Raw genomic sequence first — 114724 nt, 5'->3', positions numbered from 1 at the left:
TAGCTGCCGTCCCCGACGAGGGCGACGACCTCGCTGTCGGGCCGCGCCAGCTTGACCCCCATGGCCGCCGGGATCTCGTAGCCCATGCAGGAGTAGCCGTACTCGAGGTGGTACTGGACGGGGGTGCGGGCCCGCCACAGGGCCTGGAGGTCACCGGGCATGGAGCCGGCGGCGTTGACGAGGACGTCCTCGTCCCCCATGAGCGCGTTGAGCGCGCCGAAGACCTCGGTCTGGGCGGGCAGTGGGCCGTGGCCGCGGTGGTAGCACTCCTCGGTGACGCGGGCCCAGTCGGCGACGAGCTCGGTGACCTCCCGGGAGTAGGCCTCCTCGACGCGGTGCCCCGCGAGTGCCTCGCGCAGCGCGTCCAGCCCGGCGCGCGCGTCGGTGACGACCATCTCGGCGGCATGCTTCGCGGCGTCGAAGGCCTTGACGTTGAGGTTGACGAAGCGCACGCCGGGGTGGCGGAAGGCGGTGCGCGACGCCGTCGTGAAGTCGGTGTAGCGGGTGCCGACGCCGATGACGACGTCGGCCTCCGCGGCGAGCGCGTTGGCGGCGGCGCTGCCGGTGGACCCCACCCCGCCCGCCGCGCAGGGGTGCTCCCAGCTGATCGCGCCCTTGCCGGCCTGGGTGTCGACGACGGGGATCCCGGTGGCGTCGGCCAGCGCGGCGAGCGCCGTGCTCGCCTCGGAGTAGACGACCCCGCCGCCGGCGACGAGGAGCGGCCGCCTGGCGCCGCGGACCACGGCGGCGGCGCGCTCGAGCGCCGCCTGCTCGGGGACCGGGCGGGGCACGTGCCACACGCGGCGGGCGAAGAGCTCGGCGGGCCAGTCGTGGGCCTCGGCCTGGACGTCCTGCGGGAGGCAGACGGTGACGGCGCCGGTCTCGGCGGGGTCGGTGAGCACCCGCATCGCGGCCAGCAGGCTGCCGGGCAGCTGCTCGGGGCGGTGGACGCGGTCGAAGAAGCGGGAGACCGGCCGGAAGGCGTCGTTGACCGAGACGTCGAGGTGCTGCTCGTTCTCCAGCTGCTGGAGGACCGGGTCGGGGCGGCGGGTGGCGAAGGTGTCGGAGGGTAGGAGGAGGACGGGGATGCGGTCGATCGTCGCGAGCGCCGCACCGGTGACCATGTTCGTCGAGCCGGGCCCGATGGAGGCGGCGCAGGCGAAGGTCTGCAGCCGGTTGGCCGTGCGGGCGTAGCCGACCGCCGTGTGAACCATGTTCTGCTCGTTGCGCGCCTGGTAGAGGCGCAGGTGCTCCTCGCCCGGGCCGCGGTCGAGCTCGTTCTCCAGGAGGGCCTGGCCCACCCCGGCGACGTTGCCGTGGCCGAAGATCCCCATCACCCCGGCGAACAGCCGGCGCTCCACGCCGTCGCGCTCGGTGTACTGCACCGACAGGAAGCGCACGAGTGCCTGGGCGACGGTGAGGCGCACGGTGGGCGGCGTCGTCGTCTCGGTCATGTCGGGCCCCCCTGCTCGACGGGACGGGTCATGGGCAGGCGCGGGTCGACGTCCTGGTCCTCCCAGGTGCCGCGGACCCAGGTGTGCGCCGGGTCGTCGGTCATCAGCCAGGTGCGGTCCTCCGCGGGGCCGGCCATGACGTTGAGGTAGTAGAGGTCGTAGCCCGGCGCGGCCATCGAGGGGCCGTGGTAGCCGTGCGGGACGAGGACGGCGTCCCCGGACCGCACCTCGGCGAGGATGTCGAGCGGCCGGCCGGTGGTGCCGTAGGTGCGGTGGTAGGCGACGCCCGGGCCGGCGGGCCCGGGGCGGACCGCGAAGTAGTAGATCTCCTCGAGCTCCCGCTCGACCCCGCTGTGCTCGTCGTGCTTGTGCGGCGGGTAGGAGGACCAGTTCCCGCCCGGGGTGAGGACCTCGCACACGAGGAGCCGGTCTGTCCCCAGCCCGCCGGCCATCGCGTAGTCGTTGACCTGGCGGGAGGCCTGCCCGGCCCCGCGCAGCTCGGTCCGCACGCCGTCGGCGCCCTGGTAGGCGACGGGCCGACGGCGGGTGGCGCGCGCCGTCGGGAGGGCGAGGGTCGCGCCGCCCGGGGAGGTGACGGTGAGGGTGGTGCCGACGGGCACGTAGAGGGAGTCGGTGACGGCGGTGAAGACGTCGGGGCGGCCGGCGAGCGGGTAGCTGACGCCCTCGACCTCGACGGCGCAGGAGCCGGACAGCGGCAGGACGACCATCTCGTCCGGCCCGGTGTGCAGCGTCTCGCCGGCGCCGGGGGCGAGCTCGAGGACCTTGAGGCCGCTGAAGCGCCACCCGGCGCGCTCGGGGGTGACGTCGAGGGCGTAGGCGCCGCGGGCGGTGTCGCCGGCGCGCAGGACGAGGTCGCTCACAGGAGTGCCACCGCCCGGTCGACGGCGCCCTCGACGTCGCCGTCGTGGGGGTAGAGGAGGGCGCGGCCGATGACGAGCCCCTCGATGCCGGGCAGCCGCAGCGCCTGCGCCCAGCCGGCGGCGGTGGCCTCGGCGTCCTCGCTCACCTCACCGCCGAGGATGAGCGCCGGGAGGGTCGAGGCGGCGGCGACGGCCGCCATGTCCGGGACGAGCGGGAGCTTGAGCCAGGTGCGCGCGGAGGTCCCGCCGAGGCCCGCGGCGATCGCGGCGGAGGTGACGACGGCCTCGGTGGTGAGGACGTTGACGGCCCGGCCGTCCTCGCGGCGGGAGAGGAAGGGCTCGACGATCGCGGTGAGGCCGGCGGCGGCGAGCTCGTCGACGGCGTGGGCGGTGCTCTCCACGGTGCGCAGCGAGCCGGGGTCCTCGAGGTCCACGCGCATGAGCACCTTCCCGCCGTCGAGGCCCGACGCCGCGACGGCGCGGGCGGTGTACCCGGTGAAGCGGTCGTCCATCTCGAAGCGCGAGCCGCGCAGGCCGCCGCGGTTCATCGAGCCGTAGACGAGCTTGCCGTCCAGGGCGCCCATGAGCGTGAGGTCCTCGACGACGTCGGCGGTGCCGAGGAAGCCGTGGACGCCCGGGCGGGCCAGGGCCGCGGCGCAGCGGCGGAGCAGCTCGCGCCGGTCCCCCATCGCCATGGCGGAGCTGCCCGCGGCGAGCGAGCCGCGGGCGGGGTGGTCCGCGGCGATGACCATGAGCTTGGTGCCCGGCTCGGGCAGGCGGCCGCGGGGACGCTCCGCCAGTACCCGGGCGATCCGCCCGGGCTCGTGCAGGCGCACGTGGCGGATCTCCTCAACGCTGAGCACGTGCCCGCCTCTCGACGTCCTGCGGGCGGGCGCCGTGGTCGAGGACCTCGAGCAGCTCCTCCTCGGTGGGCATCGCGGTGGAGCACTCGAGCCGCGCGGCGACGATGGCCCCGGCGGCGCTCGCGGAGGCGATGGTGCGGCCCAGGGACCAGCCGGCGAGCAGGCCGTGGCACAGGGAGCCGCCGAAGGCGTCCCCGGCGCCGAGGCCGTTGACCACCTCCGTGGGGGTGGGCGGGACCTCGACGCGCTCCTCGCGGGTCTTGGCCAGCGTCCCGAGCGGGCCCTGCTTGACGACGGCGAGCTCGACTCCCGCCTCGAGCAGCGCGTCCGCGGCGCGGTCCGGGTCACTCTCCCCGACCGCCACCTCGCACTCCTCGCGGTTCCCGACGGCGACGGTGACCCCCGGCAGGAACGCGCGGACCGCCGTCGTCGTCTCCTCGCGGGAGGACCAGAACATCGGCCGGTAGTCGAGGTCGAGGACGGTGAGCGGACGGCGGCCGCGGGCCTCCAGGGCGGTGTGGTGGGCGGCGCGGGAGGGCTCCTCGCACAGGCCGGTGACGGTGAACCACATGACCCCGGCGCCGCGGACGGCCTCGACGGGCACGTCCTGGGGGCGCACCTGGAGGTCCGGGGCGCTGGGCTCGCGGTAGAAGTAGAGCGGGAAGTGGTCCGGCGGGAAGATCTCGCACAGCGTGATCGGGGTGTGGAGGGTCGGGTCGGTGACGACGAACGCGTCGCTCACCCCGAGGCGGACCATCTCGCGGCGCACGTAGCGTCCGAAGGGGTCGTCGCCCACGCCCGTGATGGTGGCGGCGCTGCGCCCGAGGCGGGCGGCCGCGACGGCGACGTTGGTGGGGCTGCCCCCGAGGAACTTGCCGAAGGTCTCGACGTCCTCCAGGCCCACGCCCGTCGTCAGGGGGTAGATGTCGACGCCGCTGCGACCGAAGGTGAGGACCTCCGGTGGCGCCGAGCTCGTCATCGCACTCTCCTCATCTCGCGCCGCGCTCCTGTGCGCGGCCCGTGGACGCCTCGATTCTTCCCCAGCCCTCCCGTTCGGTCAACCATTTGTCGTGACAAACTGATGTCCCGTCCGAGAACCCTCCCGAGTGGCAAGATGGGTTGTCCCGACAACTCCCCGTCCCCTGCTCGCCGACAGCGGAGTTGTTCCCGAACAGCCCACCTCACGACCACCTCGTCGCCGATCCAAGGACGGACACATGACGCCGCCGGAGATGTACCGCCCGCAGGTGCACCTGGACCGCGCGAGCCCCGTGCCGCTCTACCACCAGATCTCCTCGGTGGTGCAGGAGGCGATCGTCTCGGGGGAGCTGCCGCCGCACACGCGGATCGAGAACGAGCTGGCGCTGGCCGACCGGCTCCAGGTCTCGCGGCCGACCGCGAGGCGGGCCCTCCAGGAGCTCGTCGACAAGGGGATGCTCGTGCGCAAGCGCGGGGTGGGCACGGAGGTCGCGCCCGAGCTCATCCGCCGCTCCGTGGAGCTCACCAGCCTCCACGACGACCTCGCGGTCGCCGGCCGTGAGCCGCGCACCGAGGTCCTCGAGCACGAGCTGTGCCCCGCCGACGAGGAGATCGCCGGGAGGTTGCAGCTCGAGGTGGGGACCGACGTCGTCGTCGTCCGTCGCCTGCGCTACGCCGACGGCGAGCCGCTCGCCCTCATGACCAACTACGTGCGGGCCGAGCTCGCGCCCTCCCGCGCGGACCTCGAGCGGGCCGGCATGTACGCGGCCCTGCGTGAGCGGGGGGTGCGGCTGCGGCTGGCCCACCAGACGATCGGCGCCCGGCAGGCCACGGCCGCGGAGGCCCGGACCCTCATGGAGCCGGCCCGTGCGGCGGTGCTCACGATGGAGCGGCTGGCGATCGCGGACAGCGACACGGTCGTCGAGTTCGGGCGTCACATCTACCGCGCCTCCCGCTACACCTTCCAGACCACCCTCCTCGCGAGGTAGCCCCACCCCTCCTCCCTACCGCCGACAGCTGACTTGTTACTCCCGCCGCCCGCCGAGAGCCGCGATCGTCAGGAACAACTCAGCTGTCAGCGACAACAAGGGGGGTCGCGAGGTAGCCCAGCCACCCCTTTACCGCCGACAGCTGACTTGTTACTGCCGCCGCCCGCTGGGAGCAGCGACCGTCAGGAACAACTCAGCTGTCGGCGACAAGAAGGAGCGTCGCGAGGCACCCCAGCCCCCTCCCTACCGCCGACAGCTGACTTGTTACTGCCGCCGCCCGCCGAGTGCAGCGACGGTCAGGAACAACTCAGCTGTCGGCGACACGGAAAGGGGCGGGCGCCGGGTGACGTCCCTACCGCCGACAGCCAGGAACAACTCAGCTGTCGGCGATGGGGGGGTCAGCGGGTGCGGCGGTGGCGGGCGACCAGGGCCACGGCGCCGCCGGCGACGGCGAGCAGTGCGGCGACCAGCACGACCGTCCCGACGTCGGCACCGGTGGACGGCAGCGGACCGCCGGCGGCCGGGGGCGTCGTCGGGTCACCCGGCGTCGTCGGCCCGTCGGTCGGGGCCGGCGACGTCGGCTCCTGCGTGGGCTCGTCGGTCGTCGGCTCCTCGGTGGGCTCCTCCGTGGGCTCCTCGGTGGGCACCTCCCCCTCGATCACGGGGAAGTACCACGCGTTGACCCCGCCGTCGGCGGACTGGAAGGACACGAGCACCGAGCCGTCGGCGCGCAGCGCGTCGAGCGCGTCGTCGCCGATCTCCACGGTGAGCGTGTCGGTGCCCGGCGCCACGTCCGTGGCCCCGGCCCCGAGGAGACGGCCGCCCATGTCGGGCGCCCACGGCGCCGCGGCACCGTCCTCCTCCGAGCAGGCGGAGAAGCCGAGCTCGTCACCCTCGCAGCTGGACACCCAGACGGGCACCATGCCGAGGTCGCCCTGCCACACGAAGGCCCGGACCGTCCCGGCCTCGGTCGCGTCGAGCGACAGCGTGACCGACGGGTCGCCGATCTCGACGTCGGAGACCGTGAGCCCGTGGCTCGCGGGCAGACCGGAGATCGTCACCCCGCGCACCGCGGACTGGTAGATCGTCTGCGGCGACTCCACGCCCATGAGCGCGGTGTCGGGGATGATCGGGTCGGCCGGCTCGATGGGCCGGTCCGCCGGCGGCTCGTAGCCGTCGAGGTAGGCGTGGCCCCACCGGTAGGGCTCGGACTGCTGGCTCCCGAAGGGCGACCACGCGGTGCGCGTCTCCCCGATGAAGTCCTGGTTGTCCGAGTCGTAGGGCGTGACGTTGAGACCGAGGAACTGCGGGTCGACGTCGTTCGTCGCCGCGTCACCGGTCGGCACCGCGCTCGTCGGGCCGACGGCGGCGGGCAGGTTCTCGAGCGGGATCTTCGTCTCCACGGTGTAGGAGCCACCCTCGTAGCTGCCGTCCGCGCCGCGGGTCACGGTCACCGCGACCTCCTGGCCCGGGGAGTTCGGCGCCTCCTCGACCGTGTCCGCGAGCGGACCGGAGGAGAAGCCCTGGTGGGCGTCGGCGTCACGGCTCCAGCACGGCCCGTCCGGGCCGTTCCCGGCCTCACCGGAGGGGTCGTCGGTGAAGGGCATGATGCCGCTCTTGAAGGTCGTCGAGGTGTCCCGCGACGTCGCCTGCGGGTCGAGGAGCACCTCGACGGAGTCGACGAGCCAGTGCCCGAAGCAGCGCTCGGGGGTGGCCGCCGCGCTCGCGACGTCGTCGACGACGTGGGCGAGGACGTAGAGGTCGTCACCGGACCACGCGAGGCGCGCGTAGCTGCCGGCGCCGCAGTCGGTCCCGTCGGGCGCGCACTCTGCGCCCTCCCAGCGGCGGCCGATGTCGATGGGCGCGCCGTACGCGTCGTCCTCCTCGCCGTCGACGGCGGGTGCGTCGTCGGCCTCGGGGATGACGGTGGTCGGCACGACGTACATCTGCAGGGTCTCGCTGCTCGTCGAGCCGGCCGGGTCGGCCGTCGTCGTGATGGTGAGGTCGGCCGTCACTCCCCCGGCAGCCGCCGGGTCGGTGTGGGTGACGGTGAGCTCGACCGTCGTCTGCTCCCCGGGGGCGAGGTCGGTGTAGGCCACCGAGGCGGGCTCGACGACGAAGGGGGCGGGCGCCGTGAGCGTCACCTCACCGTCCTGCGCCGTCGTCGTGCGGTTCGTGACGACGACGGGCACGGTCACCGACTCCCCGGCGCCGATGCGGCTCACCGCGGAGGACCGGCCCGCGACGTGGGTGAAGCTCTCGGCCCAGTCCTCGTACTCGGCGAAGTTGCCCCACCGCTCGAAGCGGCCCTCGACGCCCGGGACGATGTCGACGCGGGTGTCGTTGTAGGCGGTGACGCTGCCGTTGGCGAAGCGTGCGGCGAGACGGTAGCGCCCGGTGGCGGCGTCCTCGGACGGCGTCACCTCGAAGGTCACGCTCGACTCGGCCGCGCTGCCGATCGGTCCGAGCCGCTGCGGCTCGCTGACCTCCCAGCCGGTGGGGACCTCGAGCGTGACGTCGCCGGCGGCGATGGTGCCGGCCCCCGCCTGGCTCTCGACCGTGACGTCGAAGGGGACGCCCGGTGCCTGGAAGTTGTCGGCGACGTCGAAGGAGAAGGTCGAGCCGAGGGGCATGCCGCCCGGGTCGGCGATGACGGAGCCGAAGAGGATGGCGTCGTCGCGGGCGTTCTCGGGCGAGCCGTTCGGCTGGAAGGGCACCTGCGACTCGGCGATGCCGTAGCGCAGGCACTGCGGGTCCCAGATCCCGGTGTGCTTGACGCGCGCCTGGGTCGGGTGGGCGCGGTTGCCCTCGCGGCCGACCTGGGCCCAGGTCTGCGCGGTCCCCGGCTCCTGGCCCTGGACGTTGCCGGGCAGCCAGGTGTACGGGGAGAGGTAGCCGCTCCACGTCCCGACGACGGTGAAGGGGTTGGTCGGCGCGGGCACGAAGCCGGCGTTGCAGCTCGGCCCGTTCGTGCCGCCCTCGCCCTGGGTGCCGGCGCCGGAGGTGATCATCTTGACCTGCCAGACGTCGACGGCGTCCGGTCCGGTGAGCTGCTCGGGGAAGGCGGTGGGGTCGGCGGCCATCTGCGCGGCCTCCCACACCACCCGGCCGGCGTACTGGTGGTTGCCGTGCCCGACGGCGAGGGAGGGCGAGAAGCCGGTGAGGATCTCGGGCTGGGTCTGGCGGATGACGTGGACGACCTGCCGCTGGACCCGCTCGGAGCCCCACACCTCCTCGGTGAGCGCGGCACTGGTGTTGTAGAAGAAGTCGACGGCGTCGATGTTGTAGATGTCGACGGTGCCGGAGCGGTAGTGGGAGGCGCGGTCCTCGTTCTCGCGCCGCAGGCCGAGCGCGGGGCCGGCCTCGTCGCCGACGGAGTTGGACCCGCCCTCGCCGCGGGTGAGCATGATGATCCCGCACTGGACGTCGTACTTGTCGTTCCAGACGCCGCAGGGCGTGGTGAAGCCGGCGTCGTCGTCGGGGTGGGCCCAGATGCCCATGACGTCGATCTTGTTGGGCTCGACCTCGGTGGTGATCGAGGGCTCGTCCACGGTGAGCGGTGGCAGGTCGTCGCCCGCCGCCGTGGGGACGAAGGCCCCCAGTGTCAACGCCGCGAGTGCTGCTGCGGCTATGCCTCTCTTCACGTCTACCTCCCGGTCGGGCAGACAACGTCGTCTGCGCGTGACGCCCATCACTGGACTTTGTGCGGACAACCTAACGAGCCCGTGCTCACTTGTGCAAGCACCTGCTCAGTCCTTGACCGCTCCCTCGAGCATGCCGCGGATGAAGTGGCGCTGGAGGAAGAGGTAGAGGATCACCATGGGCAGCGCCACGAGGACGGCGCCGGCCGCGAGGAGCACGGTGCCCTGCGTGTACTGGCCCTGGAAGAGCGCCAGGCCGAGGGGCGAGGTGCGCAGCTGGGCGTTGGGCGACATGACGAGCGGGATGAGGAACTCGTTCCACGTCCACATGAAGGTGAGCAGGACGAGGGTGACGACGGCGGGCCGCGCCACCGGCAGCAGGACCTGCCACAGGACGCGGTGGTGCCCCGCGCCGTCGAGCCGGGCCGCCTCGATGATCGAGCGGTTGGCCCCGCGGAAGTAGGCCCGCATCCAGAAGGTGCCGAAGGCGACGGACTGGGCGATCTGCGGCAGGGCGATGCCCCAGAGGGTGTTCGTCAGCCCCAGGGCCTGGAAGTCGAAGAAGAGCGGGACGATGATCGCCTCGGCCGGGACCATGATGCCGAGGAGGAAGACGTAGAAGAGCACCTGGGAGCCGGGGAAGACGAAGGCGCCCAGCGCGTAGCCGGCCATGATCGACAGCAGCGCCGCGCTCGTGACGACGATCGCCGCGACGAGGACCGAGTTCGTCATGTACTCGCCGAACTTGCCCTGCTCCCACGCCCTGGCGAAGTTCTCCCAGTGGACCGGGCCGCCGGTGGCGGCGTCCTGCGGCGTCTCCGGCCCGAGGGCCGTGGTGAGGATGGTGGCGATCGGCGCCAGCGCGAAGAGCGCGAAGCCGATGAGGATGACGTAGTTGCCGAGGCGCTCCCCGGTGGAGACCCTCATCGCTCCCGCTCCCCGATGCGGTTGACGATGAGGTTGATGCCGAAGATGAGGATCGTGAGGACGACGGCGACGGCGGCTGCCGAGCCCACCCGGCCCTCCATGAAGGCGCGCCGGTAGACCTCGTAGCTCGGCACCGTCGTCGACGTCCCGGGGCCGCCGCGGGTGGTGACGTAGACGAGGTCGAAGGTCTTGAGCGCCGCGATGATCGTCAGGGTGAGCGCGACGACGATCTCCGCCCGCACCGACGGCACGGAGATGGCGAAGAAGGTGCGGACCGCTCCCGCGCCGTCGAGGGTCGCGGCCTCGTAGAGGTCCTGCGGGACGCGGGCCATGCCGGCCATGAGGAGCACGGTGACCAGGCCGGTGGAGACCCAGGTGCCGACGAAGCCGACGGCGGGCAGCGTCCACGTGAAGTCCCCGAGCCAGGCCCGGGTGAGGGAGCCGAGCCCGACGGCGTCGAGCAGGCCGTTGAGCGGGCCGTCGGGTGCGTAGATCTGCCGCCACGCGACGGCGACGACGACCATGGCGATGACCTGCGGCAGGAAGACGACGGTGCGGAAGAACGGCAGGCCCCGCACCTGGGCGCGCACGAGGAGCGCCGCGAGGACGAGGCCGATGCACAGCGGCAGGACCGAGAAGAAGAAGATGAGGACGAGGGCGTGCCAGAACGACTCGCGCAGCCGCTCGTCGGCGAGGACGTCGACGTAGTTGTCCAGGCCCACGAACGTGGCCAGGCTCAGCCCGTCCCAGTCGTAGAGGGAGATCTGCACGGCCCGGCCGAGGGGGTAGAGGAGGAAGGCCGCGTAGACGAGAAAGGCCGGGGCGAGGAAGAGGTAGGGGGTCAGACCGAAACGGCCCAGCCCCCGCGGGCGACCCTTGCGGGCCGCCCGCGGGACGGGCGCGACGATGCCCCTGGGCTGGGCCGTCATGTCACTCCACCGAGGAGACGAACTCGCTGTAGTCGGCCTCGAGCGCGGCGAGCAGCCCGTCGACGTCGAGCTGTCCGCCCATGAAGGACTGGAGGGACTGGCCCAGGGTGTCGCTCATCGTGGGCGTGCCCCAGTCGAGGTAGGGGACGAGCGCCCCGTCCTCGGTGACCTCGCCGTAGGCGGCGTAGATGTCGGCCTGCAGGCCGGCCTCGGGCATGTGCTCGGCGGTCTCGACGACGGGCATGTTGCCGGTCTCGGCGAGCACGGCCATGGCGTCCTCGCTCGTGATGAAGTCGATGTACGCGGCGCCGACGTCGGCGTTCTCGGAGTTCGCGGTCACCGCGAAGGGGATGCCGGTGCCACCGGTCGTCACCTTGCCGGCGCCGGCCTCGGCGGGCGGCGGGGCGATGAAGCCGGCGTCCCCACCCATGGCGGCCTCGACGTCCGGGCCGATCCACGAGCCGGCCATGAGGTAGACCCCGGCGCCCTCGGTGAAGGACTGCCACACGGCGTCGTAGTCGGCGCCGTTGAAGCCCTCGTTGAAGTAGCCGGCCTCGATCCACGACTGCAGCTCCTCGGCGGCGGCGCGGTTCTCGTCGGTCTCCCAGCTCGCGCCCTCGTTGCCGAAGCCGAGCGCCCGGATCTCCTCGGGGTCCACGTGCGCGCCCTGGATGGGGCCGAAGACGTGGGCGGCAGGCCACTGGTCGAGGTTGCCGAGCAGCATGGGCGTCTCGCCGGCCTCGGCGATGGTGCCGAGCTGCTCGCCGAAGTCGGCCCACGTCTCGGGCAGCTCGAGCCCGAGCTCCTCGAGCTTGGACTTGGAGTAGTAGATGCCGACGACCTCGCCCACCTGCGGCAGGCCCCAGACGGAGCCCTCGCCGAAGGTGACGCCGTCCTCGGAGTACCGGGTGTTCTGCAGCACCGAGTCCGGGAAGCGGTCCTCCCAGCCGTAGGCCTCGGCGTAGGGGTCCAGGTTGAGCAGCTGGCCCGCGGCGACGTACTGGCTCATCTGCGAGCGCGAGTTGTTCACCTGGGTGACGTCGGGGGCGTCCTCGCCCGTGAGCGCCAGGCGCAGGGTGGTGGTGAGGTCGTCGTTCGACTGGGTGACCCGGTCGATGGTGACGTTGTCGTACTCCTCCATGAAGGCCGCGTTGAGCTGCTCGATCTGCTCGTTCTGGCCGCCGCGGACCTCCTGGTCCCACACGACGAGCGTCACGTCGCCGAGGCTGGAGATGTCGGTGACGACCTCCTCGCTGGTCGTGGCGCCGTCGGTGCCGGGCTCGGTCTCGTCGGTGTCGCCACCGCTCCCGGGGGTGCAGGCCGCGAGCGCGAGAGTCGCCACGACAGCCGTGACGGCGCCGGTGGAGCGGCGGGTTCGTTGAGGGCTCATGGTGCTGATTCTCCTTCGTCGTGGACGGTGGTGGGTACCGCCCGGTGATCCCCGTTGATACTCGCTCAGAGGTCGGACTCGAGCGCGAAGGTCGCTTCCGCCCGGCGGGTCACGCGTCCGGGCCGGGCCGGCAGCACATCCGGGAGGAAACGGTAGTGGTCGTGCAGGGCGGCGGCGTCCGGGTCGCCCGCGGTGCGGGCGCGGTCCAGGCGTTGCCACCAGTCGTGGAGGTCACCGATGCCGGGGGCCGCGAGCGACCCGCCGAACTCCTGGACGGCGAGCCCCGAGCACAGGGACGCGAAACGCAGCCGCTGCTCGAGCGGCCAGTCCGCGAGCGAGCCGCGGGCGAAGGCGGCGACGAAGACGTCGCCCGCCCCGGTGGGGTCGATGGCCGCGACGTCCAGGGCCGGCACGTGGCACTCCTCCCCCGTCTCGGAGTCGATGGCGACGGCGCCGTCCGCGCCCATCGTCACGACGACGAGCGGCACGAGGTCCGCCAGGGCGCGCGCGGCCGCGTGGGGGCTGTCCGTGCGCGTGTAGGCCATCGCCTCGGCGGCGTTGGGGAGGAAGGCGTAGCAGTCCTCGAGGGCGGCGAGCCGGCTCGCGTCCCACTGCTCCGAGGGGTCCCAGCCGAGGTCGGCGAAGACGCGTGCCCCCGCGGCACGGGCCCGGCGCCACCAGCGTTCCTGGGCTCGCTCGTCGTCGAGGTCGATGATGACGGCGCGGGTCGAGGGCGGGTCGCCGATGAGGTCGTCGTAGCTCATGGGGAGCTCGTGGCCGTGGGTGATCATCGACCGGTCGCCGTCGTAGGCGAGGGACACGGTCACCGAGGTGTGCTGGGAGGCGATCCGGGTGGAGCGGGAGAGGTCGATCGCCTCGTCGGCGAGGATGTCCCAGCACCACCGCCCGTAGACGTCGCCACCGAAGCCCGTGGCCAGGCCGGTGGACAGGCCGAGGCGGCTGGCGGCGACGGCGAGGTTGGCGATGCCGCCGGGCAGGGAGCCCATGCCGCTGGCCCACACCTCGGTGCCGGGGCGCGGTGGGGTGGGCAGTCCGGAGAAGACGACGTCGAGGAAGAGCGGTCCGGACAGGAACACGTCCAGGACGCTGCCTTCCGGCGCCTCCGCGGTCTCGTCGGTCACGCCTGCTCCTCCCGGCTGCGGACCCCCTCGTCCGTCGGCCTCTCGTCCGATTCCATGTTCGGACATTCTATGCACACTCCTGCCCGGTTCTGCATGATCCTGCTAATGTCATTTCCGTGCTGACCACGACCCGCCGGGACGCGATCCTGGCCGAGCTGCACGACCACGGCGAGGTCGCCGTCGGGCACCTCGCCGCACGCTTCGGGGTGAGCACGTCGACGATCCGTCGGGACCTCAACCTACTGAGCAAGCAGGGCCGCCTCCAACGTGTCCGCGGTGGCGGCGCCGTCGAGCCCGACGTCCGACCCTTCGAGGCGGTCGCCGGGGACCGTGCCGCCAGTCGGCAGCGCATCGGGGCCCGGGCGGCCGCTCTCGTGCGGGAGGACGACGTCGTCGTCCTCGACATCGGCACGACCGTCGCCCAGGTCGCCCGGCACCTGCGCGGGCGCCGCGTCACCGTCGTCACCGCCTCCCTCGCCGTCGTCGACGAGCTGCGGGAGGACCCGGTCGTCGAGCTGGTCGTCCTCGGCGGGGTGCTGCGCCGCTCCTACCACTCCCTCGTCGGCTCCCTCCCCGAGCAGGCGCTGGGCCAGATCACCGCAGACATCGGCTTCCTCGGCACGAGCGGCGTGCGCGACGACGGCAGCGTGCTCGACTCCACGAGCATCGAGGTGCCGGTCAAGCGCGCCATCCTCGCGGCGTCCGAGCGGCGCGTCCTCGTCGCCGACGACGACAAGTTCCCCGGCTCCGGCGTGCTCGCCGTCTGCGGGCCCGAGGGCATCGACACCCTCGTCACCAGTCCCACGTCGAGCTCGCCCGGGCTCGACGTCCTCAGCTCCAGCGGCACGGAGGTCATCACAGCGTGAAGCTCACGGTCATCGGCGGCGGCGGTTTCCGCGTCCCACAGATCTTCCAGGCCCTCTCGGCGGGGGACGCGCGGCTGCGCGTGGACGAGCTGTGGCTCTACGACGTCTCCGCCGAGCGCCTCGACGTCGTCGGCAGCGTCCTCGCCCAGCTCGCCCCGTCCCTCGCACGCCCCCCGCGGGTGCACACGACGACGACGCTCGCCGACGCGCTGGCCGGAGCCGACTTCGTCTTCTCCGCGATCCGCATCGGCGGGACGGCGGGGCGGATCACCGACGAGCACACCGCGCTGCGGCTCGGCGTCCTCGGGCAGGAGACCGTGGGCCCCGGTGGGCTCGCCTACGCGCTGCGCACCGTGCCGCACGCGCTGCAGCTCGCCGAGGAGATCGCCACCCACGCCCCGGGCGCGTGGACGATCAACTTCACCAACCCGGCCGGGATCCTCACCGAGGCGATGCGCCGGGTGCTGGACGATCGCGTCGTGAGCATCTGCGACACCCCGATCGGCCTCATGCGGCGTGCCGCGCGCGTGTTCGGGCAGGACCCGCGGCGCGTGGACTTCGACTACGTGGGCCTCAACCACCTCGGCTGGCTGCGCACGCTCATGGTCGACGGGCGTGACGTCCTGCCCGAGCTGCTCGCCTCCGACGAGCAGCTCGACCACATGGAGGAGGCGCGCCTCTTCGGCTTCGACTGGGTGCGCGCGATCGGCGCGATCCCCAACGAGTACCTCTTCTACTACTACCGCCACCGCGAGGCGATGGAGCGGATCACCGGTGGGGAGCCGACCCGCGGGGAGTACCTCGACGCCCAGCAGAGCGCCTTCTACCGTGAGGCGGCCGCCGCGCCGGACCGTGCCCTGGAGATCTGGGACGCGACCCGGCACGACCGCGAGTCGAGCTACATGAACGAGTCGCGCCCCGAGGAGGAGCGTCACGGCCGCCGCGCCGAGGACGTCGAGGGCGGCGGCTACCAGGAGGTCGCACTCGACCTCATGACCGGCCTGGCCACCGGGGAGGCCGCGACGATGATCCTCGGGGTCGGCAACGACTCCCTCGGCGGGGGGCAGCTGCTCGTGCCCCAGCTCAACGCCGCCGCGGTCATCGAGGTGCCGTGCACGGTCGAGCGCGGCGCCGTCCGCCCCCACGCCGTCGCGCCGCTCGACGGCGAGATGGCCGGGCTCATCACCACCGTCAAGGCGAGCGAGCAGCTCGTCCTGCGGGCGCTGGACGAGGGCTCGCGCGAGCTGGCCTGGCGTGCCTTCGCCAACCACCCCCTCGTCGACTCCACCGAGGTGGCCCGGCAGCTGGTCGAGGACTACTGCGCCGCCATGCCCGACGTCGCCGCCCGCCTGCGCTGAGCCGTTCCGCGGCCCGGCCGGGTGAGCCACAACGCGTGGCCGACCATCGCCGCACGGTCGTACTCGGCGGGGTCACGCGTGGCGAGGACGACGTTGCTCACGACGACGTTGACCCCTCCGTAGACGAGGAGCCCGGCACCGCCGGCCCAGCTCAACGCGCGCCAGAACCGCCGGCCGGACAGCCGACCCTGGTACACCGCGACGGGTACGAGCGCTGCAAAGCTCTTGACGAGTGCGATGCCGGCCAGCCCCCAGGCGGCGGCGACGGGCGACGACCGGCGCAGGTCCACCGCCCACTGCCCCACGGTCTCGAGCAGCCACTCCCCTCCGAACGCCCAGTAGGCGCTGAACGCGGCGTGGACCAGCCCGGCGACGCACGCCACCCACAGCCACGAGCGCGCGGCCCGGCCAGCGGCGGGAGGAACGGTCACCCTTCGAGCGTGCCGTCCCCGGTGCCTGGTGGCAATGGCCTCCCGTCGCGGCGCGCGGCGACACCCGGTCCGCCGGCACCGCTCACGGCGCCCGGGGCAGGACGTCCTGTCACCGCTCTGCGCGCTGAGCCACCTGTCCGGCAGATCCGACCCTTTGGGCGTCAGATGTCGTGGAAGTCCTCGGGCTCCGGTGCGATGCGGTTGGCCATGAGACAGAACATGTTGCCCTCCGGGTCCGCGAGAACGTGCCAGCTGCCCGATGGGACCACATCGGTCGGCGTCGCCCCCAGCAAGAGGAGCCGTTCCAGCTCTTCCTCCTGGCCGCGATCTGTCGGACACAGATCGAAGTGCAGCGTTCCCGCACCGGGCACGTCGTCGTCCGTACGCAGGAACAGCATGGTCGGGACGTTCGGGGCCCCGGAGATCGCGACCCCGGTGTCGTCCGACGCCGTGATCCTGTAACCGAGTGCCGCGCACCAGAAGCGACTCAAGCTCTCCGGGTCTCGGGCTTTGACCACGATGTCACCGATTCGACTCGTCACGGACTCCACCCGCCTCCTGCTCGCCGACCCCAGCCGCGGACAACGTCCCGGCGGCCTCACGGGCCAGGATCTCGCAGCGACGACCGGCCTGGCCACCGGGGAGGCCGCGACGGTGATCCTCGGGGTCGGTAACGACTCCGTGGGCGGCGGGCGTTCGACCGCATGCTGGTCGCGGAGGCCCGGCAGAGCAGCTCACCTTGCTCACCCGCGATCCCGACATGCAGCGGTAGGAGGTGGACCTGCTCGTCGTCTGACGACGGCGATGGGCGCCCGCCGCCGAGTGACGAGCCCCCCGCGGCGCTGAGGGCTCCCATGACCTTGGCGAGGGAGCCCCCACGACCGTGGTTATCGGTCGACCGCGAGGCGCGCTCCGTCGATGAGGAACTCCGCGCCCTGGTAGAACTCGGCGTCGTCGTCGAGCAGGAACGAGACGGTGGCCGCCACACCGTTCGGGTTACCGAAGTGGCCCACCGGGTGCCGCGCCAGCTCTGCCTCCTTGAACCCCTCGGGAAGGTGGGGCAGCGCATCGAGGAGGATCGGCGTCTCGTGCGTGCCGGGGTGGATGGTGTTGATCCGGATGTTCATCCGGTGCGCGCTGACGTACGCCACGGCGGACTTCGTCAGGCCGATCACCCCGGCCTTCGCGGCGCTGTAGGCAGGCGTCGTGGCCTGGCCCACGTAGGCCATCGCCGACGACATGTTGATGATCGCGCCGCGGACGTCCTGCTCGGCCATCACGGCCACTGCCTTCTGGGTACCGAGGAACACGCCGTCGAGGTCCACGGCCATGACCTTGCGCCACTCCGCCAGGGGGATCATGAGGTCCTGCGCGGGGGCGATGCCGGCGTTGTTCACCAGGCCGTGGATGACGCCGCGCTCCTGACGGACCTGGGTGATGACCTTGTTCCAGTCCTCTTCGGAGGTCACGTCGTGCCGGATGGGCGTCGCCCGCTCGCCGAGCTCGCTGGCCAACCGCTCGGCGGCGGCGAGGTCGATGTCCGTGATGACGACATGCGCGCCCTCCTCGGCCAAGCGGCGGCTCATCGCCTCCCCGAGTCCGCTCGCGCCGCCGGTGATGATGACAGTCTTTCCGGAATGCCTGCTCATCCTTGGACCTCTCTGTTGAAGTGGTTCGGGGCCCCTGCCGATTGACACGGCTCGCTACTTGCTCGCCTGGCGCCCTCGCCGCACACGATTAGTACGACCAGTCTCCGCCCCTCCTTGCCGATCGGCAAGGAGGGGCGGGCCCAGAATGGGACACGGAGGTGTACACGATGCCCAGAGGTGACTCGTCAGCGGACCGGATCCGCTCCTGTGCGCTGGACCTGTTCGCCCGACACGGGGTGGCCGGCACGTCGCTGCGGATGATCGCAGAGGAGCTCGGCGTCTCCAAGGCGGCCGTGTACTACCACTTCAAGAGCAAGGACGACATCGTGCAGGTCGTCCTCCGCCCCGCCTTCGCGACCTTCGAGGAGCTGCTCGCGCGGGTTGAGGACCTGGATGTCGAACGGCGAGCCGCTGCTCTCGTCGCCGGGCTCGCCCGGCAGGCGGTGACCCACCGTCAGTTGTACGCCGTCGTCCTTCAGGACGTCTCCACCGCCGAGATCCAAGGCGGGACACCGGGCATGGCCGCCACCTTCCAGGAGCTGCGAGAGACGCTTGCCGGGCCCGACGCTGACCGCGAGGCACGGGTGCGGGTGAGCATCTTTCTCGCCGGGCTCGCTGGTCCCGCCGTCGACCCGACTCTCACCGACGTGGACGACGCCACGCTCGAGCGTGCCATCACCGACGCCGGGCGCCGGCTGCTCGGCACCGGCTTCATGGACTGAGAGCGCCATACCAAAGGCAGACCACGGCGCAAGACTTACGCTGCCCGGTCACCGCGTGCCCCCGTAGCGGATAGGCATCCGGCGACGGGCAGGAACAGGATGACGAGCCAAACGGCGACGGTGATCGCGCGTACCAGGAGCACGGGTGCGTGGACGGCGATCATGGCGTACCGACGGAGCTGTGGTGATTTGCAGGCACTGTGGGCAGAGGTGGGTGCGGTTCATCGCTGGTTCGACGACGCGCCGGTGCTGCCGGCGGGGGAGCGTCCTGCCATCGACATCACGGTGGGCGGTGGGACGTTCGGCCCGCATGTGAGCTGCATGTTGGGAGGAGGGTGGCTTTAACGGATCTCGGAGAAGGCGCCGACCGGCCGGGGCGAAGGAGCCCGGCGCTGTCGAGGCGACGGTGGCGCGAGTGCATAGGAACACCCGCTGCACGGGTGTCGCCGATCCGGGGGGCGACGGCGCCGGGCTACCTCTGGCGGTTCCCGCAACATCGTCCGAAGAGGCGTTGAACATGATCAGCATCGAAGTCACCGAACCGGTCCGGCGGGTCGCGACGAGCGCGGCACGGGTCCAGGACGCTCGTAGGACCTATGTCATGGGCGAAACCACCGTGATTGCCCTCGACGGTGTCAGCGTCGCCTTCGCTGCCGGTGCCTTCACAGCGATCATGGGTCCGTCAGGGTCGGGGAAGTCCACCCTGATGCACTGCATGGCCGGGCTCGACACGCTGACCTCGGGGCAGGCCTTCATCGGCGACACGGACCTGGCGTCGTTGACCGATACCCAACGCACGGTCCTTCGCCGGGATCGGTTGGGCTTCGTGTTCCAGGCGTTCAACCTCATCGCGACGCTGACAGCGCGGGAGAACATCACCCTGCCCGCCGACCTGGCGGGACGGCAGGTCGATCAGGAGTGGCTGGCGACCATCGTCGCCACGCTCGACGTGGCTGACCGAGTGGGTCACCGCCCCGCGCAGCTTTCCGGTGGCCAGCAGCAGCGGGTGGCAATCGCCCGCGCCTTGGCCGGCCGGCCGGAGGTCGTCTTTGCCGACGAGCCCACGGGGGCGCTGGACTCCAAGGCGAGTGCCGAGCTGCTGGCATTCCTCCGTTCTGCTGTGGATGACTTGGGTCAGACGGTCGTCATGGTGACCCACGACCCGGTCGCGGCCGCCTACGCCGACCGGGTGATCTTCCTGGTCGACGGAGGAATCGTCGAGGACGTCGATGGTCCGACCCACGACGGTGTGCTCGAGACGATGAAGCGGTTGGGGCGTTGACCATGCTGCGGGTCTCGCTGCGCAACTTGCTCAGCCACAAGCTGCGCCTGCTTCTTACCGTCGCCGCTGTGACCATCGGGGTCGCCTTCGTCTCTGGCACCTTCGTGCTGTCCGACACCATGAACAAGGCTTTCGACGAGTTGTACAGCGGCATCACCGGCAACACCGATGTGGTGGTCCGCTCCGAGGCCGCGTACACCGCGCCCGAGTTCCAGGGCGAGGCTCGTCCACTTGCCGAGAGCCTCGTGGACACGGTCGCAGCCGTGCGCGGTGTTGCCGTGGCCGAGGGGTCGGTGACCGGCTTCGCGCTCATCCTCGACAAGGACGGCGCACCGATCCAGCCCGCTGGCGCCCCCACACTGGGAACGAGTGTGGGCGGCAGCCCGGAGCTCACCGGCAGCTTCACTTACCGGGAGGGCCGCGCACCGGCCGCCCCGGACGAGGTCACGATCGATGTGCGCTCGGCGGAGGGCGCCGGGTACGTGCTCGGCGACCAGGTCACTATCGTCCTGGCGGACGGTCCCCACGCCTTCACCATCGTCGCCGTGACCGGCTTCGGAGACTCCGACAGCCTGGCCGGTGCCACGTTGGCCGGGTTCGATCTGGCCACCGCCCAGCAGGTGCTGGGCAAGACCGGCCAGGTGGACCAGATCATGGTTCTCGCCGAGCCGGACGTCGATGCCGAGGAGCTGCGGCCTGCCATCGCCGACGTCCTACCTGTCGGCGCTGAGGCGCTGAGCGGGGAGACGGTCGCTGGGGAGGGTGCCGCCGCCATGGCGGACGGGCTGGCGATCTTCAGCCAGATCCTGCTGGTCTTCGCGGCAGTGTCCTTGCTCGTCGGCTCGTTCGTCATCTGGAACACCTTCAACGTGCTGCTCGCTCAGCGGCGCCGCGAGGTCGGGCTGCTGCGTGCCGTGGGAGCGACACGTCGTCAGGTTCTCTCCGGGATTCTGCTTGAATCCGGTGCCATCGGCGTGCTCGCCTCGGGTCTCGGGCTCCTCCTGGGCGTCGGCCTGGCCGGCGCCATCCGGCAGATGGTCATCCTGGTGGGCATCGAAATCCCCACCACCGCCCTCGCGTTCGAACCACGCACCGTCGCCGCTGCCCTGGTCGTCGGGCTGGGGATCACCATGGTCGCCGCCGCGATCCCGGCGTGGGCCGCGACCCGCGTCGACCCGATCGAGGCGCTCCGCGCCTCGACGCCGAACGTCGACGGCATCAGCCTGCGCCGGCGGATCGCCGGCTGGGTCGTGCTGGGCACCGGAGTCCTCGGGCTGATCGTCTGCGCCGTCGTCGGGGACCAGATGGTGCCGACCGCGCTGGCAACCCTGACGGCATTCGTCGGGCTCATCATCGCCGGACCCTCCCTGGCCCACGCGACGGCGAAGCTCGCCGACCACGGGCGCCGCGGTGGAGGTTGGCGACTCGCCGCCCGCAACCTCGGCCGGGCGCCCCGGCGAGCGGCGGCCACCGCCCTGGCGCTGACGATCGGCGTTGCCGTTGTCGCCGCGGTCGCGGTCACCGCGACGTCCATGCGGGAGTCGGTGGCCCAGACCGTGGCCGGCAGCAACCGGGCCGATTTCTTCCTTCGCCCGACCGGGGCCGGCGCCGGGATCAGTCCGGCCGCCCCGGCCCTGCTGCGCGACCTGGAGGAGCTGGACGCCGTCGTGGAGCTGAAGATCTCCGGGGCGCAGATCGAGGGGACCCGGTCCGCCGTCGTCGCGCTGGACCCCACAGACCTGGCGCTCGTGATGGACCTGGGCGACCCGGTCGGCTCCGTCGACCTGGCCCCGGGCACCATGGTGATGGGCGCCGCGGAAGCCGCGGCCCTGGGCGTGGACGTCGGCGACATGGTCACGGTCACCTTCCCCGAGACCGGGGAGCAGCCGCTGGAGCTCACCGCCACCGTGGACGAGGGCCCCATCACCCTGATGGGCTCGCCCTACTGGATCTCGGTCGAGGACTTCACCGCCAGTGTGACGTCGACCCTCGACGGCATCGTCCTGGTTTCCGCCGTGCCCGGCGCGGACCTGGCCGCCACCGAACAGCTGATCACCGAGGCACTCGCCGGTCACCCGAACGTCATGATCAGCGACCCAGCCGAGCTCACCGCAAACGCTCAGGCCTCGATGGACCAGATGCTCGGCCTGGTGACCGCGCTCCTGCTGCTGGCGGTGGTCGTCGCGATCCTCGGCATCATCAACACCCTGGTCCTCTCGGTGCTGGAACGCACCCGTGAGCTGGGGCTGATGCGCGCCGTCGGTGCCACCCGCAGCCAGATCCGCACGATCGTGCGCCGAGAGTCGGTCCTCATGGCGATGCTCGGCGCCGTCACCGGAATCGCCCTGGGCACGCTCGCCGGGGTGGCCCTGAGCCGGGCGCTCGGTCAGCAGGGGATCACCCTGGTTTCGGTCCCGGCGACTCAGCTCGCGGTGTACCTGGTGGGGGCCGCGGCGGTGGGCGTCGTCGCCGCGATCGGACCGGCCCGCCGCGCCAGCAACGTGGACGTGCTGCGGGCGGTGGTCCTGGAGTAGCCGGCCTGCCAGCGCCACGCCAGTCCCCCGCTCGACCGACTCCCGGAGAATGGAGAACCGCCGTGTACGCCCGCATGATCGCCCGGGACTTCACCCGCAACCGCAGTGTCACCGTGATCCTGGTCGTACTGATGATGCTCTCGGTGGTGCTGGCCACCGCCAGCGTCGGGACGCTGACCCGCCTGATCGGCGCGTCGGGCAGCCTGATGACCCGCGCCGACGCGCCGCACGTAGTCCAGCTCCACACCGGCGCATTCGATCAGCAGGAGGTGGACCGCTGGGTCGCGCAACGTCCCGACGTCGCCCACCAGCAGACGATGCTCATGCTCGGCATCGACGGGGCGAACCTGTTCTTCGACGGCCAGGCCCAGACCACGAACATCCAGCAGAACTCCCTCGTGGTGCCAAGCGGTGAACGAGACCTGCTGCTGGACCTGGACAACGAGCCGATCATCGACGTCACGCCCGGCACCATCGTGCTTCCGGTGTACTACCAGGTAGAGGCGGGGCTCGACGTCGGTGACCCGGTCCGGATCGCCGCGGCCGACGGCTTTGCCAAGGAGTTCACGATCGCCAGCTTCGCCCGCGACTCGATCATGAACCCGGCCCTGACCAGCTCCAAGCGGCTCGCCGTGGCCCCATCGGACCTCGAAGAGGTGGGTGGGCACACCGGTGAGGTGGAGTACCTGATCGAGTTCTGGCTGCACGACCCCGGCGCCCAGACGGCCACATTTGACAAGGACTACCTCGACTCCGAGATGCCCAAGGCCGGTCAGCTGGTCGACTCGGCGGCCTTTGCGATGTTCACCATGATCGGTGACGGGATGGTCGCCGCGGTGGTCATCCTGGTCTCCCTGCTGCTGCTGGTGGTGGGGCTGCTGTGCCTGCGGTTCTCCTTCCTCACCGCAGCCGAGCAGGACTACCGCGAGATCGGCGTGCTCAAGGCCATTGGCGCCCCGCCACGGGGCGTGAAGCGGATCTACCTGACGAAGTACGCCCTGCTCGCCGCGATCGCGTCTGTGCTGGGGCTTGCCGGCGGGATGGCGCTGACCCCGCTGCTGACCAGGAACATCTCCCGGTACATGGGTTCGGCGCCGAGCGCCTGGAACTGGGTCGTCCCGGTGCTCGCCGCCGTGTCAGTGTTCGCGGTGCTGATGCTGTCCGTCCTGGTGCTGCTGCGCCGGTTCGACAAGGTCAGCGCGGTCACCGCGCTCAGCGCCGGCGCCACCGGCCCGCGCGGCAAGACGGCGCGCCTGCGGTTGCACCGGTCGGTGCTGCCCGTCCACATCCGGCTCGGGTTCATGGACGTGGCTGGCCGCTGGCCGACCTACCTGCTGCTGTTCTTCGTCTTCGCGGTCAGTGCGTTCATCATGATCGTGCCGATCAACTCCGCCACCACCGCCAACGCCCCCGGCTTCATCAACTACATGGGCACCGGCACGGTCGACCTGCGCATCGACCTGCGCCACACCGACGCCACCTCCACCGCGCAGTTCGCGGCGACCGCCGACCAGCTCGCCGCGGACCCCGACGCGACCGCGATCGCGCCGATGGTGACCACCCGCAACGACACCGTCGACAAGGACGACAATGCCGTGAGCCTCTACATCGAGAACGGTGACCACACCCTGCTGCCGCTGACGTATGCCGACGGCCGTGCCCCGACCGACCCGTCGGAGATTGCGTTGTCGTTGCTGGCGCTGAACCAGGCCGGCCGCCAGGTGGGCGACACCCTTCCCGTCGTCGTCGGCGGAAACGAGCGGGAGCTGACCATCGTCGGCAGCTACCAGGACATCACCAACGGTGGAAAGACCGCCAAGTCATCCCTGCCCACCGAGGGCGAGGAGGTGATGTGGTACACGATCGGCGTCAAGCTCGCACCGGGGACCGACGCGACCGAGAAGGCCGCGGCGTATGCCGACCAGCTCGCCCCCGCCAAGGTCGCCGACATCGAGCAGTGGCGGATCCAAACACTGGGGCCGATCGCGCAGCAGATCATGATCGCCGCCGTCGTCTCGGCAGCCGTGGCGGTCGCCCTCGCGGCGCTCATGACAGCACTGTTCAACCGGATGCTCATCGCGCGCGACCAAGGTCAGATCGCCATCCAGCGAGCCATCGGCGCCGACAACACCGGGCTGCGCAGCCAGTACCTCACCCGGATGCTGCTCGTGCTACTCCTCGGTGCGGTCGCCGGCACCCTGGCCGCGACCACCATCGGGGAACGGTTGTTCAACCTCATGTTCGAGGGAATGTTCGGCGGTTTCGAGACCCTCGGCCAAGGCACCAGCCGGATCGACTTCGCCACCAACCCGCTTCTCGCCTACGGGCTCCTGCCCGCGGTTCTCCTGGGCGCCGTCGCGCTGGCGACCGTGGCCAGCTCCCGCTCCATCTCTACCGCCACCATCTCCACCCTCACCACCGAGTGAAAGAGGCCGTGATGACCACCGTCAGCAGCGTTCGTGAGGCACCTCGAACAAGCACCACCATCCTCGATGCCCAAGGACTGACCAAGGCCTTCGGCAGCCACACCGTGCTGCACCAGGTGAACGTCCAGATCCACGACGGCGAATTCGTCTCGGTGATGGGACCCTCCGGGTCGGGCAAGTCCACCCTGCTCTACAACATCAGCGGCATGGACACCATGACCTCCGGCAATGTTCGCTACGCCGGACAGGACCTGGCCGCGCTGAGCCAGAAGCAGCTGGCCCGGCTGCGGCTGACCACCATGGGATTCGTCTTCCAGCACGTCCACCTCCTGAAGAACCTGTGCCTGCTCGACAACGTGGTCCTGCCCGCCTACCTCGCCGGTCTGGCCCCGCGCGAGGAACTCAACGACCGGGCGATGACGCTGATGGAACGCACCGGGGTAGCCGAGCTGGCGCACCGGGACATCTCCGAAGCCTCCGGCGGCCAGCTCCAACGAGTGGGCATCTGCCGGGCCCTGATCAACGGGCCGACCATCTTGCTCGGCGACGAACCAACCGGCGCCCTGGACTCCACTGCGGCCGCCGAGATCATGGACATCCTCAGCGAGCTCAACGCCGAGGGGACCACGATCATGATCGTCACCCATGACGCCAAGGTCGCCGCCCGCACGAACCGGGTGCTGTACATGGTCGACGGCCGCATCGTCGCCGACCGCGACCAGGGCACCTACACCGGCACCGACCTCGGCCAGCGCACCGCCAACCTGACGCAGTGGCTGCTCGACCACGGACTATGAACAGCCGACGCCACCTGGGACGAGGGCACTCATGGGCGTGATAGCCAACGTCATCTACGTCGACGGCCTACCGGCCGCGACGCCGGACAGCCTGGAGCAGACCCTCGAGCTGCTTCATCAACATGGTGGCATGGCCTGGATGGGCCTCTACCGGCCCACCGCCGAGGAGGTCAGCGTCATCGCGGGCGAACTCGGCCTGCATGGGTTGGTCGCGGAGGACACCGACAAGGCGCATCAGCGGCCGAAGCTGGAACGATACGGCCACACCCTGTTCACGGTGCTGCACCCTGCTCGATACCTCGAGGATGTCGAACAGGTCGAGTTCAGTGAGCTGCACGTGTTTACCGGTCCTGGTCTTGCCGTCACCACCGTCAGACAACAGGCGGCACCCGACCTCGGCCGGGTCAGGCACCGGCTCGAGAACGCCCCCGACATTCTGCGTCTCGGTCCCGAGGCGGTGCTCTACGCGATCCTGGACGAGGTCGTGGACCAGTACGGCCCGGTGATTGTGGGTGAGAAGGGCCGGATCGTGATCCCAAAGGGAGCCCGCGACATCTTCGGCATCAACCCGGGCGACACGCTCCTGCTTCTGGCGGACGTCGACCGCGGCATCGCCATCGTCCGGCAGGACCTCTTTCAAGGCTTCATTGCTCAAGCACTGGACGCCACTGTGCCGCCGCGCACATCTGGAGAAGGGCAGGGGCGGTGAGCGCCGTCTCCTGCCGCGACGTCACCCGACGTTTCGGCGATCTCACCGCCGTCGACGGGGTGAGCCTCAACGTCGAGCAGAACGAGGTCTTCGGCATCATCGGCCCCAACGGCGCGGGGAAGACGACCCTCCTCAACTGCATGGAAGGCCTGGACACACCCACTGCCGGCTCAATCGACGTGCTTGGGCTGCACCCGATCAAGGACGCCCAGCAGCTCGTGCAACGCACTGGCGTCCAGCTGCAGCAAGCGGCCCTCCTGCCCAGGCTCAAGGTGGGCGAGGCGCTGGAGCTCTTCTCCTCGTTCTACGCGCAGCCGGTGGCCTGGCGTCCCCTCCTGGAGACACTTGGGATCGCGGCGAAGGAGAAGTCCTACGTGACCAAGCTGTCCGGCGGCGAGCGGCAGCGCGTATTCATCGCACTTGCCCTCATCCACGACCCGGAGCTGCTCTTCCTCGACGAACTGACCACCTCTCTCGACCCACAAGCTCGCCTGGCGATGTGGGAGGTGGTCCGCGACATTCGCGAGCGCGGTAAGACGGTCGTCCTCACCACGCACTACATGGAAGAGGCCGAGGCGCTCTGCGACCGGGTCGCCATCATCGATCACGGCAGAATCGTCGTTCTCGACACCGTCGCGGGACTTATTTCCGCACACGCCGGGGGTTCGACGTTGCGACTCACGCTCGACCGGCCCGCGCCGGCCACGTTGGCTTCCATCGAGGGAGTCTCCTCGGTGAACGCGGACGCTGGAGCGACGGTCGTCCGCGGACGCGGGGCGTTCGCACAGAACGTGCTCGCCCACCTGACCCAGACAGGGGTCGCTGTGAGCGACATGACCACAACGTCACCCGGACTGGAAGACGTCTTCCTCAACCTCACCGGGCGCACCATGCGAGAAGCACACTGATGCGCACGTACAAGACACTCGTCCGCACCCTCGCCCGCTCGACACTGCGCGAGCCAGTGGGACTGTTCTTCACGTTAATCTTCGCACCCATGCTCGTGGTGATCCTCGGGCTGATCTTCGGCAACGACCCCAAACCCGAGTTCGGCGGTCGAGGCTATGTAGACGCCACCCTTCCTGCCTACGCGTCGCTGGTGATGGCGATCATGGGCGTCCTGTTGCTGCCGGTGAACCAGCTACAACTCCGGGAGAGCGGTGCCCTGATGCGGCTGCGGGCGACGCCGCTTCGTCCGCGGACCTACGTTGCCGCCGACCTCACAGTCAACTTCCTGATCGGTCTGACGGGGATCGTCCTGGCCCTGTTCGTGGGGATCGTGGCCTTTGGGGTACGACCGCAGGGCAATCTGCTGTTAGTCCTCGCGGCCGCGGCGCTCGGACTGCTCGCCTTCCTAGCGCTCGGCTACACGCTGGCGGCGATCTACCCGTCTGCAGCCGCGGCAACGGGCATCGGGAACGGCCTGATGATTCTGCTCATGCTGACGTCCGGGGCATTCGTCCCGCTAGCCGTGCTTCCGGCGGGAGTCCAGCGCGTCATGAACTTCTCACCCATCCATCACCTGGTCGAGCTGATGCAGGGACTGTGGAGCGGTCACGCCTGGTCCGGCTATGGCCTCGCCACCACAGTGCTCGTGGGCATGATCGTCGTCTTCGGCGCCCTGGGCGCCCGGCTGTTCAAGTGGAAGACTGCCTGAAACGCGCTCGTCCGCCGCGCCACCGGTCCTGCCGACACGAGGTAAGCCAACCCGCGGTCAAAGCCATCGAGCCCGACGGCGTACCGATCATGGCACCACCTCGCCACGCTCGGGGACGGTGGCGACGTCTCGCGACGGCCCACGCAGTGGGCGATAGGCAAGTGTTCCCCGCGTTGCCAACGCCACGACGAGGCCGACGACGCCGAACGACGCGAAGACGGCCATCGACGCGGCGCGGCCTGCCGGGACAAAACCAGAGCCCGCGTTGAGGGACGCATGCGCCAACACGGCGAAGAACACGCTGCCGCCGGTGTGGTTGAACAACCACGTCAACAACAGCGACTGCCCGACCGCACCGACCGCCGTGAAAACAAGCACGGTCGCGGCCACGCTGGCCACACCCGTCCCGGCGGAGTGGTAGCCCGGGACGAAGACGAACACCGGAAGGTGCCACAACCCCCACAACACCCCCAGCACAAGCGACGCGCGCAGGGCACCCATGCGCTCTTGCATCCGAGGCAGCGCGAACCCCCGCCAGCCGGGTTCTTCCTGACCCCCGCCCAGAACCATGAGGAACGACAAGCTCGCCAGATACGTCACGAGCAGGGCTGCGCCGGACCCGGCGAACCTCTCGGTCCCGTCCCGGAAGGGCAGCCCGACAGCGACCCCCAGCGCCGGAAGACCGACGATGGCCACCACGTACCACCGGGGCGCGACCCGCCACTGGACCAAGCGCCGCAAGAACGTGCGGACGCCGGCGCGCCCGTCGACCAGCCCGGTGACGAACAGAGCGGCCACCGGCGGCCCGAACGCACCAGGAACGAACCAGGCGAGCGTGCTATGTCCCATGCTCCCGAGAACGACCAGCCAGTACGCCCAGCTCAGCAGGTAGGCCGTCACGAAGAAGGTCGACACCGGGAAGGCCCGTGCCAGACCGCCGATCGTCGTACCCCGCCATCGAGCTCCCCGGTGCAGGGCCGCGGTTGTTGGCACGGGTCTACCGCTCACGCTGGACAGCTGGCGCCGTCACGGGCGAAGTTTCCGCCGGGAGGAACACGGACGTCTCTTCTCCGTCGTCACGGATGAGTGCCGCCGGCGGGAGCCGGAGGAAGGCCCGCGCCTGCAGCACGTCCCCCGCAGATCCGGCGACATTGAGGACCAGGACGACGTAGACCGTGAGGAAGAACTCCGGCGGCAGGGACCGGAGCAGGTCGAGCAAGACGAGCGTGTAGAGCACAAGGGGCGTCAGGGCGACGACGACGGCCCCGCCCCGGGTGAGGAACGCCTGGCTCCCGGTGATGAGGTAGGGAAACCGCACGCCGACTGTCGGGCGTTCCCGTGTCAGCCACCAGAGCAGGGCGGCGTGGGTGAGTTCGTGCACGACCATGTAGGCAAGGCAGGCGACCACGGTGATCGAGACGCTCGCGCCGGTACTCAAGGTGCTCTGGAACGGGAGGTCGAGAACAAGGGCCAGGGTGATCATGGCAGCGACAGTCAAGGCGAACGCGACCTTAATAGTGGTCGCTGCCCGCTTGTCATCCTTGAGATCGAGCGTCGAGTGGAGCCGATAGCTGTCGGGAAGGTCGATCCGTCGCGGTCTCACGCTGCGGTGAGCCATGGTGTCCGCCTCATTCGGTTGCCTTCATCCTCCCACTTCAGGGTTACACCAGGCGGGGCGAAGGTCCCTCGGTCCTGGCGCGGCGTCCGATGCCCGGCCATCGCAACCCTCGGGGACTTGGACTCCCTATAACGGAACCGCCACCGGTGCGGAGTCCGGCACCGCCCGGCATCTGAATCACGGCCCCCACCCCCGTGCCCGCAAGACCTGTCCGGCGCTATACCCCCTGGGGGCCCGCCACCCGGCACACGGAAAAGGCCCGGCACGCCGTAGCGTGCCGGGCCCTGGGCGCGGGCGGTCATGCGCGTGGCAGTGATGCGTTGCGCACGACCGCGCGCGGCCCGATACCCGCCCAGCGTCCCCGGCGGGCCCGCAGGACGCGGGTGGCCGGACGGCGCTGGAGGTGGACGTAGTCCGCGAGCGGCATTCCCATGGCGCTGGCGGACATGTCGCCGAGCATGAGGGAGGACATGACAAACCCCTGACTCTTCTTGTGGGTGGAGTCCCCGGACGAGGGGACGACGGCATGGCCCGGTGCCCGGGCAGGGATCGCGCGACCTCGTCGTCGGGATCCCTTCGGCGACGAGGCCTGCTACGCGAGCAGATGCTTGGCCATGACGAGAACCCTGCCAGGGGCGGTGTCAGGGGCGCCACTCATTTATCGGCGGCGGTCTCCCGGCCCGGTGCGCGGCGTCCTCGCGGCGCGGCGCCGGCGGCGCAGCCGGCGCGGGAGCAGCGGGACCGGCCGCTGCTGGAGGTAGACGATGTCTGCCAGTGGGATGTTCATGCTGCGAGCGAAGTCGTCGCCCAGCATCCTCTGCATGGTGGTACCACGTCCCTTCATCAGGCCCACCGGGTAGGCGGGCGCACCTGAGCACGGCCTCGTGGGCCGGGCTGCCCGTGTGGGGCGAGACGTCCTGCTGAGGACGCCCTCGCCACCAGCTTCACCGCTATTGTCTCACATCGTGGTCACTCGGGCGGGGGCGTCGTCGCCTCGGTGAGGCGCCTGCCGAAGTGGGCCAGCGCGCTCACCGCCTCCTCTCCCCCGCTTACCGTCCACGTCACCTCGGGCGGGATCCACGCGGGCCCGTAGACGAGGTCGGCGAGCGATCCGCCGGCCACCGGCCAGTCGGTGCCGCCTGACTCGTTGGGCGTCGCGCCGGTCGACCACACGCCGAAGTGCTTGCGCATCTCCTCCAGGTCCATGTCGAGGTGGACCACCGCCTCCAGCGGGTAGCTGCGGCTGTCCGTGTCGGTCGTGAGGATCAGCTCGGAGGGGTCGTCCACCGGCAGCTCGCGCGGGGCCGTCCGCACCCCGGTGCGCAACAGCCCCGACAGGCGGTCGAGACGGAAGGTGCGCCAGTCCTCCCGGTCCAGGTCCCAGCACACGAGGTACCAGCGCGGCCCGTTGGACACGAGCGTGTGCGGCTCGACGTGACGGGAAGCCTCGACGTCGAGGGCGGTGACGTAGCGGAAGCGGACGCGCTCGTGGTCGCGGCACGCGAGCGCCAGCTCGGCGACGACGTCGGGGTCCACGGCCCGGCCGCGCCCGCCCGCCGGCACGGCGTACTCCTGGAGAGCCGACACCCGCCGGCGCAGGTGCGGCGCGAGCATCTGCTCGAGCTTGACGAGGGCACTCAGCGCGGTGTGCTCCCCCAGTCCCTGGACGGCCGCCACGCGCAGCCCGACGGCGATCGCCACGGCCTCGTCGTCGTCGAGGAGGAGCGGCGGGAGGCGAGCGCCCGCCTCGAGCCGGTACCCGCCGTCGAGGCCGGGACGGGCGCTGACCTCGTAGCCGAGCTCGCGCAGCCGATCGACGTCGCGGCGCAGGGTGCGGGCGCTGACGCCGAGGCGGTCGCGCAGCTCCCGGCCGGACCACGAGCGGTGGGTCTGGAGCAGGGAGAGCAGGCGCAGGGCACGGGCGGTGGGATCGGCCATGCCGGAAATCTACCGATCGATGCGGCCAGGATCTGGCCGCATCGGCTCGTAGCGTCCTCGTTATGACTCCGATCATCAGCACCAAGGGGCTCACCAAGACCTTCCACCGCAAGGGCGGTGAGGAGGTCGTCGCGGTCAGCGACCTCACGATGGACATCGAGCCCGGCACCCTCACGGCCTTCCTCGGGCCCAACGGGGCCGGCAAGTCCACCTCCCTGCGCATGCTCACCACGCTCCTGCCGCCCACGAGCGGCCACGCCACGGTCTGCGGCTTCGACATCGCCCGCCAGCAGGCCGACGTGCGCCGGTCGATCGGCTACATCGGCCAGAAGAACGGCGCGGCCCAGTACTACCGGGTGCGCGACGAGCTGGTCTCCCAGGGCGCCTTCTACGGCCTGGGCCGCGTCGAGCGACGTCGTCGCGCGGACGAGCTCATGGAGATCCTCGGCCTCACCGAGCTCGCCACCCGCACGACGATGACCCTCTCCGGCGGCCAGCGCCGGCGCGTGGACATCGCCCTCGGCCTCGTCCCCGCCCCGCAGCTCCTCTTCCTCGACGAGCCGTCCACCGGCCTGGACCCGCAGTCCCGCTCCCACCTGTGGGACCACATCCTCACCCTGCGCGAGCGCTACGGGATGACCCTGCTCCTCACCACCCACTACCTCGACGAGGCGGACCGCTTCGCCGAGCGGGTGATGATCGTCGACCAGGGCCGGCTCATCGCCGACGACACCTCCGCCCGGCTCAAGGCGAACCTCGCCGGGGACCGCATCCTCCTCACCCTGCAGGGAACCGGCCCCGACGACGGCGCCCTCGCCACGCTGCGGCGCGTCGCCGCCCGCGGTGACGACGTCGAGCAGACCGCCGTCACGGTGCCGGAGGGGCCGGCGGTGCGGTACGCCGTCGTCGTCGACCACGGCGACCGCGTGCTCCCCGGGCTGCTCGCCGACCTCGCGGCCGGCGGCCACCGGGTCATCGCCGCGGAGCTCCACCAGCCCACCCTCGACGACGTCTTCCTCCGCCTCACCGGCCGCAGCCTGCGCGAGGAGCAGGCCCCCGCCGGCGCCGACACCCCCGCCCAGCCTGCCCTCACCCCCGGAGGCCCCCAGTGAGCTCCGTCGTCACCGACGCCCGCAACGTCCTCGTCCGCGAGCTGTGGCCGGTCCTGCGCGACCCGTTCAGCATCATCTTCTCCCTGCTCCAGCCCCTCGTCTTCCTCGCCTTCTTCGGCCCCCTGCTCAGCGGCATGACCGGCCTGCCGCTGGCCGAGTCCTTCCAGTGGTTCGTCCCGGGCATCATCGTCATGAGCACCCTCTTCGGCACCGCGATGGCCGGCTCCAACCTCCTCTTCGAGCTCCAGTCCGGCTCCCACGAGCGGATGCTCGTCACGCCCGTGGCGCGCTCGGCCCTCATGGTGGGGCGCGCGCTGAAGGAGATGGTGCCGCTCGCCGTCCAGGCGGTCGTCATCACGCTCGTGGCCGCGATCTTCGGCTTCCGGCCGCACCTGCCCGGCATGGCGCTGGGGCTCGTCGTCCTCGCGGCCTTCGGGATCGGGCTCGGCGCGCTCAGCTACTCCCTGGGGATCGCCGCGCGTGAACGGGACTGGATGTTCTGGGCGGTGCAGCAGGCGCTCATCTTCCCGCTCATGATCCTGTCCGGGATGCTGCTGCCGCTCGAGGCGGCGCCGCGCTGGATGCAGGTGCTGTCCCAGCTCAACCCGCTCACCTACCTCGTCGAGGCGGAGCGGGCGCTGTTCAACGGGCAGCTCACCGAGCCCGCGGTGTGGCAGGGCGCCCTGGCCGCCATCGTGCTCGCGGCGGTCGGGCTCACGGTGGGGATCAGGATGATGCGGCGCAGCATCTGAGTGTCACAGGCCGCGGTTACCGTAGGCGGGTGGACCTGACCGAGAGCGACGTGCGGGCGCTGCAGAACCTCACGCTCCCGGACGACGCCACCCTCGCGCGATGGTTCGACCGCGGCACGGTGGAGCGCGGCACCGACTACGCGCGGCGCGGGATGGTCCAGCGGCTCCACGTCGACCCCGACGAGCGGGCCCTGTTCGCCACCGTCCGCGGCAGCGGGGCCGCCTCCTACCAGTGCTTCGTCGTCCTCTACCCCGGCGCGCAGGTCTCGGTCCACTGCACCTGCCCGGTGAAGCTGGGCTGCAAGCACGGCGTGGCAGTGGTCGTCGCGGCCCGGGAGGCGAGCATCACCGGCGTCCGTCCCGCCTGGGAGCGCGCCCTGGACGACGCCGTCACCGACGCCGCCTCCGGCAGCGGGGACCCGCTCGGGCTCCAGCTCGAGCGGGTCGTCGCGCGAGGGGCGGCCGCGGCGTCGGCCGGGCGCAGCGCCGCCCGGATCCGCATGGCGCCGGTGACGCCCGGCGCCAAGGGCCAGTGGGTGCGCACCGGCGTGAGCTGGCAGACCGTGCGGTGGACGTGGAGCCGCTACGTCCCCGCCCACGCCGAGGCGCTGCGCGCGCTCATCGCCTCCCACCCGCACGCCTACGGCACCCACGTCTTCCTCGACGAGCTCGGCCCGGCCGTGTGGCCGCTCCTGCAGCAGGTGGTGGACGCCGGCGTCGCGCTCGTGCCCCACCGCAGCGTCAAGGGCGAGGTCACGCTCAGCAGCACACCCGCCGACGTCACCCTCGACGTCACCACCCACCCCATCCACGACGGCGTGCGCGTCGCCCCGTCGGTGCGCGTCGCCGGCCGCACGGCGGGGGCCCACGCCGTCGCCTTCGTCGGCCACCCGGTCCACGGCGTGGCCGTGAGCGACGACGGCCTCGTCCTCGCGCCGCTGGCCCGCCCGCTGCCGCTCGGCGCCTCCGAGCTCGTCCCCGGCGAGCCCCTCCACATCCCGCCCGACGGCGTCGTCCGCTTCCGCCGCGACTTCTACCCCCGCCTGCGCCTGCTCCTGCCCGTGCGGTCCTCCGACGACGCCGTCGACCTCCCCGAGGTCCTCGCCCCCGTCCTCGTCCTCGCGGTCGAGCACCTGCCCGAGTTCGTCGTCCGCCTCGCCTGGTCCTTCCGCTACCAGTCCGGCGAGACGGTCGCCGACCTGCCCGTGGGCAGCGACGACGACGTCGCACCGGCAGCCGACTGGGTGCGCGACCACGCGGCCGAGCGGCGCCTGCTCGACGCCCTCGACCTGCCGGCCGAGCTCCCCCGCCACGCCTCCGGGCGCGGGCCCGCGCCCGTCGCCGAGCTGCGCCGGCTCGACGCCGCCCGCTTCACCGAGGACGGCCTGGACCGGCTGCGCCGGGCCAACCCCGCCGTCGTCGTCGAGGTGAGCGGCGAGGTGCCTGACTACAAGCACGTCGACGTCGCCCCCACCATCTCGCTCACCGCCACCGACACCCCGCAGGGCGACTGGTTCGACCTCGAGGTGGCCGTCGAGCTCGAGGGCGAGCCGGTGCCCTTCGGCCACCTCTTCCGTGCGCTGGCCACGGGCGAGCCGCACCTGTTCCTCCCCTCCGGCACCTACGTCACCCTCGACCGTCCCGAGCTCGACCAGCTGCGCCAGCTCATCGCCGAGGCCGGCGGGCTCCATGACGAGGAGTCCGGCACGCTGCGGGTCACCGCCTACCAGGCCGACCTGTGGCAGGAGCTCGTCGCCCTCGGCGTCGTCGCCGAGCAGAGCGAGCGGTGGCGGCGCACCGTCGACGCGCTCGTCTCCGGCCCGCCGCCCGGGCAGGTCGACGTGCCCGCCGGCCTGCGCGCCGAGCTGCGCTCCTACCAGCGCGAGGGCTTCGAGTGGATCTCCACGCTGTGGGAGGCCGGGCTCGGCGGGATCCTCGCCGACGACATGGGCCTGGGCAAGACCCTCCAGACCCTCGCCGCCGTCCTGCGCGCCAAGGAGACCGGCCGGCTCACCGCGCCGGTGCTCGTCGTCGCGCCCACCTCCGTCGTGGGCGGCTGGGCGAGCGAGGCGGCCCGCTTCACCCCCGACCTCACGGTGCAGACGGTCGAGCAGACCGCCGCCAAGGCGCGGCTGCCGCTCGCGGACCACGTGGCGGGGGCCGACGTCGTCGTCACGTCCTACGCGCTGCTGCGCCTGGACTTCGCGTCCTACGACGCGCTGGACTGGTCGGTGCTCGTCCTCGACGAGGCGCAGATGGTGAAGAACCACCAGGCCAAGACGCACGTGTGCGCGCGGAAGATCGCCGCCCCGGTCAAGCTCGCGATCTCCGGCACGCCGCTGGAGAACAGCCTCATGGACCTGTGGGCGCTGCTGTCCATCACCGCACCCGGCCTCTTCCCCGACCCCCGCGACTTCACCGTCGCCTACCGCAACCCGATCGAGCGGGAGCACGACTCCGCGGCGCTGGACCGGCTGCGCCGCCGCACCCGGCCCTTCATCCGCCGCCGCACCAAGGAGGAGGTCGCCCAGGAGCTGCCGCCCAAGCAGGAGCAGGTGCTCACCGTCCCGCTCACGGCGCGCCACCGGAAGATCTACGACACCCACCTGGCGCGGGAGCGTCGCAAGATCCTCGGTCTCGTCGACGACATGGACAAGAACCGCTTCACGATCTTCCGCTCCCTCACCCTCCTGCGGCAGCTGGCCCTGGCGCCCGCGCTCGTCGACCCGGAGTACGAGGGCGTGGGCTCGAGCAAGGCCGAGGCCTTCCTCGAGCAGCTCGCCGAGCTCGTCTCCGAGGGCCACCGGGCGCTGGTGTTCAGCCAGTTCACCGGCTACCTCGGGCTGGTGCGGGAGCGGCTCGAGCAGCAGGGCATCGACTACTGCTACCTCGACGGCAGCACGCGGGGCCGCGCGGCCCGCATCCGGGAGTTCAAGGAGGGGCAGGCGCCCGTCTTCCTCATCAGCCTCAAGGCCGGCGGCGTGGGGCTCAACCTCACCGAGGCGGACTACTGCTTCATGCTCGACCCCTGGTGGAACCCCGCCGTGGAGGAGCAGGCGATCGACCGCACGCACCGCATCGGGCAGGACCGCACCGTCATGGTCTACCGGATGGTCGCCGAGGGGACGATCGAGGAGAAGGTCATGGCGCTGGCCGACCGCAAGCGTGAGCTCGCCGGCCGCGTGCTCGCCGGTGGGACCACGGCCGCCTCGGCCCCGCTGTCCGCGGACGACATCCGCGAGCTGCTGGGCTGAGCCGGCTCAGAGCCGGGCGGAGCTCAACGCGCGGGGCACGTGGGCGCCGTGGCCGGCCTCGCGCAGCGCCTCACGCAGGCGCTCCGCGGCGGCGTCGAGCTCCGCGGGCGGGACGTCGTCGCGGGCACGGTCCAAGCGCAGGGCGGCCTCGTCCCAGGCCGGCAGGACGTGGACGTGCAGGTGCGGGACCTCGAAGCCGGCCACCATGACGGCGGCGCGTGGCGCGTCCCACGCCGCACGCTGCGCGCGCCCGATCGTGGCCGCGACGACCGCCAGGTGGGCGACGAGACCGTCGGGCGCGTCGGTCAGCTGGTCGACCTCGATCCGCGGAACGACAAGGACATGGCCGTCCGTGACGGGGGCGATGGTCGCGAAGGCGACGCACTCGTCGTCGGCCCAGACGAAGCGTCCCGGGATCTCCCCGGCGATGATCCTGCTGAAGACGGTGCTCATGGCGCCAGGGTATCGACGACTACGATCGGTGGGACGAAAGGGACGAGGTGCCAGGACAGGACGAGCGTGCAGTGTCCACCCGGACGGCCGCCGAAGCGTGGGAGGAGCTCTTCCGGGCACAGGTGACCCTTATGCGGCGCTTCGAGGCCGGTGACGACTTCGCCCCGCTCACCTCGCGCGAGTACGACGTCCTGTTCCAGCTGAGCCTCGGGGAGGGCCGGGCGATGCGCATGCGCGACCTCACCGCGCTCATCCTCCTGTCCCAGCCAAGCCTCAGCCGCATGGTCGACCGTCTCAGTGCCCGCGGGCTCCTCGAGCGGCGCGCCGCCCCGGGCGACGCGCGCGGCGTCGTCGTCGCGCTCACCGACGAGGGGCTGCGCCTGCAGCGCGAGATCGGCCGCCACCACGTGCGCTCGATCCGCCGCTACGTCGGCGGGGCGCTCGACGAGGACGAGCTGCGCACCCTGCAGCACCTGGCGCACAAGCTGCGCACCGCCCAGCGCCACCTCTGAGGCGTCAGGCGGTGACCCACACCGCCGCGACGGCGGGGTCCCCGAGCTCGACGGGCTCCCCCGCCGACTCCCCGGGCGGGGTGACGGTGAAGAGGGTGGTGCCGACGTAGGGCCGGGCCTCGACGACGGCGACGTGCGCGTCCAGCCGCACCCCGACGTCGGCGAGGTGGCGCAGCACCTGCGGCTCGGCGTCGGAGATCCGCACGACCCTGCCCCCCTCCCCCGCGGGGGTCTGCGCCAGCGGACGGGTGGGCGGCACGGTGACCTCCCCGCCGACCGTGGGGATGGGGTCCCCGTGCGGGTCGCGGACGGGGTGGCCGAGGAGCCGGTCGATGCGCTCGACGAGCAGGTCGGAGACGGCGTGCTCGAGGACCTCGGCCTCGTCGTGGACCTCGTCCCACTCGTAGCCCAGGTGCTCGACGAGGAGGGTCTCGATGAGCCGGTGGCGGCGCACCATCGCCAGCGCCGCCTGCCGGCCGCGGCCGGTGAGGGAGATACCCCCGTAGCGCTCGTGGTGGACCAGGCCCTCGTCCGCCAGGCGCCGGACGGTCTCCGAGGCGGTCGACGCCGAGACCCCCATCCGCGCCGCGAGGGCGCTGACGCTCGTCGCCGGCCCGCCCCACTCCACCGCGGCGTAGATCGCCTTGAGGTAGTCCTGGGTGACGTTCGAGGTGGGCAGCTGGGTCACAGGATCAGCATCCACTGGTCCCAGAAGACGACACCGATGAGGACGAGGACGACGGCGTACCAGACCGTGATGACCAGGGCGCGGTCCTGGACGAGGAAGCGCCGCAAACCCTCGGGGGCCGGCAGGTGGCGGGCCTGGAAGCCGCGGGCGAGGACGTTGACGACGATCGGGATCGTCACCGCCCACACGACGAGGCAGTAGGGGCACAGGCCGCGGAGGTTGGCGAAGGCCTGGTACTGGAACCACGTGATCCACACGGCCGCGAGGACGGATCCCGCCATGAGCAGCACCCAGTACACGCGCGGGAGCCGCCCGCCGCCGAGGAGCGCGACGCCGGTGGCGGTGACGATGGCGAAGCCGATCGTGCCGAGGACGGCGTTGGGCGGGCCGAGCACCGAGGCCTGCCACGAGAGGACGAACTTGCCGCAGCCGATGAGCGGGTTGATGTCGCAGCCGAGGGCGGCGTTCGGGTCACGGAGCAGCTTCAGAGTGGAGAGGACGAGCATGACCGAGGCCCAGGTGCCGAGCGCGCCACCGATGGTGAGGAGCCAGCCCAGGCCGCGGGTGGCGCCGCCGGCGAGCTGGTGCTCGGTGGGGCGGGCGGGGTCGAGGGCCGCGAGGGCCTCCTCCTCGGCGAGCAGCTCCTCGTCGGTGAGGGCGTCCTCGTCCGCGGTGACGTCCTCGGCCCGCTGCTGCTGGCTCATCTGCGCTCCGTTTCCGCGGACGACTCCGCGTCGCTCGGGTCCCCGCTGGGCCCGTCGGTCCCAGTATCACCGCTCGTCGACGCCGAGTCAGCAGGGTCCGGGAACCGGTACCAGCGCCCCAGATCGACGGTCGTGTCGGTGCCCACGGTCACCACCCGGTAGTCGAGCGGGCGGCCGCTGGCGGCGTCGACACGCAGCACCGTCATCTCCGCGGGCCCGTTGAGCGGGCCGACCGTCGCACCGCCCGACGCGCCGGCGGTGCTCGCGCTGACGTACCGGGTGCCGGCGCCGTGGACCTCCGGCCCCTCGCGACGGTGCCAGTGCCCCGACAGCGCGAGCGGCACGCACCCCTGCTCGAGTGCCGGGAGCGCGGCGCGGGGGTTGTGGATGAGCATGATGTCGGCCCGGTCGGCGGAGCACGCCGCCTCGGCGAGCCGCTCCCCCATCTCCGGCACGGTCTCCTCGCGCTCGGGCCGGGTGCCCTCGCCGACGGCGGTCAGCGTGGGGTCGGTGTCGCCGAGGATCCGCACGCCGTCGACCTCGACGACGTCCCCGCCCAGGACGACGTACCCGGCGTCGCGCATCTGCTCGGCGGTGGTGACGGAGTCGTGGTTGCCGGTGGACACGATCATCGGGAGGTCGTCGGGGATCTCCCCGGCGAAGGCGTTGACGCAGTAGGACTCCACGGCCGTCCCGCTCATCACGGTGTCGCCCGCGTCGAGGACGGCGCTCGCCCCGCTCAGGCGCGCGGCGCCGGCGATGACGGACGCCATCCCGACGTTGCAGTGGAGGTCGCTGACGAGGAGGAACGTCACCGGCTCCACCCGCGCGGGCGCCTCGGTGGCCGCCTCCGACGCGGGTGCGACGCCGTCGTCCGGTGAGGCGGCTGCCTCGGGCGAGGCGGCGTCGTCGTCGGCCGGGGCGGTGGCGTCATCGGCCGGCGCCGTGACGTCGTCGGCGGGGGTCGTGACGTCGTCGGCCGGCGCCGTGACGTCGTCGGCCGGCGGGACGGGGCGCGGTCCTGGGCGTAGGCGGCCTCGAGGTTCTCGTTGACCGAGGCGTAGAAGGCCTCGTTCTCCTCGTAGGCCTCCACGAGGTAGCCCCCGTAGGTGTCGATGAGCTGGGCCATCCGGCCGGTCATCCGCAGGTCCTCCATCGGCGTGCCGGCCAGCGCGCTGATGGTCCGGCCGGGCGTGGGCCGGTCGCGCACGGTGAGGGCCGTGGGCACCGCCACGACCGTGACGACGACGACGGCAACAAGCGGCACGACGCCGGGGCGCCGTGCCGCGTGGGCCACCTCGCGGCGCAGCAGCCCGCGGGAGGCGAGCCGCGCGCCGGCGACGACGAGGAGGACGGACCCGGCGACGATCGCTGCGCGGCCCAGGGCGTCGCGGACCAGCGCGCTCACGGCGTCGGCGACGACGGCGTCGGGGTGGGACACGACCTGCGCGTACGCGGCGAGGTCACCGGCCAGGCCGGTGGCCGGGCTGGCCTGCACGGCCGTCAGCTCGGCCGGAATCTCCTGGACGACGACCTCCACGCCCAGTGGCCAGGGCATCGGGGAGTCGAGCAGGACCGTGCCCAGGGGACCGAGGTCGACGACGATCTCGTGCTGCGCCGTCACCTCGTAGTGGGCGACGTGCGGGCCCAGGGAGGAGTCGGTCGACGCGGTGAGCACCCCGACGACGCCGGAGACCAGCACCGTGACGAGGAGCAGGAGGCCCGTGCGGAGGAGACGTCGCGTCGCCGTCGTCTGCCGGTGCCACCACGGCCAGCGCCGTCGCGGCGCGTCGCTCTGCTCGTCGTCGTCCACCATCGTCACCATTGTCGCCCAGCCGGGCGCACGTGCCGAGCGGCGCGTCATGTGGTTCGCTCACCAGCGAGTCGAGAGAAGGAGCAGGGCGTGGGTGAGGAGATCTCCGGGACGACGTTCACGCGCGCGGACCACGCGAAGTACCGCGCGAAGATCCGCCGGTGCCTGGACACGCTCGAGGCGATGCTCGACGCGGGCGTGTTCGTCGAGGACGAGTGGCGCACCGGGCTGGAGATCGAGCTCGGTCTCGCCGGCCCGGACATGCGTCCGTTCCACCGCAACGCCGAGGTGCTCGAGCGCATCGCCGACCCGCTCTACCAGACCGAGCTGGGCAAGTTCACCATCGAGCTCAACGTCGAGCCGCGGCGCATCGACGGCCAGTCCCTCGAGCAGCTCGAGGCGGCGCTGCGCCGCAACCTCAACCGGGCGCGGGACCGCGCCGGGGACGCCGGCGCCGAGCTCGTCATGGTGGGGATCCTGCCGACCCTGCCGGCGCCGCCCGCCGGGCGCAGCTGGTTCACCGAGAGCGACCGCTACGTCGCGCTGGACGAGGCCATCATGAACTCGCGGCGCGAGGACATCACGCTGCGCATCGGCGGTCCCGAGCCGCTGTCGCTGACGATGGACTCGATCATCGCCGAGGCCGCGTGCACCTCCACCCAGCTCCACCTCCAGGTCACGCCCCGGCGGTACGCCGACTACTGGAACGCCTCGCAGCTGCTCGCCGGGCCCCAGCTCGTCATGGGCGCCAACTCCCCCTACCTCTTCGGCCACCACCTCCAGGCCGAGACGCGCGTGGAGACCTTCCTCCAGGCGACCGACACCCGGTCGGTCGAGCTGCGCAACCAGGGCGTGCGGCCGCGGGTGTTCTTCGGGGACCGGTGGATCACCTCGATCTTCGACCTCTTCGAGGAGAACGTCCGCTACTTCCCCGCACTGCTGCCGGTGAGCAGCGACGAGGACCCGGCCGCGGTGCTCGCGGCCGGTGGCACGCCGTCGCTGGCCGAGCTGCGGCTCCACAACGGCACCGTCTACCGGTGGAACCGCCCCATCTACGACGTCCAGGACGGTCGCCCCCACCTGCGGGTGGAGAACCGGGTGCTGCCCGCCGGGCCGAGCGTCATCGACACGCTCGCCAACGCGGCCTTCTTCTACGGGATGGTCGTCGAGCTCGTCACCGACGAGCGGCCGCTGTGGTCCCGGATGTCCTTCGACGCGGCGCGGGAGAACTTCCACGCCGCCGCGCGGTACGGGATCGACGCGCGGCTGTACTGGCCCGGCCTCGGTGAGGTGTCGGGCACCGGGCTCGTCCTCGACACGCTGCTGCCGATGGCGGCGCGCGGCCTGGAGCGCCTGGGTGTGGATGCCCCGGTCGCGGGGAAGTACCTCGACATCATCGAGGCCCGTGCCCGGCTGCGCCGCAACGGCGCCACGTGGCAGGTGGCCGCCGTCGAGGCCTACGAGGAGCGCGGCAAGGACCGCCGCGACGCCCTCCACCTCATGCTCGCGGACTACGTGAGGAACATGAACGGCGGGGAGCCGGTCCACACCTGGGACGTCCCACCTGACCACCACCGCATATGCGGGGAATCTGCGGCTCTCCGTGCGGATCGGCTGCAGGTTTCCCGCATATGCGGGGTGGGGGAAGTTACAGGCGGGGCTGGGTCTCTAGGGTTTCCAGGTAGGACTGGAGCTCGTCGTAGGCGCCCAGGAGGTGGGCGGCCCGGGCTCGCAGGCCGGAGTACGTGAGGCGGTCGGCCTCGGAGACGCCGATCGGGTCGGCGACGTCACCGGCGGGGCTGAGCAGCTCGAGGCCGGCGGCCAGCGAGTCGACCTGCCGGGGGGCGTACAGCGCGAGGATCGCCGAGCCGAGCGCGGAGCCCTCGGCGTCGTCGGTCGGGACGAGCGGGCGGCCGATCGTCGCCGCCATGACCTGGCGCCACAGGTCCGCGCGGAAGACCCCGCCGGTGCAGCGCACCTCGGTGACGGGCGTGACCGTGTCGAGGACGTCGACGAGGCTGGACATCTGCAGCGCCACCCCCTCGATCGCCGCGCGGATGAAGTGTCCGCGGCCGTGGGCGTGGCGCACCCCGAGGTAGGACCCGGTGAGCTCGGGGTCCCACAGCGGGGCCCGCTCACCGAGCAGGTAGGGCAGCATGATGAGGCCGTCGCTGCCCGCGGGCACGGCGCCGGCCATCGCCATGACCTGGACGTCGCGCAGCGGCCCGGCGGGCACGTCGGGCGCGTAGACCTCACCGGCCCAGCGGGCGACGACTCCCCCGTTGCTGATCGCCGCGCCCACCACCCAGGCGTCGTCGGTGAGGGCGTAGCAGAACAGGCGCCCGTCGGCGTCGAGCTTGGGCGCGTCGACGACCGTCCGGACCGCGCCGCTCGTGCCCATCGACAGCCCCGCGATCCCGGGCTCGATCGCCCCGGTGCCGAGGTTGCCGAGCGGCCCGTCAGTGGCGCCCGTGTTGACGGGGATGCCCCCCGGCAGCCCGACGCGCAGGCCCGCCTCGCGGGAGAGGTCGAGGAGCGCCGTCGTCGGGAGCACCTCGGGCAGCTGCTCACGCCGCACCCCGGCCAGCGTCAGGGAGGAGTCGGCCCACGTGCGGGTGGACAGGTCGAGCAGCCCCGAGGCCGAGGCCGTGGACAGCTCGGTGACGAGCCGCCCGGTGAGGTGGAGCAGGACGAGGTCCTTGAGCCCGATCCAGCGGTGCGCACGGGCCGCCGTCGCGGTGTCGTGGCGGGCGAACCACATGAGCTTGACGAGCGGGCTCATCGGGTGGACCGGCGTGCCGGACAGGTGGAGCAGCTCACGTGCCCGCCCGGCGGCCCGCAGCTCGGCGGCCTCGGCGTGGGCACGCGTGTCCGCCCACGTGATGATGTCGGTGATCGGGTGCAGGTCCTCGTCGAGGCCGACGAGCCCGTGCATCGCGGAGCCGACGCCGATGACGTCGATCGCGCGGCCGGCGCAGGCCGCGACGACCTCCGCCAGGGCGCCGTCGACGGCGTCGAGCACCATCCGCGGGCTCTGCACCTGCCAGCGGGGCTGCGGCTCCGCGAGCCGGTACTCGCGGAAGGCCGCCATTCGCCAGCCGGACGCCGCGTCGACGGCGATGACCTTCGTGGTCGTCGTGCCGACGTCGATACCGAGGACGACGCCCATGCTCAGCGCCCCGTGCCCGACTCGAAGGACCGGAGCTGGTCGACGACGGCGGAGCTCAGCTCGGCGTCGTCGGCGAGGTCGGGGGCGAGCTCGCCGAGCACGGTGCGCACGGCATGCTCGTCGTCCCCGGCCGCCAGCTGCTGCCAGCGCTCGGCCGCGACGTCCTTGACCGGCACGCCCGCCCCGCGCAGGTGGGCGACCCAGGCGGCGACGGCGACGACGGCGCCCTGGGGCAGCCGTCCGGCACCGCGCTCGGTGCGCAGCACCGGGACGTGGCGCACGGGCAGCTTCTGCGAGCCGTCGGCGGCGATGCGGCCGAGAATGTCGCGCATGCGGGGGTTGGCGAAGCGCTCACGCAGCGCCGCGCGGTAGGCGGCGATGTCCTCCACGGGGACGTCGAGGCTGGCCTCGGCGTCGTCCCACAGGCGCTCGACCCACGCGCGCAGCCGCGGGTCGGCGAAGGCCTCGTCCACGGTCTCGTGGCCGAGGATCGGGCCGGCGTAGGCCATGAGGGAGTGCGCACCGTTGAGGAGGAGGAGCTTGCGGCGCTCGTAGGGCTCGACGTCCTCGACGAGCGTGACGCCGGCGGCCTCCCACTGCGGGCGGCCGGCCGGGAAGCGCCCGGCGATGACCCACTCGGTGAAGGGCTCGGTCGCGACGGGCGCGGCGTCGACGACGCCGAGCTCACGCTCGACGAGCTCGGCGGTCTCCGGGCCGACGGCCGGGGTGATGCGGTCGACCATCGAGCTGGCGAAGTCGACGTTCTCGTCGATCCACGGCAGCAGGTCCGGGTCGATGAGTGCACCGAGGTCGCGCACGACGCGGCCCACGACCTCGCCGTTGCCGGGCAGGTTGTCGCACGGCAGGACCGTGATGGCACCGCCGTCGGCCGCCTGGCGGGCGATGAGCCCGGCGACGAGCTTGCCGGGCACGGTGGTGACGGGCGCGACGGGGTCACGGCGCAGGGTCTCGACGTCGGCGAGGACGTCGGGGCTCTCCCGGTCCAGCCCGCCGTCGGGGCCGCGCAGGTAGCCGGCCTCGGTCACGGTGGTCGTGACGACGGCGACGGCGGGGTCGCGCAGGTACTCGAGCCACGCCGCGTGGTCGGCGGCCGCGTGGACGGCGCTCACCGAGGTGACGACCTCGAGCTCGTCGCCCTCCGCGCCGCGCACGACGAGCGTGTAGAGCCCGTCCTGCGGGGCGAGGGCGCGAGCGGCGTCCGGGCGGCGGCCGGTGAAGGCCGCGATCCCCCACTCGGCGCCGTCGGCGGCGTGCATCGTGTACCAGGCCTGGTGGGCGCGGAAGAAGTTGCCAAGGCCGAGGTGGGCGACGCGGACGGGCGGCGCCACCTGGTCGGGGCGGCGGCTGAGTCGCTCGCTCACAGCTTGAACACCTTCTTCGGGATGGTCGTGACGAGGTCGAGGGCGGTGGCCAGGGCCTCGTCCTCGGTGAGACGGTGCTGCGCGACCAACTCTGCCAGGTACGCGGCGTCGAGACGGCGCGACATGTCGTGGCGCGTCGGGATGGACAGGAACGCGCGCGTGTCGTCGATGAAGCCCGAGGTCCGGTAGAAGCCGGCGGTCTCCGTCACGGCGCCGCGGAAGCGGCGGATCGCCTCGGGGGCGTCGATGAACCACCACGGCACGCCCACGTGCATCGAGCGGTAGAAGCCCGCCATAGGTGCCAGCTCACGGGAGTAGACGGTCTCATCGATGGTGAAGACGACGAGGGTGAGGTTCGAGTGGTTGCCGTAGCGGGCGAGCAGCGGCTGCAGCGCCTTCGTGAACTCGACCTTGATCGGGATGTCCGAGCCGGCGTCGGCGCCGTAGCGCTCGAAGTTGTCCGTGTCGTGGTTGCGGTAGACGGCCGGGTGCAGCGTCATGACCAGACCGTCCTCGGTCGCCATGCGCGCGGTCTCGCTCATCATGTGACGGTGGAAGGCGCGTCCCTCCTCGGCGGTGGCCTCCCCGCGGAGCGCGGCGGCGTAGATCCGCTCGGCCTCCGCGAGCTCGAGCGGCTCGGTGCCGGCGTCGGCGTGCGAGTGATCGGAGGAGACGGCGCCGTGCTCCTTGAAGTAGCGGCGGCGGTTCTCGAGGGCCGCGATGTAGCCGGCGTAGTCACCGGTGTCGACGCCGGACACCTCGCCGAGCTGACGGGCGAGGTCGGCCCAGCCCGGGCGGGCGAGCTCGAGGAAGCGGTCCGGGCGGAAGGTCGGGATGACGCGGCCGGTAAAGGTGGGGTCCTCGGCGAGCGCGCGGTGCGGGGCGAGGTCGTCCAGGGGGTCGTCGGTGGTGGCGAGCACCGAGATGCCGAAGCGCTCGAAGAGCGCGCGCGGGAGGAACTCGGGCCGGGTGAGCGCCTCGGCGATCTGGTCGTAGATCGCATCCGCGGTCTCCGCGCTGGGCACCTCGGTGATGCCGAAGACCTCGACGAAGGTCGTGTCGAACCAGTACTTCACGGGCGTGCCGCGGAAGAGGTAGTAGTTCTCGCACAGGATCCGCCACGCCTTGCGGGCGCCGGCCTCGTCCAGCTCGACCGGGCCGTTCGGGCCGCGCCCGAGGTCGCTGAGCTCGGCGCCGTTGGCGTGGAGCATGCGCAGCACGTAGTGGTCGGGCGACAGGAGCAGCGACACCGGGTCCGCGAAGGGCTTGTTGTCCACGAGCCACTGCGGGGGCACGTGGCTGTGCGGGGAGATGATCGGGAGGTCCTTGGTCGCGGCGTAGAGCCGGCGAGCCACGTCCCGCACCTCCGGCTCCGTCGGGAGGAGGCGGTCGGGATGGACGTCGAGGGACGCCTTCGTGTCAGCGCTCATGGCGCCATCGTCCCGACACCCTCCGCCGTCGGCAATGAAGTTGCCAGTCCTTGCCACCCGGTTGCCAGCGGTTGCCACCACACCGCCGGTTTCTGCGGCCCCCCACCTGACGGCGCGCCGCGGCAGGGCTACGGTCGAGCCATGACGTGGTTCAAGGAGGAGGCCCGGTTCATCTCGCGGCCCCAGATCGAGGCGATGTGCGACCGGCTGCTCGACGAGGCGAAGGAGCGGCTCGGCATCGCCGAGTACCGGCGCGTGCTCCTCCTGCCCCCGGACCTCACCCGGGCGCACTCGGGCACCGGCTGGATGACCGAGTACCTCTACCACCGGCTCGACGCCGCCGGCACCGAGGTGCACGTCATCCCCACGCTCGGGCAGCACGTCCCGCACACCCGCGAGGACAACGAGTGGATGTTCGGCTCGATCCCCGAGGATCGCATCCACGCCCACGACTGGAAGAACGGCGTGACGAACGTCGGCACCGTCCCCGCGGAGTTCGTCCGCGAGCAGACCGGCGGCGCCGTCGACTGGGAGATGCCGGTCGACCTCAACACGATGCTCGTCACCGAGCAGTGGGACCTCATTATCAACGTCGGGCACGTCGTGCCCCACGAGGTGCTCGGCTTCGCCAACCACAACAAGAACTACTTCATCGGGCTCGGCGGCAAGCGCCTGCTCGGCGCCTCGCACATGGCCTCGGCCGTGTACGGCATCGAGAACAACCTCGGCAACCTCCTCACGCCCGTGCGGGCCTGCTTCAACTACGCCGAGGAGCACTTCCTCGGCCACCTCCCCGACGTCTACCTCCAGGTCGTCATGGACTACGACGACGACGGCAAGCTGGCCCACACCGGCGTGTACGTCGGTGACGACCTCGAGACGTACTACGACGCCGCCCGCGCCTCCCGCGAGCAGAACTTCACCCTCTTCGACGAGCCAGCCGACAAGATCGTCGCCGTCATGCAGGCCGACGAGTTCCGCGCGACGTGGGTGGCCAACAAGGCCGTCTACCGCACCCGCATGGCGCTCGCCGACGGCGGTGAGCTGCTCGTCATCGCCCCGGGCGTCGAGCGCTTCGGGGAGCAGCCGGAGGTCGACGAGCTCATCCGCACGTACGGCTACCTGTCCCAGGCCGAGGTCATCGACCTCTACAAGACCCAGGCCGACATGCAGGACATCCCGCACGGCACCGCGCACCTCGTCCACGGCTCCAGCGAGGGCCGCTTCACGATCACCTACGCGCCCGGGCACCTGGGCAAGGAGGAGATCGAGTCCGTGGGCTACCAGTACATGGACGTCGAGGAGGCCCTGCGCCGCTACGACGCGGCCGTCATGAAGGACGGCTGGAACACCATGCCCGACGGCGAGCGGGTCTTCTACATCTCCACGCCGTCCGCGGGCCTGTGGTCCACGCGCGAGAAGCTCGAGAACCGCGACACCGAGCTCCACGACGCCTGACCGGTAACAACTCAGCGCTCGGCGAGAGGGGTCGGGGGACGTCCGACGCCCCCTCTCGCCGAGCGCTGAGTTGTTACTGCAAATCACCCGCGCGCGGCTGAGACGAGCCTTGACACGAATCGGCTGGTCTGTGACGCTGAGCCCGTTCCGTAAGGGTCTTGACGCGTTCGGCAACGCTGCCTGCAAAAGTGTCACCGTCCCTTCCTCAGCAACGAAGCCGTGGAGCAACCATGAGAACACCCAGCCTGTGGGCGATCGTCGTCCTCGTCGTCGTCGTCCTCCTCCTCTTCGGGGCCCGGCGGCTGCCCGACGTCGCCGCGAGCGTGGGCAAGTCGCTCAAGATCTTCAAGAAAGAGGTCAAGGAGCTCACCGAGGACGAGCCCGCTCCGCGCCCGGTCCCCGTCGACCCGTCGGTCGCCTACGTGCCGCCCGCCCAGCCCGCTGCCGCGCGGGACGAGCACCTGCGGACCTAGCGACCGGAAGAGGCCGAGGGAGCAGCCATGGTGGCGACACCCGTCAGTCCGCGCGCCCAGAAACGACGGCGCCCGGCGGAGGAACGCATGCCGCTCGCCGAGCACCTGCGCGAGCTGCGCCGCCGGTTCCTCCTCGCGGCGCTCGGCATCGTCGTCGGCGCGGTCGCGGGCTGGTTCCTCTACCCCTGGTTCTTCGCGGCGATCAACGCCCCGATGGAGGCGATCGCGGACCGCGGCCAGGGCGCAGCGATCAACTTCGGCACGGTCGGTGGCGCCTTCGACATGCGCATCCGGCTCTCCCTGTTCATCGGCCTGTTCATCTCGAGCCCCTGGTGGATCTGGCAGATCTTCGCCTTCGTCTCCCCCGGGCTGACCCGCCGCGAGCGGCGCTCGACGGTGGGCTTCGGGGTGGCGGGCGCCGTCCTCTTCCTGGCCGGCGGCGCGCTCGGCTGGCTCGTGCTGCCCAACGCCGTCACCGTGCTCACTGCCTTCACCCCTGACGACGCCGTCAACCTCATCGACGCCCGCACCTACCTCAGCTTCTTCACCCGAATCATGCTCGTCTTCGGGATCGCCTTCCTCGTCCCGGTCGTCATGGTCGCGCTCAACTCCGCTGGCGTGGTCTCGGGCCGGGCGATGCTCAAGGCGTGGCGCTGGATGGTGCTGGGCGCCTTCGCGTTCGCCGCTGTCGCCAACCCGCTGCCCGACGCGTGGACGATGATCGCCCTGGCGCTGCCGATCTGCGCGCTGTTCTTCGGCGCGATCGGCATCGCCATGCTCACCGACCGTCGTCGCGCCCGACGACGCGCCTCCTGAGGTCCTCCATGCCTGTCAACGGTGCCGAGCTGCTCGTCCTCGTCGTCCTCGCCGTCGTCCTCGTCGGCCCCGAGCGTCTGCCGGAGTACGCCCGGAAGCTGGCGACGCTCGTCGTCACGCTGCGGCGCCTCGCCTCCCAGGGCGGTGAGCGGCTGCGCGAGGAGCTGGGGCCGGAGTTCGACGACCTCGACCTCACGGCGCTCGACCCCCGCCAGTACGACCCCGGCGCATCGTGCGCGAGGCCCTGGCAGACACGCCGCCCGAGCGGCCGCGCGCCGCGGCCGAGGTGCGGCCGGCCGAGCGGGCGGCGTTCGACGCCGAGGCCACCTGACCCCCGAGCAGTCCCCGCTCCCCTCACGCGCCGAGCGCCGGATTCCTCCGTCCGCAAGCCCCCTTCATGCACCGAGAGCCGGATTCCTCCAGCGAGGAATCCGGCTCTCGGCGTGTGCTCGAGCGGGTCAGGCTCGGCGCGTGGCTGGGGTCAGCCCCGGGCGCCACCGAAGCGGCGCTGGAGGACCAGGGCCGTGCCGAGCAGCAGGACGGTCACCGCGACGAGCGCGAGGGCAGTGACCGGCGCACCGGTCCGGGCGAGGTCGCCGTCGGCCGTGTCGTCCGCACCGGCGGCGGGCGGGGTGACGTCGTCACCGTCGTCGCCGGCGGGCGCGGTCGTGCCGTCGCCGTCGTCGTCCGGCGTCGTCGGCTCGGGGGCCGTCGTCGTCGGCTCGGGCTCGGGCTCGGGCGTCGTCGGCTCCTCGACGTCCTCGGCGTAGGTGAGGCCGTAGCCGAACGGGTAGAGCGCGCCGTCCTCGGTCTCGTCGTAGCCGGGGGTGTCGCTCTGCTGCTCGATGACCGCCTCGCGGGTACCGGCGAGGGCGAAGGGCATCTTGCCCTGCGGCGCGTAGTCACCCGTGAGGACGTCCATGAGGGCGGTGTCGCTCATGCCGAAGCCGGCCAGGATGGCGCCGGCGTCGCGCAGGCCGCTCTCCTCGTCCAGCACGTAGGGCTGACGGAAGTAGACGTGGAGGATGACCTTGCTCGGGTCGTCGACCTCGTCCATGACCTGCTGGATGGTGTCGAGCGAGGGCACGACCTCCCACGACTCGGCCTCCTCCATGCCGGAGAAGTCGAGGATGCTCGACTCCCACGGGTAGGAGCCGCCGAAGCGCAGGCTGCTGTCCGTGCAGCTCTCGGTCCCCTGCGTGACGCAGGCGTCCGCCGCGCCCCACAGGCTGTTGCCGTCGAGGCCGGGGATGCCCTCGATGACGCTCGGGTTGACGCCGTTCTCGGGGTCGAGCCCGAACTTGGGGCTGTTGCTCACGTAGTCGCCGGCGTTGGTGCGCGCCGTCATCGAGATGAGGACGTAGTCGCTGTCCTCGGCGCTCGGGCGCTCCTCGCCCTCCTCGACGTTGCCGTCGGTGACGTCGAAGCCGTACCCGGCCACGGTCTCCTCGGTGAAGTCACCGAGGATGTAGACGTCAGAGTCCTCCTGGAGCGGCAGCACCGGACCGTCCTCGGTCTCCTCGTTCTCGAGGAGGACGAGGGACTTGCGCTGCAGGTCCAGGCCCACCTCGCGGTTGGCCTCCGCCCCGATCGTCGCGTCGGCGACGGCCGGGTCGACGTAGGGGTTCTCGAAGAGGCCCATCATGAACATCGGCTCGAGCAGGCGCTCGGCGGCGAGGTCCACGCGCTCCTCGCTCAGCAGGCCGTCGTCGACGAGGTCGGTGATCGTCTTGACGTCGTTGAAGCCGGACAGCGTGTCGGTCCCACCGTTGATCGCGGCCGCGACGCGCTGCGGCACGGTGCTGTCCTCCAGGCCCCAGGCACGGTCGTTGATGATGCCGGTGTCGGAGTTGACGTAACCGGTGAAGCCGAGCTGCTCGCGCAGCAGGCCGTTGACGATCGAGTCGGAGAAGGCGAAGCCGGTGAGCGGGTAGTCGCCCTCGCCACCGATCTCCGGGACGTCCACGGGCACGCCGTAGTACGGCATGATCGAGGAGACGCCGGCGTCGATCGCGGCCTCGAAGGGCAGCATGTGCTCCTCGAAGAAGCCGCCGGGGTAGACCTGCGCCTTCCCGAAGGAGTAGTGCGGGTCCAGCCCCAGCTCCTGCGGGCCACCGCCCGGGAAGTGCTTGAGGGTGAGGGCCACCCGGGTCTCCGGCGTGAGGGCGAGCCCGTGGGTGCTGCCGTCCTCCGGCACCGGCCCCTGGAGGGTCTGGACGAGCGTCTCCATGATGGCCGCGGCGTGCTCGGCGTCCTCGGTGAAGGTCTCGTGCGTTCGGTACCAGCGCGGCTCGGTCGACAGGTCGGCCATGTAGCCGTACATGCCGCGCAGGCCGATGGAGGCCCACTCCTCGCCCATGACGCCGGCGAAGTCCTCGACGACGGACATGTCACCCGTCGTCGGCACCTCGCCCGTCGCGAGCGACTCCTCGCCCAGTGCCGCGGCCGCGATCCCGGCCTCCTTGGGGAAGGCGCTGAAGGCGCCGGCCGACTCGTTGATACCGGCGCGGGCGTCGGGGTCGATGTGGTTGCGGGCGTTCGACTTGAACAGCGCCGGGATGCCGAGACGCGTGGCCTCGCTCATCTCCTGCACCGCGTTGGTGAAGGTCGCCGCCTCGCCCGGTGTCACGGAGGTCGAGGCGCGGAAGCCACCACCGGCCTCACCGCACTCCGCGTCGTCCGGGCCGGTCACCGTGTTGCGGAAGACGAAGCGGTGCATGTGCTGGGAGGTGATGAAGTTGTCCGCGGACTCCGGCACGGCGCCGCGCACGCCGTCGACGCACGCCGCGTTGAGCGTGTCGATGAGCATGAGCCCGGCCTTCTCCTCGAGCTCCATCCGGCCAATCAGGTCCGCGACCCGGTCGTCGACGGGCAGGCGCCAGTCCTCGTAGGCGTCGAGCTCACCGTTGTCGTTGAGGTCGCGGAACTCGTAGCCCTCGACCTCGATGAGCTCCTTCGTGGAGCGCATCTCCAGCACCGGCTGCTCGAGCTCGGGCGCCGGGACGGTCGCCGCACCGGCGCCGACCGTGAGCGTCAGAGCCAGTGGTGCCGCCGCGGCGACGGCCACAGCGGTCCGCAGCCCCACACGTGGGCTTCGAGACATTCTTCCTCCTCATGTTCACGTCGTCGTTGACGATGTCGTCATCGACAGGACGTCGCGCACGCTGCGCGACCCGGCCGACGGCGGCGCGTCCCCGCGCCCCCTCGGCCATCGCCCGATCGTCGCTGTGGCTCACGCCACCCGCCGAGGAGTTGCCGGATGTTGCCGCCTGTCCAGACCAGCGGGGCGCCGGGACGCCGACGGCCCCGCCGAGCCGGGGCTCGACGGGGCCGTGAGGAGGGCCTGGGAGGGCGCGGGGCTAGGCCTGCGCGGTCTCGCTGCGGTCCCCGGACCACTCCGTGTGGAACGTCCCGGGACGGTCGACGCGGTTGTAGGTGTGCGCGCCGAAGAAGTCGCGCAGCCCCTGGACGAGGGACGCCGGCAGGCGCTCGGCCCGCACGGTGTCGTAGTACGCAAGCGCGGCGGAGAAGCCGGGCACCGGCACGCCGTCGGCGATGGCGTGGCTGACGGCAGCGCGCCACCCGGCCTGGCTCGACTCGAGCCCGGCGGCCACCGACGGCGCCTCGAGCAGCGTGGTGAGGTTCCCCGCGGCGTACTCGGAGCGGATGCGCTCGAGGAGGCGGGCGCGGATGATGCAGCCGCCGCGCCAGATCTTGGCGACCTCGGCGATGTCGATGTCCCAGCCGAACTCCTCGGAGGCGGTCCGGATCTGGTCCAGGCCCTGGGCGTAGGCGACGACCTTCGAGGCCCACAGGGCCTGGCGGACGTTCTCCACGAGCTCGGCGCGGGCGCCGGTGTCGACGGCGGCGCGGGCGGGGCCCTGGAGGGCGGCGCGGGAGGCCTCGCGCAGCGCGGTGTGGCCGGAGGTGGACCGGGCGAAGACGGACTCGGCGATCGTGTTGACCGGCACCCCGAGCTGGAGCGCGATCTGGACGGTCCACTGCCCCGTGCCCTTCTGGGCGGCGGCGTCGGCGACGACGTCCACGAACGGGCGGCCGGTCTCGGCGTCGACGTGACGGAGCACCTCGGCGGTGATCTCGATGAGGTAGGAGTCGAGGTCACCGGTGTTCCACTCGTTGAAGACCTCGGCGAGCTCCCCGGCCTCGAGGCCGGCGGAGCGCAGGACGTCGTAGGCCTCGGCGATGAACTGCATGTCGGCGTACTCGATGCCGTTGTGCACCATCTTGACGAAGTGGCCGGCGCCGTCGGGGCCGATGTGGACGCAGCAGGGCTCGCCGTCGACCTTCGCGGAGATGTCCTCGAGGATCGGGCCGAGGGTCACGTAGGACTCCGCGGGGCCGCCGGGCATGATGCTCGGGCCGTTGAGCGCGCCCTCCTCGCCACCGGAGATGCCGGCGCCGACGAAGTGCAGGCCCTGGTCGCGGAGGTAGGACTCGCGGCGGCGGGTGTCCTCGTAGTGGGCGTTGCCGCCGTCCACGATGATGTCCCCCTCCTCGAGGAGCGGGATGAGGGACTCGATGACGGCGTCGGTCGGGCCGCCGGCCTTGACCATGATGATCATCTTGCGGGGGCGCTCGAGGCTGGCCACGAAGTCCGCCAGCTCCTCCGACGCGACGAAGGTGCCCTCGTCGCCGTAGGCCGAGACGAGCTCCTCGGTCTTGGCGAAGGTGCGGTTGTACAGCGCCACGGTGTAGCCGTGACGTGCCAGGTTGCGGGCGAGGTTGCTGCCCATGACGGCGAGTCCGATGACTCCGATCTGCGCGGAGGCAGTCGCCTTGTTGTCAGTCACGTGCTGGGTCCTTTCATCGGCGGCTTTGTGACGCTACGGCCCCCAGTATGGCGGCAGGCCCGCGCGCGGCCGCAGTGGTGTCCATCAGTTGCCACGGCCCTCAGGACCGCATGAGCCGGCCCCTGCCGGCGCGGGCGGTGGAGTCCCGCGCGACGAGCTTGACCGGCAGCACGACGGGCTGCTCGCTCGAGCGCGCTCCGCCGATGATCGCGATGAGGTTGCGCACGGCCGTGGCGCCCTGGAGCGACAGCGGCGAGGCGACCGAGGTGAGGGCGGGGACGGTGAGCGCGCCGGTGCGGCTGTTGTCGAAGCCGACGACGCTCACGTCGCCGGGCACCGACACGCCCAGGGCGCGCAGGCCGCGGACGAAGCCGACGGCCATGACGTCGTTGAAGGCGACGACGGCGGTGCTCGGGTTCTGCGCCCACCGGCGGGCGGCCTTGGCGCCGCCCTCGACCGTCGGGGAGTTGGGGCCGATCCGGCGCACCCGCAGCTCCAGCTCCAGGCCCGCCTCCTCCAGGCCGCGCCACCGCACGCCGTCGGCCCACGAGGCCTCGGGCCCGGCGACGTAGGTGATCTCCCGGTGCCCGAGCTGCCCGAGGTGCTCGGCCGCGCGCCGCACCCCGCGCGCGCCGTCGGTGAGCACGCTGGGCAGGCCGCTGACGACGCGGTTGAGGACGATGACCGGCCGCTGCTTGGCGATGGCCCGGATGCCGGAGTCCGAGAGCCGCGGGCTGGTGAGGACGAGCCCGTCGACGGCGCCGAGGAACGTCGAGGCGGCCTCCCGCTCGCGCAGGTAGGACTCCTGGGCGTCGAAGAGCAGCATCGTGTAGCCGGCCGCCTCCGCGGCGGCGGACGCGCCCCGGATGACGTCGACGAAGAGCGGGTTGCCGATGTCCGCGACGACCATGGCGAGCATCCGCGTGTTGACCGCGCTGAGCACGGGAGCCACCGAGGAGCGCCGGTAGCCCAGCGTGGCGGCCGCGGCGCGGACCTTCTCCGCCGTCGCCGCGCTCACGCGCCCGGGACGGGCCAGGGCCCGCGACACCGTGGACGGCGCGACCCCCGCGGCCTTCGCGACGTCGTAGATCGTCGGCGCCCTGCCGGGGTCGGTCCCTCCCTCGCTGTCCATACCGGCCAACGGTAAGGTCACAGGGCAACCGGTGGCAACGAGTTGCCACGCCGCCTCCCGGCTCGCACACACTGGAAGCTCACGTGCACGAAGGAGCAGATCCATGACGACGACGACGGCGGTACCCGGCCTGAGCGGACCGGCGGCACAGGCCGCGACGGCGGTCGGGGAGATGCTCGCCGGCCACGCGCCCCTGGGCGTGGCCTACTCCGGCGGCGTGGACTCCGCGACGCTCCTCGCCCTGGCGGTGCGGACCCTCGGGCCGGCGAACGTCGTCGCCGTGCTCGGCGTCTCCCCCAGCCTCGCCACCGACGAGCGCGCCCGGGCCCACGAGACCGCCGCGGTCATCGGCGCGCGCGTCGTCGAGATCAAGACCCACGAGGGCGAGTCGGAGGCCTACCGCGCCAACGGGCCCGACCGCTGCTTCCACTGCAAGGACGAGCTCTTCGCCCGCATCGACGACGAGCTCGTCGCCGAGCTCGGTCTCGCCGCCGTCGCCTACGGCGAGAACGCCGACGACGCCAAGCGGCCCGACCGGCCCGGTGCCCAGGCCGCGACGAACCACAGCGTGCTGCGCCCGATGGCCGAGGCGGGGATGACCAAGGCGATGGTGCGGGAGGTCGCGCGGGCCCTCGCGGTGCCGGTCGCCGACAAGCCCGCCGCACCGTGCCTCGCCTCGCGGATCCCGCACTTCGAGGAGGTCACCCCGGAGAAGCTGCGGCAGGTGGACCGCGCCGAGGGCGCGCTGCGCCGTCTCGGCTTCACCGACTGCCGCGTGCGCCACCACGGTGACGTCGCCCGGATCGAGCTGCTTCCCGAGGAGCTTCTCACCGCCGTCCAGCGCCGCGAGGAGGTGGACCGGGCCGTGCGCGACGCCGGCTTCCGCTTCGCCGCCCTCGACCTGCGCGGCATCCAGTCGGGGGCCTTCACCCTGCCCCTGGTGTCCGTCCGTGGCTGAGGCCTGGGAGCCGGGCCCCGAGCTCGCGCGCGTCGCCCACCTCGACCACGACCGCGCCGCCCGGCGCGGGTACCCCGAGGCCGTGCTCTGCGAGCCGAAGACCGTCGAGCAGGTCGCGCTCATCGCGGCCGAGGTCGCGACGGCCGGCACACCCACCCTCTTCACCCGCGCGACGCCCGAGCAGGCCGCTGCCGTCCTCGCGGCGCTGCCCGACGCGCACCACGACCCGGTCGCCCGGGTGGTGGCCTGGCCCGCCGCGGCGCCCGAACCCACCGGGGGCCTCGTCGTCGTCGTCAGTGCCGGCACCTCCGACCTGCCCGTCGCCCGCGAGGCCGAGCTCACCGCCCGCTACCTGGGCCGGCGGACCGAGCTCGTCGTCGACGTCGGCGTCGCGGGCCTGCACCGCGTGCTCGGGCACCTCGACCTCCTCCGCTCGGCGCGCGTCGTCGTCGTCGCCGCGGGGATGGACGGCGCTCTGCCGAGCGTCGTCGCCGGACTGGTGAGCGCGCCGGTCGTGGCCGTGCCGACGTCCGTCGGCTATGGCGCCGCCTTCGGAGGCGTCGCACCGCTGCTGTCGATGCTCAACGCCTGCGCCCCCGGGGTCGCCGTCGTCAACATCGACAACGGCTACGGCGGTGGCCACCTGGCCGCCCAGATCGCCTCCTCCTGAAGAGGCCCGCGGACCACGCCGATAGGCGAGAATCAACCATGAGACGGGCCGTGTGCCCGGGGGGAGGCACCCATGTCCCGACGACTCACCACCGCCGCTGCTGCAGGCCTGACGCTGGGCGCGCTGGCCGCGTGCAGCGCCTCGCTCGAGCCGGGCAGCAACGGGGGCGACGTGCTCCACCTCGCCCTCAACCAGACCGAGTCCCACCCCTCCTACATCGCGCTCAACGCCTGGGGCGAGTACATGGAGGAGCACACCGACGGCCGCTGGACCATCGACGTCTACCCCAACGAGACCCTCGGTGCCCAGGCCGAGGCGATGCAGCTCGTCTCCGACGGCTCGGTCGAGATGGCGATCGTCTCCGGCCCGCAGCTGGAGAACCTCAACCGCGACTTCATCGCCCTCAACCTGCCGACGACCTTCGACGACATCGACCACCAGATGCGCGTCGTCCACGACCCCGCCATCGTCGGGGACCTGTACGCCTCCCTGGAGGAGACCAACAACTTCACCGTGCTCGGCGGCTTCACCCAGGGCTCGCGCAGCGTCTACACGACCTTCGGGCCCGTCGAGACACCCGAGGACCTCGCCGGCCAGAAGCTGCGCGTGCAGGAGTCCGAGCTCAACGTCGCGATGGCGCAGGCGCTGGGCGCCTCGGCCACGCCAATGGCCTACGGCGAGCTGTACACGGGGCTGCAGTCCGGCGTCGTCGACGCCGCGGAGAACAACGAGGTCTCCTACGCCTCGCAGCGGCACTTCGAGGTGGCGCCGTACTGGAGCTACACCAACCACCTCGTGGGCCTGGACTACATGATCATCAACACCGACATGCTCGCCTCGATGACCGCGGAGGACCGTACAGTCTTCGACGAGGGCTGGGAGCTCGCCCGCGCCGAGCACGTCGAGCTGTGGCTCCAGGCCACGGAGGACGCCGTCGCCACCGCGGAGGCCGGCGGTGCCACCTTCCACGAGGTCGACGACCAGGTCTTCTTCGACGCGCTCGAGCCCCTGGCCGACCGCTTCCTCACCACCGATGACCAGTGGGCGATCTACGACGCGGCACGGGCCGCCTCGACGGGGTCCGCGGGCTGAGAGGGGCGGTCCCTTCACGGCGAGGTCACGGACGGCAACTGGTGGCAACCGTTGCGGCCCTGGCGACCGGACCTGAGTGAATGAGGCCACCCGAACGGGACCCCCGTCGGACGGCACGCCTCATGACGAGGCACGGCACCGCCGCCCAGCCAAGGCTGGACCGCTCCTCCACACTGCACGGCGCAGCGCCGCACGACCGGACGACGAGGTCACTCACGACCGAAGGACGGAACACACCATGAGGCACCGGAAGAACACCGTGGTCATCGCCGGAGCGACCGCTGCGACCCTGCTCCTCGCCGCCTGCGGCGGCGGCGACGAGGGCGGCGAGTCCGCCGGTGGCGGCGAGGGCAAGACCATGCGCCTGGCCCTGAACCAGACCGAGGAGCACCCCTCCCACATCGCGCTGGACAACCTCGGCACCTACCTCGAGGAGAACACGAGCGGCTGGGACGTCGACGTCTTCCCGAACGAGACCCTCGGCGCCCAGGCCGAGGCCCTCCAGCTCGTCTCCGACGGCTCGGTCGACATGGCCATCGTCTCCGGCACCCAGCTCGAGAACCTCAACGAGGACTTCGTCGTCTTCAACCTGCCCCGCGTCTTCGACGACGTCGAGCACCAGATGGACGTCATCCACGACCCCGAGATCACCGGCGACCTCTACGCCTCCCTCGAGGAGTCGAACAACATCACCGTCCTCGGCGGCTTCACGCAGGGTGCGCGCTCGGTCTACAGCAGCGCCCCGATCGAGACGCCTGCCGACCTCGCCGGTCAGAAGATCCGCGTCCAGGAGTCCGAGCTGCACATCGCGATGGCCGAGGCCCTCGGCGGCGCCGGCACCCCGATGGCGTACGGCGAGCTCTACACGGGCCTGCAGTCCGGCGTCGTCGACGCGGCCGAGAACAACGAGGTCTCCTACTTCACCCAGCGCCACTACGAGGTCGCTCCGTACTGGAGCTACACCAACCACCTCGTGGGCCTGGACTACATGATCATCAACACCGACCTCCTCGAGAGCATGTCCGAGGAGGACCGCGCGGCCTTCGACGCCGGCTGGACCGCCGCCCACGAGGAGCACACGCAGCTCTGGGCGGAGGCCACCCAGGAGGCCATCGACGGCGCCACGGCCGGTGGCGCCACGTTCTCCGAGGTCGACGACGCCGCCTTCGCCGAGCCCCTCGAGGCCCTGGCCGCGGAGTTCATCACCACGGAGTCCCAGCAGGCACTCTTCGACGCGGCGCGCGCCGCAGCCCGCTGATGATCCGGCCGAGCCACACACAACTGGAGGTGAATCGTGGATAGCGCCAAGAAGGTCCTGGACAGGATCCTGTACTGGATCACCGTCGTCCTCTTCGCGCTGCTCGTCGTCATCGTGGTCTGGCAGGTCTTCAGCCGCCAGGTCCTGGGTGACCCGAGCACGTGGACCGAGGAGGGGGCCCGCCTCACCTTCGTGTGGCTCGGCCTGTTCGCCGCTGCGTTCGTCTTCGGCGAGCGCGGCCACATCGCGGTCGAGTTCGTCGCCCGCAAGCTGCCCGTCAAGGGCGAGCAGGTCCTCGCGGTCCTCGTCCAGCTCGTCGTCCTCGCCTTCGCCGTCATCGTCCTCGTGTGGGGCGGCTGGCGCGCGGCGGACAACGCGTGGCTGCAGAACCTGTCCGCCCTGCCGTTCACGCTCGGCCAGATGTACCTGGCCCTGCCGATCTCGGGCGTCCTCATCGCGTTCTACTCCCTGTACTACATCCAGGGCCTGGTCCGCGGCACACACAGCCCGTACCTCGAGCTCGAGGGCGAGGAGGCGCTGGCCGCCAACCCGCAGATCCAGACCGACCGGCTCGACGCCGAGCCCCTGCTCGTCAGGTCGGCCGACACCCCCGACAGCCCCGGGAGCTCCCCGGCCGGCCCGAAGACGGAGGCATGATGGACCCCGCAACCCTCGCCGGACTCATCCTGCTCTTCGGCGTCCTCATCGGCATCGTCTTCTCCGTGCCGATCGCGATCGTCATCGGCAGCGCGACCTTCCTCGCGGCGATCCCGCTCCTCGGCATGGAGCAGGCCGTGCTCGTCACGGCCCAGCGGATGTTCACCGGGATCAACTCCTTCCCGCTGCTCGCCATCCCGCTCTTCGTGCTCGCCGGCGTCATCATGAACAACGGCGGCATCGCGGCCCGGCTCGTCGACGCCGCCAAGGTGCTGACCGGGCGCATGCCCGCCTCCCTCGCGCAGACGAACATTGTCGCGAACTCGCTGTTCGGTGCCGTGTCCGGCGCCGCGGTGGCCGCCGCCGCCGCCGTCGGCAACGTGATGAACTCCCGGATGGTCAACGAGGGCTACGACCGTCGCTTCGCGGCCGCGGTCAACGTCGCCTCCGCCCCGTCCGGGATGCTCATCCCACCGTCCAACACCTTCATCGTCTACTCGCTCGTGTCGAGCACGTCGATCGCGGCGCTGTTCATGGCCGGTGCGGTGCCCGGCATCCTGTGGGCGCTCGCCTGCATGGTCGTCGTCTACCTCTACGCCCGCAAGCAGCCGGGCAAGCTGAAGTCGGAGGACCGCGTCTCCTTCAAGCAGGGCCTGCTCGTCATCTGGCGCGCGGTGCCCTCGCTCCTCATGATCGTCATCGTCGTCGGCGGCATCCTCGTCGGGTACTTCACCGCCACCGAGTCCGCCGCCATCGCCGTCGTCTACTGCCTCGTGCTCTCGGCGGCCTATCGGACGATCAAGGTGCGACAGCTGCCCGACATCCTCGTCGACGCCGGCCGCACGACGGCCATCGTCATGCTCCTCGTCGCGGTGTCGACGTCGCTGTCCTTCGTCATGAGCTTCGCGCGGATCCCGGACATCATCTCCGACGCTGTCCTGGGCTTCACCGACTCGAGCGTCGTCGTCCTCATCCTCATGATGGTCATCCTCATCATCGTGGGGACGTTCATGGACCCGACGCCGGCGATCCTCATCTTCGTCCCGATCTTCCTGCCGATCGTCACGGAGTTCGGGATCGACCCGGTCCACTTCGGCGCGATGGTCGTGATGAACCTGTCCCTCGGAGTCATCACCCCACCGGTGGGCAACGTCCTGTTCGTCGGGGCACGCCTTGCGAACCTCCGCATCGAGCCGGTCATCGCCAAGCTGTGGCCCTTCCTCATCGCGATCCTCGCGGCGCTGTTCCTCGTCGTGTTCATCCCGCAGCTGTCGCTGTGGCTGCCCACGGCGATGGGCCTCATGTAGCACCGACCGGTTCGACCGGACACCCCGCTGTGGCCGGGAGGGCGCCCGCCCTCCCGGCCACAGCGCCGTCCGGGCACCGGCCGTAGACTTCCCGCCAGCGCCGCGTCCAGCCCGAGAGAGGCTCCTGCCCATGCCCAGCCCGTCCACCACCCGCCTCGGTCCCCTCGGCACGTACCGCGAGAAGCTGGGCAACGAGACGTTCGCGGGGATGGTGCTGCTCGTCGGCGCTCTCCTCGCGCTCGTGTGGGCCAACTCCCCGTGGCGTGAGGCCTACGCCTCGCTGTCGGAGATCACCGTGGGCCCGGCGGCGCTGCACCTCGACCTCACCCTCGCCGCCTGGGCCTCCGACGGCCTGCTCGCCATCTTCTTCTTCGCCGTCGGTCTCGAGCTCAAGCAGGAGTTCGTCACCGGCTCGCTGCGCGACGCGCGCACGGCGGCCGTGCCCGTCATCGCCGCCTTCTTCGGGGTGCTGGGGCCCGTCGCCGTCTACCTCCTGGTCCAGGCGGTCACCGGCTCGGGGGTCTGGGACGGCTGGCCGGTGCCCGTCGCGACGGACATCGCCTTCGCCGTCGCCCTCCTGGGCATCTTCGGCCGGGGGTTCCCTCCTGCGCTGCGGCTCTTCCTCCTCACCCTCGCCGTCGTCGACGACCTCATCGGCATCGTCATCATCGCCGTCGTCTTCGCCGACGGTCTCAACTACCTCCTCCTCGCCGCCGCGTTCCTCGCCGTCGCCGTCTTCGCGGTGCTCGTCCGCCGCCGCATCACCGCCTGGTGGGTGCTCATCCCCGTGGGCGTCGTCGCCTGGGCGCTCATGCACGCCTCCGGGGTCCACGCGACGATCGCCGGCGTGCTCCTCGGCATGGTGGTCCCCGCCGTCGCACGTCCCGGTGAGGACGAGGACCTGTCCCACCAGTTCGAGCACAGGGTCAGCTGGATCTCCTCCGGCTTCGTCCTGCCGGTCTTCGCCTTCTTCGCGGCCGGCGTCAACGTCGTCGACTCCGGTGGCCTGCTCGGCGTCATCACCGACCCGGTCTCCGTCGGGATCTCCCTCGGCCTGCCGCTCGGCAAGCTCATCGGCATCTGGGGCGGTACCGCCCTCCTCGTCACGCTCACCCCGCTCGCCCTCGGCAAGGGCCTCAACCTCAAGGACATGGTGGGGATGAGCCTGCTCGCGGGCGTGGGCTTCACCGTGTCCCTGCTCATCGCGCAGCTCGCCTTCGAGCCGGGCTCCGTCGAGAGCAGCCACGCCCGTGTCGGTGTCCTCCTCGGCTCGCTGCTCTCGGCGGTGCTGGGCGGGATCGCGCTGCGGGTCCGCGCACGCACCCGCGACGACATCGACACCTGAGCCGGCCGGCTCAGTACATGAGCCGCCCGATCCAGCCGGCGATCGCGACGATGAACGCGTAGACCCCGACGGCGAGGGCGGCGACGGCCGGCCAGCGCGGCAGGACGCGCTGGGCGAGTGCGACGATCCCGAGCACGAGGGAACCCACCGCGAGCACGAGCACGAGCATGAGCCCGATGGACTCGTAGGTGTCCCTGTTCGCGACGCTCTCCACGGTGATCGCGTAGACGATCTGCCAGGCCGTGAGCAGCCCCGCGACCGTGATGGCGATCCACCCCAGCCTGCTGCGGTCCCCTCGCTGTGGCTTGCGCGCCTCCCGGCCCGTCGACGAGCTCCCCTGCGGGCCACCCGGTGTGGTGCCCTGTGGCGTCGTGCTTCCCGGCTCACGTGCGGCCATGTCGCGTCTCCTCCCGAGACGGCACCACGCCGTCTCGCTGCCAAGCCTGCCATTCCCGGCGGGTGATACCACTGGAACATGACGACCACTCCTCAGCCCCGCCACACCCGCACCGCCTCCGTCGCCGTCACCGGCGGCTACGTCGTCCCCGTGGACGGTGAGCCGATCGAGAACGGCACCGTCCTCGTTCTCGACGGCGTCATCGCGGCCATCGGTGCCGACGTCGAGGTCCCCGAGGGCGTGCGCGTCGTCGACGCGACCGGCTCGTGGGTGCTGCCCGGCTTCGTCGAGTCGCACGCCCACATGGGCGTGAGCGAGGAGGGCGAGGGCTGGGCCGGGGCGGACGTCAACGAGATGACCGACCCCGTGGGCGCCGGGCTGCGCGCCCTGGACGCGATCAACATCGAGGAGGAGGGGTTCCGGGACTCGCTCGTCGGCGGCGTGACCTCCGCCGTCGTCAAGCCCGGCTCGGGCAACCCCATCGGCGGCCAGACCGTGGCGATCAAGACCTGGGGCGGACGCACCGTCGACGAGCAGGTCATCCGCGAGCGGGTGTCGGTGAAGTCCGCGCTCGGGGAGAACCCCAAGCGGGTCTACGGGGACAAGAAGGCGCTGCCCTCCACGCGGCTGGGCGTGGCCAAGGTGATCCGCGACGCCTTCGTCAAGGCGCAGAACTACGCCGCCAAGCGCGACCACGCACTGGCCGAGGGCAAGCCGGTGGAGCGCGACCTCACCCTCGAGACGCTGGCCGCGGTGCTCGACGGCGAGCTCATCTGGGACCAGCACACCCACCGCCACGACGACATCGCCACCGCGATCCGGCTCGCCGAGGAGTTCGGCTACCGGCTCGTCGTCAACCACGGCACCGACGGCGCACGCGTGGCCGACGTGCTCGCCGAGAAGGGCGTGCCGGTGATCTTCGGGCCGCTGTTCACCAGCCGCTCCAAGGTCGAGCTGCGCGACCGCGACATCGCCAACCTCGCCCGCCTCGCCGAGGCCGGGGTCAAGGTCGCCATCACCACCGACCACCCGGTGGTCCCCATCAACTTCCTCGTCCACCAGGCGTCCCTCGCCGTCAAGGAGGGGCTGGACCGGGAGGTCGCGCTGCGGGCGCTGACGATCAACCCGGCCGAGATCCTCGGGCTCGACGACCGCGTCGGAGCGCTGCGGCCGGGACTCGACGGCGACGTCGTCGTCTGGTCCGGCGACCCGCTCGACGTCTTCTCCCGCGTCCAGCGCGTCCTCATCACCGGCGCCGAGGTGTACTCGAGCGAGCACGGCGTCCACGAGCGCAGCGAGCGCTTCTGAGGCCGGCCGGCGTCGCGGACCTGCGGCGCCGGCCGGACTACGCTGCCGGGCATGACAGGCGGGGAGGACCAGTCGCGGACTCTCGGGGGGTTCGACGCCGCCGGACGGCGCTGGGTCCTCGGGGTCTTCGGTGCCGGCGGCGCCCTGGCCGGCGTCGCCCTGCCCTACCTCGCGCGCCTCGCCGCCGACCTACCCTGGTTCCCCTTCGAGGGCCCCCTCCGGCTGCTCGGCTCCTTCGACCAGGCCTGGCTGGTGTGGCTGCGGCCCACGGTGGGCCTCGTCCTGGGGCTGGCCTTCGCGATCTGGGTCATCCACGAGAGCCCGGTCCTCCACCTCACGTCGCGCGAGATCCGGGTGGAGCGCCGCGGCGGTGTGCAGCGGGTCATCGCCCGGGAGAAGGTGGATGCCGTGTTCCGGCGCAGGTCCAACGTGGTCATCCAGACGGCGTCCGGCCGCGAGCTCTTCGACGACGACGTCGAGGGCGACCGGGACGCCGTCCGGGACGCCTTCGTCTCCCTCGGCTACCCGTGGGAGGGTCCGCCCGGCTGAGCCGGTCCGCCCGTGGAACCCCATGCGTCGTACCTTCCACTCATCCCCGGGTGACGGAATGGGCGCCGCACGATCGAGAAGGGCGACGCATCGTGGAGGGGGTTACGGTCGTGGGCATGGACGACGCGCACTCGACGGCCGGCAGCTACGTGACCTCCGGGCAGGAGTTCACCCGGGACACGAACTACATCACCACCCGCATCACCCGCGACGGCGCGGACGGCTACCCGGTGGAGCCCGGTCGCTACCGGCTCGTCGCGGCGCGCGCCTGCCCGTGGGCGAACCGGACGATCATCGTGCGCCGCCTGCTCGGCCTGGAGGACGCGATCTCCCTCGGCCTGCCCGGGCCGACGCACGACGCCCGCTCGTGGACCTTCGACCTCGACCCCGGCGGTCGTGACCCGGTGCTCGGCATCGAGCGGATCCAGGAGGCCTACTTCGCGCGCTTCCCGGACTACCCCCGCGGGATCACCGTTCCGGCGATCGTCGACGTCCCCACCGGGCAGGTGGTGACCAACGACTACGCCCAGATCACCCTCGACCTCTCCTCGGAGTGGCGCGAGCACCACCGCGAGGGGGCGCCGGACCTCTACCCCGAGCACCTGCGCGAGGAGATCGACGCCGTCAACCGCCGCGTCTTCACCGAGGTGAACAACGGCGTGTACCGCTGCGGCTTCGCCGGCTCGCAGGAGGCCTACGACAGGGCGTACGACCGGCTCTGGACGGCGCTGGACTGGCTAGAGGAGCGGCTCACGCACCAGCGCTACCTCGTGGGCGACACGATCACCGAGGCGGACGTCCGCCTGTTCACCACGCTCGTGCGCTTCGACCCCGTCTACCACGGGCACTTCAAGTGCAACCGCAACAAGCTGAGCGAGATGCCGGCGCTGTGGGGCTACGTCCGCGACCTCTTCCAGACACCGGGGTTCGGCGACACGATCGACTTCGAGCAGATCAAGCAGCACTACTACGTCGTCCACACCGACCTCAACCCCACGCAGATCGTGCCCGTCGGCCCGGACCTGTCCGGCTGGACCACCCCGCACGGCCGCGAGGCGCTCGGCGGGCGGCCCTTCGGTGACGGCACCCCGCCCGGCCCGGTGCGCGAGGGCGAGAGGGTCGACCCCGCACACACGCCCCTGCGCTGAGGTAGCACCCGCCAGCCGCGTCCCCTCCCGAAGGCCTCCCCCGACCGCCTCCCCCGCCGTCTGACCCCGGCTCGCCTTCCTTCCTACCCGCGGCACACCACACCTCCCGCCGGGCTACCGACGCGCGAGCGCGTATTCAGACTGTCTACCTAGACAACCTGACTAGTTAGTGGCACCATCTAGTCATGAGCGCCACACTCCAACGCAGCGAGTGGCTCCGTGGAGCCCTCGAGCTCTGCGTGCTCCGCACGCTCGCCACCGGACCTACCTACGGGTACGCCATCGCCGCCGACCTCGCCGAGGCCGGCTTCGGTGACATCAAGGGCGGCACCCTCTACCCCCTGCTCGGGCGGTTGGAGAAGAACGCGCTCGTCACCGTCGAGTGGCGCGCGGGTGAGGGCGGCCCCGGGCGCAAGTACTTCGCCCTCACCGATGCTGGGCGCACCGCGCTCGAGCAGGGCACCGCCCAGTGGCACGCCTTCGCGGCAACCGTGGCCGCGCACCTGTCGGGCGCCACCGTCCCGACCCCCTGACCCACGACTACACAGGAGACGACATGAGCAGCACGCCGAGCAGCGCCGCCGCCCCGCACGAGGTGTGGCAGCGGCCCTTCGTCCGCGCCCACCAGCGCTGGTGCGACGACTTCGTCCTCGAGCTTCGGATGCGGGACGTCCCCGGCCCGGTCATCGGCGACCGGCTCGCCGAGGTCGAGGCGCACTGCACCGACAGCGGGGACAGCCCCGAGGAGGCCTTCGGCGACCCCACCGAGTACGCCCGCCGGCTCGACCAGGACCGCTCACCGGAACTCGTGGCCGGCGTGTGGCGGGTGGCGCTCATCGCCGCGGCGCAGGTCGTCGCCCTCCTCGTCGGCACCTCCGCCGCGTTCGCGTGGGCGCGGGGCGAGGCACTGTCCTACAACGCCGTCCAGCTCGGCGCCGTGGTCCTCCTCGGGGCCGTCCTGCTCGCGCTGCCCGTCCTCCTGCGCCCGCTCGTCGCGCGGCCGTGGGCGGTGGGGGTGCCGCTGGCCCTCCTCACGACGACGGCGGGCGTCGGCGCGGCCGTCGCCGGGCGGCTGGACCTGCCGGCGCTCGTCACGCTGCCTCCCGCGGCGGTCGCCGTCGCGCTCTTCGTCGTCGTCGTGGTCCTCGCCGTCCTCGAGCACCGCGAGCTCACGAGCGACGACGACAGCGTCACCTCACCGCTCCCGCCGGCGGACGCGCCGGCCGCGCCGCCTCGTGGCCGCTTCGCGGCGCTCCTGCCCCCCGTGCTCGTCCCGCTCGCCTACGTGGTCCTCGCGGCCCTCCCCTTCGTGCTGCCCTGACCTACTGGTAGGTGATGAAGTGCGGGACGGGGTCGACCTGGGAGATGGTCTGCTCCGGGGTGAGCATCGGGGAGTCCTCGTCGTAGAAGTTCTTCCAGCCCCACCACTCGATGTCCGGCCCGTGCTCGTGGAGCGTGCGCCACGTGTCCTGCTTGGCGCCCTGGCCACCCTGACCGTCGGCGTGGACGAGGACCGCGAGCTCGCTGCGTGAGAGGTCCACCTCGGGCACGGTCTCGATCATCCGCACCTGGAACTGGTGGAGGACGAGCATCTTCTGCGGCAGGTCCCGCTCGCGGGTGAAGTCGGCGAGCCAGTCGACCACCTCGTTGACCTCCTCGGCGGTCACGGAGCCGATGCGGACCATGTGCTGCTCGTCGGGCCCGAGGTTCCACTCCGGGTCCAGCGCCAGGCCGACGTGGGGCAGCTCGAGGAGCTCGGCGTAGAGCTGGGCCTGCTCGAGGAAGGAGGAGCGGCCCGGCTGGAGGTCGAGGACGACGTACTGGCCGGCCTCCCCCGCCGCCTCGACGAGCGGGCGCAGGTCCTCCGCGGGCCACTCGTTGGAGTAGTTGCCGTCGTCGCCCGCACCGGAGGAGGCGACGGTCGCGATGATCTCGAGGGCCGGGACGACGGTGTCGTCCACGAGCTCCTCGTAGGGCTGCGCGTGCTCCTGCGCACGGGCGATCGTCTCCTCGGTGCCCTGCTCGCCCAGCACCCCGAGGGCGGGGGTCACCGGGCTGCCGTACAGCGCGACGTAGCGCTTGCCGGGGAAGACGAGCTGCCCGCCGCCGGGCAGCTCGACGCCGGTCTCCGCGGTCGCGGCGCGCCAGGCGAGGGTCTCGTCGTCACCGAAGGCGTCCCCCAGCCCGACGACGTGCTCGGGCGCCGCCTCGCTCAGCGCGGTCACCGACTCGCTCGTGGCCCGCGGGTCCCCGCCGGGCACGACGGCGACGTCCGCACCGGCGGCGCGTGCGGTTGCCGTGGCCAGCAGCTCCTCGGGCGCGCCGGTCGTGAGCGCGAGGGTGCCGGTCACGGGCTCGGGCAGCTCGGTCGCGGGCATCTCCTCGCCGTCGGCGGCCGGCTCGGACGTCGCCTCGGGGGCGGTGGTCTGCTCGGCGGTCTCGTCCGTTGTCTCCTCGTCGTCCGCCGCACCCGCCGCGGGGGCGAGCGGGGTGAGCGTCCCGCGCTCGAGCCCGACGACGGCGGCCACCTCCTCGCCGTCGGCCACCTCGACCGGCTCCCCCGCGGGGAGGTCGAGGTGCTCGGCGAGCGTGGCGTCGTCGGCGGGGACGGCGACGACGTCGCCCAGCTCCTCGGGCAGGGCGGCGTCACCGACGGTGAGCACCCAGCCCGCCTCGAGGCGGTCGAGCTCCTCGGTGAGGGCGGCGGCGTCGTCGTCGAGGAGGACGGGGGCGCCGAGGGCGAGGCTCGCGCTGCTCGCCCGCAGCCGGGAGGCCGGGTCGGCGTCGTCGGCGAGGACGACGACGGGCGCCTGCGCGAAGAAGGTGTGGCTCGCGGCAAGGGCGAGCTCGCCGTCGGTGCCGGGGAGGACGGCGGTGGCGGCCGGCTGCTGGACGGACCCGCGCTCGGGGGCCGGCTCGGCGGTCGGGGTCTCGGCGTCGTCGGGCCCGTCCTCGCTCGAGCAGGCGGCAAGGACGAGGCACACGCTCACGGCGAGGGCCGCGGCGCGGGTCGGACGTCGGCTCACGGGGAGGCCTCCAGGGGTCGGGTGCCCGACCACCCTACGTGGGGCACCCGGCCGCGGCGCGGGGCGGCCGGGGGCTCCGTAGAATCGGGCAGGTGACCTCCTCCTCCCTCACCGCCGACGCGCTCGGACTGTCCGGGCCGCTCGGTGAGCGGGCGACCCTGCTCCAGATCTCCTCCGGCTTCTGCGCGCCGTGCCGGGCCGCGCGCGGCCTGCTCGCCCGGGTGGCGGAGACGACGCCGGGGGTGCGCCACCTGGACATCGACGTCGCCCACGACACCGACCTCGCCGCCCGCCTCGAGATCACCCAGACCCCCACCGTCGTCGTCCTTGACGCGGACGGTACCGTCGTCACGCGCTACGAGGGCGTCCCGCGGCTGGCCGCCGTGCGGGAGCTGCTCGACCGGCTCGCTCCCGCGGACGGCTGAGGCGCGTCCTGAGGGCGCTGGACCACACGTCCCCCAGTGAGCACAATGGGACCGACGGGCGGGTCGACCCTCGTGTCCAGCCTCGCGCTGTGACCTAGCAGAGCCGCTTCGACGGCCGTGAGGCGGCCCGCCCGTCCCACCCGCGCACCTGTCACGGTCGGCGCACCGGTCTCCTAGGAGACCCGGACGGTCGCCCGCAGCGGCCGCTGGAGGAGCTCGCCGAGACGGGCGACCTCGTCCTCGAGGAGCCGGGCGGGCGGCGGACCGGCTTCGGCGAACCAGTTCACCGCGGCCTCGTCGCCTCGCGCGGTCCACGTGCCCGAGACGACGCCCCCGGCAAGGACGAGGTTGGCGCCGCCGGTGACGGCGGCGCGGCGGGCCGGCGGGACGACGTGCGGGTCAGCCGTCCCGGGCCCCAGCACCCACTGGTCGTGGCCCGGGAGGAGATGCACGGCGTCCGTCGGCACCGCCGCGTGCAGGTCGTCGAGGTCCTCGGCGAGGACGGCGGCACTCTCGCCCCCGACGTCCACCGTGGTCACGCCGTCGAGCCCGGCGAGCCAGTCCCGGACCCGCCGGCGGCCGGCACCCAGCCCCTCCCCGAGCCAGTAGTGGACCCGCTCCGGGGTGGCCGGGCCGTAGCTGCGGAGGTAGGTGCGCACGGCGCGGGGACCGGCGTCGTCCAGCTCGGGCAGGCCCGGCCAGCGGGGGTTGGCCTCGAGGCTCGCGAAGGTGGTCCGGCCGCCGCGGTCGGGCCCGAAGCACAGGACGCCCTGCCAGGCGAGCGGCTTGAGCAGGGTGTCGTTGCCCCGCTCGATCGAAGCGTGGAGCTGGGCGAAGGCCGGCTCGGCGGCGACGGCGACGGCGAGCTCGGTGCGGGTGAGCGGGCCGCCGGCGAGCGCCTCCCGCACGACGTCCCGCAGGGCGGGCCAGTCCTGCGGCGCGAGCCCGTAGTACTCCTGCCAGCTCGGCAGCTCCCACATGCGGCTCGCGGTGCGCAGCACGAGGTGGACGGAGGCCTGGTCCGGCGTCATGAGGTGGGTGGCCCCGCGGAAGGCGTAGGTCTTCACCAGCCGCCCGTCGGCGAGGGCGGCGGCGAGGGCACCGGCCCGCGACTGCTGCAGGCGCAGCCGCACGGCCAGCTCCGCAGCACCCAGGTCCTTGGCGACGACGGCGCCGAGCCGGCCGACGACGTCGTCCACCGTCCCGGTCCCGGTGGGAGCGAGAAGCTGTCGGCGCAGCCGCCAGGCCAGCGCCTGTGCCCAGGTCAGCGACATGGCAGCAGGGTAGGGCGTCGGCACCGCGCAGGGGAATGGGATCCCCGTCGCCTGTCAGGCGCCGCGGCTGTCTCACGTCGGCCGCCGTGGGCGGCGCCGCTCCGCTGGTCAGCCCGTGGACACGACGCGGACCACCGCGCGCTCGAGGTGGGGCACTCGCGTCCGCAGCCGCTCCTCGACCGCGCGACAGACGTCGATGCCGCGCTCGAGGGTGAGGCCGTTCTCCACACTGATCTCGACGTCCGCCTCGAGCCGGTGGCCCGTCCACCGGGCCCGCGCCGCGTCCACCGCGACGACTCCCGCCACCCGACCGGACTCGGCCTCGAGCAGGTCAAGAGTCTCGGGCTCGACGCCGTCCATGAGCCGGCGCACGACCGTGCGCATGGAGCCGACGAGCACCGCGACGATGACGGCCGCGATGACGAGGCCGACGACCGGGTCGAGCCACGGAACGCCCGCCCACGCCCCGACGACGCCGATGACGACGGCAAGGGAGGTCAGCGCGTCGGTCCTGGCGTGCTGCCCCTCGGCGACCAGCGCCGCGGAGCCGATCCGCCGGCCGGCACGGATGCGGTAGACCGCGACGACCTCGTTGCCGGCCGCGCCCACGAGGGCGGCGGCGAGCACCCACCCCAGGTGGGTCATGTCGCGCTCGGCGCTGAGGGCACGGACCGACTCCCACACGATGAGGGCCGCCGACAGCGCGACGACGAGCCCGATGAGGAGCCCTACGAGGTCCTCGGCCCTGCGGAAGCCGTGGCTGTAGCGCCGGGTCGCGGGACGCCGGCCGAGCCGGAAGGCGATGATGAGCGGGATGGTCGTCGCAAGGTGACCGAGGTTGTGAAGGGTGTCGGCGAGCAGTGCGACCGAGCCACTGAGCCAGACGATGATCAGCTGGAGCACGGCAGTGGCGCCCATGCCCGCCAGGCTCACCCACGCGGCGCGGATCCCGATCGCGCTGCTCTCCTCTGCGGTCCGGATGGTCTCGCTGTGGTCGTGGCTGTGCGGCACCAGGGCATGGCGCAGCCGAGCCCACGGGCCGTCGTGCCCGTGGCTAGTGCCGTGCGCGTGGTCGTGGCCGGGCTCGTGCTCGTGCTCGTGCTCGTGCTCGTGCTCGTGCTCGTGCTCGTGGCCATGGCCGTCCTCGTGGCCGACACGCGGGCCGTCGAGCCCTGGCTGCAGTGACGCGTTCATGCTTCCAAACTACCTGCTCATCTATGCAGATAACGACACGACGCTACGCTGGACGTGTGCACGACGAGCCGATACGCCCCGTTCCCGACGACGAGCACGCGCAGATCGCAGCCGACCGCTTCCGGATGCTCTCCGACCCCACGCGCGTCAAGATCCTCTGGGCGCTCTTCCAGGCCGAGTCCAACGTCAACACCCTCGCCGAGAACGTCGGGGCGACACCCGCCGCGGTGAGCCAGCACCTCGCCAAGCTCCGGCTCGCCGGCCTCGTGAGGACGCGACGCGACGGCACCTTCGTCTACTACTCTGCCACGGACGCCCACGTCCACCGGCTGCTGGCCGAGTCCCTCTCGCACGCGGAGCACGTCACCGGCGTGGCCGCCGGGACCGACGCCCACAGCTACCGGGCGGCAGGTCGCGCGGCGGACTCCCGATAGGCCCCAGCGGGCGAGCGGGTGCACACCGCGGGCCGCCACCGAACCGCGGATACTGGCACGACCGTCGCCCGCGCCCTAGCGTGTGACCGTGCCCCTCGACGCAACCCCGCCCCTCGCGGATGCCGCATGACACTGCGACTCGACGCCGGCTCCCCGGAGCCGCCCTTCGCGCAGCTGCGCGCCCAGCTCACCGCGCAGATCGGCGACGGGACGCTGCGCCCGGGCGACCGGCTGCCCACGGTGCGGGCCCTGGCGGACGAGCTCGGCATCGCGCCGAACACCGTCGCGCGGGCCTACCGGGAGCTCGAGGCGGACGGCCTGCTCGTGGGCCGCGGCCGGGCGGGCACCTTTGTCACCGACCCGGCGGCCGAGCGTGCGGGTGGCGACCACGCCGCCGCGGCACGGGCTGCTGAGACCTACGCCCAGACCGTCCGCTCGCTCGGCATCGACTCGCGCGAGGCCCTCACCCTGGTGCGGCAGGCGCTCGGCGTCTGACTCAGTCGACGAGCCGGCGCAGCAGGGACGCGAGCTCCTCGCGCTCGCGCGCGTCCAGCCGGCTGAAGAAGTCCTCGGCCGCCGCGCCGCGCAGCTCGTCCGCCGCCGCGTGCACCGTGCGGCCCTCGTCGGTGGCGACGACGAGCACGGCCCGCCGGTCCGCCGGGTCGGGCTGCCGCGCGACGAGGCCACGGGCCTCGAGGGAGTCGACCACCTCGGTGGCGGAGCGCGGGGCGATGCGCAGGTGGGCGGCGACCTCACTGAGGCGGGCGCCGTCGTGGCCGCACACCGTCCGCAGCGCCCGCGCCTGGTGCGGGGACAGGTCCCAGCCCTCCAGCGAGGACCACATCCGGCGGCGCAGCGCGCGGCTCGCGTGCATGAGTGCTTCGCTGAGCTCGGGGTCGGCCATGGCGCCAACAGTAGCGCGGACCCACATAGTGAGGTAACCTCGCTATTGCGTGCGGCGCGACGGTCACGGCAGGACCTCGCCGGCCAGTCCCGCGCCCCGCCCTGAACCGGTCCGACGGCACCCACACTCCGCCGTCGTCATTGAGAAAGCGAGGTGGCGCTCATGTCGAGCCCCTCCTTCCGCCCCCACGGCCCCACCCGCCGCGACCCGGCCGATGCCGCCCAGCTCGAGTCGCACCCCGTGAGCCTGCGGCGCATCGCCGCCCTCTTCGGGCCGCACCGCCGCCGGCTGCTCGTCGTCGTCGCCCTCATCGCCGCCAGCTCCGTCATGGGCCTGGCGACCCCGTTCCTCACCCGGCACGTCATCGACGTCGCCCTGCCCGAGCAGGACGTGCGCCTGCTCCTCGTGCTCGTCGGCGCGATGCTCGTCGTCACCGTCGTGACGGCGGCGCTCGGTGTCGTGCAGACGTGGATCTCCACCGACGTCGGCCAGAAGGTCATGCACCGGCTGCGCACCGACGTCTTCGTCCACCTGCAGCGCCAGCCGATGTCCTTCTTCACCCGCACCCGCGGCGGTGAGGTGCAGTCGCGCCTCACCCACGACATCGGCGCGATGCAGTCCGTCGTCACCGGCACCGCCACGGCGATCACCGCGAACGTCACGACGGCGATCGCGACGATCGTCGCGATGGTCGCGCTCAGCTGGCAGCTCGCGCTCCTCTCCCTCGTCGTCCTGCCGCCCGCCATCTGGCTCACCCGGCGCGTCGCGCAGATGCGCCGCGAGGTGACGGCCAAGCGCCAGAAGGCGCTGGCCGGCCTGCACGGCCAGGTGGAGGAGTCACTGTCAGTCAGTGGCGCGCTCCTCGCCAAGACCCTCGGCGCCGGCCCGGAGCTGAGCCGCCGCTTCGCCGACTCCTCCAGCGAGCTCGCCGACCTCGAGCTGCGGTCCGAGCTCGCCGGGCGCTGGCGGATGGCGACGACGAGCGTCATCTTCTCCGCCATCCCCGCGCTCATCTACCTCGTCGCGGGCCTACCGGGTTCCGGGGACATCACGATCGGCACGCTCGTCGCCTTCATCGCCCTGCAGTCCGGGCTGTTCCGCCCGCTCATGGGCGTGCTCAACACCGGCGTGCAGGTCACCGCGTCGCTTGCGCTGTTCAGCCGGATCTTCGAGTACCTCGACCTGCCCGTGGAGATCGACGACCCGGTGGCGCCGGTGGCGCTTCCCTCCGGCGGCGGTCCGGGCGCCGTCACCTTCGAGGACGTCTCCTTCCGCTACCCCGACGCGGACGCCGACGCCGTCGCCGACCTCGACCTGCACGTCCCCGCCGGCACCCGGCTGGCCCTCGTCGGTGAGTCCGGGGCGGGCAAGACGACGATCGCCGGCCTCGTCGCGCGGCTGCAGGACCCGACGTCCGGGCGCGTGCTGCTCGACGGCGTCGACCTGCGCGACCTCTCGCTGGCCGACCTCGCCTCGCAGGTGGGGGTGGTCTCGCAGGAGACCTACCTGCTCCACACGACGGTGCGGGAGAACCTGCGCTACGCCCGGCCCGAGGCGACCGACGAGGAGATCGAGGCCGCGGCTCGCGCCGCCCAGGTCCACGACGTCATCCTCGCCCTGCCGCGCGGCTACGACACGGTCGTGGGTGCGCGTGGGCACCGCTTCTCCGGTGGCGAGAAGCAGCGCCTGGCGATCGCCCGCACCCTGCTGCGCGACCCCCGGGTGCTCGTCCTCGACGAGGCGACCAGCGCCCTGGACACTCGCACCGAGCACGCCGTCCAGGAAGCCCTCGACGTGCTGAGCCGTGGCCGCACGACGATCACCATCGCCCACCGTCTCTCGACGGTGCGCGACGCCGATCTCATCGCCGTCGTCGACGGCGGACGCCTCGTCGAGGTCGGCAACCACGAGGAGCTCCTCGCGGAGGACGGCCACTACGCCGCCCTGGTCGCAGCGGCCGAGCGCCAGCCCGCCCTGGTCCCCTAGCTCCTCCACTCACCGGAGATGCGGGATCTCCGCGCGGCGAGAGAAGGGGCCGGGCGCGGTCAGGCTCGGGTGGGGGTGAGCTCCTGCACCAGGGCACTGACAGTCGTCGCGGTCTCCTCCCAGCCGTCCACGGCGATGCAGGGGACGCCCATCGCCTTCACCGGGTAGTCGTTGCCGCCCTCGTCGAGACGGTCGCCGATGAAGAGCATGTCGGCGAGGTCGATGCCGGTGTGCTCGGCCAGGCGGGTCATCCCGTAGGCCTTGTCGACGCCCTGACGGGTGATGTCGATCGACGTCGAGCCACCGGAGCGGACCTCGAGCTCGGGCAGCAGCGGGGCGACGGCGGCGCGCAGCTGTTCCTTCTTCTCCCCCGCCGGGTCCCAGGCGCGCTTCGCGTCCAGCGGCGCCTGCTGGCCGAGGGCGGAGAAGGTGATCTGCGAGCCGCGGTCCTCGAGGGCCGGCCCCCAGGTCTGCTCCTCCCACAGTCCCAGCCGCCGCGCCTCGCGCTCGACGACGGTCAGCGCCTCGGCGCGCTCCTCGGCGCTGAGGTCGTGGGCGTAGACCTCGCGGAGCTCGCCGTCGTCGTCGTAGCGGTAGTAGCGCGTGCCGCAGGTGGGCATGAGGTGCAGACGCGAGCGGGCGGCGTCGTCGAGCTCGAGACGCTCGGTCACCTGGGTGGTGAACTGCTCGAGCTGCCCGCCCGAGATGATGCACACCGGCACGACGGCGAGGAGCGCGGTGAGCGCCTCGGCCATCTCCGGGTGGATCGGGGACTTCGAGGGCGTGAGGGTGTCGTCGAGGTCGAAGGCGACCAGTCGGGCGGCAGGCATCGGCTCAGGATACAAGCGCGCCCGGTGACGACTCAGAACTCCTCGTGGGTGTCCGGGTCGTGGCTCTGCCGGCCGCGCTCGAGGCCGCTGATCTGCGCCATCTCCGACTCGCTCAGCTCGAAGCCGAAGACGTCGAGGTTGAGGCTCTGCCGGTCCGGGCTGGCGGACTTCGGGATCGGCAGCACGCCGAGCTGGACGTGCCAGCGCAGCACGACCTGGGCTGTCTCCACCCCGTGGCGGCCGGCGATCTGCTCGAGGGCCGGCTCGGTGAGGAGCGAGGCGCTGCGGGCGAGCGGACTCCAGGACTGGGTGAGCACGGTGCGCTCGGCGTCTGCGGCGCGCAAGTCGGCCTGGGTGAAGTAGGGGTGCAGCTCGATCTGGTTGACGGCCGGCGCCACGTCGGTCTCGGCGATGATGCGGTCCAGGTGCGCGGCGGTGAAGTTCGAGACGCCGATCGAGCGGACGACTCCGTCCTCGCGGAGCTTGACGAGCGCGCGCCAGGAGTCGACGTACTTGTCCAGGCGCGGCAGCGGCCAGTGGATGAGGTAGAGGTCGACGTAGTCGAGGCCGAGCTTTTTGCGGGACGTCTCGAAGGCGCGCAGCGCCTCCTCGTAGCCCTGCTCGCTACCGCGGAGCTTGGTGGTGACCACGATCTGCTCGCGCGGGACGCCGGACTCCGCGATACCGCGGCCCACGGCCTCCTCGTTCTCGTACTTCGCGGCGGTGTCGATGAGCCGGTAGCCCATCTCGAGTGCCGTCCGCACGGCCTCGGGGGCCTCCTCGTCCATCGGCCAGGTGCCGAGGCCGATCGCCGGAATCCGGTTGCCGTCGTTGAGCGCGAGAGTCGGGATCATGTGGCCCATTGTGGCGCGCGGCCGGTCGCACCCGCACCTGGCGGCCCCACCTGGCCCGACCTTGCTGCCCTTGGTTCCACCGTGCGGGCGGTAGACCGGGCGCATGGTGGACCAGCGGGCGCACGGTGGGAGGGGGCGGGGCAGGCCCGCAGCCGGCGCTCCCGCCCGGCCCCACCTTGCTGCCCTTGGTTCCACTGTGCGGGCGGTAGATCGGGAGCATGGTGAACCAGCGGGCACACAGTGCGAGGGGGCGGGCGGGGCCGTGAGCCGCCGCGCGCGCCGCGCCGAGGCAGTCAGTGCGTGCGGTAGTGCTCCGCCAGGCGGGCGAGACCTTCGTCGATGCTCACGGCGGGCTCCCAGCCGAGCACCTCGCGGGTGCGGCGCTGGTCGAACCAGTGCGCGGTGGAGAGCTGCTCCGCGAGGAAGCGCGTCATCGGCGGCTCGTCGCGGCCCGGACGCACTGCCCACACGGCCTCGACCAGCCCGCCGGCGATCTTCGCGAGCCGCGCCGGCACGCGCCAGGCCGGCGCCGGGGCCCCGGCCGCGAGCGAGATCCCGGCAATGAGGTCACCGATGGCGCGCGGCTCCCCGTTCGTCACGACGAACGCCTGCCCGTGCGCCTCCGGCGCGCGCTCGAGCGCCGCGACGAGCGCATCGGCCGCGTTGTCGACGTAGACGGAGTCGACGAGCACCGCGCCGTGGTCGAGCAGCGGCAGCCGCCCGCCCCGGGCACGCTCGACGATCCGCTCGACGAGCTGCGTGTCCCCTGGCCCCCACACGAGGTGCGGGCGGACAGCCACCACGGCGAGGTCGGGCCCGTCGGCCTCCAGGGCCAGCAGCTCAGCCGCCGCCTTCGTGCGCGCGTAGTTGCCGCGCGCGTGCTCGGGCTGCGCCGGTCCGGCCTCCTCACCGACCAGGGACCCTCCCGTGTGCGCGACCGACGGCGAGGACACCTGGACGAAGCGGCGCACCCCCGCCGCGCGGGCGGCCGCGAGCAGCGTGCGCGTGCCCTCGACGTTGACCTGCTCGTACTCGTGCCGCGGCCCGCTCACGGAGACCTTCGCGGCGAGGTGGACGACGGCGTCACGCCCCTCGACGGCGCGCGTCACCGCGGCGGGGTCGGTGAGGGACCCGAGCGAGTCGCTCGCCCCCTCGACGCCGGCGGGGCGCCGCTGGAGGGTCCGCCCGCCGTGGCCGGGGGCGCCCAGCCGCTCCGCGGTGCGCCGCCCGAGCATGCCGCTGGCCCCGGTGACGAGGACGCGCAGCGCCTCGGGTGCGGCGGACTCCGCCGTGGTGGCGGGGGCGTCGACGCGGCGCCGACGGCGCTGCCGGGTCACGGCTCCCCCATCCGCCCACCGGCCAGGGCGCGCTTGGCCCACCGGCCGATGCGGCCGCGCTCGATCTTCGCGTTGTGTCGCACGTCGGTCGGCAGCTCCCGCACGCGCAGGACCGCGGCGACCGGGACGCCGCACGCCTCGGCGACGGCGCGGCGCACCGCGCGGGTGAGGCCGGGCGTCGCGAGGGAGGCGCCGGCGCGCGAACAGCGGTCGACGGCCGGGTCGGTCTCGAGGACGACGACGAGCTGCTGGGTCCCCGCCGGGCCCACACCCACGGCGGCCACGCGCAGGACTCCGGGCACCCGCTCGGCGGCGTGCTCGACGGCCACGGGCGTGATGACGCCCCCGGGCGCGGTGACGACGTGCGACAGGCGCCCCTCGACCCACAGCCGTCCCTCGGCGTCGAGGTGCCCGACGTCGCCGGTGCGGTGACGGCCCGGGTGGTCGGCACTGGCCTGCTGGGTGGCCCACAGCCGGTCATAGGTGCGCTTGAGGTGCGGGGCGGCGACGAGGATCTCCCCCGTCACGCCGGGTGCGTCGGTGGGCGCACCGGTGGCGGCGCCGTCGTCGTCGAGCGGGATGATCGCGACCTCGGTACCGGGCACGGGGCGGCCCACGCAGGTGCCACCGCCCGCGCCGGGCACGGTGCCGACGTCAGCGAGGGCCCGGTGGATCTCGTCGAGGTCGATGTCGGTGACCGGCAGGACCTCGGTCATCCCGTAGGGCGTGCGCGCGCTGGCGCGAGGCATGACCTCGGCGACGCGGGCGAGCAGCTCCGGCGGGATCGGCGCGCCCGCGGAGAGGAAGAGCCGGACGCCGGAGAGCGCCTCACGCTGCTCGGCGGACAGCTCCCCCGCGGTCGCGAGGACGTTGCGCAGGGCGGAGGGCGAGGTGAAGACGGCGGTCGCACTGCTCGCGCGGACCGCCTCGGCGAGCGCGCCCGCGGTGAGGGTGGCCGGCGCCGTGACGTCCATGTCGGGGACGACGGCGAGGGAGCCGAGCGCGGTCCCGAGCAGGGCAAAGGGCGCGAAGCCGGCGACGAAGGAGGACTCGCGGCCCAGGCCGTAGGTCTCGGCCAGGGTGTCGCGCATTCCGCCCAGGCCGCGGTGGGTGTAGACGACACCCTTGGCCGGGCCGGTGGAGCCAGAGGTGAAGAGGATGGCGGCGTCGTCGTCGGGGCTGGGCACGGGCGGCAGCTCGGTGCCGGCGCGCTCGAGATCGGCGCCGCGGGCGGTGAGCCCGGGGAGGCTGTCGGTGACGCCGAGCGCGCGAGCCTGCGTCGGCGGCAGCTCGCTCACCGCGACGCGACGGCCGGGCCACGACAGGAGCCGCGCGCCGACGAGGCCGCGGTCGATGCCGATGACGACGTCCGGGGAGGCGCCGCGGATCGCGCGGCTCATCCCGCGCAGGCCCAGACCCTGGTCGGCGATGACGGCGACGGCGCCGAGGCGCAGGCACGCGAAGAGCGTGGTCGTGAGGTCGACGCCGGGGGTGACGAGCAGGCTGACGCGCTGCCCGGGCCGCACGCCGGCGTCGTGCAGGCCGAGCGCGAGGCGGTGCACGCGGGTGGCGAGGTCGCGCCAGGTCACGGTGTCGGTGCCGCCGGGGTGGAGGGCGACGACGGCGGGGGCGTCGTCGTCGCGGCGCTCGTCGAGGACCGCGGTGAGCGGGCGGACCGGAGCCGCGCCGGCCGGAAGACCGGCTGTCGGCGGGGAGGGGAGTGCCGGTGGCGAGGGGCGAGTAACACGTGCGCTGTCGGCGGGGAGGGGCGTACGGGCGGGAGCCGCGCCGGCCGGAGAGAACCGGCTGTCGGCGGGGAGGGTGACGGTGGGGAGGGGGTGACGGTGGGGAAGGTGGACTCGAGCCAGCGGGTGATTGTGCCGGCGACGTCGACGTCCTCGGCGAGGAGGTGGCCGGCGCCCTCGAAGCGGTGCACGTCGGCGTGCGGCAGGCGGCGCAGGAGGTCCTCGAGGTAGCGACGCTGGAAGACCGGGTCGCGCGGGCCCCACAGGACGAGGGCCGGCACCTCGAGGCGGGCCACGCCGTCGGCGATGGCGTCGAGCGCGGGGCGGCTCGGGTGGCTCGGGTCGGCGGGGATGTCGGCGACGAAGTCGGCGACGGCGCGGCGGTCCTCGTCGTAGGGCGCGAGGTAGGCGGCGCGCACCTCCCGGCTCAGCGGCGGGTGGGCCAGGGCGAGGGTGGCGCGCAGGAAGGTGCGGGTGCCGCTCGTCGCCCAGCCGTGCACGCTCGGGTTGCCGGCCAGCCGCAGCAGCGCGGGGATCTCGCCGTCGTCGTCGTGGTGGACGGCGGTGTTGGTGAGGACGACTCCCGCGAGCAGCTCGGGGTGCGCGACCGCCCAGCCGAGGGAGACGACGCCGCCCCAGTCGTGCCCCACCGTGACGACGGGGCCGGTGAGGCCGAGGTGGTCGGTGAGCTCCCCGAGCTCGGCGACGCGGTCGGCGAGGCGGCGGAAGCGCCCGTCGCGCTGGGACCAGCCCATGCCGAGCTGGTCGACGGCGACGACGCGCCAGCCGGCCGCCGCGGCCGCGGGAAGGAGGGAGCGCCACAGGTAGGACCACGTGGGGTTGCCGTGGACGGCGAGCAGCGTGCCGCGGGCCTCGCCGGTGAGGTGGGGGGCGTTGTCGAGCAGGTGCCAGGTGACCGGCGGGTCCTCCCCCGTGCCGGGGACGGTGACGCGGCGGCTCCAGCGAGGGTCGAGGCCGGGAAGCTCGGGCAGGTCGGTGCCCGGGCTCACCACTGCAGCTCGAGCATCGCCGTGTTGAGGCCCGACCCCACCCCCAGGCACAGCACCCGGTCCCCCGGCGCGAGGGAGTCGGCCTGGGCAGCGAGGGTCATCGGCAGCGACGCCGGGCCCACGTTGCCCCAGTAGCCGAAGGTGATCGGCACGCGGTCCTCGGGGAGGTCGATCGCGTCGATGACGGCCTTCGTGTACGGCGTGGAGATCTGGTGGGTGACGTAGCGGTCCATGTCGCCCCACTTGAAGCCCGCGCCGTTGTTCGCCTCGGCGAAGGCGGCGGTGACGAGCGGCAGGCCGCCGTCGAGCAGGCCCTTGGTGTCGGTGAACATGCCGTCGAGGCTGCCCACGCACAGCTCGTGGTGCTCGGTGCCGGCGCGCGAGACACCGCCGACGACGCGGTGGCCACCGGGGTGGAGGTCCGCGCGGCCGATGACGGCGGCCGCCGCACCGCTGCCCAGGGTGAGGGAGGCGAACTCGCGGCGGTAGTCCTCGCGGGTGGCCTCGGGGCGCGCGAGACGACGCAGGGTCGTCTCCTGGGTGCCGCGGGAGTCCTCGCTGTTGACGATGACGGCGTAGTCGATCTGCCCGGCGTCGATCATCGTCGCGGCGAGCATGATGCCGTTGACGAACCCGAGGCAGGCGTTGGCGATGTCGAAGTTCACCGCCGACGACGGCAGCGACAGCCCGTGGTGGATGCGCACGGCTACGGACGGCTCGAGGTGGGTGCGCGTCACGGAGGTGTTGACGAGCAGCCCCACGCGGGCCGGGTCCACGCCGGCCTCGGCCAGCGCCTTGGCACCGGCCTCGATGGCCGCGTCGTCGAAACGGGTGCCCGGCTCCCACCACCGCCGTTCCACGACCCCCGAGACCCGCTCGAGGAGGTTGTCGGGAAGACGCAGCCGCCGACGCGTCGGCGCCAGCTCCTCCTCGAAACGCGACGACGGCACCCGCACGGGGGCCTCGATGTGCGTGACAGCAAGGAGTGCCGCGTTGGAGTAGCGGAAGGTCGCGTTACCAGCGGGAGTCACCAGACGACTTTATCCGGAGCACGTCGAGAGGCGCACACCGGGGCAACGGCGGCCGTCAGTGGGACCGCTCACCCTGGTGCTCGCCCGCGCGGTCGAGGAAGTACTCGAGCCAGAAACGGGCAAAGGCGACGAGCACGAAAGCACCGAGCGGTCCGGTGGCGAGGAAGAACAGGCCGTAGAGGCTCCACTGGCTCCCGCCCACGAAGGGGTTCCTCGCCATCCCGAAGGCACCGATCGCGCCGATGACCGCGACGATGAGCCCGAGCAGCGCGAGGACGAGGACGGCGACGTAGACGATCCGTGCGAGGCCGGGTGTGATCCGGCGCGTGAAACCGAGGTCGGCGAGCCCGCCGAGGGTGGAGGGGCGCTCCTGCGGCTGGGGGTAGCCCTGGCCGAAGCCCTGCCCCGGTCCGGCCTGCTGCGCCGGGTAGCCCGGCGCGTGCCCCCGCTGCTGCGGGTGGCCGGACGGCTGCGGGTAGCCCTGCTGCTGCGGGTAGCCGGGGTAGCCCCCGGGCTGCGGCTGACCGGGCTGCTGGCCGGGAGCCGGCTGGCCGCCGGGCGGCTGAGCGCCCCAGGGCGCCGGCGGCGGGGGAACCGGGCCGTCCTGCGGCGCGTGCTCGCTGTGCTGGTCGGACATCGTGGCCCCTGACGTCGGCGGGTGGAGTCACCGCGAGCCTAGTGCCCGGTCCCCGGTTCCGGGCGAGGTGGCGTGGCAGCATGGGTCCACCCGTCCGTACCCCTGAGGTCCCTGTGCCCACGCCCCACATCGCCGCCGCCCCCGGCGACTTCGCCCCGCCGTCCTCATGCCGGGCGACCCCGGCGGGCGCAGCGCATCGCCGAGCAGCTCATGCCCGACGCCCGCCTCGTCAACGACGTGCGCGGCATGCTCGGCTACACCGGCACGGTGGACGGCAAGCCGCTGAGCGTCATGGGCTCGGGGATGGGCCAGCCCTCGGCGACGATCTACGCCACCGAGCTCTTCCGCGAGTACGGGGTGCAGCGCATCATCCGCGTCGGCACGGCCGGGGGCATCTCCCCGAAGGTCAAGGTCGGCGACGTCCTCGTGGGCCTGGGCGCCCACACCGACTCCGCGATGAACCAGCACCGCATCCCGGGGATCAACTTCTCCGCCGTCGCGTCCTTCGAGCTGGCCGAGGCCGCCGTGCGCGCCGCCCGCGAGCAGGGCATCGAGCGCTACCACGTGGGCACGATCGTCTCCCGCGACCACTTCTACCTCAAGGTGGCCGGGCAGACCGAGGCGCTGGGCGCCTACGGGGTGCTCGGCGTCGAGATGGAGGCCGCCGCCCTCTACGGCGTGGCCGCCGAGCTCGGCTGCCAGGCCCTCACCGTCCTCACCGTCTCCGACCACCTGCTCGACGGCTCCCAGGACATGAGCGCCGAGGAGCGTGAGACGACCTTCCAGGGCGCCCTCTCCCTCGCCGTCGCCGCCGCGCTCAGCGAGTAGCCCCGGCGCCTGCCCGCCCCGTCCCCGGCGTCGCAGCCGGTCGGGTGGTCGACGCCGACGACGGCGGACCGCCCCCGACTGCCCAAAATGTGCAGTTGGGGGCGGGGTGGGCTTCTAGACTGGCTGGCACGACGGGCGTTGACAGGGACGGGGGGTCCTATGTGCCCGACAGGCGGCGAGCCGGACGGCGCCCTGCGCGCCGGGGTTCCCCGCGCCAGCACCGCCGCCCCGCAGGTCTCCGGGCTGCGCCGCCCCCAGCTGCTGCGGGCCCTGGACGCCGTCGCCCGCGACCGCATGGGCCTCGTCGTGGCCCCGCCGGGCACGGGCAAGACGACGCTCATGGCGCAGTGGGCCACCGCCAGCGGCCTGCCCGTCGCGTGGTGCCGGCTCGACGCCGGGTCCACCGGCCGCCTCGTCCCCTCCTGCACCGGGCGCTTGCTTCCCCCCCCCCCGCCGACGACGCCCCGGCCACGCCCGAGCAGCTGGCACTCGCCCTGGAACGGCTGCCCGGCCCGGTGCTCCTCGTCCTCGACGACCTCCACGTCCTCGCCGGCCAGCCCGCGGAGACGGAGCTGGAGCAGGTGCTGCTGCTGGCGCCACCGCAGCTGCGGGTGCTCATCGGCTCGCGTCGCATGCCCGGCTTCAACCTCGCCCGCAGCGAGCTGGCCGCGCTCGTCGTCCTCACCGGGGAGGACCTGCGCTTCCGCACGTGGGAGGTCGAGACGCTCTTCCGGCGGGTCCACCGCGCCCCCCTGCCCCCGCACGACACCGCCGCGCTCACCCGGTACACCCAGGGCTGGGCCGCCGCCCTCCAGCTCTTCCACCTGTCCACCCTCGACAGCCAGCCCGCCGACCGGCACCGTGCCGTGCACGCGCTTGCCGGCCGGGCCCGCTACGCCCAGGACTACCTCACCGGTCAGGTGCTCGCCGGGCTGCCGCCGGAGACCACCGCGTTCCTCGTGCGGACCTGCGTGTTCGACGCCCTCACCGCCGACCGGTGCAACGCCCTCCTCGGCACGACGGACGCGCAGCGGACCCTGCGCGACCTCGTCACGCGCCAGGCCCTGACGACGACGACGGACGGCGGGGACACCTTCAGCTACCACGAGGTGCTGCGCCGCCACCTCGAGACGGCGCTGCGCGAGGAGCTCGGTCCCGCCGGCACCGCCGAGTGGTACGTCCGCGCGGCGGCGATCCTCGAGGAGGAGGGGGACCTCGTCGAGGCGCTGCGTGCGCGGGCCCGGGCGGAGGACTGGCCGGGCGTGCGTGCCCTGCTTCACGAGTCCGGTGAGCGGGTGTTCGTCTCCCCGCACCAGGCCCGGTCGCGCGACCAGACGTGGGCGGGGCTGCTGCCGGCGTGGCTCACCGCCTCCGACCCGTGGTGCTGCCTGGCCGATGGCCGGCGGCTCCTCGGGGACGGGCGGCTCGACGACGCCGCCGCGGCCGCCGAGCGCGCGCGGGCCCAGTTCACCGACGCGGGCGGCCAGCGGCTGTGCGACGAGCTGCGGGCCGACATCACCGCGTGGCGCGGCGGGCCGATATCGCCCCGGTCCCGGTGGCCCGACCTCCTCCTCGCCGCCACCCGCCGTCACCCGCTCGACGTCGCGCGTCGCGCCGCCGGGTCGGAGGACGCCCTCGTGCGGGACGTCGCGGGCTTCGCCCACCTCCTCGGTGGGGACCGCCGGGCGGGCAGCAGGGAGCTGCGCACCCTCGCGGAGCAGCCTGAGGGCACCGCCCCGGGCCTGGCCCTCGCCGCGCGCCTGGTCCTCGCCACGCTCGGGACGATCGTCTCCGGTGGCGCGGGCAGACGCAGCGAGGTGCGCGCCGGCCCCCTCAGCTCGCCGCGGTCCTCGCCCCTCGACCAGATCTACCTGGACGCGGAACGTCACGGCCTCACCTGGCTGGCCCGGCTCACCTCGGCGATCGCCGTGGCCGGGCACGGGGGCGACCGTCGTCCGATGGCCGCGGTCATCGGGGACCTCGACGCCCGCGGCGACCGGTGGGCGGCCGCGATCGTCGCCCTCGTGTGGTGCTTCATCCGGCTCCCCTCGGGCGCGGTCGACGCCCGCACCCTGGACCAGCTGCGCCGCCGCCTGCGCGAGCTCGACGCCGGCGTCCTCGAGGCGTGGGTCAACGCGATCGGTGCGCTGCTGGCCGCGGCACAGCAGCTGCCCGACGCCGCGGAGCAGGCCCGCCAGGCGGAGGCGCACTCCCGGTCCGCCGGGGTCCCCGGCGCCACGGCCATCGCCTACGCGGCGCTGGCCGCGACCCGGGCTGAGGACCGCAAGGAGCTCCTCACCCTCGCGCGCACGACCGCGAGCACGACCGGGCTGGACTGCCGCCCGTGGGCCTGGCTGCCGGACATGTCGCCCTGGTCCCGCGACCCGGCCGGCACCCGTCCCACCGACCCGGATGACGGCGAGCCCGCCGCGCCTCCCCGGTCCCGACTCCCCTTCCCGGCCCACCCGTGATCGGCCCGTCGGCGCCCAGCCCGTCAGAGCCCGGCTCACGGCCGGTCCTCACCGTCCGCTGCTTCGGCGAGCTCCAGCTCCTCGTCGACGGCCAGCCGCCCGACCTCAGCGGCATCCGGCCCCGCGCCCGGACGGTGCTGCGCTTCCTCGCCGTGCACGCCGGCCGCCCCGTCCACCGCGAGCTCATCGCCGACGCCCTGTGGGGCGAGCTCGACCCGGCGGCGGCCATGCACAACCTCCAGGTGAGCGTCTCGAGCCTGCGCGCGGCGCTCGAGCCGGGCGTGCCCGGGCGGCACAGCCGGATCGTCGTGCGGGACGGTGAGTCCTACATGCTGGCCCTGGGTCCCGGCTCCACGAGCGACGTCGTCGAGGTCGACGAGGCGTTGTCGACGGCCGCGAGGGCCGCCCGCCGCGGCGACGTCACGGGCCAGCGCGCCGCGCTGAACGCGGCGCTCGCCGTGTACACCGGGGACGTCCTGCCCGAGGAGGGCCCCGCGGACTGGCTCGTGCCCACCCGCGAGCGCTACCGCACCCGGGTGGCCGAGGCCGCCGCCCTGCTCGCCGAGCTCGCTCTCGCCGCGGGCGACCACGCCGAGGCCGTGCGCGCGGCCCAGCGCAGCGTCGACATCGACGAGTACCGCGACGACGCCTGGCGCACCCTCGTCGCCGCGCTCAGGGCCGCCGGGGAGCCGGCCGCCGCCGAGCGCGCCGCTCGCTCCTACTCGCAGGTGCTCCGCGAGCTCGGCGTGGCCGAGGACCCTAGCCCCGCCCCCGGAGCTCCACCTCCGCCAGCGCGACCGGCGCCCCCAGCTCCTCCCCGTACACCGAGAGGATCGTGAGGCGGACCGACTCGACGTCGCTGAGCCCGACCGACACCGGCTGCGGCTCCCCGGTGTCGGTGAGCTCGACGTCCTGGACCTCCTCGCCCTCCGGCGTCGTCATGGTGAGGCGCAGCCCACGAGGCCGTGCCTCCAGGAGCCGCTGCTCCTCCTCCCCGCCGTTGCCGGCGACGACGAGCACGGTGACGAGGCGCGCCGGTTCGGGAAGGACGAGCTCGACCGACTCCCCGACCCCGTCGCCCTCCGGCGCCCACGAGCGGTCGAGGATCCCGTCGCGCACCTGGGACGCGGGACGGTCCTCGCGCGCGCTCGAGGCCACCACCTCGGACGGGTTGATGGGCTTGTCGCCCGCCAGCCTGTCCACGACGGCGGCGTAGGCACCCGCGAGGGAGTCGCGGGCGTACCAGGCACCTGTCCCGAGCAGCCCGAGGATCACGATGGTGACGACAAGCCTCGTGGGGAACCGTCGACGACGGCGCGCACTGGGCCGCGTCCCCGCCGCCGGGCCCTGGCGGGGCTCGGGGCGCAGCAGGCGCTGCCACCACGAGCGCTGCGGCTGGACCGTGGCGTCGGTGAGGTCGGCGCCGCAGCGGCGGCAGAAGTGCCGGTGCGGTGCGTTGCCCACCCCGCAGGCGCCGCAGACGAGCTCGCCCGGGCGCGGTGGAGGCTCCTCCTCCTCCTCGGCGCGCGGCACCGGGCGGCGCTGCACGGGCGCGCCTGGCTTGCGCGCCGCGGGCTGGCGAGGGGCCGGCCGGCCCGGCTTGGTGGGGCTGGGCTGCGCGGGGGCGGGTGCTCCTGCGACGTCGGCCGGGGACGCCGACGCCCCCTGCTCGCGCGGATCCGCCGACGGCGGTGCCGCCGCGGCAGCGGCGCCCGCTCCCGCGGCGCCGGTCGCCCCGCGGGCTGCTGCACCGCTTCGCGCGGCCTCGGTGCCCTCGCGGGCGGCGGCAGCCGCCGCCTGGGCGAGCGGACCGCCCCCGGCCGCCCGGACCGCGTGGTCTGCTGCCGTCCGCCCGGGTGCGTGCGTGGCACTGCGTGCCTGCGACCGGGCGTGGGAGGCGGTGCTGCTCGCCGTCGACAGCGCCCCGCCCGTGGCCTGGTCGGCGGCCCGGCGCGCGGCGCGCGCCGCCCGTCCGCCGAGCCCACCGAGCGCGCCCGAGCCGGCCGCGGCGACCGCGGGCGGCGGGGCCGACGCCGGGACGTCGGCCGGTGCGGTGACGGGAGCCGGCTCCTCGACCGGAGCCGGGGCGTGGGGGCGCTCGTCTGCCGGCGTGCGCTCGTCGGTCGCCGCGGGGACCGCACCGGTCGCCGCGGGCTCGAGGTCGCCGCCCGACCCGGTGTCCCCCGTGGAGGACTCGTGCGCGCCGTCATCGGCTCGCGTGGCCCGGCCCGGGCTGCCGCCGTCGAGGCCAGCGGCACTGCTCGCACCGCCGTCGGGTGCGTCTGCGCGACCTGCGCTGCCGTGGTCGCCGCCCACGGGCACACCCGCGCCGTCGCCCCCCGCGACGGCGCCGCTGCCGGCGGCGACGGCCCCTGCGCCGTCGGCCACCGCGGCCTGCGTCTCCTCCCACTCGAGGTAGGTGCCGCAGCTGCCGCAGAACAGCTCGCCGTCCTCGTTGCGGCCTCCGCACTCAGGACATGTCTGCATCGGGGTCCTCCTCGACATCGATGGTGTGGGCCACGTGCGCCGGCTTGACGGTGGTGACCACCCGCTCGAGGCGGGTGCGGTCCACGGCCCCCGGGTCGCGCACGTGCACGACCACCCGCAGCAGCGGCTCCGGGGAGCCCGGGAGGGCGGCGCCCGGCTGCGCCGACCAGGTGCTCGCACCGTTCTCCTCCACCTCGACCCGCCCGCCGACGACGAGCCGCACGGCGTCGACGATGCCCGCCGGGGTCCCGCGCACGCGGTGGACGGCGGCGGCCCCGGCGACGATCTCGCGGCGCCGCTCCACCGACCACGTGTCGTCCACCTCGATCCCCACCCACTCCGCGAGCCAGTCGAGGAAGTCGGGCGGCGCGAGCTCGGGGTCGACGTAGCAGGCGAGGGTGTCGAGAGTGAGGAAGAGCGGGGCGAACGCCGCGTCGAAGGCCTGGACGAAGCGCTGGAGGAACTCGTCCTCCTGGTAGACGGCCGGCAGCCGGTGCGCCACGGGCGCGACGCTGGGCAGGTGGGGGACGGTGCCGCGCACGTCATCGCCCCCCGACGACGCGCACCTGGTGCTGGTAGGAGAACACCAGTCCCTGCGGGTCGATGTCGATGCGCTGGACCGGTTCGCCGCGCTTGCCGGTGATCGGGTCCGCGCCGAAGAGCTTGACGTCCTCGACGATCTCGGTGCCGCGCAGCGCCTGGAGGACGGCGTAGACCTCCCCGGCGTGGACAGGGCGGCCGAAGGGCCAGCCTTCGCGGTCGGGCCCGCCCGACACGGGGTCGAAGTAGGTGTTGAGCGCGGTGACGGCCTCCCGCTCGAGCCGCTCGACGTCCGCGCGCGGGCGGGCCGCGAGCCGCGCCACAATGGTCACGCCCTGGTAGAAGGGCGGCTCGACGAGGAGCCGGGCGCCCACGGGGCGGCGGCGGTCGAGGTGCTCGGTGATCCGGGCGAGCGCCTCCTCGCTGGGGACGAGGTCCTCGAAGCGCAGCCGGCCGGTGTCGTCGGGCACGGCGGACGGCACGACGAGCAGCCGGACTCCCCCGGACTCCTCCGGCGTCGTCGCCGGCACGCAGCGCACCCTCGCCACCGAGGGCTCGGCGCGCAGCGCGAGCTGCTCGTAGTCCTCGGCGGTGACCGCTCGGTCGCGGGTGCGCAGGAGCAGCGGGCCGCGCTGCCTCGCCTCGGCGACCGACTCCCCGGCCACGCCCCCGAGCGCCGGGCGCCGGTTCTCCACGCGGTCGACGAGGGGGATGGGGGTGCGCATGTCGGTGATCGTCCGCGCGGAGACGTTGCCCCGGGGCCCACCGCCCGTCCGGTAGACCGGCACCCGCAGCGGTGCGCCCTTGGGCGGCACGGCGCCGTAGGAGCGCAGCGTGCCGTCGGCCTGCCGTACCGCCGGCCCGAAGTGCACCTCGCCGGTGGCCCGGTCGAGGAGGAAGACCCGGTCCTCGGGCCCCGAGGAGGCGAAGGACTCCACCTCCACCCACTCGTCCCAGCCGCTGCCGGCGGCCACCTGGACGACGACGTCACCACCGGCGACCACCGGGCTGCGGTCGAGGTAGAAGACCTGGGCGGGAACCCCCTCGGACAGGCCGAGGATCTCGTCGCGGACCAGCTCGGCGTGGCTGGCGGGGACCGTGCCCCCCATCGTGAAGGCGGAGACCGCGCCGATCGTCGGCGAGGCGCTGTAGCGCGGGTAGCCCTCGGGCGGGTCGACGACGCGGCAGCGCAGCCAGCCGGCGCGTTTGCCGTCGATGATCGAGGCCCGGTGGTCGGGCACGTGGAGGACGACGTCACCGGAGCGGTTGAGGCCGCCGGTCCCGTCGGAGTCCACGTCACAGGCCCGCCAGCCGGTCCCGGTCCACGCCTCCCACGTGATCGGCGGGAAGCGGGGGTCCACGCCCACGCCGCGGACCTCGCTGTCGAAGCGCAGGACGACGATGCACGACGGCGCCGCGTCGTCCAGGCCGAGGAGGACGACGTCGTCGTGCGCCGGGGTGTCGGTGAAGACGGCGAAGCGCTCCGCGGCCCGCAGGGCGTCACCGCGGTCGACGACGTCCCCGCCGAAGCCCTGGGTGAGGACGAGGGACAGCGACCGCGGGGGAACGACGAGGTCGCGGGTGGTGCGGAAGACGACCGGCTCCTCGGTCTCCGTGCGCGGCGTGACGGCCTCCGACTGGGCCGGGACGACGACGATCTGGTCCTGGGCGGCGGAGAGCCAGTAGGTGAGCTCCGCGGACGCGGCCGTCGGCGGGTGCAGCGTCATCCCGAGGAGGTCGAGGAAGGAGACGTAGAGCTTGTCCGGTACCCGGTTGAGGCGGTAGGACAGCTGGTCGACCATGAGAGCGAAGGTCTCGACGAGCGTGACGCCGGGGTCGGAGACGTTGTGGTCGCTCCACTCCGGGCAGGTGGCCTGGATGTGGCGTTTGGCGTCGTCGACGAGCTGCTGGAAGCGGCGGTCGTCGAGGTTCGGTGCGGGGAGCACGGCTAACCCTCCTCGTGCTGGGGAATGACGTAGAACGGGAACACGAGGTTGCGGGGGTCGTTGGTGCCCCGCAGCGTGTAGGCGATGTCGATGTAGAGCGCGCCGTCGTCGATCGCGTCGAAGCGGACGACGACGGCGGCGAGCTCGATCCGCGGTTCCCACCGTTCCAGCGCGACACGGACGCTGTAGGCGATGTCCCCGGCGGTGGCGGCATCGGCAGGCGCGAAGACGTAGTCGTGGACGGAGCAGCCGAACTCGGGGCGCATCGGCCGCTCCCCCGGGGACGTTGCGAGGATGAGCCGGATGCTCTCCTCGATCTCGCGCTCGCCCCTGACGAGGGCGATGCTGCCCGTCGCGTCCGTGCGCAGCGGGAAGGCCCACCCGGTGCCGATGAACTCCTGTCCCATGACGAGCCCCCGCTAGTTGATCTTCACGAGGGAGCCGCGGACGGTGGTGACGCCGGTGCTGGTGAGCTCGGCGGTCCCCTTGGCGTCGACCTTCACCGTCGCCCCGGTGAGGGCGGCGCTGGCCTGCGCGTCGGCGCTCAGCTGTGCGGCCTTGAGTGCCAGCTTCGCGCTCGCCTCGATCGTCACATTCATCGCCTTGAGAGACAGGTCCCCCGTGCTCGTGGTGACGGAGACGTTCTTCTTCCCCGTGACGGTGACGTCCTGCTCGGCGGTGACCTCCAGCGGCCCCTGGGAGACGAGGACGACCCCCTTCTGCCCGCTCTGGGTGAGGGTGAGGCGCTGGGCGCCGTTGTTGGTGGAGACCGTGAGGGCGTCCTGCTGGCCGTCCTCGAGGAACTCCACGACCATCCCGGTCCGGGAGGTGAGGGCGCGCCGCTTGACCGAGCCGTCGCTGTGGACGTGCGCGGCCCAGCCCGCGCCGGCCACGTCCTTGCCGTTGTACAGGCCCCCGAGGACGTAGGGCTCGTCGAAGGAGCCGCCGAAGGCGACGAGGACCTCGTCGTTCACCTCGGGCAGCCACGACACTCCCCGCTGCGCCCCGGCACCGAGCTGGACGGGCCGCGCCCACCAGCTCTCGTAGCCGTCCGCGAAGGGGAACTTCACCTTGACCCTCCCGTGGTTGTCCGGGTCCTTGACGTTGGTGACAAGGGCCGTAGTGGCTTTCCACCCGGCGGACGCGGGCGGCTGGCCGCCGGCGATGACGCCGTAGACGGACCGGTCCGAGACGTCCGCCGCGCTGAAGGAGGTCACATAGCCCTCCCGCTCGGCGAAGTCGTGCCGGACGGTGGTGAGGACGTACTTGCCGCTGAACTCGGGCCCGACGTCGACGACGTTGACCGCCGTCGCCGCCCGCAGCCGCGGGTTGCCGCGCACGAGCCCCTCGACCTCGGCGAAGCCGCCGGCACGGGCGGCCGCGCTCACCGTCGCGGCCGTGCGGGCCGCGTCCAGGGTGGCGAGCCCGGACACCGGGAGGAGGTGCTTGGTCGCCTTGAGGTCCCTGGCGAGCGCGACCGGGGTGGACTGAAGCACGGCCGCCTTCGTCTCGACCCGTCCCGGGGCGACGACGTCGCGCTTGGCGGTGTAGTCCCAGCCGCGGGCCTCGACCTCGGGCACCTGGGTGGACGCGGTGACGGTCGCGCGGAAGGAGAGGAGGTTGCGGCCCGCGGAGAGCACCTCGGGCGTGGCACGGGGGTCGGTCCCCGACGGCGCGGTGCTCGCCGTCGTCGGGGTGTCGACGTGGACGGTCCGGCCCCGGACCCAGACCGCGGCGCCCACCGTCCGGGCGAGCCGGCAGAGGAGCTCCCAGTCCGACTCGCCGTCCCGGGACAGGTGCTTGTGCTTGGTGGTGAACGGACCGACCTGGGCCTGCAGCCCGGCGTCCCCGAGCACCTTGGCGACGACGTCCTTGACCGACATCTCCGTGAAGGCCTCCACCTTGGCGCCGAACTGGAGCCGGTGGCGCACGTCCAGGGCGCGCACGGTGGTGAAGGCGCCGGTCTCGTCGATCTCCTTCTCCAGCGCGGTGACGTCCCCGTCGAAGAGCGGGACCGGAGCCCCCTGGCCGCTCTGCTGCACCGCGACGGACACGGCGGCGCCGATCTTCGCCCCGATGGTGCCGAGGATGTCGTGGTGCGCGTCGCTGAAGCGCAGGACGGCCATGCTCGGCACGTGGACGGAGTCGTCGACGTAGGCGGAGGCGAGCATCGCGGTGGCGGCGGGTGGCAGCGCCGTCCCGTTGACGGACACGACGACCTGGCTGCTGTGCTCCTCACCGAAGGGCACGGGACACCTCCCCGCCCACCGGCGCGAGCTCCTCGACCGCGGGGAGCATGATGGCCGTGCCCAGACGGACCCGGAAGGGGTCGTCGATCCCGTTCGCGGCCGCCACCGCCCGCCACAGGTCCGGCCGGCCGTACTCGCCGTAGGCGAGCGTGGGCAGCGTGTCCCCCTCGGCCATGACGTGGACGCGGCGCGGGACCAGGCCGCCGGACGTGGGGTTCTGCCCGGACGGGTCCCCGGACAGCTCCTCGAGCACGACGGAGACGACCGCGCGGATCGGCACCCCGCCGCTGGTGAAGAGGGTGTACTTCGCCGACACGCTGGAGATGTAGGAGAGGAAGCCGGTGATCCCGCCCCAGCGGAAGACCGCCCACGGCGGGGAGTCACGCTTCTGGTCGTGGGAGCTGGTGGTCGGCACGCAGCACCCGAGGAGCAGGTCCACGGCCTTCACGACCGAGTCGTCCTGGGTGTCCGACGCGTCGAGGAACATCTCGAGGTTGAGCTTGGAGGGCTGCGGCCCCTTGTACTGCGGCGGTCCGCTGCTCTGGTTCCCGGTGCCGGTGGCGCGGGCCCAGGTCGCCGCCTTGGCGATGGTCAGCTCCTTGGGGTTGAACTGGAACTGGACCCGTTGGAGCGGTGCTCCGGGCTTGGCCAGCGAGCCGTCGCGCGAAGGCTCGTACAGCTGGAGGTAGGCCTTCTCGAACTTGCTGGCGCTGCCGGCCGACGCGGTCGCGGCTTCCAGCCCGGGGTTGACCATTGCCGCTGCCCTACTTTCCGGAGTCCAGGAAGCCGTGGTGGGCGAGCTCGAGCGTCTCGGTGAGGACCTTGCCCTGGTCCGCGGTGAGCGAGGGGCCGGTCCACCGGACGGGGACGACGCGCTTGAGCTTCCACTCGGCGACGACCGTGCCCGACGCCGTCATCGCCTTGATCGTCCCGGTCACCTCCTTGTAGCCCCTCGCCACCCCCGCGATCCACGAGGCGATCTTGCTCGTGTCGGCGCCCAGCGGCCGGCTCAGCTTGATGTTCGAGTACTTGATCCGGGTGGGCAGCTGCCACACGAAGCGGTTGTTCCCGCCCTCCTCGCGCGTCTCGAGGACGAACTCGCAGCCGAGCCCCTCGCAGCTGCTGAACGCGCCGAGGTTGGCGTGGTCGATGGTGACGACGTACCGCACCGAGACCGCGGTGTCGGTCTCCGCCAGGACGGTCATGGCCATCTCCGATCTGTCCGCAGCCCCCGACGTTCGCGGTCGAGGAGGATCTCGTGCCGCATGCGTCGCAGCAGCGGCGGGAACAGCGCGTCGACGAGCCCGGCGAGCTGGGCCGGGTCCGGCACCGCGGCCGGGCCTGTCTCGGCCGGCGCCTCGGTGGGGGCCGCGTCGGTGACGTCGACGTCGGTCGTCCCCGTCGGTGCGTCCTCGGATTGCTCCGGCACGACGGCGTCGGGCGGCGTCTCCACGGCGACGTCGGCCGGCGCCGGGGCACGACGCCGGTGCTCACCGAGGGGGCGGCGGCGCAGGCCCCGGCCGCTCACCTGGCCGGGGACGAACTCCCCCTGCACGGTCGGGGCCTCCCAGCTGTCCGGGTCCCGCTGGACGGTGGAGCGGGCGAGGAGCAGCGGGGCGCCGGACTGGCCGGTCGTCGCGTCCGTCGCTCGGTTGCTGGCCCAGACGGACATGGACGACATGCCGACCGGCCGTGCCGTGGCGGGCGGGTCGACGGACCCCGCCAGAGCGGACGTGCCGCCCGACCGGGCCACGGCAGGAAGCTCAGTAGACGCGGCCATGGGCATGGCGCCGACCGACCGGGCGACGGCGCGCAGGTCGCGGGACCTTGCCATGGCCGAGGTACCGACGGCGCGGGCCACGGCAGGAAGCTCGACGGACCCGGCCATGGGCACGGTGCCGACCGAGCGGGCCACGGGAGGCAGCTCGGCGGACCCAGCCATGGGCGGGATGCCGACCGACCGGGTCACGGGAGGAAGCTCGACAGACCGGGCCGAGGAGGAGGCTTCGACCGCACGGGCCACGGCGGGGAGCTCGGCGGACGCGGCCAGCAGGTCGCCGGCCCGGACGACTGACGGCATCGCGACGGAGCCCGTCCGTACGTCGCCGGACCAGGCGGCGCCCTCGGTCGCGGGACCGACGGGCACCTCGGCGGACCGGTCACCGGTGAGGGCGCTGGGGGTCCGGGCTGCGCTGGTGGCGGTCCGGCCCGCTGGCGGGACGTCGACGGACCGGGCCACGGCCGGAGCACCCGAGGAGACAGCGACCTGCTCTGCACCTCCGGACGGGCTCACGGCGGACGTCGCAGACCGGGCGACCGAGGCCGCAGCACCTGGGCGGGACCGTGCGACCGAAGGACCGCCAAGGACCGGCCGGGCGGCGGTCGCAGCCCCTCCTGACGGCATGGGCTGGAGTCGCTCAGCGAGCGTGCCGGCGACGGTGGAGCGCTGCGCCGCGAGCGGGACGGCGGCCTCCCCCGGCGCCCCGTCGACCGCTCGGCGAGCCACGGCGCGCCACGGCAGAGGCGGCGCGGCGGCACCGGCCGCCACGCGGGCGACGACCGCCGCCGCCCGGCCGAGGCCCTCCCCCGCCCCACCAGACGCGGCGAGCGGGAGTCCAGGGCCGGCGACTCCGGGAGACACGTCCGCGCTCCCCATCCCTGTGACCGGCACTTCGAGCGTCAGGTCCAGCGCTGCCCCGGGTTCCGCCAGGATCGGCCCGGATCCGCCGGTGTCCGCTCCGGAGGACGGACCGCCGTTGAGTGCGTCGAGTGCGGGTTGATCGGCGGCGGGCTCCAGGCTCGTCTCGGTGTCGGACCGCTGGACCGACCCGGCGTGGGGGGCAGCGGACGAGTCGGAGGTGTCGGCCGGCTGTGCTGACGCGTCCGCGGCGTCCTCGCCCCGAGCGAGCGGGACGACGGGCGGATGAGAGTCAGCGCCGTGACCACCCGGCATCGAGGCGACCGGCAGCTGCGCGTCGGCACGCTGGGCGACCGTCGTGGGGACCGGCAGGTCAACGCGACCCGTCCTCGCGGGAGCCTCGCCGAGCGTCCCCGCCGTTCCGTCCCCTGCAGACGGCGGGCCAGCGAGCTCAGCTGACGCTGGGGTCCCCGCGCCGAAGTCCCGTGGCGACGGCTCGCTCGCGGGCGTCGGCAGGTCCTCCGCGGAACGCTGGAGAGGGCTGGTCCGGCTCGCGCCCTCGCCGCCGCTTGGTGCCCGGCTCACGGTGAGCGGATCTGTTACCGCCGCGTCGGAGGCTGGCGGTGCTGCTGCGTCCGGCCGCGCCACTCCGCGGCCGGCGACCGGCATCGCCGCCGGCTGTGACCCCGCGGCGCCGAGTGGGGCCGAGGGTGGGGCGGTGCTGCTGCCGTGGGGCGGTGCCGCGGGCGGTGTGCTGGCGGAGAGAAGCGGCGCGGTCGCCGCGGTCACGGAGCTCGACCCCGATGGCGCTGTCGCAGGAGCAGGGTCCCGGCTGACGGAGGCAGGCGCGTCGGCCGCGCCGCCCGGAACCGACGATGACTGCTCGGCCGCGGTGGCACGGCTGACGGAGAGCGGCAGTGCGGCGGCCTGGCTCGGACGCGATGGCGCCCCGGAGGCACGGTTGGCGGTGGCCGGCAGTGCAGCTGCCTGGCTCGGACCTGATGGCACGGCACGGTCGACGGAGACCGGGAGAGCGGCTGCCCGACCCGCAGCAGACGGCGTCCCAGCCCCGGTGGCACGGCTGACGGAGGTCAGCGGTGTGGCTGCCTGGCCCGGGGCCGATGGCGCCCCGGTGGCGCGGCTGACGGAGGTCGGCGGCGTGGCTGCCTGGCCCGGAGACGGCGCCCCGGTGGCGCGGCTGACGGAGGCCGGTGGTGCGACTGTGTCGCCCGGGGCCGATGGCACCTCGGTGGTGCGGCCGACGGTGGCAGCGGGTGTGACCGTCGGGCTCGGCAGCGAGGGCGGCGTGCCCCGGCCGGGGATTCGGGGCGCTGCGTCCGCGGGACCGGTCTGGGCGGGTGCTGGCGTCGACCCGGCAGGGCCGTCGGTCCGGGGGCCAGCTGCCGCAGCGGCGGCCCGGTTCACCGGGAGCTCCGCGGACCGGCTCACCGTCGGCGACGGCACCGCTCCCCCGCGTGTTGGCGCCGCAGCGGTGGTCGACGGGGACCGCGGGGAGCTCCTGCCGTCCCCGTCCGAAGGTGCGCGTCCGGCAGCGCTCCCCGGAGCACCGATCGTCCCGACGTCGTGGACGGCCGGATCGTCGTCCGGCCCGGCCCGGGTAGCGGGAGGGAGCGGGGTTTCGGGCAGGGCGCCGGTTCCGTCCGGGTCTGCCGCCCCGTCGTCGCTCGTCGTCGAGGCGGCGGTGGGCGGGTCCACGGCACGCTGGACCGGCCGCGGGTGCGGAGCGTCGATGGTGGCACCGTCGCCCAACGACGCCCCACCCACCTCCGCGATCGGGGCTGCGGGACCGTGCGATGAGCCGCCGTGGATATCAGGCGTGGCGGGGCTCCCCGGCTCGGCCCCCCCGGACGGCTGCCGGACGGGCGGGGCGGGGTGGTGCTGAGCGGGGCGCCGAGACCCAGGCGGCGCGGGACGCTCCGCTGCACCGTCGGTCCTGGACCACCCGCGCCGTCACCGGTCCCGGACGGAGACGTCCCCCGGTGCTGCGCTGCACCGGCGGCGGGTCGAGCGGCCGGCCGGGGCTGAGCGGGATCTCGACGACCGTGCCGTCGTCGAGCTGCAGGTCGGGGTTGGTCCACGCGACCGGTGGCTGCCCGGCCGCGTCGGGTGCTGCGGTCTCCTCCCGCCGCTGGACCGGCGTCCGGTCGGCCGGTGGCGGGGGCGCGAGCGGTCCGGGGGACGGCGCAAAGTGCACCACCGGCACGCCCGGCGCCGCCGTCGCCCGGGTCAACGGGCCACCGGTGGCCCCGCCCGCCGCCGTCGTCGTCGACGTCCCGGCGGCCGGCAGCCCCGTGGACGCGGCACGCGCGACGGTTGCCAGCCCACCGCCGTCGCCGTCGACCACCCCGGACCACGACGCCGCACTGACCAGGTGCGACATGCGCCCGGTGAACCCGATGTCGTGGCTTGTCGCCGTCCAGCCCGCCGCCGTGCCCTCGTGGACGGAGGTCATGGGCGCGATGGTCCGTTGCAGGGGCGCGTGGAAGGCCCAGCCGCTCGGGCTCGGGGCCGGCCGCACGGGGGCGCTGCGCGGCGGGGCCGCCGGTTCACCGCCGGCGGGCTCCGTCGCCCGCCGCTCCCAGGGCCATCGCATCGCTCACCGCTCCTCGGACAGGCGCGTGTTGATCTGCGCGATCTCCCGGACGTACCGCAGCCGCTGGGCGTGCTCGAGGTCGAGGATGTCGTCGAGCGGCCAGTGGAAGTGGTAGGCGACGTACGCGACCTCCTCGTAGATGCTGTCGGGCGCGTACGTCACGATTCCCCCAGGCGGCCACCGGATAGGTCGAGGGTGAAGCGGTGGGAGCACTCGGGGCAGGTGACCGCGGCGCGGGTGTGCCCCTCGGCGTTCACCCGGCGGTAGAGGTCCTGGAGGAAGGCGACGTCCGAGGCGAACATGTTCTCCACGACCGTCGCGTCCACCGTGGTGAGCGTGCCGAGCCGGGTGATGACCCGCCCGAGGAGGACGACGGTGGTGTAGGCGGCGTTCTCCTGCACCCGCGCGTCGTACAGGGGCAGCAGCTCGTCGCGTGCCGTGGCCAGGCGCATGGTGCCGGACCTGTGGAGCACGCCGTCGGCGTCGAGGTAGCCGCGGGGCAGCTCGAAGTCGAACTCGGTCCGCAGCGTCTCGCGCCCACCCGGGGCGGCCGTCTCCTCGACGGCCGCCTCGGGCAGGACGAGGCCGGGGGTTCCTCGTCGCATCAGGCGAACTCCATCTCGTCCCAGCAGATCGTGAACGTCTCGGTCATGGGCTCGGTGGACCCGGCCTTGAGGGTGCCGCCCACCTCGACGTCCTTGATCCAGCAGTTGCGGTAGTTGAGCGTGCTGACGATCGCGCCGTCGGAGGACATGATCTTCACCGCCGCCGTCTTGCGGGAGCCGGCCAGGTCGCCCTTCATGATCTGGGCGAGCCAGCTGGTGATGGTCTTGGAGTCGGTGAGGCCGCGCTTGACCTTGAACTCCCCCGGCTTCTGCCGGCCCATCATCTGGCGGGTGATGAACTTCCCGCTCGAGTCCTGGTGCTGGTAAGCGATCTTGTCGACCTCCGCCTTCAGGCCGCTGACCTCCATCACGTAGGGCACCTGCACCCCGTCGATCGTCACACTGAACGAGTACGCCGGGGCGAGGTCCATGGCATCTGGGAGAGGCATGGCGTCTTCACTTCCTTCTCAGTCGGTTTCTGGATCACTCGGAGACGAGGCTCGTGCCGCCGGAGAACTGCGAGAGCTGGAAGATGACGAACTCGGCGGGCTTCACCGGGGCCACCCCGATCTGGCAGGTGACCTGGCCGGCGTCGATCGCCTCGGCGGGGTTCGTCTCGCGGTCGCACTTGACGTAGAACGCCTCGTCCGGCGTGAGCCCGAACAGGGCTCCCTTGCGCCATTCGTTGACGAGGAAGGCGGCGATGGTGCGCTCGATGCGCGACCACAGCGCGTCGTCGTTCGGCTCGAAGACCACCCACTGGGTGCCCATGAGGATGGACTCCTCGAGGTAGTTGAACAGCCGCCGCACGTTGAGGTAGCGCCACGCGGGGTCGCTCGACAGGGTGCGGGCGCCCCAGATCCGGATGCCGCGCCCGGGGAAGCTGCGCACGCAGTTGATCCCCACCGGGTTGAGGAGGTCGTGCTCGGCCTTGGTGAGGTTGGTCTGCAGGGCGATCGCCCCGCGGATCACCTCGTTGGCGGGAGCCTTGTGGACGCCCCGGGAGTCGTCGTTGCGCGCCCACACGCCCGCGACGTGCCCCGACGGCGGGACGAACCTGTTGCTGCCCGTCGACGGGTCGAAGACCTTGATGTAGGGCCAGTACAGGGCGGCGTACTTCGAGTCGTAGCCGGCACCGTCCACCCGCCAGTCCTTGATCTGCTGCGGGGAGAGGTTCGGCGGCGGGTCGAGGATCGCCAGGCGGTCCCCCATGAGCTCGCAGTGGGCGATCATCGCGAGCTGGACGGCCTGGACGGTCTCAAGGTCGATCGCGCCCTGCTCGTAGGCGGCCATGAGGTCGGGGACGGCGAGCATCGTCACCTCGTCGATCGCCTCGAGGCCGGCGAAGCCGGTGCGCTCGGCGGCGTCCCCGACGTAGTCGTCGGCGCCCAGCCGCTCGGTCGTGACCGGCGCGGGATCCGGGGCGGGGGCGACAAGCTCGGTCTCGCCCTTGTCGGGCCGCATGAGCGCGCTGCCCTGCGCGACCTCCTCGACGAGCACGAGCTTGGACTCGGCGCTCACCTTCGTCGCGAGGTTGTCCCCGCCCTTCTTCGTCGTGAGGCCGTCGAAGGTCTCGGCCGGCTTGCCGTCGACGTTGATGACCAGACGGAAACGGTCCTCGGGCGCCTTCTCGTCCTCCGGTGCGGCGACCGAGACGGTGAGCCGTCTCGCGCCGGCCGACTTCGCCACCACCCGGTAGCCGCCGAGGAGTGCCTCGGGCCGTCCGCCGACCTGCTTGCGGCCGTTGCCCGACTGCCCGTTGCCGCTGCCGGCACCGACCCGCACGACGTAGCAGTTGCCGCCGCCGTTGAGGAAGTAGCCGTAGACGCTGTGGGCGAGGTAGGAGGTGGGGACGAAGTCGCCGAAGGTCTCGGCGAACTGGGTCCAGTTGGACACGAGGGTGGGCTCGTTGACGGGCCCCTTCGACGCGAGCCCGACAAAGGCCGCGACGGCGGTGCCTACGCCCTCGATCGGTCGAGACCCAGCCTCGACCTCCTCGACGTACACACCTGGTGACAGATAGGTCGGCATGATCGTTCCTCCGGGTACCGGCGAGCGTGTGGGTGAAACAGTGCGGGTGGTGCGCCGGTCGCCCGTAGTCCGCCGGGCCGCCGTCGCGGGTAGGCCGGGCTGCACGAAGGGGCACGCCCGGAGGGCCGGGTCAGCCCGGGGCGGCGCCCGGCACCTCCTCCTCGACCTCGTCACGCTGGACGAACGCGCCCTGGAGCTCCTCCTCGTCGTCCTGCCGCTGGACGAAGGCGCCCTGGAGCTCCTCCTCGTCCTCCTGCCGCTCGACGAAGGCGCCCTGGAGCTCCTCCTCGTCCTCCTGCCGCTGGACCGGCGCTGGCGCCGGTCCCGACATGACGGCCTCGGCCGTGGACGCCGCCTCGCGCTCGAAACGGTCACCCGGGTCGGACACCCGCACGCCCGTGCCGGTGTCGCTTCCGTCGACAGGTCCGGTCCGCTGCTGCACCACATGGGTGAGCTCGTGGGCGAGCATGGTGCGTCCCGCCGTCGAGGACGGGTCGTAGCGCTGGAAGACGACGTCGGAACCCACCGTGTAGGCGTGGGCGCCGACGGCGCGGGCCGAGTCGCTCGCGGCGCCCCCGCTGTGGACGCGCACGTCGGTGAAGTCGGCGCCCAGGCGGGCCTCCATGTCCGTCCGCACGTCGGGCTCCAGCGCCTGCCCGCCGCCGGAGCCGACGACGTCGAGGACCGGGGACCGCTCCTGGAGCACCTCCCCGGTGGCCTCGTTCCCCACCAGCCGCTGCAGCCCGAGCAGGCCCTCAGCCCCGAGGACATCCGGGCGGTGGGCGGCCGCGGCGCGCAGCAGGTGGGGCTCCGGTGCAGCCGGCCGGGAGGTCCGCGTCGATGGTTCCCCGGCCGGGTCCCGCTGGTCGTGCTCGCGCATCGTCACCCCTCGGTTCGGCTGCATCCACGGTCCCAGCGGGCGCCGAGCCGGTGAAGGTGTCCGCGGTCCGTCCCAAGGGGAAGGGGCACGTGCCCGAACGGGCGCCCGCTCACCGCACGAGGGACCAGTACCCGCCGAACTCGCTGGGCACGGTGAGTCGCCCGAGCTTGCGGTACTCGCGCTGCACGGCGGTGACGACGTGGGCCATCGTCACCGTGCCGCCGTCGTCGGCCGCGAAGTACGCCGCGGTGACGGCGGCGGACCGGATCGCGCCCCCGGCCAGCTCGAAGGCGGCGGCGCAGAAGCCCAGGTCCAGGTCCGCCGCCCGGGGCAGCGCAGCGCCCAGGCACCGGTCCCACAGCCGCTGCCGCTGGGCGACGTCGGGCACGGGGAAGTCGACGACGACGTCGAGCCGGCGGGTGAAGGCGTCGTCGATGTTGGCGCGCAGGTTGGTGGCGAGGACGGCGAGGCCGTCGAAGCTCTCCAGGCGCTGGAGGAGGTAAGCGCTCTCGATGTTGGCGTAGCGGTCGTGCGCGTCCTTGACCTCCGAGCGCTTGCCGAAGACGGCGTCGGCCTCGTCGAAGAGGAGGACGGCGTTGACGCCCTGCGCGGCGGCGAAGATCCGCTCGAGGTTCTTCTCCGTCTCCCCCACGTACTTGTCGACGACGGTGGCCAGGTCGACGACGTACAGGTCCAGTCCCAGGTCCTGGGCGACGACCTCCGCCGACATCGTCTTGCCCGTGCCGGAGTCCCCCGCGAAGAGGGCGACGACGCCGCGCCCGCGAGCGCCACCGGGGCGCATCCGCCACTCGCCGAGGACCTGCTCGCGGTGCCGGGCACGCAGCGCGATCTCCTGCAGGCCGGTGAGCGCGGGCTCGGGCAGCACGAGGTCGGCCCAGCCCACCGCGGGCCGCACCCGGCGGGCCAGCCGCTCCAGGGCCGTGCCGTTCTCGGCGCGCGCGCCGGCGAGCAGGTGCTCCACCCCGACGCTGCGCTCCCCGGCCAGGCGCGCCTGCACCCGCGCGGCGTGGGCGGCCCGCACCACCTGCTCGGGCCGCAGGCGCAGCTGGGAGGTGGCGGCCACCTGCTCCGGACCCACGCCGTCGGCGGCGAGCTCGGTCAGCCACAGCGCGCTGCGCTCGCCGACGGTGCTCTCGGGGACGTCGACGAGGAGCGGGACGTCGGCCGACCACGCCGGGTCCCAGCTGCGGTCCCCGACGAGCAGCACGGGGGCCTCCCCCGCGGTGAGGACGTCGAGCACGCCCGCCGGGGGCGTCTCGACCGGTCCGGCGACGAGCCCGGCGCCGCGCAGCCGGGCCTCGCGCAGCACGAGGCGGGCGAGCTCGACCGGCTCGGGCTGGGCCGCGAGCGCCGCGAGGTCGACGTGGACGACGCCGTGCCCGCTCGCGCGCAGCGCGCGCACGGCCAGGGCGCGCCCGGACCCGGTAGCCGGCTCACGGAGGTAGGCCAGCCGCGTGCCCTCCTCCAGGGCGCGGGCGAGCGGCACGGGGTCGCCCCACGCGACGTCCGGCAGTGCGCGCAGGAGCGGCGCGACGGCGGGGTCCGGCGTGTCGTCACCCAGGAGGTGCCCGACGACGCGGTCGGGCACCCGCAGCGCGCGCCCGGTGAAGGCGCGTTCTCCGTCCTCGACGGTGAGCAGGCGCGCCGTCGTCAGCGGGCCGTGGAGGAGGCGGGCCCGGACCTCCGCCGCGGCGAGCGGCACCCCGCACAGCGCAAGGGCCACCTCGACGCTGGGCCGCCGCCGGGTGACGTCGTCGTTGAGGTAGCCGTAGAGCGCCTCGAAGCGGACGTCGAGGTCCCCGGTGAGGGCGACGAGGAGCAGCTCCTCGTCCAGCGGCGTGAGGCCGAAGTGGCGGGTGAGCTCGCGCAGCCGCACCCGCTCGCCGCGCGCCTCGGCGGCGTCCGCCAGCGCCTCGGCGGCGGCGAGGCCTCGCGCGTCGGTGGGCGGGCGGGGGGCGGCCGGCCCGGACTCGAGCAGCCGGGTGACCATCTCCTCGCTGAAGTAGAGCCCGCGGAACGGGTCGTCGGGCTGCGGGTCGGTGGCGCGGCGCTCGGCGACGAGGTCACGCACCCGCTGCTCGACGACGCCGAGCCGGGCCAGGAGGTGGGCGATCACGTGGGCTTCTTCCTCGGCTTGCGCGTGCGAGGGGCGGGGCCGGCGGGCGCCGGGGCTTGCGCTCCTCGGGGCGAGCCCGCCGCCCGCCGGCGCGCTCCTGCGCCGGGCCGCGCATGTCGGAGATGCTGACGACGGTCGGGTCGGCGACCGGCGGGCCGACCGGGAGGTCGGCCCCGGAGCTGAAGGGGGCGGTGAGGACGACGTCGATCGAGGGCTTCAGCTGGCCGCCGAGGGAGGACCAGACGTCGGCGAAGCCGCGGTCCTCCGGCGGCGGCAGGCCGACGGTCAGCGGCACGCGCAGGCCCTCGAGGTCGCTGCCAAGCATCTCCGGAGGAAGGATCTCGACGGCGAGCAGCGCACCGAGCAGCGCGTCGAGCAGCCGGTGCTCGTCCTCGGGCCGTGCCGTCCACGCCGTCACGAGGTAGGAGAGCTTGAACAGCCGCGGCGCGGGCACCCGGCCCGTCACCGTCCCGTCGGCACCGGCGCGGGGAGCCCAGCCGCGCTCCCGCCAGCGGGTGTCCTCGCGCAGGTCGTAGAGGTAGAGGTTGACGGTGGGGGCGTTGCGGCGCGCGGCCCAGTCCGTCGTCGGGGCGTCGAGGACGACCTCGACGTCGGAGCCGTCGAGCGCGCGTGTGCGCACGAGCTCGCGCAGGGCCTCGTCGATCTCACGGATCACGGTTCACCCCCGGGTGAGGAAGTCGGGCGGGGCGGAGGTCTCGGGGACGACGAGCATCGCCGGGGCGGCCACGTCGCCGAAGCCGGGACCGGACTCCCAGGTGGCGGTCGCGACCCGCTCGCCGAGCAGGTCACCGGGCAGGACGAGCAGCGGCGAGCGGACCGTGCCGTCCGGGCCGACGGTCACCGGCCGCACCCACGGCGTCAGGCCCGGCGCCCACGACAGCGTCAGCCGCGCGCCCGGCGGGAAGTCGGTGCCGTACGCGAGGGTCGCCTCCCCCGGCTCCCCCACGGACGGCAGCAGCCGCAGCGCGGGCTGCAGGACGGTGAGCTCGGCGGCGTCGGTGTCGTTGGCGGGGGTCAGGTCGAGCGCCGTCGTCGTCGCCCTCGAACCGGTGACGGCGGGTGCCGGCCCGGTGACGGCGACGGTGCGGCTCGCTCCCGGCGCGAGCGTCCCGAGCGCGCACGGCGCCGCGGCGAGGCAGGCGTCGGGGCCACCGGCCGTGACGGCGTCGGGGTGGGCGAGCGCGAGGCTCACCCCGGTGGCCGGGCCTGCCGCGTCGTTGGTGACGACGAGCCGTGCGGCGACCGGGTCCCCGCCCACCCACGCGGTCGGCTGCCCCAGCTCCACCCGCACCGCGACGTCGGCCACGAGCGTGACCCGCGGCGGGGCGACGACCTCGACGGCGGCCTGGGCGGTGTCATTCTCGCCCAGCGGGTCGATCATCCGGGAGGTGACGGTCGCGACGGTGACGTGGCTGCCCGCGACGGCGATCTCCAGGGGCACGGTGACGGTGTACGTGGCGCTCACGGGCAGCGCCTCCGGTGCCGCGCAGCTGAGCCCCGTGGCGGTGGCCGCACAGCCGGTGGGGACGCTGACGAGGTGCTCACCGCCGCCCGGCAGGGTGATGTCTAGGCGCACGCCCCAGGCCGGTGAGGGGCCGTGGTTGGTCGCGGTGACCGTCACGTCCACCTGCTCCCCCACGTCGACCTCGGTGTCGGAGGCGGTGGCGACCACGCCGAGGTCGGCCCAGGGCTGGTGGTCGAGGTCGGCGAAGCCGTGGCGCAGGCCCGGGACGACGTCCTCGCGCAGCACCACCGGCTCGCCGCCCGTGGCCGGGACGGAGAGGAGGGCGTCGGCCCCGTCGGCACCGGCGCCACGGCCGACGACGGCGATCGAGCTGCCGTCCAGCGACCAGTCCGGGTCTGCCGGGGTCCACGACTGGTCGCCGGGGCCCGCGACTCGCAGCGGCTCCGCGACGCGGTAGGCGCCGTCCTCCGGCTCGCCCGTGACCTCGACGGTGTACAGCGCCTCCCAGGAGAAGTCGCCCTCGAAGGCGACGAAGGCCAGCCGCGTGCCGTCCGGGGACCACGCGGGCATCCACCCGGTCAACGACTGGTCGCAGGACCCGGACGGACCGGGGCACGCCTCCTGCACGACGACGACGGGGCTGGCCTCCTCGCCGTCGACGTCGACCACCCACAGCTGCCCGCCGGCCTCGACGGCGAGCCGTTCGCCGTCCGGCGACCACGTCGGGGCGGTGACGCCGCCCGGCAGCCCGGCGTCGAGCAGCCGGACGTCGCCGGTGGCGAGGTCGACGAGCGCGAGGCTGCTGCCCTCGCCGAAGGACCGGACGAAGGCGAGGCGGGTGCCGTCGGGCGACCACGCCGGCTCCTCGTCGCTCGCCTCCGGGTCCCGCTCGTAGTCGAGCGGGGTCACGTCGACGAGGCCGGTCTCGCCAGCCTGTGTCGTGCCGACCATGAGGCGCTGGCGCCCGTCGAGGACGTACGACTCGCCTCCGGTGCCGTCGCTGACGAGCTCACGGTCGGCGGCGAAGGTCAGGCGCCGCCCGTCCGGGGAGTAGCTCGGGTGGGTCTCGTGGGCACGGTGCTCCTGCCCGAGCGGGTCGGTGGGCCGCTCGTCAGCGAGGACCCGGAACTCCTCGCCGTCCGCCCAGAACACGTCGGCGAGGTCGGAGGGCAGCTCACTGCCGAGGTCAGGGACGTAGCCGAAGGCGAGGCGCGGCTCGACGCCCGTGCCCGGGACGCGGTCCTCGACGACGACGGCGGTGCTCGCCGTGTCGTTGCCGGGCACCGGGTCGAGGGTGCTCCCCGTGACGGTGCCGGTCACCTCGTGCTCCCCCGGCTCGTCCAGGACCACGGTGAAGGTGAGCTCGAGGTCCGCCCCCGGCGCGAGGGGCCCCGCCTCCGTGCACGTCGCGGAGGCGCCCGAGACCGAGCAGCCGGCAGGCGCGTCGACGACGCGCTGCCCGGGCGGCAGGGTGAAGGTCACGGTCAGCCCCCACGCCGGCGAGGGGCCGGCACTGGTGACGACGGCCGTCATCTCGGCGGGCGTCCCCGCGACGACGGAGCCGGCCGCTGGGCGCAGGGTGATCCCGACGTCGCTCCACGGCTGGTAGGCCGGGTCGCCGTAGCCGCCGGAGGCGTCCTCGCCCCACTCGTCCACGCGGACCTCGGGCGTGCCGCCGCCCGCCGGGACGGCGTAGAGGGCCGGCCACTGCTCACCGGCGACCCGGCCGACGAAGGCGATCTCGGTGCCGTCCGGCGACCAGGCCGGGTGCCAGGCCGCCTCGAGCGTCCCCGGTGGCTGCTCGCCCTCGGCGTCGGCCGGGCGGCCCGCGAGCACGCGGCTGGCGTCGACGGCGTAGAAGCCGTCGACGGGCTCGGGCGCGATGTCGTGGACGACGACCGCCGAGTACTCCGGGGCGTCACCGAAGACGGTGCCGTCCCCGGCGGCGACCTGCGCGCCGTCGGGTGACCACGCCGGTGCCACGGCCGCCACCGGCTCGACGCACTCGACCGGCGCAGCCGAGCAGCCCGCGGCCGGCGTGCCGGCGGGGTACCAGCTGCCGTCGTCGAGGTGGACGACCCACAGCTCCTCGTTCTCGGTGCGGTACCCGTCGACCGCGATCACGAGCCGCTGCCCGTCCGGTGCCCAGCTCGGGTCGGCGGCGCCGGAACCGACATCCTCGGGGAGCGCGAGCTCCCGGGTGGCGCCCGTGTCGACGTCGAGCACGAGCACGCGTGGGTTGATGCCGTACAGGCTGTCCTGACGAGTGAAGGCGATCTGCGTCCCGTCCGGCGACCACACGGGTGCGAGGTCGCTCTGCCCCGGCTCGGTCACGTAGCCGAGCAGCCGCAGGTCGGTGACGGGCGGGTCTCCCGCGGGGACCGGCTCGGCGGCGAGGTCCCCCACGGCCAGGCGCAGGTCGGCGGAGACGGCGCCGTCGACGACCTGCGCGGCGCTGAGAGCGAGCCGGGTGCCGTCCGGGGAGTAGGCCGGGTGGCGCTCCTCGAGGTGGACCAGCTGCCCGCCGTCGGTCGTGACCGCCCGGTGGACGAGGAGCCGCGCGTGCTCGGCGCCCTGCGCGGGGACGTCGGCGAGGTCGGCGCTGTCGTCCCCACCGGCCCGGTCCGCCCAGCGGGTGAAGGCGAGGTGCGGCTCGAGCACGGGCGGCGGCGGCGCCTCCACCTCAAGGGTGACGACGGCGGCGTCGTTGCCCGGCTCGGGGTCGACCGACGCGGTCGACGCCGCGGCGCGGACCGGGTGGCCGCCCGGGGCCAAGGCCCGCAGCTCCACCGGCAGCGTCACTGTCTCCCCGGCCGGCAGCGTGCCCGGGACGACGCACGTGAGTCCTGTGGCGTCCGGCGTGCACTGCGCCGGCCACCCCTCCAGCGCGGCCTCACCTGTGGCCACAGCGGGCAGCTCGACGACGACCTCCACGTCCCACGCGGGCGAGGGTCCGAGGTTGGTCACGGTCGCCGTCACGGTGGCGGGCTGTCCCGTGTCGACCGGCGACGTCACGGCCAGCTCGACACCGACGTCCGCCCACGGCTGGTAGACCGGGTCGCCAGCGTCCGGGGCGACGCCGGGGAGCTCGCGCAGGAGGGTCAAGGACCCTCCGCCGGCAGGCACCGACAGGAGCTGACCCAGGCCGCTCAACCCCTCGCCGACGACGGTGACCGAGCTCCCGTCCAGCGCCCACGTCGGCTCGCGGAGCAGGGGGTAGTCCTCGGGGTCCGGCTGCGAGATGAGCTGGGGCGGTGGGACGACGTAGACCTGCTCCTCCCCCATCGCGGTGAGGTCTCCACCGATCGTGACGGTGGACAGGCCGTCGACAGCTTCCCCTACGGGTGCCGTGTAGGCGATGCGGGCACCGTCGGGCGCCCACGCCGAGTCGCCGCTGGCGACGGGCGCGAAACAGCTCTCCGGCCCTCCCGTGCACCCGGGCTGCTCCACCATGACGTCGTAGGCCGCGCCGTCGTCGGCGTGGACGACGGTGAGCCGCTGAGGTCGGAACTCGTCGAGGGCGGGACTGGTGACGATCAGGCGCGTGCTGTCCGGGGACCACGAGACGTCGGTGGCGGGCACCTCCCAGTCCTGGACTGTGCCGGACTCGAGATGGAGGACGGCGAGCGTGGTCGTCCCGTCGCCCTCGCGGCGCAGGTAGGCGATGCGGGTACGGTCGGGCGACCACGACGGCCGGGTGGCGGAGACACCGGCCTCGTCGGTCGGTGCCAGCACCTCGACGTTGCGCGCGCCCGCCGGTCCGACGTCCGCGACGAAGAGTGTCGGCTCGTCCGGCAGCTCACCGTCGTCCAGCTCGTGGCGCTCGCTGCTGAGGACGAGTCGGCGCCCGTCGGGGGAGTAGGAGGGGTCCTCCTCGACAGGGCGCGCCACGGTCTCGCCGTCGTCGACCACCTCGTCGACGAGGATGCGGAAGTCCGAGGCATCGGCGGCGAGGACGTCGGCGACGTCGGCCCGGCGGTCGTCCGCCGTGCTGTGCCGGTAGGAGAAGGCGAGGCGCGGCTCGGTGCCGATGGCCGGCGGGAAGGGCGCGTCGAGCGCCACCGTGGCGACGTTGTCCGTGGTGGCGGGGTCGGGCGTGAGGGCGTCGACACGGACGTCGGTGCGGTAGCCGCCCGGCTCCGGGACGGCGACGGTGACCGCGAGCTCGACCGTCTCCCCCGCGGCCAGCGGCTCGTCGAGGGTGCAGGTGAGGTACCCGCCGTCGCCGCTGCACCCCGGTGGCCAGCCGACCGCGGTCTCCATGCTCTCCGGGCCGCCGGGGAGCTCGTACTCCACGCTGACGCCCCAGGCGGTCGACGGCCCGGGGTTGGTGACGGTGGTGGTCAGCTCGACGAGCTCTCCCAGCCCGATGCCGGTCGTCCGGGAGGACTCGAGGGTCACCGCGAGGTTGCTCCAGGGCTGGTGGTCCGGGCCCGTGAGGTCGATCCAGGCGCCTGGCCCGACCACGGTGCGGTAGCCACCGCCGGCAACGGGGATCGCGAACAGGCCGAGTCCGGCCGGGTCCTTGCCGGTCGGCTCCTCGAAGGCTGCCACGGTCACCTCGGTGCCGTCCGGTGACCAGGAGGGGTCGCGGAGGTTCGCGAGCGCTCCGGCACCGTCCGGCGGCTCGTAGAGCGGGACCGGTGCGACCACGACGGGGGCGTCCGGCGTGCCGGTGGGCTCCTCGAGGACGGCGGTGACGAGTGCGCCGCTCCCGGCGTCGACGTAGGTGACCTGCGTGCCGTCGGGCGACCACGCCGGCCCTTGCCCGACGAGCGGCTCCAGCCCGTCCTCGGTCTCCTCCACCAGGGGGCGCAGCGCCCCCACCTCCTCGCCGAGGAGCCAGAGCTCACCGACGTCCCCCTCGAGCGGAGCGACGAAGAGGATGCCGGCAGCGTCGGGTGACCACGCCGGTGACACCGCCACGACGTCACCGGCGCCCACCGCCTCGAGCGGGTCGGTCACGGTGCCGGTCTCCAGGTCGAGGACGCGTAGCCCCGGGCCCCCGTCCTCCAGGTCCGTTCGCGTGAAGACGATCCGGTCCCCCTCCGGGGACCAGTCCGGCTCGCTCTCGGCGATCCCCGGCTCCCATCCCGTGTCGAGCGGCTCCGCCTCGGCGAAGGGGTCGGCTGCCGGGTCACCGGAGGTGAGGTCGGCGACGTGGAGACGGCTGCCTGCCTCGGGCTCGTCCCCGGCCGCCGCGGTGAGGACGACGCGGGTGCCGTCAGGTGAGTAGGAGGGGTGGGTGTCGCCAAGAGGGCCGTCATCGGCGGTGGAGGTGTCGACCAGTCGGCGCGGCGCACCGCCCGCCGCGGGCACGTCCCACACGTCAGCGGCCGAGTCGGCCGAGGCAGCGCTCGTCTCACCGGCGAACACGAGCCGCGGCTGTTCCGCGGTTGGTGGGAAGAGCCGGGTGGCGACGCCGGACGCTGGGGAGGCGAGGGGCAGAGCGGCGGGCGCGAGCAGGCTCCCCACCACCCCGAGCCCGGCGGCCGAGGCCACCACTGCGCGTCTCACCTCAGAGCCTCCACGCGTCCACGGTGTCAGCGGCCGCCAGCGCGGTCAGCGGGCCGCGGACAGCACTTCGGGCAGTCCCCGCCGCACGAAGGGGCACCGCCCCGACTCTGGCGGTGGGCAGACCTGTCCCCTGGGGTTTCTAGGTCTGTTCGTGCTTGGCGGTGATGAGCTGGCCGTGGCGGGTGTAGAAGTACCAGCGGCCGGCGGCGCGGACGATGGTGATGCCGTAGGCGTGGACCCAGTCGTGGTGGTGCCAGCACAGCAGGATGCCGTGTTCCACGCAGGTCGCTCCGCCGTCGCGGTACCACTGGATGGAGTGGTGGATCTCCCCGGCCCCGGGTGGCTGGTCGCAGTCGGGGTACTGGCACTTCTTGTCCCGGGCGACGATCGCCCGGACCATGTGGGCCGGGAAGATCCGCTGCTCACGCCCGACGTCCAGGACCGTAGAGTCCGGTCCGAACACCACCCGCGAGAGCGAGGACTCGCACACCAGCCGAGCGAGCATGGCCGGCGGGACCGGTGTGCCGTCCTCCAGGGTCGCCGGCTTGATGCCGGTCATCGCGCGGGGGTCGATGGCGGTGGAGATGACGTGGGTGTCACCCGGCTGCCAGGCGTCCATCCAGGCCTGCGCCTCCGGCGACAGCTGGAAGGGGTCACCGTCGGGCCGGCTGGGGTCGCGGGGGCCGCCTGGTGCGGTGAACAGTGCCTCTTCCCAGAAGCCGAGCTCGCCGCCAGGCTCGTGCTCCCGCCCGCTCGCGGTGACCGGCGGCTTCGGGGATCCCGTGGCCCCAGCCAGGGCGCGCAGGGTCTCGATGTCAGCGGTGACGGTCACGTGGGGCCGGATGCGGGCGCCCTTGCCCTGCTCACCGGCATCCAGTGACTGCCGGGCCAGCGACGTCAGTGCCGCGGCCCGCCGCTGGGCCGGGGTGCGCTCATCGCCCTTGGCCTTACGGCCCATGTGGGCACGTAGCACGGTGTCGACGGTCTGGCCGGACAGCTCGTCGAGCCACCCGTTGAGGTGGTACCCGTCCATGGTCCGCGAGAGCGTGAGCTGCTCCTTGGCGCCGTCCTCCCGCCAGGCACGGTCGGCGGCCTCGGGGTCGGCGGCGATCGCCCAGTGGCTCACGAGCTTGGCGAAGGACCCGGCGTCCATCGCCTGGGCCTGGTCGACCAGGAAGGCCTCACCGGCCTGGTCGTCGGACAGCTGGATCCGCAGCCGGTTCGTCGTGATCGCCCCGCGCACCAGGACACCGACGTGCTCCTCGCTGATCCGCCCCTGCGCCAGCGCCGCCCGCGACAGGGGCAGCAGGTCACGCAGCGCGCGGGCGTGACGCACCTGCCGCGACGCGCTCTGAACAGTGGCATCGGTCTGGGTGCGCAGCCACGCGGCGAAGGTCCGCTGACCGTCCAGCGCCCACAACCCGTTTGCCTCGATGGTCGCCAGCTGCGCCGAACGGACCCCGCCCAGCCGCCGCTCGATCTGCTCCACCAGCCCCAGCGCTTCCTGCAGGCGGTGACCGTCGACCTCGTGCCAGCTCATCGACTCCAGCCGCGTCAGGCACGCCAGGATCGTGTCCAGCTCACCCACCGCATCGACCGCCACCACCCCGGTGGCCGGCCCGCGCCCGGAGGCGGGACCCGCGCCGTCGACCATCTCCTCGGTCACGGTCCCCACCCCCTCACACCCTCGATGTGCTGCTGGTCACATCGTCTCAGGGGGGTCTGACATTCGACGCCGCGGCTGCGGCACGCTCAGATGAGACCCTCCCGCAGGGCGTAGGCGACGGCGTGGGAGCGGTTGCGCAGCTGCAGCCGGCTCGTCACGTCGTGCAGCACGTTCTTCACGGTGCGCTCGGAGTAGGAGAGCTGTCGGGCGACCTCCCCCGTGTCGTAACCGTCCGCGATGAGGCGCAGCACCTCGATCTCACGGGCCGCCAGGCCGGTGAAGGAGAGCCCTCGGGGCTCGAGGACCTGCCGCTGCAGCTTGCCCACCTGGTCCATGAGCCGGCCCAGCAGGTCGGGCGGGACGGTGCCGTCGCCGGTCGCGGCGGCACGGATGACCGCGACGAGCCGGTCCGACGTCGCCTCGCTGCGCCGCACCAGCCCGACCACGCCCGCCTCGATCGCCGTGACGAGGTCATTGTCCTCGAGCTGCCCGACGACGAGCACGGTGCGGGTGAAGCCCTTGCGCTGCACGGCGCGCAGCATCCGCAGCGTGTCGCCGTCGAGGTTGTCGCTGATGACGACGGCGACGAGCGCGTCGTCGTCCTCGTCGCGCCCCACGATCCGCACCTCCGGACGCGGCCGCAGCTGGCTCACCACCCCCGCCTCGGAGATCGGGTCGCGGGCGCTGACCCAGACCGGCACTCGTTCCATCATCGTGTCCTCCTCCACCCCAGCACGGCAGCACCGCCGCGTGCGGAACACTCTCCGCCTGAGGACTCTTCGTGCACTCAACGCGGACTCAACGGGCAGAACCGCTGCCCCGCGAGCCGCCGTTTCGCCCTCCGACGCGCGTCACCGCAGTCCTACCGTCTGACCATGACCACGACTGCGCGCCTGGAGCGCCCCTCCGTCCAGCTGACGGCGGGCACGGTGGAGCAGGTGCCCCTCCAGATCCGCAACGACGGCGAGATCGTCGAGGGCTACCGGATCGAGGTGCTCGGCGTGCCGGGGGCGTGGACCTCCGTCGAACCCGCCGAGATCACCGGGCTGTTCCCCGGCGCGGAGACGACGGCGACCATCTCCTTCGCACCGCCGCGGTCGGCGTCCGTCCCCGCCGGCCAGCTGAGCTTCGGCGTGCGGGTGGTGCCGACCGAGCACCCCGAGCAGACGGTCGTGCCCGAGGGCATGGTCGAGGTCCTGCCCTTCCTCGAGACCACCGCCGAGCTCGTCCCCCGCACCTCCAGGGGCCGGCGCGGGGCCACCCACCACGTGGCGGTCGACAACCGCGGCAACGTCCCGGTCACCGTCCGCCTCGACGCCCCCGACCAGGACGCGCTCAAGGTCGAGGCCCGGCCCCCGGCGCTCACGGTGCCCCCGGGTGAGGCGGCCTTCGCCGATCTCCGGGTGGTCCCGCGCAGCCGCATCTGGCGCGGGGCCTCCGTCACGCATCCCTTCACCCTCACCGTCCACACCGAGGAGACGACACCGGTCACGCTCGAGGGCACGCACCTGCAGGAGGCGGTCCTGCCGCCCTGGTTCTTCAAGGCGCTGCTCGCCCTCCTGGCCCTGCTGCTCCTCCTTGCCGCGCTGTGGTTCCTCGTCCTGCGCCCCACGATCGAGTCGACGGCGCAGCGGGCCGTCGAGGAGGAGGTCGCCCAGGCGAACGAGGCCGCCCAGGAGGCCGCCGTCGCGGCGCAGCAGGCCGGTGAGGAGGCCGCGCAGGCGTCCAACGCCGCGCAGGCCGCGCAGAGCTCGGCGGGCGAGGCCGGCACCGCCGCCGTCGAGGCGAACGAGCTCGTGGGCTCGGCCACCCTGGAGGACCTCGTCGTGCCGGTCGCCGACCGGTTCCAGGTCGACACCGCACCGGGGACGACCCTCTCGCCGGAGCCCTTCGTCGTCCCCGACGAGGGCACGGTCCGGCTCACCGACTTCGTGCTGAGCAACCCGCAGGGCGACTTCGGGCGGATCGAGCTGACCCTGGACGGGCGCACGCTCCTCGACCTCGCGCTGGAGAACTTCCGCAGCGTCGACTACCACTTCCAGGAGCCGATCGTCGCCGGGGAGGGCGCCGAGCTGACGATGACGGTGCGCTGCGACGAGGTGGGCGTCCCGCC

The 114724-nt window shown here is 73.0% G+C and carries 98 protein-coding genes and 1 pseudogene (1 of these 99 cut by a window edge); 40 read left to right on the top strand and 59 right to left on the bottom strand.

Annotated features, from left to right (window positions below; genetic code table 11):
* The 4 genes in view from iolD to iolC are tightly spaced (each overlapping or abutting the next) and all read right to left on the bottom strand, a layout consistent with a single transcriptional unit that may run on beyond the window.
* Positions 1-1454: the 5' portion of a 3D-(3,5/4)-trihydroxycyclohexane-1,2-dione acylhydrolase (decyclizing) gene (gene iolD, locus ACWPXV_RS00495; RefSeq protein ID WP_454083378.1), read on the bottom strand. Its footprint begins 451 nt before the window's first position; the window shows 1454 of its 1905 coding nt (coding positions 1-1454); it begins with the start codon at positions 1452-1454; its stop codon lies beyond the left edge, outside the window.
* Positions 1451-2335, bottom strand: a complete 885-nt coding sequence (gene iolB, locus ACWPXV_RS00490; protein ID WP_454083377.1) for a 5-deoxy-glucuronate isomerase — start codon at positions 2333-2335, stop codon at positions 1451-1453. Before iolB ends, iolD begins: the two co-directional genes overlap by 4 nt.
* Entirely contained in the window at positions 2332-3198 is an 867-nt protein-coding gene (locus tag ACWPXV_RS00485; protein WP_454083376.1) for a Cgl0159 family (beta/alpha)8-fold protein, read from the bottom strand. The genes iolB and ACWPXV_RS00485 overlap by 4 nt, the downstream gene beginning before the upstream one ends.
* The gene (gene iolC, locus ACWPXV_RS00480) at positions 3185-4177 is read right to left on the bottom strand and encodes a 5-dehydro-2-deoxygluconokinase (RefSeq protein WP_454083375.1); all 993 of its coding nucleotides are present in this window, start codon (positions 4175-4177) and stop codon (positions 3185-3187) included. Before iolC ends, ACWPXV_RS00485 begins: the two co-directional genes overlap by 14 nt.
* Positions 4178-4415: 238 nt before the next feature.
* Between iolC and ACWPXV_RS00475 the strand changes: the two genes are divergently transcribed.
* Entirely contained in the window at positions 4416-5165 is a 750-nt protein-coding gene (locus tag ACWPXV_RS00475) for a GntR family transcriptional regulator (RefSeq protein WP_454083374.1), read from the top strand.
* Between the two features lie 398 nt (positions 5166-5563).
* Here ACWPXV_RS00475 and ACWPXV_RS00470 read toward each other — a convergent pair whose 3' ends face one another.
* From ACWPXV_RS00470 to ACWPXV_RS00450, 5 genes are all read right to left on the bottom strand, one after another.
* Positions 5564-8809 (bottom strand): sugar-binding protein, encoded by a 3246-nt coding sequence (locus tag ACWPXV_RS00470; protein ID WP_454083373.1) that lies wholly within the window; start codon positions 8807-8809, stop codon positions 5564-5566.
* A 105-nt stretch (positions 8810-8914) separates the two neighbouring features.
* Positions 8915-9733, bottom strand: a complete 819-nt coding sequence (locus ACWPXV_RS00465) for a carbohydrate ABC transporter permease (RefSeq protein ID WP_454083372.1) — start codon at positions 9731-9733, stop codon at positions 8915-8917.
* Entirely contained in the window at positions 9730-10662 is a 933-nt protein-coding gene (locus ACWPXV_RS00460; RefSeq protein WP_454083371.1) for a carbohydrate ABC transporter permease, read from the bottom strand. Before ACWPXV_RS00460 ends, ACWPXV_RS00465 begins: the two co-directional genes overlap by 4 nt.
* A gap of 1 nt (position 10663) precedes the next feature.
* Positions 10664-12052 (bottom strand): extracellular solute-binding protein, encoded by a 1389-nt coding sequence (locus tag ACWPXV_RS00455; RefSeq protein ID WP_454083370.1) that lies wholly within the window; start codon positions 12050-12052, stop codon positions 10664-10666.
* A 65-nt stretch (positions 12053-12117) separates the two neighbouring features.
* On the bottom strand, positions 12118-13194 hold the full coding sequence (locus tag ACWPXV_RS00450) for a PfkB family carbohydrate kinase (protein ID WP_454083369.1): 1077 nt from the start codon (positions 13192-13194) through the stop codon (positions 12118-12120).
* Between the two features lie 116 nt (positions 13195-13310).
* Here ACWPXV_RS00450 and ACWPXV_RS00445 point away from each other — a divergent pair, with 116 nt between their 5' ends.
* On the top strand, positions 13311-14060 hold the full coding sequence (locus ACWPXV_RS00445) for a DeoR/GlpR family DNA-binding transcription regulator (RefSeq protein ID WP_454083368.1): 750 nt from the start codon (positions 13311-13313) through the stop codon (positions 14058-14060).
* Complete coding sequence (locus tag ACWPXV_RS00440) at positions 14057-15418, top strand: 6-phospho-beta-glucosidase (protein ID WP_454083367.1); 1362 nt, start codon at positions 14057-14059, stop codon at positions 15416-15418. The genes ACWPXV_RS00445 and ACWPXV_RS00440 overlap by 4 nt, the downstream gene beginning before the upstream one ends.
* Here ACWPXV_RS00440 and ACWPXV_RS00435 read toward each other — a convergent pair.
* The 3 genes from ACWPXV_RS00435 to ACWPXV_RS00425 all read right to left on the bottom strand — a co-directional run bounded on the left by ACWPXV_RS00435 (position 15376) and on the right by ACWPXV_RS00425 (position 17498).
* Complete coding sequence (locus tag ACWPXV_RS00435) at positions 15376-15849, bottom strand: DUF3995 domain-containing protein (protein ID WP_454083366.1); 474 nt, start codon at positions 15847-15849, stop codon at positions 15376-15378. The two genes, ACWPXV_RS00440 and ACWPXV_RS00435, sit on opposite strands and share 43 nt — an antisense overlap.
* A 161-nt stretch (positions 15850-16010) precedes the next feature.
* The gene (locus ACWPXV_RS00430) at positions 16011-16391 is read right to left on the bottom strand and encodes a VOC family protein (protein ID WP_454083365.1); all 381 of its coding nucleotides are present in this window, start codon (positions 16389-16391) and stop codon (positions 16011-16013) included.
* Between the two features lie 345 nt (positions 16392-16736).
* Positions 16737-17498 (bottom strand): SDR family oxidoreductase, encoded by a 762-nt coding sequence (locus ACWPXV_RS00425; protein WP_454083364.1) that lies wholly within the window; start codon positions 17496-17498, stop codon positions 16737-16739.
* Between the two features lie 167 nt (positions 17499-17665).
* Here ACWPXV_RS00425 and ACWPXV_RS00420 point away from each other — a divergent pair, with 167 nt between their 5' ends.
* The 8 genes from ACWPXV_RS00420 to ACWPXV_RS00385 all read left to right on the top strand — a co-directional run bounded on the left by ACWPXV_RS00420 (position 17666) and on the right by ACWPXV_RS00385 (position 27625).
* Positions 17666-18220 carry a TetR/AcrR family transcriptional regulator gene (locus ACWPXV_RS00420; RefSeq protein ID WP_454083363.1) on the top strand — a complete coding sequence of 185 codons (555 nt, stop codon included), beginning with the start codon at positions 17666-17668 and terminating at the stop codon, positions 18218-18220.
* A gap of 517 nt (positions 18221-18737) precedes the next feature.
* Complete coding sequence (locus tag ACWPXV_RS00415; RefSeq protein ID WP_454083362.1) at positions 18738-19502, top strand: ABC transporter ATP-binding protein; 765 nt, start codon at positions 18738-18740, stop codon at positions 19500-19502.
* 2 nt (positions 19503-19504) lie between these two features.
* On the top strand, positions 19505-22036 hold the full coding sequence (locus ACWPXV_RS00410; protein ID WP_454083628.1) for an FtsX-like permease family protein: 2532 nt from the start codon (positions 19505-19507) through the stop codon (positions 22034-22036).
* A 62-nt stretch (positions 22037-22098) separates the two neighbouring features.
* A complete protein-coding gene (locus tag ACWPXV_RS00405) occupies positions 22099-24462 on the top strand; it encodes an FtsX-like permease family protein (RefSeq protein ID WP_454083361.1) in 2364 nt (787 codons plus the stop codon).
* A gap of 11 nt (positions 24463-24473) precedes the next feature.
* Entirely contained in the window at positions 24474-25259 is a 786-nt protein-coding gene (locus ACWPXV_RS00400; protein ID WP_454083360.1) for an ABC transporter ATP-binding protein, read from the top strand.
* A gap of 31 nt (positions 25260-25290) precedes the next feature.
* Positions 25291-25968: a CorA family divalent cation transporter gene (locus ACWPXV_RS00395; protein ID WP_454083359.1), complete on the top strand. Its 678-nt coding sequence runs from the start codon at positions 25291-25293 to the stop codon at positions 25966-25968.
* On the top strand, positions 25965-26876 hold the full coding sequence (locus tag ACWPXV_RS00390) for an ABC transporter ATP-binding protein (RefSeq protein ID WP_454083358.1): 912 nt from the start codon (positions 25965-25967) through the stop codon (positions 26874-26876). The genes ACWPXV_RS00395 and ACWPXV_RS00390 overlap by 4 nt, the downstream gene beginning before the upstream one ends.
* The gene (locus tag ACWPXV_RS00385) at positions 26876-27625 is read left to right on the top strand and encodes an ABC transporter permease (RefSeq protein WP_454083357.1); all 750 of its coding nucleotides are present in this window, start codon (positions 26876-26878) and stop codon (positions 27623-27625) included. The genes ACWPXV_RS00390 and ACWPXV_RS00385 overlap by 1 nt, the downstream gene beginning before the upstream one ends.
* An 87-nt stretch (positions 27626-27712) precedes the next feature.
* Here ACWPXV_RS00385 and ACWPXV_RS00380 read toward each other — a convergent pair whose 3' ends face one another.
* From ACWPXV_RS00380 to ACWPXV_RS00360, 5 genes are all read right to left on the bottom strand, one after another.
* Positions 27713-28540 carry a CPBP family glutamic-type intramembrane protease gene (locus ACWPXV_RS00380; RefSeq protein WP_454083356.1) on the bottom strand — a complete coding sequence of 276 codons (828 nt, stop codon included), beginning with the start codon at positions 28538-28540 and terminating at the stop codon, positions 27713-27715.
* Between the two features lie 82 nt (positions 28541-28622).
* Complete coding sequence (locus ACWPXV_RS00375; protein ID WP_454083355.1) at positions 28623-29243, bottom strand: DUF3267 domain-containing protein; 621 nt, start codon at positions 29241-29243, stop codon at positions 28623-28625.
* Between the two features lie 298 nt (positions 29244-29541).
* On the bottom strand, positions 29542-29715 hold the full coding sequence (locus ACWPXV_RS00370; protein ID WP_454083354.1) for a hypothetical protein: 174 nt from the start codon (positions 29713-29715) through the stop codon (positions 29542-29544).
* Positions 29716-29901: 186 nt separating this feature from the next.
* Positions 29902-30030 (bottom strand): hypothetical protein, encoded by a 129-nt coding sequence (locus ACWPXV_RS00365; protein WP_454083353.1) that lies wholly within the window; start codon positions 30028-30030, stop codon positions 29902-29904.
* A 182-nt stretch (positions 30031-30212) separates the two neighbouring features.
* Positions 30213-31181 carry a helix-turn-helix transcriptional regulator gene (locus tag ACWPXV_RS00360; RefSeq protein ID WP_454083352.1) on the bottom strand — a complete coding sequence of 323 codons (969 nt, stop codon included), beginning with the start codon at positions 31179-31181 and terminating at the stop codon, positions 30213-30215.
* 62 nt (positions 31182-31243) lie between these two features.
* Here ACWPXV_RS00360 and ACWPXV_RS00355 point away from each other — a divergent pair, with 62 nt between their 5' ends.
* From ACWPXV_RS00355 to ACWPXV_RS00345, 3 genes are read left to right on the top strand one after another with little or no spacing between them, the layout of a single operon-like run.
* Positions 31244-32293, top strand: a complete 1050-nt coding sequence (locus ACWPXV_RS00355; protein WP_454083351.1) for an ABC transporter ATP-binding protein — start codon at positions 31244-31246, stop codon at positions 32291-32293.
* Complete coding sequence (locus ACWPXV_RS00350; protein ID WP_454083350.1) at positions 32290-33045, top strand: ABC transporter permease; 756 nt, start codon at positions 32290-32292, stop codon at positions 33043-33045. Before ACWPXV_RS00355 ends, ACWPXV_RS00350 begins: the two co-directional genes overlap by 4 nt.
* Positions 33046-33074: 29 nt before the next feature.
* Positions 33075-36299: a DEAD/DEAH box helicase gene (locus ACWPXV_RS00345; RefSeq protein ID WP_454083349.1), complete on the top strand. Its 3225-nt coding sequence runs from the start codon at positions 33075-33077 to the stop codon at positions 36297-36299.
* Between the two features lie 6 nt (positions 36300-36305).
* On the opposite strand, the gene ACWPXV_RS00340 is transcribed toward ACWPXV_RS00345, so the two are convergent.
* Complete coding sequence (locus tag ACWPXV_RS00340; RefSeq protein WP_454083348.1) at positions 36306-36752, bottom strand: HIT family protein; 447 nt, start codon at positions 36750-36752, stop codon at positions 36306-36308.
* Between the two features lie 131 nt (positions 36753-36883).
* Between ACWPXV_RS00340 and ACWPXV_RS00335 the strand changes: the two genes are divergently transcribed.
* Positions 36884-37264 (top strand): MarR family winged helix-turn-helix transcriptional regulator, encoded by a 381-nt coding sequence (locus tag ACWPXV_RS00335; RefSeq protein WP_454083627.1) that lies wholly within the window; start codon positions 36884-36886, stop codon positions 37262-37264.
* A 4-nt stretch (positions 37265-37268) separates the two neighbouring features.
* Here ACWPXV_RS00335 and ACWPXV_RS00330 read toward each other — a convergent pair whose 3' ends face one another.
* From ACWPXV_RS00330 to ACWPXV_RS00315, 4 genes are read right to left on the bottom strand one after another with little or no spacing between them, the layout of a single operon-like run.
* On the bottom strand, positions 37269-37952 hold the full coding sequence (locus tag ACWPXV_RS00330; RefSeq protein ID WP_251840535.1) for a metal-dependent transcriptional regulator: 684 nt from the start codon (positions 37950-37952) through the stop codon (positions 37269-37271).
* On the bottom strand, positions 37949-38656 hold the full coding sequence (locus tag ACWPXV_RS00325; RefSeq protein ID WP_454083347.1) for a vitamin K epoxide reductase family protein: 708 nt from the start codon (positions 38654-38656) through the stop codon (positions 37949-37951). The genes ACWPXV_RS00330 and ACWPXV_RS00325 overlap by 4 nt, the downstream gene beginning before the upstream one ends.
* Positions 38653-39471, bottom strand: coding sequence for a metallophosphoesterase family protein (locus tag ACWPXV_RS00320; protein ID WP_454083346.1), 819 nt, complete (start codon positions 39469-39471; stop codon positions 38653-38655). The genes ACWPXV_RS00325 and ACWPXV_RS00320 overlap by 4 nt, the downstream gene beginning before the upstream one ends.
* The gene (locus ACWPXV_RS00315; protein ID WP_454083345.1) at positions 39468-40472 is read right to left on the bottom strand and encodes a hypothetical protein; all 1005 of its coding nucleotides are present in this window, start codon (positions 40470-40472) and stop codon (positions 39468-39470) included. The genes ACWPXV_RS00320 and ACWPXV_RS00315 overlap by 4 nt, the downstream gene beginning before the upstream one ends.
* A gap of 87 nt (positions 40473-40559) precedes the next feature.
* On the opposite strand from ACWPXV_RS00315, the gene ACWPXV_RS00310 reads away from it, so the two are divergent.
* Positions 40560-42218 carry a glutamate--cysteine ligase gene (locus ACWPXV_RS00310; protein ID WP_454083344.1) on the top strand — a complete coding sequence of 553 codons (1659 nt, stop codon included), beginning with the start codon at positions 40560-40562 and terminating at the stop codon, positions 42216-42218.
* Here ACWPXV_RS00310 and ACWPXV_RS00305 read toward each other — a convergent pair.
* The 3 genes from ACWPXV_RS00305 to uxaC are packed head-to-tail and all read right to left on the bottom strand — an operon-like array spanning position 42118 to position 46450.
* Positions 42118-43638: a gluconokinase gene (locus ACWPXV_RS00305; RefSeq protein WP_454083343.1), complete on the bottom strand. Its 1521-nt coding sequence runs from the start codon at positions 43636-43638 to the stop codon at positions 42118-42120. The two genes, ACWPXV_RS00310 and ACWPXV_RS00305, sit on opposite strands and share 101 nt — an antisense overlap.
* Positions 43639-43640: 2 nt before the next feature.
* A complete protein-coding gene (locus ACWPXV_RS00300; RefSeq protein ID WP_454083342.1) occupies positions 43641-45020 on the bottom strand; it encodes a mannitol dehydrogenase family protein in 1380 nt (459 codons plus the stop codon).
* Positions 45017-46450: a glucuronate isomerase gene (uxaC, locus tag ACWPXV_RS00295; protein ID WP_454083341.1), complete on the bottom strand. Its 1434-nt coding sequence runs from the start codon at positions 46448-46450 to the stop codon at positions 45017-45019. The genes ACWPXV_RS00300 and uxaC overlap by 4 nt, the downstream gene beginning before the upstream one ends.
* Before the next feature lie 141 nt (positions 46451-46591).
* Here uxaC and ACWPXV_RS00290 point away from each other — a divergent pair, with 141 nt between their 5' ends.
* The 3 genes from ACWPXV_RS00290 to tatC all read left to right on the top strand — a co-directional run bounded on the left by ACWPXV_RS00290 (position 46592) and on the right by tatC (position 49197).
* Positions 46592-47908, top strand: a complete 1317-nt coding sequence (locus ACWPXV_RS00290) for a lactate racemase domain-containing protein (protein ID WP_454083340.1) — start codon at positions 46592-46594, stop codon at positions 47906-47908.
* Between the two features lie 230 nt (positions 47909-48138).
* Positions 48139-48381 carry a twin-arginine translocase TatA/TatE family subunit gene (gene tatA, locus ACWPXV_RS00285; protein WP_454083339.1) on the top strand — a complete coding sequence of 81 codons (243 nt, stop codon included), beginning with the start codon at positions 48139-48141 and terminating at the stop codon, positions 48379-48381.
* Positions 48382-48408: 27 nt separating this feature from the next.
* The gene (tatC, locus tag ACWPXV_RS00280; RefSeq protein ID WP_454083338.1) at positions 48409-49197 is read left to right on the top strand and encodes a twin-arginine translocase subunit TatC; all 789 of its coding nucleotides are present in this window, start codon (positions 48409-48411) and stop codon (positions 49195-49197) included.
* Between the two features lie 481 nt (positions 49198-49678).
* Here tatC and ACWPXV_RS00275 read toward each other — a convergent pair whose 3' ends face one another.
* From ACWPXV_RS00275 to ACWPXV_RS00265, 3 genes are all read right to left on the bottom strand, one after another.
* Positions 49679-52300 carry a glycoside hydrolase family 3 N-terminal domain-containing protein gene (locus tag ACWPXV_RS00275; protein ID WP_454083337.1) on the bottom strand — a complete coding sequence of 874 codons (2622 nt, stop codon included), beginning with the start codon at positions 52298-52300 and terminating at the stop codon, positions 49679-49681.
* Between the two features lie 256 nt (positions 52301-52556).
* Positions 52557-54008 (bottom strand): NADP-dependent phosphogluconate dehydrogenase, encoded by a 1452-nt coding sequence (gene gndA / locus ACWPXV_RS00270; protein WP_454083336.1) that lies wholly within the window; start codon positions 54006-54008, stop codon positions 52557-52559.
* A 100-nt stretch (positions 54009-54108) separates the two neighbouring features.
* Positions 54109-55140 (bottom strand): LacI family DNA-binding transcriptional regulator, encoded by a 1032-nt coding sequence (locus tag ACWPXV_RS00265; protein WP_454083335.1) that lies wholly within the window; start codon positions 55138-55140, stop codon positions 54109-54111.
* Positions 55141-55243: 103 nt separating this feature from the next.
* Here ACWPXV_RS00265 and larE point away from each other — a divergent pair, with 103 nt between their 5' ends.
* The 7 genes from larE (at position 55244) to nhaA (ending at position 62427) form a co-directional block, all read left to right on the top strand.
* Positions 55244-56098: an ATP-dependent sacrificial sulfur transferase LarE gene (gene larE / locus ACWPXV_RS00260; RefSeq protein WP_454083334.1), complete on the top strand. Its 855-nt coding sequence runs from the start codon at positions 55244-55246 to the stop codon at positions 56096-56098.
* Positions 56091-56768: a nickel pincer cofactor biosynthesis protein LarB gene (larB, locus tag ACWPXV_RS00255; protein ID WP_454083333.1), complete on the top strand. Its 678-nt coding sequence runs from the start codon at positions 56091-56093 to the stop codon at positions 56766-56768. Before larE ends, larB begins: the two co-directional genes overlap by 8 nt.
* Before the next feature lie 72 nt (positions 56769-56840).
* Positions 56841-57860 carry a TRAP transporter substrate-binding protein gene (locus ACWPXV_RS00250; RefSeq protein WP_454083332.1) on the top strand — a complete coding sequence of 340 codons (1020 nt, stop codon included), beginning with the start codon at positions 56841-56843 and terminating at the stop codon, positions 57858-57860.
* Between the two features lie 238 nt (positions 57861-58098).
* Positions 58099-59118, top strand: a complete 1020-nt coding sequence (locus ACWPXV_RS00245; protein ID WP_454083331.1) for a TRAP transporter substrate-binding protein — start codon at positions 58099-58101, stop codon at positions 59116-59118.
* A 36-nt stretch (positions 59119-59154) separates the two neighbouring features.
* Positions 59155-59775: a TRAP transporter small permease gene (locus ACWPXV_RS00240; RefSeq protein ID WP_454083330.1), complete on the top strand. Its 621-nt coding sequence runs from the start codon at positions 59155-59157 to the stop codon at positions 59773-59775.
* Positions 59772-61082 carry a TRAP transporter large permease gene (locus ACWPXV_RS00235; RefSeq protein ID WP_454083329.1) on the top strand — a complete coding sequence of 437 codons (1311 nt, stop codon included), beginning with the start codon at positions 59772-59774 and terminating at the stop codon, positions 61080-61082. The genes ACWPXV_RS00240 and ACWPXV_RS00235 overlap by 4 nt, the downstream gene beginning before the upstream one ends.
* A gap of 130 nt (positions 61083-61212) precedes the next feature.
* Complete coding sequence (gene nhaA / locus ACWPXV_RS00230; RefSeq protein ID WP_454083328.1) at positions 61213-62427, top strand: Na+/H+ antiporter NhaA; 1215 nt, start codon at positions 61213-61215, stop codon at positions 62425-62427.
* A gap of 10 nt (positions 62428-62437) precedes the next feature.
* Here the strand turns inward: nhaA and ACWPXV_RS00225 are convergent, their stop codons facing one another.
* A complete protein-coding gene (locus tag ACWPXV_RS00225) occupies positions 62438-62824 on the bottom strand; it encodes a hypothetical protein (RefSeq protein ID WP_454083327.1) in 387 nt (128 codons plus the stop codon).
* A 78-nt stretch (positions 62825-62902) separates the two neighbouring features.
* On the opposite strand from ACWPXV_RS00225, the gene ACWPXV_RS00220 reads away from it, so the two are divergent.
* The 5 genes from ACWPXV_RS00220 to ACWPXV_RS00200 all read left to right on the top strand — a co-directional run bounded on the left by ACWPXV_RS00220 (position 62903) and on the right by ACWPXV_RS00200 (position 67150).
* On the top strand, positions 62903-64132 hold the full coding sequence (locus ACWPXV_RS00220) for an amidohydrolase (protein ID WP_454083326.1): 1230 nt from the start codon (positions 62903-62905) through the stop codon (positions 64130-64132).
* A gap of 51 nt (positions 64133-64183) precedes the next feature.
* Positions 64184-64681 (top strand): YqeB family protein, encoded by a 498-nt coding sequence (locus tag ACWPXV_RS00215; RefSeq protein WP_454083325.1) that lies wholly within the window; start codon positions 64184-64186, stop codon positions 64679-64681.
* A gap of 116 nt (positions 64682-64797) precedes the next feature.
* Positions 64798-65829, top strand: a complete 1032-nt coding sequence (locus ACWPXV_RS00210) for a glutathione S-transferase family protein (RefSeq protein WP_454083324.1) — start codon at positions 64798-64800, stop codon at positions 65827-65829.
* A gap of 185 nt (positions 65830-66014) precedes the next feature.
* A complete protein-coding gene (locus tag ACWPXV_RS00205) occupies positions 66015-66362 on the top strand; it encodes a PadR family transcriptional regulator (RefSeq protein ID WP_454083323.1) in 348 nt (115 codons plus the stop codon).
* A 23-nt stretch (positions 66363-66385) separates the two neighbouring features.
* Entirely contained in the window at positions 66386-67150 is a 765-nt protein-coding gene (locus tag ACWPXV_RS00200) for a hypothetical protein (protein ID WP_454083322.1), read from the top strand.
* A 1-nt stretch (position 67151) separates the two neighbouring features.
* Here ACWPXV_RS00200 and ACWPXV_RS00195 read toward each other — a convergent pair whose 3' ends face one another.
* Entirely contained in the window at positions 67152-68855 is a 1704-nt protein-coding gene (locus ACWPXV_RS00195) for a hypothetical protein (protein ID WP_454083321.1), read from the bottom strand.
* A gap of 92 nt (positions 68856-68947) precedes the next feature.
* On the opposite strand from ACWPXV_RS00195, the gene ACWPXV_RS00190 reads away from it, so the two are divergent.
* Complete coding sequence (locus ACWPXV_RS00190) at positions 68948-69280, top strand: TlpA family protein disulfide reductase (protein ID WP_454083320.1); 333 nt, start codon at positions 68948-68950, stop codon at positions 69278-69280.
* 173 nt (positions 69281-69453) lie between these two features.
* Here the strand turns inward: ACWPXV_RS00190 and ACWPXV_RS00185 are convergent, their stop codons facing one another.
* Complete coding sequence (locus tag ACWPXV_RS00185) at positions 69454-70554, bottom strand: DNA glycosylase AlkZ-like family protein (RefSeq protein WP_454083319.1); 1101 nt, start codon at positions 70552-70554, stop codon at positions 69454-69456.
* A gap of 108 nt (positions 70555-70662) precedes the next feature.
* On the bottom strand, positions 70663-71565 hold the full coding sequence (locus ACWPXV_RS00180) for a cation diffusion facilitator family transporter (protein WP_454083318.1): 903 nt from the start codon (positions 71563-71565) through the stop codon (positions 70663-70665).
* Positions 71566-71616: 51 nt separating this feature from the next.
* On the opposite strand from ACWPXV_RS00180, the gene ACWPXV_RS00175 reads away from it, so the two are divergent.
* From ACWPXV_RS00175 to ACWPXV_RS00165, 3 genes are all read left to right on the top strand, one after another.
* The gene (locus ACWPXV_RS00175) at positions 71617-71739 is read left to right on the top strand and encodes a hypothetical protein (RefSeq protein WP_454083317.1); all 123 of its coding nucleotides are present in this window, start codon (positions 71617-71619) and stop codon (positions 71737-71739) included.
* A 65-nt stretch (positions 71740-71804) separates the two neighbouring features.
* Entirely contained in the window at positions 71805-72182 is a 378-nt protein-coding gene (locus tag ACWPXV_RS00170) for an ArsR/SmtB family transcription factor (protein WP_454083316.1), read from the top strand.
* Positions 72183-72308: 126 nt separating this feature from the next.
* On the top strand, positions 72309-72677 hold the full coding sequence (locus tag ACWPXV_RS00165; RefSeq protein ID WP_454083315.1) for a GntR family transcriptional regulator: 369 nt from the start codon (positions 72309-72311) through the stop codon (positions 72675-72677).
* 1 nt (position 72678) lies between these two features.
* On the opposite strand, the gene ACWPXV_RS00160 is transcribed toward ACWPXV_RS00165, so the two are convergent.
* Positions 72679-73086 (bottom strand): MarR family winged helix-turn-helix transcriptional regulator, encoded by a 408-nt coding sequence (locus ACWPXV_RS00160; protein ID WP_454083314.1) that lies wholly within the window; start codon positions 73084-73086, stop codon positions 72679-72681.
* A 162-nt stretch (positions 73087-73248) separates the two neighbouring features.
* Between ACWPXV_RS00160 and ACWPXV_RS00155 the strand changes: the two genes are divergently transcribed.
* A complete protein-coding gene (locus ACWPXV_RS00155) occupies positions 73249-75072 on the top strand; it encodes an ABC transporter ATP-binding protein (RefSeq protein ID WP_454083313.1) in 1824 nt (607 codons plus the stop codon).
* Positions 75073-75131: 59 nt separating this feature from the next.
* Here the strand turns inward: ACWPXV_RS00155 and ACWPXV_RS00150 are convergent, their stop codons facing one another.
* From ACWPXV_RS00150 to ACWPXV_RS00120, 7 genes are all read right to left on the bottom strand, one after another.
* Positions 75132-75902, bottom strand: a complete 771-nt coding sequence (locus ACWPXV_RS00150) for an HAD-IIB family hydrolase (protein ID WP_454083312.1) — start codon at positions 75900-75902, stop codon at positions 75132-75134.
* 32 nt (positions 75903-75934) lie between these two features.
* A complete protein-coding gene (locus tag ACWPXV_RS00145) occupies positions 75935-76756 on the bottom strand; it encodes an aldo/keto reductase (protein WP_454083311.1) in 822 nt (273 codons plus the stop codon).
* 293 nt (positions 76757-77049) lie between these two features.
* Complete coding sequence (locus ACWPXV_RS00140) at positions 77050-78021, bottom strand: NAD-dependent epimerase/dehydratase family protein (protein ID WP_454083626.1); 972 nt, start codon at positions 78019-78021, stop codon at positions 77050-77052.
* A gap of 68 nt (positions 78022-78089) precedes the next feature.
* Positions 78090-79682 (bottom strand): AMP-binding protein, encoded by a 1593-nt coding sequence (locus tag ACWPXV_RS00135; RefSeq protein WP_454083310.1) that lies wholly within the window; start codon positions 79680-79682, stop codon positions 78090-78092.
* A complete protein-coding gene (locus ACWPXV_RS00130) occupies positions 79679-80848 on the bottom strand; it encodes an alpha/beta fold hydrolase (protein ID WP_454083309.1) in 1170 nt (389 codons plus the stop codon). The genes ACWPXV_RS00135 and ACWPXV_RS00130 overlap by 4 nt, the downstream gene beginning before the upstream one ends.
* Complete coding sequence (locus tag ACWPXV_RS00125; RefSeq protein ID WP_454083308.1) at positions 80845-81879, bottom strand: 3-oxoacyl-ACP synthase III; 1035 nt, start codon at positions 81877-81879, stop codon at positions 80845-80847. Before ACWPXV_RS00125 ends, ACWPXV_RS00130 begins: the two co-directional genes overlap by 4 nt.
* A gap of 55 nt (positions 81880-81934) precedes the next feature.
* Complete coding sequence (locus tag ACWPXV_RS00120) at positions 81935-82516, bottom strand: DUF4282 domain-containing protein (RefSeq protein ID WP_454083307.1); 582 nt, start codon at positions 82514-82516, stop codon at positions 81935-81937.
* A gap of 113 nt (positions 82517-82629) precedes the next feature.
* On the opposite strand from ACWPXV_RS00120, the pseudogene deoD reads away from it, so the two are divergent.
* The 3 genes and pseudogenes from deoD to ACWPXV_RS00105 all read left to right on the top strand — a co-directional run bounded on the left by deoD (position 82630) and on the right by ACWPXV_RS00105 (position 86654).
* A pseudogene (deoD, locus tag ACWPXV_RS00115) lies at positions 82630-83344 on the top strand (purine-nucleoside phosphorylase).
* A gap of 380 nt (positions 83345-83724) precedes the next feature.
* Positions 83725-85815 (top strand): hypothetical protein, encoded by a 2091-nt coding sequence (locus ACWPXV_RS00110; RefSeq protein ID WP_454083306.1) that lies wholly within the window; start codon positions 83725-83727, stop codon positions 85813-85815.
* Complete coding sequence (locus ACWPXV_RS00105; protein WP_454083305.1) at positions 85812-86654, top strand: AfsR/SARP family transcriptional regulator; 843 nt, start codon at positions 85812-85814, stop codon at positions 86652-86654. The genes ACWPXV_RS00110 and ACWPXV_RS00105 overlap by 4 nt, the downstream gene beginning before the upstream one ends.
* Here ACWPXV_RS00105 and ACWPXV_RS00100 read toward each other — a convergent pair.
* The 19 genes from ACWPXV_RS00100 to ACWPXV_RS00010 all read right to left on the bottom strand — a co-directional run bounded on the left by ACWPXV_RS00100 (position 86575) and on the right by ACWPXV_RS00010 (position 113321).
* A complete protein-coding gene (locus tag ACWPXV_RS00100) occupies positions 86575-88302 on the bottom strand; it encodes an NADase-type glycan-binding domain-containing protein (RefSeq protein ID WP_454083304.1) in 1728 nt (575 codons plus the stop codon). The two genes, ACWPXV_RS00105 and ACWPXV_RS00100, sit on opposite strands and share 80 nt — an antisense overlap.
* Positions 88286-88843 carry a phage tail protein gene (locus tag ACWPXV_RS00095; RefSeq protein WP_454083303.1) on the bottom strand — a complete coding sequence of 186 codons (558 nt, stop codon included), beginning with the start codon at positions 88841-88843 and terminating at the stop codon, positions 88286-88288. Before ACWPXV_RS00095 ends, ACWPXV_RS00100 begins: the two co-directional genes overlap by 17 nt.
* A 1-nt stretch (position 88844) precedes the next feature.
* Positions 88845-90788, bottom strand: coding sequence for a putative baseplate assembly protein (locus ACWPXV_RS00090; RefSeq protein WP_454083302.1), 1944 nt, complete (start codon positions 90786-90788; stop codon positions 88845-88847).
* Positions 90789-90790: 2 nt separating this feature from the next.
* On the bottom strand, positions 90791-91195 hold the full coding sequence (locus tag ACWPXV_RS00085) for a GPW/gp25 family protein (protein ID WP_454083301.1): 405 nt from the start codon (positions 91193-91195) through the stop codon (positions 90791-90793).
* A 12-nt stretch (positions 91196-91207) separates the two neighbouring features.
* Positions 91208-93037, bottom strand: coding sequence for a VgrG-related protein (locus ACWPXV_RS00080; protein WP_454083300.1), 1830 nt, complete (start codon positions 93035-93037; stop codon positions 91208-91210).
* A complete protein-coding gene (locus ACWPXV_RS00075) occupies positions 93024-93791 on the bottom strand; it encodes a CIS tube protein (RefSeq protein WP_454083299.1) in 768 nt (255 codons plus the stop codon). The genes ACWPXV_RS00080 and ACWPXV_RS00075 overlap by 14 nt, the downstream gene beginning before the upstream one ends.
* A 10-nt stretch (positions 93792-93801) precedes the next feature.
* Positions 93802-94242: a phage tail protein gene (locus ACWPXV_RS00070; protein WP_251304823.1), complete on the bottom strand. Its 441-nt coding sequence runs from the start codon at positions 94240-94242 to the stop codon at positions 93802-93804.
* Positions 94239-95276 (bottom strand): hypothetical protein, encoded by a 1038-nt coding sequence (locus tag ACWPXV_RS00065; protein WP_454083298.1) that lies wholly within the window; start codon positions 95274-95276, stop codon positions 94239-94241. Before ACWPXV_RS00065 ends, ACWPXV_RS00070 begins: the two co-directional genes overlap by 4 nt.
* Positions 95277-97506: 2230 nt before the next feature.
* Complete coding sequence (locus ACWPXV_RS00060; RefSeq protein WP_454083297.1) at positions 97507-98148, bottom strand: hypothetical protein; 642 nt, start codon at positions 98146-98148, stop codon at positions 97507-97509.
* Between the two features lie 144 nt (positions 98149-98292).
* The gene (locus ACWPXV_RS00055) at positions 98293-98451 is read right to left on the bottom strand and encodes a DUF6760 family protein (RefSeq protein WP_181424619.1); all 159 of its coding nucleotides are present in this window, start codon (positions 98449-98451) and stop codon (positions 98293-98295) included.
* Positions 98448-98894 carry a hypothetical protein gene (locus tag ACWPXV_RS00050; RefSeq protein WP_454083296.1) on the bottom strand — a complete coding sequence of 149 codons (447 nt, stop codon included), beginning with the start codon at positions 98892-98894 and terminating at the stop codon, positions 98448-98450. Before ACWPXV_RS00050 ends, ACWPXV_RS00055 begins: the two co-directional genes overlap by 4 nt.
* Positions 98894-99343 (bottom strand): phage tail protein, encoded by a 450-nt coding sequence (locus ACWPXV_RS00045; RefSeq protein WP_251304826.1) that lies wholly within the window; start codon positions 99341-99343, stop codon positions 98894-98896. Before ACWPXV_RS00045 ends, ACWPXV_RS00050 begins: the two co-directional genes overlap by 1 nt.
* 34 nt (positions 99344-99377) lie before the next feature.
* Positions 99378-100925: a phage tail sheath family protein gene (locus ACWPXV_RS00040; RefSeq protein WP_454083295.1), complete on the bottom strand. Its 1548-nt coding sequence runs from the start codon at positions 100923-100925 to the stop codon at positions 99378-99380.
* Positions 100926-101055: 130 nt separating this feature from the next.
* On the bottom strand, positions 101056-101805 hold the full coding sequence (locus ACWPXV_RS00035) for an eCIS core domain-containing protein (protein WP_454083294.1): 750 nt from the start codon (positions 101803-101805) through the stop codon (positions 101056-101058).
* Between the two features lie 109 nt (positions 101806-101914).
* Positions 101915-103942: an ATP-binding protein gene (locus ACWPXV_RS00030; RefSeq protein ID WP_454083293.1), complete on the bottom strand. Its 2028-nt coding sequence runs from the start codon at positions 103940-103942 to the stop codon at positions 101915-101917.
* Positions 103890-104618, bottom strand: a complete 729-nt coding sequence (locus ACWPXV_RS00025) for a DUF4255 domain-containing protein (protein ID WP_454083292.1) — start codon at positions 104616-104618, stop codon at positions 103890-103892. Before ACWPXV_RS00025 ends, ACWPXV_RS00030 begins: the two co-directional genes overlap by 53 nt.
* Positions 104619-104621: 3 nt before the next feature.
* Positions 104622-110945: a hypothetical protein gene (locus tag ACWPXV_RS00020; RefSeq protein WP_454083291.1), complete on the bottom strand. Its 6324-nt coding sequence runs from the start codon at positions 110943-110945 to the stop codon at positions 104622-104624.
* A 139-nt stretch (positions 110946-111084) separates the two neighbouring features.
* Entirely contained in the window at positions 111085-112611 is a 1527-nt protein-coding gene (locus ACWPXV_RS00015; protein WP_454083290.1) for a DUF222 domain-containing protein, read from the bottom strand.
* A gap of 86 nt (positions 112612-112697) precedes the next feature.
* Positions 112698-113321, bottom strand: a complete 624-nt coding sequence (locus tag ACWPXV_RS00010) for a LuxR C-terminal-related transcriptional regulator (protein ID WP_454083625.1) — start codon at positions 113319-113321, stop codon at positions 112698-112700.
* Between the two features lie 165 nt (positions 113322-113486).
* Here ACWPXV_RS00010 and ACWPXV_RS00005 point away from each other — a divergent pair.
* Positions 113487-114724, top strand: a 1238-nt coding sequence (locus ACWPXV_RS00005; protein WP_454083289.1) for a COG1470 family protein, incomplete at its 3' end; no start/stop codon positions are given.

The organism is Georgenia sp. Marseille-Q6866 (assembly GCF_965111665.1).
Note: the sequence above shows the minus strand (reverse complement) of the source record. Positions and strands in the feature narration are given on the sequence as shown.

What these genes read in the sequence shown, in the direction of transcription:
- ACWPXV_RS00305 (WP_454083343.1), bottom strand. Translation starts at nt 43,638, where the DNA reads ATGGGCGTCGTCCTCGGTATCGACGTCGGCACGACGACCACGAAGGTC.
- ACWPXV_RS00120 (WP_454083307.1), bottom strand. Translation starts at nt 82,516, where the DNA reads ATGTCCGACCAGCACAGCGAGCACGCGCCGCAGGACGGCCCGGTTCCC.
- ACWPXV_RS00050 (WP_454083296.1), bottom strand. Translation starts at nt 98,894, where the DNA reads ATGCGACGAGGAACCCCCGGCCTCGTCCTGCCCGAGGCGGCCGTCGAG.
- ACWPXV_RS00150 (WP_454083312.1), bottom strand. Translation starts at nt 75,902, where the DNA reads ATGCCTGCCGCCCGACTGGTCGCCTTCGACCTCGACGACACCCTCACG.
- ACWPXV_RS00415 (WP_454083362.1), top strand. Translation starts at nt 18,738, where the DNA reads ATGATCAGCATCGAAGTCACCGAACCGGTCCGGCGGGTCGCGACGAGC.
- nhaA (WP_454083328.1), top strand. Translation starts at nt 61,213, where the DNA reads ATGCCCAGCCCGTCCACCACCCGCCTCGGTCCCCTCGGCACGTACCGC.
- ACWPXV_RS00465 (WP_454083372.1), bottom strand. Translation starts at nt 9,733, where the DNA reads ATGAGGGTCTCCACCGGGGAGCGCCTCGGCAACTACGTCATCCTCATC.
- uxaC (WP_454083341.1), bottom strand. Translation starts at nt 46,450, where the DNA reads ATGAGCGCTGACACGAAGGCGTCCCTCGACGTCCATCCCGACCGCCTC.
- ACWPXV_RS00085 (WP_454083301.1), bottom strand. Translation starts at nt 91,195, where the DNA reads ATGGGACAGGAGTTCATCGGCACCGGGTGGGCCTTCCCGCTGCGCACG.
- ACWPXV_RS00220 (WP_454083326.1), top strand. Translation starts at nt 62,903, where the DNA reads ATGACGACCACTCCTCAGCCCCGCCACACCCGCACCGCCTCCGTCGCC.
- ACWPXV_RS00215 (WP_454083325.1), top strand. Translation starts at nt 64,184, where the DNA reads ATGACAGGCGGGGAGGACCAGTCGCGGACTCTCGGGGGGTTCGACGCC.
- ACWPXV_RS00265 (WP_454083335.1), bottom strand. Translation starts at nt 55,140, where the DNA reads ATGGACAGCGAGGGAGGGACCGACCCCGGCAGGGCGCCGACGATCTAC.
- ACWPXV_RS00420 (WP_454083363.1), top strand. Translation starts at nt 17,666, where the DNA reads ATGCCCAGAGGTGACTCGTCAGCGGACCGGATCCGCTCCTGTGCGCTG.
- tatC (WP_454083338.1), top strand. Translation starts at nt 48,409, where the DNA reads ATGGTGGCGACACCCGTCAGTCCGCGCGCCCAGAAACGACGGCGCCCG.
- ACWPXV_RS00400 (WP_454083360.1), top strand. Translation starts at nt 24,474, where the DNA reads ATGACCACCGTCAGCAGCGTTCGTGAGGCACCTCGAACAAGCACCACC.
- ACWPXV_RS00075 (WP_454083299.1), bottom strand. Translation starts at nt 93,791, where the DNA reads ATGGTCAACCCCGGGCTGGAAGCCGCGACCGCGTCGGCCGGCAGCGCC.
- ACWPXV_RS00385 (WP_454083357.1), top strand. Translation starts at nt 26,876, where the DNA reads ATGCGCACGTACAAGACACTCGTCCGCACCCTCGCCCGCTCGACACTG.
- ACWPXV_RS00145 (WP_454083311.1), bottom strand. Translation starts at nt 76,756, where the DNA reads ATGATCCCGACTCTCGCGCTCAACGACGGCAACCGGATTCCGGCGATC.
- tatA (WP_454083339.1), top strand. Translation starts at nt 48,139, where the DNA reads ATGAGAACACCCAGCCTGTGGGCGATCGTCGTCCTCGTCGTCGTCGTC.
- ACWPXV_RS00225 (WP_454083327.1), bottom strand. Translation starts at nt 62,824, where the DNA reads ATGGCCGCACGTGAGCCGGGAAGCACGACGCCACAGGGCACCACACCG.
- ACWPXV_RS00045 (WP_251304826.1), bottom strand. Translation starts at nt 99,343, where the DNA reads ATGCCTCTCCCAGATGCCATGGACCTCGCCCCGGCGTACTCGTTCAGT.
- ACWPXV_RS00460 (WP_454083371.1), bottom strand. Translation starts at nt 10,662, where the DNA reads ATGACGGCCCAGCCCAGGGGCATCGTCGCGCCCGTCCCGCGGGCGGCC.
- ACWPXV_RS00425 (WP_454083364.1), bottom strand. Translation starts at nt 17,498, where the DNA reads ATGAGCAGGCATTCCGGAAAGACTGTCATCATCACCGGCGGCGCGAGC.
- ACWPXV_RS00250 (WP_454083332.1), top strand. Translation starts at nt 56,841, where the DNA reads ATGTCCCGACGACTCACCACCGCCGCTGCTGCAGGCCTGACGCTGGGC.
- ACWPXV_RS00060 (WP_454083297.1), bottom strand. Translation starts at nt 98,148, where the DNA reads ATGACCTCCGTCCACGAGGGCACGGCGGCGGGCTGGACGGCGACAAGC.
- ACWPXV_RS00040 (WP_454083295.1), bottom strand. Translation starts at nt 100,925, where the DNA reads ATGCCGACCTATCTGTCACCAGGTGTGTACGTCGAGGAGGTCGAGGCT.
- ACWPXV_RS00100 (WP_454083304.1), bottom strand. Translation starts at nt 88,302, where the DNA reads ATGCAGACATGTCCTGAGTGCGGAGGCCGCAACGAGGACGGCGAGCTG.
- ACWPXV_RS00365 (WP_454083353.1), bottom strand. Translation starts at nt 30,030, where the DNA reads ATGAACATCCCACTGGCAGACATCGTCTACCTCCAGCAGCGGCCGGTC.
- ACWPXV_RS00160 (WP_454083314.1), bottom strand. Translation starts at nt 73,086, where the DNA reads ATGGCCGACCCCGAGCTCAGCGAAGCACTCATGCACGCGAGCCGCGCG.
- ACWPXV_RS00205 (WP_454083323.1), top strand. Translation starts at nt 66,015, where the DNA reads ATGAGCGCCACACTCCAACGCAGCGAGTGGCTCCGTGGAGCCCTCGAG.
- ACWPXV_RS00475 (WP_454083374.1), top strand. Translation starts at nt 4,416, where the DNA reads ATGACGCCGCCGGAGATGTACCGCCCGCAGGTGCACCTGGACCGCGCG.
- ACWPXV_RS00165 (WP_454083315.1), top strand. Translation starts at nt 72,309, where the DNA reads ATGACACTGCGACTCGACGCCGGCTCCCCGGAGCCGCCCTTCGCGCAG.
- ACWPXV_RS00275 (WP_454083337.1), bottom strand. Translation starts at nt 52,300, where the DNA reads ATGTCTCGAAGCCCACGTGTGGGGCTGCGGACCGCTGTGGCCGTCGCC.
- ACWPXV_RS00355 (WP_454083351.1), top strand. Translation starts at nt 31,244, where the DNA reads ATGACTCCGATCATCAGCACCAAGGGGCTCACCAAGACCTTCCACCGC.
- ACWPXV_RS00455 (WP_454083370.1), bottom strand. Translation starts at nt 12,052, where the DNA reads ATGAGCCCTCAACGAACCCGCCGCTCCACCGGCGCCGTCACGGCTGTC.
- ACWPXV_RS00375 (WP_454083355.1), bottom strand. Translation starts at nt 29,243, where the DNA reads ATGGCTCACCGCAGCGTGAGACCGCGACGGATCGACCTTCCCGACAGC.
- ACWPXV_RS00315 (WP_454083345.1), bottom strand. Translation starts at nt 40,472, where the DNA reads ATGGTGGACGACGACGAGCAGAGCGACGCGCCGCGACGGCGCTGGCCG.
- ACWPXV_RS00010 (WP_454083625.1), bottom strand. Translation starts at nt 113,321, where the DNA reads ATGGAACGAGTGCCGGTCTGGGTCAGCGCCCGCGACCCGATCTCCGAG.
- ACWPXV_RS00335 (WP_454083627.1), top strand. Translation starts at nt 36,884, where the DNA reads ATGCGGCGCTTCGAGGCCGGTGACGACTTCGCCCCGCTCACCTCGCGC.
- ACWPXV_RS00035 (WP_454083294.1), bottom strand. Translation starts at nt 101,805, where the DNA reads ATGCGCGAGCACGACCAGCGGGACCCGGCCGGGGAACCATCGACGCGG.
- ACWPXV_RS00235 (WP_454083329.1), top strand. Translation starts at nt 59,772, where the DNA reads ATGATGGACCCCGCAACCCTCGCCGGACTCATCCTGCTCTTCGGCGTC.
- ACWPXV_RS00360 (WP_454083352.1), bottom strand. Translation starts at nt 31,181, where the DNA reads ATGGCCGATCCCACCGCCCGTGCCCTGCGCCTGCTCTCCCTGCTCCAG.
- ACWPXV_RS00325 (WP_454083347.1), bottom strand. Translation starts at nt 38,656, where the DNA reads ATGAGCCAGCAGCAGCGGGCCGAGGACGTCACCGCGGACGAGGACGCC.
- ACWPXV_RS00155 (WP_454083313.1), top strand. Translation starts at nt 73,249, where the DNA reads ATGTCGAGCCCCTCCTTCCGCCCCCACGGCCCCACCCGCCGCGACCCG.
- ACWPXV_RS00370 (WP_454083354.1), bottom strand. Translation starts at nt 29,715, where the DNA reads ATGTCCTCCCTCATGCTCGGCGACATGTCCGCCAGCGCCATGGGAATG.
- ACWPXV_RS00070 (WP_251304823.1), bottom strand. Translation starts at nt 94,242, where the DNA reads ATGACCGTCCTGGCGGAGACCGACACCGCGGTCTCGGTGCGGTACGTC.
- ACWPXV_RS00200 (WP_454083322.1), top strand. Translation starts at nt 66,386, where the DNA reads ATGAGCAGCACGCCGAGCAGCGCCGCCGCCCCGCACGAGGTGTGGCAG.
- ACWPXV_RS00290 (WP_454083340.1), top strand. Translation starts at nt 46,592, where the DNA reads ATGACGTGGTTCAAGGAGGAGGCCCGGTTCATCTCGCGGCCCCAGATC.
- ACWPXV_RS00410 (WP_454083628.1), top strand. Translation starts at nt 19,505, where the DNA reads ATGCTGCGGGTCTCGCTGCGCAACTTGCTCAGCCACAAGCTGCGCCTG.
- ACWPXV_RS00340 (WP_454083348.1), bottom strand. Translation starts at nt 36,752, where the DNA reads ATGAGCACCGTCTTCAGCAGGATCATCGCCGGGGAGATCCCGGGACGC.
- ACWPXV_RS00210 (WP_454083324.1), top strand. Translation starts at nt 64,798, where the DNA reads ATGGACGACGCGCACTCGACGGCCGGCAGCTACGTGACCTCCGGGCAG.
- larE (WP_454083334.1), top strand. Translation starts at nt 55,244, where the DNA reads ATGACGACGACGACGGCGGTACCCGGCCTGAGCGGACCGGCGGCACAG.
- ACWPXV_RS00185 (WP_454083319.1), bottom strand. Translation starts at nt 70,554, where the DNA reads ATGTCGCTGACCTGGGCACAGGCGCTGGCCTGGCGGCTGCGCCGACAG.
- iolC (WP_454083375.1), bottom strand. Translation starts at nt 4,177, where the DNA reads ATGACGAGCTCGGCGCCACCGGAGGTCCTCACCTTCGGTCGCAGCGGC.
- ACWPXV_RS00395 (WP_454083359.1), top strand. Translation starts at nt 25,291, where the DNA reads ATGGGCGTGATAGCCAACGTCATCTACGTCGACGGCCTACCGGCCGCG.
- ACWPXV_RS00245 (WP_454083331.1), top strand. Translation starts at nt 58,099, where the DNA reads ATGAGGCACCGGAAGAACACCGTGGTCATCGCCGGAGCGACCGCTGCG.